The sequence below is a fragment of the Jatrophihabitans fulvus genome, assembly GCF_054781375.1.
On record NZ_BAAGUN010000007.1, the window covers coordinates 115,344 to 226,591 of the forward strand.

The following is a 111,248-nucleotide window of genomic DNA, read 5'->3' on the forward strand; positions in this document are numbered from 1 at the left end:
CGACGCCCTCGGCGAGGTCGTCGTCGCCGAGTGCGTACGACATGCGGAAGTAGCCCGGCGTGCCGAACGCCTCGCCCGGCACCACCGCGACCTCGGCCTCCTCGAGGATGATGCCGGCCAGGTCGGCGGACGTGCTCGCGGTGCGCCCCGCCAGCGGCTTGCCGAGCAGGTCCTTCACCGAGGGATACGCGTAGAAGGCGCCCAGCGGCTCGGGGCACACGATGCCGGGGATGTCGTTCAGCGCGGCGACGATGGCCTTGCGGCGGCGGTCGTAGACGGACCGCATCTCGGCGACGGCCGAGAGGTCGCCCGACACGGCGGTGAGCGCGGCCACCTGCGCCACGTTGCTGACGTTGGACGTCGAGTGCGACTGCAGGTTGGACGCGGCCTTGATGACGTCGGTGGGTCCGATCATCCAACCCACACGCCACCCGGTCATGGCGTAGGTCTTGGCGACACCGTTGAGCACGACGACCTTCTCGCCGGCCGAGTGCACGATGGACACCATCTCGGCGTCGCCGTAGACCAGGTGCTCGTAGATCTCGTCGGTGACGACCCAGAGGTCGTTCTCGCGGGCCCACGCGCCGACGGCCTCGACCTCGGCCCGCGAGTAGACCGCGCCGGTCGGGTTCGACGGCGACACGAACAGCAGCACCTTGGTGCGCTCGGTCCGCGCGGCCTCGAGGGCGTCGACGCCCGCGATGTACCCGGTGCTCTCGTCGGCCACGACCTCGACGGGGACGCCCCCGGCGAGCTTGATGGCCTCGGGGTAGGTGGTCCAGTAGGGCGCGACCAGGATGACCTCGTCGCCCGGGTCGAGCAGCGCGGCGAACGTGTTGTAGACGGCCTGCTTGCCGCCGTTGGTGACGAGCACCTGCGCGGCCTCGACGTCCCAGTCGGTGTCACGCTTGGTCTTGGCCGCGATCGCGGCGCGCAGCTCGGGCTGGCCGGCGACCGGGGTGTAGCGGTGGTTCTTGGGGTCCTTCGCCGCCGCGACGGCCGCCTCGACGATGTAGTCGGGCGTCGGGAAGTCGGGTTCGCCGGCCCCGAAACCGATGACCGGACGGCCGGCGGCCTTCAGGGCCTTGGCCTTGGCGTCGACGGCGAGGGTGGCGGACTCGGCGATGGCGGCGATGCGGTCGGATACGCGGGCTCCCATGGCGCCCATCGTCCCAGACGCCCGCATCCCGCCGTGCGCTCCCGTCGGACGCTCGCGCCCGCGTCCCAGGAGGTGGGACGGCGGCGTCGCGACGGACGGGACGGGCCGCCGCGCGCCGGTGCTGGGACGCGGCGGTTTGGAACCTCTGTGCCGCGCCCCGTAGACTGGCGCGCTGGGTCGTGAGGCCGTGCGTCAGCATGCCTCTCGCGACCCGTGCAGGTCCCCTAGGGGCGTGGCTCAATTGGTAGAGCACCGGTCTCCAAAACCGGCGGTTGCAGGTTCGAGTCCTGTCGCCCCTGCGCAGTACCGCAGGTAGTGGTCGTGCGGACGGACGTCGTCCGCCGGCCGACACGTGAGGAGAGCCAGTGGCGACGACCAAGAGCGAGTCCCCGGCCGCGCGTCCGTCGCGGGGTCGCGGTGGCGCGCCCACGCGGTTCGTCCGCGAGTCGGTGTCCGAGCTGCGCAAGGTCCTGTGGCCGTCGCGCTCCGAGCTGGTCACCTACTCGATCGTGGTGATCGTGTTCGTGGTGATCATGGTCGCGATCGTCGCGGGCCTCGACCTGGGCTTCGCGAAGCTGGTCATCGCCGTCTTCGGCTGACGATCGGGGGCGCGAGCCACGCACGACACCGCAGGCCCGCCTGCGGCCGGGACCGCACCGTCGGTCCGCCATCGAGCAAGAGAAGAGAGAGTGTGTCCGAGAACGACGCAGCCGGCGACGAAGTCCTGACGCCGCGCGCCAGCGAGTCCGCGCAGTCCGCCGCCGACGGCCCAGCCGACCTGGCGGAGGCCGCCCGGCTGCTGGGTGCCGACGACGACGGACCGACGTCGAACCCGGCCGACGACGAACTCGACCTCGCCGGCCTCGAGCAGTCCGAGAGCGACGCCGAGACGGCGTCCGAGTCCGTGCAGGACGCCGACCTGAACTCCGACGCCGTCGAGTCGGCGACGCCGACCGACGAGACCGTCGAGGCCCTCGCCGGCGACGGCCTCGTCGACACCGCCGCCGAGAGCGACGAGGAGGAGGACCCGGTCGAGGCCCTCCGCCGCGAGCTGAAGATGCAGTTCGGCGACTGGTACGTCGTGCACTCCTACGCCGGTTACGAGAACAAGGTGAAGACCAACCTCGAGAGCCGCATCCAGTCGCTCGACATGGAGGACTACATCTTCCAGGTCGAGGTCCCGACCGAGGACGTCGTCGAGATCAAGAACGGCAAGCGCCAGCAGGTGCAGCGCAAGGTCTTCCCGGGCTACATCCTCGTCCGCATGGACCTCAACGACGAGTCGTGGGGCGCCGTCCGCAACACCCCGGGCGTCACCGGCTTCGTCGGGGCGACCTCCCGGCCGTCGCCGCTCACCGAGGACGAGGTCGTCAAGATCCTGGCGCCGGCCACCAAGAAGGCCGAGGTCGTCGCCAAGGGCGGCGAGAAGGCCGCCGGCGCCACCGCCGGTGCCGACAAGCCGACCTACGAGGTCGACTTCTCGGTCGGCGAGTCGGTCACCGTCATGGACGGTCCGTTCGCCACGCTCCCGGCCACCATCAACGAGATCGACCCCATGCACCAGAAGCTGCGGGTGCTGGTGTCGATCTTCGGGCGTGAGACCCCGGTCGAACTGTCGTTCAGCCAGGTCTCGAAGCTCTGACACACGTGGGAGGGCCGGGAGACACCCGGTCCGCCTGACCACCCGAGGAAAGAAGAAAGCAGTCATGCCACCGAAGAAGAAGCTCGCTGCGGTCATCAAGCTGCAGATCCAGGCCGGCGCCGCGAACCCGGCCCCGCCGGTCGGCCCCGCGCTGGGCCAGCACGGCGTCAACATCATGGAGTTCTGCAAGGCGTACAACGCGGCCACCGAGTCGCAGCGCGGGCAGATCGTCCCCGTCGAGATCTCGGTCTTCGAGGACCGCTCGTTCACCTTCGTCACCAAGACGCCCCCGGCCGCGCGCCTGCTGCTCAAGGCCGCCGGCGTCGACAAGGGCAGCGGCGAGCCGCACACCAAGAAGGTCGCCAAGGTCTCCATGGCGCAGGTCCGCGAGATCGCGGAGGCCAAGATGGAGGACCTCAACGCCAACGACATCGACCAGGCCGCGAAGATCATCGCCGGCACCGCGCGGTCGATGGGCATCACCGTCGAGGGCTGAGCCGCTCCGGCTCCCCCCGACCCCCAGCACTCGTGGGAGGACGCACCGCGTCCGCCTGACCACTGACAAGGAAGAGACACACTCATGGCACAGCGCAGCAAGGCCTACCGCAAGGCCGCCGAGCTCATCGAGGACGGCAAGATCTACTCGCCGCTCGAGGCGGCGACCATCGCCCGCGAGGCGGGCAACACCAAGTTCGACGCGACCGTCGAGGTCGCGATGCGTCTCGGCGTCGACCCCCGCAAGGCCGACCAGATGGTGCGCGGCACCGTCAGCCTGCCGCACGGCACCGGCAAGACCGTCCGCGTCATCGTCTTCGCGACCGGTGACAAGGCCGAGCAGGCCCTGGCCGCCGGCGCCGACAAGGTCGGCAGCGACGACCTGATCCAGGAGATCACCGACGGTTTCCTCGACTTCGACGCCGCGATCGCCACGCCCGACCAGATGGCCAAGGTCGGCCGCGTCGCCCGCGTGCTCGGCCCGCGTGGTCTCATGCCGAACCCGAAGACCGGCACCGTCACCCCGGACGTGGCGAAGGCCGTCACCGACATCAAGGGCGGGAAGATCAGCTTCCGGGTCGACAAGCAGGCCAACCTGCACCTGATCATCGGCAAGGCGTCGTTCTCGCCCGAGCAGCTGGTCGAGAACTACGCGGCCGCGCTCGACGAGATCCTGCGCTCGAAGCCGTCCGCGGCCAAGGGCCGGTACCTGCGCAAGGTGACGTTCTCGAGCACCATGGGACCGGGCGTGCCGGTCGACGTGAACCGCACGCGCAACCTCACCGAGGACGCCGTCGCCCCGGCGTGACGCCCTCCTCCTGAGACTTCGGCGGGAGCCCGATCCGGCAGCGGATTGGGCTCCCGCGGCATTTAAGCCAGACTCGGCGGGTTCGTCGTGATCTCGGGAGGGTCCATGCGATCAGCAGTGCGGGCACTGGGCGTCGCCGTGTCGGCAGCTCTGGCCGTCACCGGGGCCGGTGTTGTCGCCGCTGCCCCGGCCGCTGCCCGAACCGTTCCGCTCGCCGGCTCGTACGTCGCTCTCGCCACGCCGACCCGTGTCGCGGACACCCGCACCGGCGCGGCCGGGAACCCGAAGGGCGCCGTGCGCGCCGGCGGTGGCATGACCGTCGTGGTCGCGGGTCGGTCGGGGGTGCCGGCGACCGGCGTCGGCGCGGCCGTCCTCACGGTGACGGCGGTGTCCGCCACCGGAACCGGGTCGCTGGTCGCCTTCCCGTACGGCACGACGCATCCCACGACCCGCACGGTGTCCTTCACGAAGGGTCAGCGGGCGATCACGGCCACCACGGTGGTGCCGCTGCGGTCCGGACGCATCGCCGTCCACAACTTCGCGACGTCGGGCACCGTCCAGGTGACCGTCGACGTGTCGGGCTACTACCGCTCGGGCGCACCGTCGAGCACCGAGCCCGGCGTCTACCGGGCGGTCACGCCGTCCCACCTCGTCGACACGACCACCGGGCTCGGCGTGAAGAAGGCGCGGGTCGCGGCGGGGAAGTCGATCTCGGTCTCCCTCGGCGGGCGCGGCGGCCTGCCGGCCACGCCCGGCGCGGTCGCCGCCACCATCACGGCCGTGTCGCCGACGAAGTCGGGGACCTTCACGGCCGGACGGTCGGACGAGTCGGCGGCGTACGGCGTCAGCAGCTACGGCTACATCACCTTCTCCGCCGGGCGGACGGTCTCGGCGTTCGTCCCGCTGCGGGTCGAGGACGGCAAGGCCGTCATCACGAACGTCTCGTCGGGCACCGTCGACCTCCGCGTCGACGTCGTCGGGTTCTGGAACCTGGGGTTCGCCCAGCAGCCCGACACGTTCCAGACCCGGGTGCAGACCCGGCTGCCCACGGTCTCGATCCCCGCGAACGGCACCCGCACGATCGCCGCCGGCGGTCGTGGCGGCGTCGAACGGTCGGGAGTCCGCGCGGTGCTCGTCACGCTGCACGTGGTCACGCCCTCGGCCTCCGGTGCGCTGCAGGTCTCCGCGCCGGGTGCTCGCGCCGGAGGAGCCGCCGTGCAGTTCGACGCGGGCGCCAGCCAGGGCAACGTCGTCGTCGCCGCCACGGCGTCGAACGGCTCCTTCGCGGTCAAGAACCTCTCGGCCCGGGCCCTCTCGGTGATCGCCGACATCGACGGGTACGTGCCGGGCAACGGATACACCCAGCCGACGGGGAAGGCGACGGCGCGCTACCTCGAAGGCTTGACTGGGACGCTCGACGATGGTCATGGCCATGGCGACCTCATGACCATGGCCGAGTACGGCCAGCAGGACGCCACCGCGGGATACGCCTTCGTCCTGCTTGATGTCGGGGCGCAATCGGTGTCGTCGCCGGTGCTGTCGAAGTCCACGCCCGGGGTGTCGCTGGCGCTCACCTCGAAGCGGGTGCCCTACGTGTATGCGGACCTGGTCAAGCTTGTGAAGGCGTACATCACCGGTTACCTCGGTGTGTCCGGCCACCCGGTGTCGCCGATCGTCGCGGTCGGGACGAACAACAGTGGCGCGGGTACCTGGGATCCCGGCCAGCCAGCGACCTACTACGCGCCCGCGAGCCGCGGCGCCGACTGGGCGAACCAGGTGATCGAGCGGCTTCAGCGCGCCGACGTCCGCGTTCGGGCCGCAAATGACATCGAGGCGGGTTTCGTCAGCGATCAGCACCAGGCGCTGGACTGGGAATCGTCCTACCTGTCGGCTGCGACGCTCACGGGCTCCGGTCCTGAGCTGTACTTCATCGGGTCGGCGGACGGTTGTCCCAAGGGCTGGCGTACGGGAACTTGCGCGTACGGCTGGACGCCGGCGCAGATGATCACACTGGCCTCACAGCCCGGCGTGGCCGCTGTGCCGCAGATCTACCTGGGCTATCAAGCGACCCAGTGGGCCGAGCTCGCCGCATACGCGCACAGCGTCGGCAAGGCCCTCAGTTTCACGGGCATCCTGACCCAGTTCGCGCGCGACGACGACACATTGACGCCGACGCAGGCGGCCAGTGCCATCAACCGCGCACTGCTGTCCGTGGGTCGCCCTCCCTTGTCGACCTTCGTCGCCGACTTCGGTCTCCCGCGGGGCAATTTGGCCGGGCGGCACCTGCCCGCGTAGCCTGGGACGCGATCCACCCGAAGACCGCTGGTCGTCACGTGCGCGCACGTGACCGAACGCCTTCCGGAGCGCCGGAAGCGACCCGCGCAGGATGGCACGGTACGTGTGCGGCTGCGGCCGCCCCCACGCCCCGCGCGCCCTGCGCCGGGGCGTTTCTCGTTCTCCAGGGGCGCCGAGCCGACCGGCCCGACAAGAACGAGAGGAGGAGCACGTGCCGAACTCCGAGAAGATCGACGCCGTCGCCGAGATCACCGAGCACTTCTCGACGTCCACCGCCGCCGTCGTCACCGAGTACCGCGGCCTGACGGTCAAGCAGATCAGCGATCTGCGCCGCAAGCTGGGTCGCGAGACCACGTACGCGGTCGTCAAGAACACGCTGACCAAGCGGGCGGCGTCCGAGGCCGGTGTGCCGATCGACGAGAGCATGCTGACCGGACCGACCGCGATCGCGTTCGTCAAGGGCGACGCCGTGGAGGCCGCCAAGGGCCTGCGCGATTTCGCCAAGGCGAACCCGCTGCTGGTCATCAAGGGCGGTGTCCTCGACGGGAACCCGCTCAGCGCCGCGGAGATCAGCAAGATCGCCGACCTCGAGTCGCGCGAGGTGCTGCTCGCCAAGGTGGCCGGCGGCCTGAAGGCCCTGCCCACCCGCGCCGCCGGTCTGTTCCAGGCCCCGGCATCGCAGCTCGCCCGCCTCATGGCCGCGCTGCAGGAGAAGAAGCCCGCCGACGCCGCACCCGCGGCCGACGCGTCCGCGGAGCCCGCCGTGTCGGCGGACGACGCACCCGAAGCATCCGCCGAGCCGGCGGAGTGACCACAGCCGGCTCATCCGGCGATTAGAGAAAGGAACGCCATCATGGCGAAGCTCAGCACCGACGAGCTGCTCGACGCCTTCAAGGAGATGACCCTCCTGGAGCTCAGCGAGTTCGTGAAGCAGTTCGAGGACACCTTCGACGTCACCGCCGCCGCGCCCGTCGCGGTCGCCGCCGCCGGCCCCGCCGGCGGGGGTGCCGCTGCCGAGGAGGCCGCGGAGCAGGACGAGTTCGACGTCATCCTCGAGGCTGCCGGCGACAAGAAGATCCAGGTCATCAAGGAGGTCCGTACGCTCACGAGCCTCGGCCTCAAGGAGGCCAAGGACCTCGTCGACGGCGCGCCGAAGCCGCTGCTCGAGAAGGTCAACAAGGAGACCGCCGACAAGGCCAAGGAGGCCCTCGAGGGCGCCGGCGCCACGGTCACCGTCAAGTAACACCTGCACCATCCGCCGAGGGGCGGTCCGCACCGGGTCACCGGTCGCGGGCCGCCCCTCGCGGCGTTCGTACCCGCGGGATCGACTGGCACCTTCCCGGGATGACTGGTTCGGACGAGCGCTGACTGGACGAGTTCAACTCACCAGTCGGATCCGGACCGTGCCAGTCAACGGGCGGGGGACTGCTGATCGTGGCCCGGGGAGGTAGGGGTCAGGACAGGCCGAGGGCGGCGAGCAGCTCGTCCGAGGGGCTGATCGACCCCTGCGGACGTCCGCCGCCGAGCACGGGCACGTCCGTCCACCGTCGGACGGCGGGGCCGTCGAAGCCCCACGACCGCAGGACGGCGGCGAGTACGGGCGGCAGGGCGCGGTCGGCGCCGTCGGCGATCTTGGCTGCCATCGCCCGTCCGTCGGGCAGCGCCGCGGCCCAGACACCTTCGGCGCCGTCCTTGGCCAGCAGCCCGGGCACCTCGGCGATCAGCTCGCTGACGGCCCGGTCGGTGCCGCCAAGCAGCCAGGGGTGCGCCCTGACGGCCGCATACACCCGTTGCCCGGGCGATCCCGCCGGCGCGGAGGCGATCGCGGCGAAGCCCCGGGCCAGCGCGGGCAGCGGCACCGCGTGCGCGGGGGCGCCGCAGCCGTCGACCGTGCTCGCCGCGATGGGGCCGCCGCACGCGTCCTCGATCTCCCGGCGGACGGCCACCTGCAGCGGGTGCTCGGCATCGAGGTAGGACGCGACCGGCCAGCCGACGCCGGCGCAGGTGGCGACCATCGCGGCGTGCTTGCCCGAGCAGTTGTGGCAGACGGCGGCCGCAGTGCCACCGGCCGCCACCAGCGCCAGCATCGCCGGGCGGTGATGAGGCAGGTCGGGCGGGCAGCCGAGGTCGGCCTCGGTCAGCCCCGCGGCCGCGAGGGTGCGGCGGGCGACGGCGACGTGCCCCGGCTCGGCCTCGTGGCTGGCCGCCGCCAGCGCCAGCGTCTGGTCGTCCGGCGGGGTCCAGCCCGAGCGCAGCATCGCCGCGGCCTGCAGCGGCTTGAGCGACGACCGGGCGAACACCGGCTGCGCGGGATCACCCAGCTCGAGCACAGGTCCGGACGGGTCGAGCAGGACGACCGACCCGCGGTGGCGGGACTCGACCCGTCCGCCGCGGGTCACCGTGACCAGGACGGGACCGGCGTCCGTCCGCCCGTCGGGGTTCACGACGTCAGCTGTCCCAGCGCGTCCGCGTCGAGATGGCCCGACGCGACCGCGGCGTCGTAGTGTTCGCGCACGCCGTCGTCCGCCGCCGCGAAGCGGCCGGCGACCCGCGACCGCTGCGCGGGGGAGAGGTGTTCGAGCAGGACGACGAGCTCCGGCCACAGCCCGGCGTCGGGGGCGGCGGCCACGATCTCTTCGAGCTGGCTTTCGCTGAGCATGCCGACGATGCCGTCGAGGCGGCCGAGGTCGTCGAGCACGTAGCCGATGCGCAGCAGCTGCTCGCCCGAGTACACCGCGAGGCTGGCCCGCAGGCCCGGCTCGTCGACCTCACCCACGAACCCGGCGATGACGACCCACTCGCCGCGGCGGGCGAGCTCGGCGCTGATCGTCGCGACCTTCTCCGGAGGGATCGCGCGGACGACCTCGGGCGCGCGGGCGGCGTCCATCGCCGCGGACACGTCGGCGAGGTAGGAGTCCGAGAGCCGCCCGACCAGGTCGACCGCCTTCTGCGGCTCCATGAGTTCGGCGGTGCGCGCGGCCAGCAGCGGCGGCAGGGTGGCCTGCGTCAGCTTCGCCGCGACGGCCGTGGGGACGGACTTCGACAGCGCCGCCACCCGGGCGAACGCGGGACGGTCGGCCTGGAACAGGGCCTCGGCGACCTGGGCGCGCAGGGCACGGAGGTCCCCGGCGGGCAGGTCCGCGACGACGCCCAGGGCGTCGACCTCGACGCCCAGTGTCTTGGCGAGCTTCATCAGCTCGGGCTGGTTGCCGACGGCGCTCATCCCATCAACACCTTCTTGACGATGCCGCGCACCGGGAACGGGACGTGCTTGAGCGAGGCGGTGAACGCCTCCTCGAGGCTGCGGGCCTGGCGGACGCGGGCGTCCTCGAGCAGGTCGGCCAGCGCGGCCTGCTGCGCGTCGCCGAGGTCGAGCACGCCGGCCGGCGGCTCCGCGCCGAGGAACGTGCGCAGCCTGGTCGCGGCATCGGTGTCGGGCACCGGGACCTCACCTCCACGGCGGGCGCGGGCCCGGACGGCCCGCGCGGTCGCGGCGAACCCTACCCAGCGCGGTCGCCCGGGTGTGCGGGCGCCGGAGGCCGCGTGACGCGGGCCGCGGGGCGTCGCGCCGCGCTCGCGGAGGTCGTATCGAGGCCCCTTTGTCCGTTTCGGCCACCCGTCCGCACCGGTCATTCGCGGAGAAACCGGGACAGTGAGTAACGGTTACGTCAGGCAAGGGGCGGAACTGGGCACAATGTGCGACGCTTGCCGGGCCGGTTCGTTACCAGTCGGTACACGTCTCGTTTAATCGATGCGTCGGTCACTGTGTGCGCCGGGTCACGCCGGGGTACAGCAGGGACGCCGTGTGGTCGTGCGTTCGAGGAAGGAAGGCGTCTGTGGGGGTCGAGGTCGCGGTCCACGAGCTGACGAAGTCCTTCGGTCGGCAGACCATCTGGGGCGACGTCACGCTGACCCTCCCTCCGGGCGAGGTGTCGGCCCTGCTCGGGCCCTCGGGCACCGGCAAGTCGGTGTTCCTCAAGTCGCTGATCGGGCTGCTGAAGCCCGACAAGGGCTCGATCGTCATCCGCGACGTCGACATCGCCCGCTGCAGCGAGTCCAAGCTGTACGAGACCCGCAAACTGTTCGGCGTGCTGTTCCAGGACGGCGCGCTGTTCGGGTCGATGAGCCTGTACGACAACGTCGCGTTCCCGTTGCGCGAGCACACGAAGAAGACCGAGCGCGAGATCAAGGACATCGTCCTCGAGAAGATGGACATGGTCGGTCTGGCCGGCGCCGAGGGCAAGCTGCCCGGCGAGATCTCCGGCGGTATGCGCAAGCGCGCCGGCCTCGCCCGCGCCTTGGTGCTCAACCCCGAGATCATCCTCGTCGACGAGCCCGACTCCGGCCTCGACCCGGTGCGCACCACCTACATCAGCCAGCTGTTCCTGGACATCAACGCCCAGACGGACGCGACCTTCCTCATCGTCACCCACAACATCAACATGGCGCGGACGGTGCCGGACAACCTCGGCATGCTGTTCCGCCGCGAGCTGGTCATGTTCGGCCCGCGCGAGGTGCTGCTGACCTCCGAGGAGCCGGTGATCAAGCAGTTCCTCAACGGCAACATGAACGGCCCGATCGGCATGTCCGAGGAGAAGGACTCCGCGCAGATCGCGGCCGAGCAGGCCATGTTCGCCGCCGGCCACCGTGACGGCGGTGAAGAGGTCGACGGGGTGCCGCCGCAGATGGAGTGCTCGCCGGGCGTGCCCGAGCGCCGTGCCGTCGCCCGCCGCCGCCAGCGCGTCCTCGACATGATGCACACGCTGCCCGACGCCGCCCAGGACGCGATCAAGCGGTTGATGGCCGACGAGGACGCGCACAAGCGCAAGGTCGAGCAGGCCATGCAGAACCTGGACGCGAACTCCGCCGACGCCAACGGCAGCAGCAACGGCAGCGGCAGCAACGGACACCACGGTTCGGACGGCGACGGCGGGCTGGGCCAGCAGGGTGGGCCCGGCCAGGAGCAGCGCCACCCGAGCCCGACCGGGCGGGGATAGCAGGTCCATGCCCTCTCTGTCTCCGGTCGGCGGCATCCGGCAGTCCGGGAAGCTGTTCGCGCTCTTCCTCGACGTCGGTCGCATGACGTTCAAGCGCCCGTTCCAGGTGCGCGAGTTCATCCAGCAGGCGTGGTTCGTCGCCGGCGTCACGCTCCTGCCGACCATCCTCGTGACGATCCCGTTCGGCGCCGTCATCGCGCTGCAGCTGGGCACCCTCGCCCGCCAGATCGGCGCACAGTCGTTCACGGGTTCGGCGTCCGTCCTCGCGATCATCCGGGAGGCCAGCCCGATCGTCGTGGCCCTCCTGATCGCCGGCGCCGGCGGCTCGGCCATCTGCGCCGACCTCGGCAGCCGCAAGATCCGCGACGAGATCGACGCCATGGAGGTGCTCGGCATCTCCCCGGTGCAGCGCCTCGTGGTGCCGCGGGTGCTCGCCTGCATGCTCATCGCACTCGCGCTCAACGGCATCGTGTCGGTCGTCGGCGTGGCCGGCGGGTACTTCTTCAACGTCGTGCTGCAGGGCGGCACACCGGGCGCCTATCTGGCGAGCTTCAGCGCGCTCGCCCAGCTGCCCGACCTCTACGCGGGTGAGATCAAGGCGTTGATCTTCGGCCTGCTGGCCGGTGTGACCGCGTCGTACAAGGGCCTCAACGCCGGCGGCGGCCCCAAGGGCGTGGGCGACGCGGTGAACCAGTCCGTGATCATCACGTTCATGCTGCTGTTCGCGGTCAACTTCGTGATCACCGCGGTGTACTTCCAGGTCGTCCCGGCGAAGGGCACCTGATGGCCACCGACATCGTCGCCACGGCGCGCAAGGTGGTCACCGTGCCGCTCGCCACGCTCGACAACATGGGCGAGCAGCTGTCGTTCTACGGCCGCTCGCTCGCCTGGACGCCACGCACCATCCGCCGCTACAAGAAGGAGACGATGCGGCTGCTGTCCGAGGTCGTCTTCGGCAGCGGCGCGCTCGCGATCATCGGCGGCACCGTCGGCGTCATCGCCTTCCTGACCTTCTTCACCGGCACCGAGGTCGGCCTGCAGGGCTACGCCGCCCTCGAGCAGCTCGGTGTCGCCTCGTACTCCGGATTCATCACCGCGTTCTTCAACACCCGTGAGATCGCGCCGTTGCAGTCGGGCATCGCGCTGTCGGCCACCGTCGGCTGCGGTTTCACCGCCCAGCTCGGCGCCATGCGCATCAGCGAGGAGATCGACGCGCTCGAGGTGATGGCGGTGCCCAGCCTGCCGTTCCTCGTCACCACCCGCATCATCGCGGGGTTCATCGCGGTCATCCCGCTCTACATCATCGGCCTGCTGTCGTCGTACCTCGCGTCGTACGTGATCGTCGTCTACTACTACGGCGACTCGGCAGGCACCTATTCGCACTACTTCCATCTGTTCCTGCCACCGGTCGACGTCATCTGGTCGTTCTTCAAGGTGCTCGTGTTCGCGGTGATCATCATCCTGACCCACTGCTACTACGGCTACACGGCCTCCGGTGGCCCCGCGGGCGTGGGCGTGGCGGTCGGCCGCGCCGTCCGCTTCGCGATCATCGCCGTGATCGTCGTCGACTTCTTCCTGTCGTTCGCCATCTGGGGATCGACGACCAACGTGCGGATCGCGGGCTGACATGGCCAAGGAATCCTTCGCGAAGGTCGCCAAGCGCCGGCTGCTGGGCGTCATGTTCATCGTCATCGCCGTCGGTCTGGTGTCGCTCTCGATCGCGATCTACGCGAAGGTGTTCACCAAGACCGTCGACGTCACTCTCGAGACCAACCGCATCGGCAATCAGCTGCTGCTCGACTCCGATGTGAAGGTCCGCGGCCTGATCGTCGGGTCGGTCGACGACATCACTGCCACCGGCGACGGCGGCGCCAAGGTCGACCTCGCGCTCATGCCCGAGATGGTCAGCAAGATCCCGAAGAACGTGTCGGCGCAGATCCTGCCGAAGACGCTGTTCGGCGAGCAGTACATCGCGCTGATCCTGCCCGACAAGCCGCAGGGTTCGATCGGCGAGGGCGACGTCATCCGCCAGGACCGCACCAAGGGCGCGCTCGAGGCGCAGACCGTGCTCGACAACCTGTTCCCGGTGCTGACGGCGGTGCAGCCGGCCGAGCTCAACGCCACGCTGACCGCGGTCGCGACAGCTCTCAAGGGTCGCGGGAACAAGCTCGGCGAGACGCTCGTCAACGCCAACACCTACATCAAGGCGCTCAACCCGCACACCGAGAAGCTGGTCGCCGACCTGAAGAAGCTCGGCCAGGTCGCGCTGCTCTACAACGACGTCGCGCCCGACCTGTTCGACACGTTGAAGAACCTGCAGACCTCGGTGCGGACGATCACCGAGAAGCAGCAGCAGCTGTCCGAGCTGTGGACCACCGGCACCAGCGCGTCCACGGTCATCGCCGGCTTCCTCGAGCAGAACGCGTCTCGGCTGATCCGCGTCACCGGGCAGACGGCCAAGATCTATCCGCTGCTGGCCGAGTACTCGCCCGAGTTCCCCTGCCTTTTCGAGGGTGTGAACAAGCTGGCCGACGACGCCAACAAGATCATCTACGACAAGCAGATCCACCTGAGCGCGACGGTCGACACCAGCAACCAGGGCAAGTACGTGCCGGGCAACCAGCCACGCTTCATCACCGGGTACGGCCCCAACTGCTTCGGCCTGCCCGACAACCCCACGCCGCGGGACTCGTCCGGCAACTTCCAGATCCCCGGCACGTACCGCTGCGTCAACGACGGTGCGCCGCTGACCGAGGACGCCTGCGCCCAGCGCGGCCCGTCCGCCAACGGCATGCGGTCGCTCAACTCGGTGCAGGAGAACGCGCAGGTCAACTCGTTGATCGCCTCCGACCTGGGCACCGCGCCCACGAAGGTGCCGGGCGTGGCCACCCTGCTGGCCGGACCTCTGCTCAGGGGCAGCGAGGTGGTCGTCAAATGACCCGCGTGGTCCCGCAGCTCATCAAGCTGATCATCTTCCTGGTCGTCACCACGCTGACGACGCTCGTGCTGGCCGCCACCATCGCGAACCGTTCCTTCGGCGACGCCGCGAACTACAAGGCGATCTTCTCCGACGTCACGGGCCTGAACGAGGGCGACGACGTGCGCATCGCCGGCGTCCGGGTCGGCACCGTCCAGAGCATCACCATCCTCAAGCGTGACGAGGGGCGGCAGCAGAGCGTCGCCGAGGTCGAGTTCAGCGTCCAGAAGTCGCGGCCGCTGCCCACCACCGCCACGGCGACCATGCGGTACCGCAACCTCGTGGGCCAGCGCTACATCGACGTCGAGCGCGGCGCGGGCGCGTCGAACAAGATGCTGGAGGCCGGCGGCACCATCCCGCTGAGCCAGACGGCGCCGGCGGTCGACCTCACCGTGCTCTTCCAGGGATTCCAGCCGCTGACGCAGGGCCTGGACGCGTCGACGCTGAACCAGCTGTCGTACGAGATCATCCAGACGCTGCAGGGGGAGTCGGGCAGCCTGACGAACCTGCTCGCCAACGTCGCCGAGCTCACCAACGCGCTGGCCGACAAGGACAAGGTGATCGGCAGCGTCATCGACAACCTGTCGTCCGTGCTCGACGCCGTGGGCCAGCGCGACGCCGAGCTGACCCAGCTGGTCGTGCAGTTGCGCAACTTCATCTCCGGTCTGGCGCAGGACCGCACGACGATCGGCAACGCCCTCGACGGCATCAACGACCTGACCACGTCCACGGCCGGGCTGCTCACGAAGATCCGCGCGCCCCTACGCAGCGACATCATCGAGCTCAACGGTCTGGTCGCGAACCTCAACCGCAACAAGTCGACGACGCAGTTCGTGCTGACCCAGATCCCACCGACCGTCGCGGGGCTGATCCGCACGGCGTCCTACGGCTCCTGGTTCAACTTCTACCTGTGCTCGCTGTCCGGTGAGTTGTCGATCGGCAAGAAGGCGGACGGAACCTCGGTGGCGGCCATCCCCATCCCCAACACCAAGCTCGGCAACGGGTCGAGGTGCGGGTGATGAGCGAGCAGACCGAACGTCCGGAGCACAGCGACGACACCGCACCGCTGCAGACGCGCAAGGCGCCCAAGATCGGCAAGTCGTTCTCGCAGCGCAACCCGACGCCGATCGGCGCCATCGGGTTGGTGTTCATCCTCGTGCTGCTGTTCGCGGCCTTCAACGCCAAGTCGCTGCCGCTGATCGGCGGCGGCACGCAGTACACCGCGCAGTTCACCGAGTCGGCCAACCTCAAGGCCGACGACGACGTCCGCATCGCCGGCGTCCGCGTCGGACAGGTCGACGACGTCAGCGTCAAGAACGACACCGTGACGGTGCACTTCACCGTCAAGAACGGTTTCGTGGGCGACCAGAGCACGATCGACATCAAGCTGCGCACCCTGCTCGGCGCCAAGTACCTGTCCATCGACTCGGTGGGCTCGAAGAGCCAGGACCCGGGCGAGACGATCGGCACGAGCCGCACCACGTCACCGTTCGACGTCTACCCCGCCTTCTCGAAGCTCACCGACACGATCGACCAGATCGACACCAAGCAGCTGCAGAAGGCGCTCGGCGTGCTGTCCGACGACTTCAGCGGCACGCCGAAGTACGTCGGACCGGTGGTGCAGGGGCTGTCCCGGCTGTCCAACACCATCTCCTCGCGCGACACGCAGCTGCGCACCCTGCTCGCGCGCGCCAACCAGGTCACGGGTGTGCTGGCCGACCGCGACGCCGACCTGCAGAAGATCCTGAGCGACGGCAACCTGCTGCTGCAGGAACTCGACTTCCGCCGCAACGCGATCCGCTCGCTGCTCACCAACACGCAGGTCCTCGCCACGCAGCTGCGCGGGCTCGTGTCCGACAACCAGGCCACGCTCAACCCACTGCTGAAGAACCTCGACGAGCTCATCACCCTGCTGCGCAAGAACGAGGACAACCTCGAGCGCAGCGTCCAGTTGCTGGGGCCGTTCTACCGGTTGTTCAACAACGTCGTGGGCAACGGCCGGTGGTTCGACAACTACATCCAGAACTTCAACGGTTCCGTCGCCGGCGGACTGCTCGAGAACCTGCTGGGAGGGGGCTGACCATGGCTTTCTCCGGCAAGGCCCTGACCAAGAACCTGACCCGCGTCGTCGCCGTCGTCGTCGTGCTCGCCGTCGTCGCGGGCGGGCTGTACTACTTCCTCAGTGGCGACGACACCAAGAAGGTGACGGCCCGCTTCACCGCCGCGGTCGGCATCTACACCGGTACGCCGGTACGGCAGCTCGGCGTCAACATCGGCGAGGTGACCTCCGTCCACCCGAAGGGCGCGTACGTCGAGGTCGGCATGGAGTACGACTCGCAGTACGACCTGCCCGCCAAGGCCACCGCGGTCGAGGTTGCGAACTCACTCGTCAGCGACCGCTACATCCAGCTGTCGGCCTACAGCGGCAAGGGCCCCAAGCTCGCCGACGGAGCGAAGATCCCGCTCGACCGCACCGGCGGGCCGGCCGAGCTCGACGACATCTACAAGGCGCTGAACACGCTGTCGACAGCGCTCGGGCCGAAGGGCGCGAACAGCAACGGCGCCCTGTCGAACCTGATCCGGGTCGGTGCCGCCAACCTCGAGGGCAACGGCACCGCGCTCGGCCAGAGCATCTCGAACCTGTCCGCGGCGGCTCGCACGCTGGCGAACGGGCGCAAGGACCTGTTCGGCACGGTGTCGAACCTGCGCAAGTTCACCGACGCACTCAACGAGAGCGACTCCCAGGTGCGTCGCTTCAACCAGCAGCTCGCGTCGGTGTCCGGCTTCCTGGCCGACGAGCGCAGCGACCTGGGTGCCGCGCTCAAGCTGCTCGGACTGGCGCTCAACGACGTGAACGCCTTCGTGAAGAAGAACGCCTCGGTCCTGAAGAAGGACGTCAGCGGCCTGCGCGACGTCACCGACGTGCTCGTCCGGCAGAAGGCCGGCCTCACCGAGACGCTGGCCGTCGCCCCGGTCGCCCTGGCCAACATCGTGCACGCCTACCAGCCGAACATCGGCGTCATCGCGACGCGCAGCAACCTCGCCTCGCTGGTCGACCCCGGTCAGGTCTGCGTGATCATCAAGTCGGCGACCGACACGCTGAAGAAGCTCGGCCCCATCGGCAACCTCCTCGGCCCGCTGACCGACACGATCGTGTCGACCTGCGACTCGTTGGTGAACGGCAGTCCCGATCTCACCAAGCTGCTCGGCAGCGACAAGATCCAGCAGATCGCGACGGGTCTGCTCGGCTCGCTGGGAGAGCTCGTCCCCGGCCTGATCGAGGGTGGGTGACATGAGGCGCACACGCAGCAAGCTCGTGCTCGCGGCGGCCGCGGCCGGCTCCCTGTTCCTCAGCGGGTGCGGGTTCACCGGCCTGTACGGCGCATCGCTGCCCGGCGGAGCCGACCTCGGCGACAGCCCGTTCAGCGTCACCGCCTACTTCGACGACGCCCTCGACCTCGTGCCGCAGTCGGCGGTGAAGGTCAACGACGTCGCGGTCGGCAAGGTCACCGACATCCAGCTGGACGGCTGGAAGGCGAAGGTGACGATGGACGTCAACGACTCCGTCGACCTGCCGGCCAACGCCACCGCCGAGATCGCGCAGACCTCGCTGCTCGGCGAGAAGTACGTCTCGCTCGACCCGCCCGCCGACGACGCGAGCAAGACCAAGCTGCACGACGGGTCGGTGATCAAGATCAGCCGCACCCGGTCGGCCGCCGAGGTCGAGCAGGTGCTGGGCGCCCTGTCGCTCCTGCTGAACGAAGGTGGCCTGCGCCAGATCCGGGTCATCGGTCAGGAACTCGTCACCGCGCTCAAGGGCCGCGAGCCCCAGATCAGGGACCTGCTCGACCAGCTCAACACCTTCGTCGGCACGCTGAACCGCCAGAAGACCGACATCACCACCGCGCTCGATCGCATCGATACGCTGGCGCGCACGCTGAACCGCCAGAAGCAGGTGCTGATCGACACCCTCGACACCTACCCGCAGGCGTTGCGCATCCTCGCGCAGCAGCGTCCGCAGTTCGTGAAGCTGCTCCGCAGCCTCGATCGGCTCGGGGGCGTCGCCACCCGCGTCATCAACGGCACGCAGACGGACCTCGTGACGTCGCTGAAGGCGCTCACGCCGACGCTCAAGCAGTTGCGGGCCAGCGGCGACTACCTGCCGAAGTCGTTGCGCATCCTGGGCACGTTCCCGTTCCCGCTGGGCGCGTCGCGCGAGTTCGTGCGCGGCGACTACGCCAACCTGAACGCGTATCTGAACCTGAACCTCCAGGACACGCTGTGCGGCATCAACAAGGCCCTGTGTCCGGTGACGAACGTCGGGGCGACCTCGAACTCCGCGTCGTCGAAGCCGGCCCGCTCCGGAGCGCCGACGACGCGTTCCGGTCGCTCCGGTTCCAGCGTCCGCGAGGTGCCGCTGCCGGCACCCGTCCTGATCGACACGGGGCGGTGAGCCGGGCGTGCTGAGGCGATCGACCAAGATCCAGCTCATCCTGTTCGTGATCATCACCCTGGTCGGGGTGTCGTACGTGTCGGCCGAGTACGTGGGCCTCGCCAAGAACCTGTTCGGCGACTCGTGCACCGCCCAGGCCGACTTCAAGGACTCGGGCGGCATCTTCACCAATGCCGAGGTCACCTACCGCGGTGTGACGGTCGGGCAGGTCGGCGGCATCCACCTGCGCGACGACGGCATCCGCGTCGATCTGGACCTCGACGACTGCAGCGAGACGAAGATCCCGGCCAACACCGATGCCCGGGTGGCCAACCGCTCGGTCGTCGGCGAGCAGTACATCGACCTGACGCCCGACTCGGACAAGGGGCCGTACCTCGAGAACGGCTCGTTGATCCCGCAGAGCCGCACGTCGATCCCCACGCCGACCAACGTGCTGTTGACCAACCTCAACCAGCTGCTCAAGTCGCTGCCGCTCGACGACCTGCGCACGACGGTGTCCGAGCTCGGCAAGGCGTTCGACGGGCGGGGCAACGATCTCGCCAGCCTGCTCGACTCGTCGAGCCTGTTGCTCGACGACGCCACGAAGAACCTGCCCGACACGATCGCCCTCATCGAGAACTCCTCGACGGTGCTGCAGACCCAGCTCGACACCGGTGACTCGCTGAAGCAGTGGACCCGCAACCTGCGCCTGCTCTCGGCGCAGCTCAAGGCCAGCGACCCCGACATCAGGCGCCTGCTCGACACCGGACCCGACGCGCTCACCACGGTGCAGAACCTGATCGAGGACAACCGCACCGACCTCGGCGCGCTGCTCGCCAACCTGGTCACGGTCGGCGACATCATCGTCGCCAAGCTGCCCGGCGTGGAACAGGTGCTCGAGCTCTACCCCGCGCTGGCGGCCGGCGGCCAGAGCGTGCTGCGTGACAACCCCTTCGTGCCCGGTACGAAGGTCGGCGCCCTGGGTCTGGTGCTCGCAGACACCAAGGGACGGTCGGTCGCCAACGACCCGCCAGACTGCGGCGACCCCAAGCAGAACCGTCAGGGGTACGTCGGCCCTCGGCGTCAGCCCGCCGACATCAGCCCGCAGGAGCCCAACACGTCGGCGCGTTGCACCGCGCCGGCGAGCAGCGGCACGAACGTCCGCGGTTCGGCGAACGTGCCCGGCGGCGATCCCATCAGCACCGCAGGGGGCAACCGTGCCTACCCGCGCCCCATCACGTCCGACATGCTGCAGGTCGACACGGCGCTGCAGCGCGGCAGCTCGACCGAGGACAGCTGGAAGTCGCTCCTCACAGCGTCGCTGCGCTAGTTCTCAACGCCCCCCGACGTAGGGTGGGCGATCGTCCCACCGCGTGCTCCGGCACGCCGCGTCCGGAGAGGAAGGCCGCCGCATGGCTCCGTCGCGACGCGTGCTCGCGCCGGTCGTGACGACCGTGCTGGCCGCCGTGGCTCTCGTCGCCGCCCTGCTGGCCTTCCTGTTCGTCGACACCGACGAGAAAGCGGCGAGCGCGCGGACCTTCACGGCCGACGAGACGGCCGCGATCAATGCCGCGCAGACCGATGTCGCCAACATCTCCAGCCTGCGGCGCTCGCGGTTCGACGCCGACTGGAACCGGGCGGTCAGTGGCCTGACCGGCGATCTGGCCACCCAGTTCAGCCGGAACAAGGCGACGTACCGCAAGACGCTCGTCGACGGAAAGTTCGATCTGGTCGCGAAGGTGCTCCACACGGCCCTGGTCGGCCCGGTCGACGACGACGACGTCGACGGCTACCTGGTGCTCGTCAGCTTCAACGGCTACCGGTCCGACCAGCTCGTGGTGCCGTCCGCCCAGCAGAACACCCTCGTCACCGTGGTGAAGAAGAAGGGCAAGTGGCTGGCGGCCGACCTCAAGAACATCGGCGTGACCGGCGGTCCGGAATCGGGCGGGGCGGCGCTGCCGGGCACCGGCGGCGCGTCGAGCGGCTCGGGCACGACGAGCGGCAGCACGGCGCCGCGGACGCCGGCCACGAGCACCCCGCGCTCGCCCGCCCCGACGACGTCGTCGAGCCGCTGATGAGCGACCAGGACGACACCACACCCGCCACGGACGCCGGACCCGACACGCCGGCGCGGACGAACACCTCCCGGACGCCCGCCGCCCGCAGGACGGCGAGGACGACCCCCCGGTCGGCGGACGCCGCCACCACCGCCGACGCCCCCCAGGAGTCCGCGGCTCCGGCGAAGAAGACTGCGAAGAAGACTGCGAAGAAGGCACCGACGAAGGCGGCGGCCACCAGGGCCGCGAAGAAGGCTCCGGCGAGCACAGGCGTGACCGCGAAGGGCGCCTCGACGTCGCCGTCCACCACGCGGGGCGCCTCGACGTCGCCGTCCACCACGCGGGCCAGGAAGACCCCGGCCACGAAGGCCACAGCCGCGTCGGCGGCGCCCGACGCGACGACGCCCGACGCGACGACAGCGCCGAAGGCCCCGGAGACGGAGGCCCCGGAGACGGAGGCCCCGGAGACGGAGGCCCCGGAGACGGAGGCCCCGGAGGGGGAGGCCGCGGCCGCCGCCACGAGCAGGCCGTCGGTCCCGCCGCGGACGCGCTCGGTCACCTCCCGCGCCCGCCGCATCGGCGCCGCGGCAACCACGACGTCGGCGGCCGCCGCTGCGGGCAGCAGTGCGGACGACGGCACATCCGCGGCCGGGGGCGACGACGAGACCCGCCCGGTGGCGCTCGCGAAGCGACGGTCCGGGGCCGCCGGGTCGGCGACCGCCGAGACCGCAGCGACCCGGAAGCCGGCGAAACCCGCCAAGCGTCCGTCGTCGGCCGCATCGCGCCGCACCGACTCCGACGACGCTGCGGACGGGCCGCGCCGCGTGTCGCTTCCCTACTGGGCGGCCTACGTCCCCGCCGTGGCGCTGGCGGTGGCCGCGGTGGTGTTCGCGAGCCTGGTCGTCGTCCGCCTCGTCGGGGGTGACGACGGCCCCGACACCACGTCCAACCAGGCGCGGGAGCGCGTGCTCGCCGCCGCCAAGACCTGCGTCGCCTCCCTCAACAGCTACCGCTACGACGACATCGCCGCGACCCGGGCGACGGCGAAGCGCTGCACGACGGGAGCCCTGACGGGCCAGTACCTGACGACGGTGAACACGGTCATCGCCAAGAACGCCCCCCGGTTGAAGGCCAGCCAGACGGTGCGCATCGAGACCGGTGGCATCGAGTGCGTGTCGCCGAACGGCGCCCAGTGGGACGTGCTGCTGTACGGGCAGGTCAACCAGACCCGCACCGGTGTGCCCGACGGCCGGGTCGATCCGTTCGCCGCCGTGGCCACGCTCACCGAGAAGAACGGCAGCTGGAAGGTGTCGCGGCTGCGGACCGTCTCGGGTCTCGGCAACGACGCCACCGCCACCTGCTGACGGCGTCGCACCGGCACCGGCACCACACCCGCACCGCCCGGTCGCGTGGTGGACGCGCAGTCTTCCCGGGCCCCCGGCCGCCCTATCGGCCGGCGCCGACCCCCGGCAGTTCAGGGCCGAGGGCGCAACACGCGGGGGTCCGCAGCGCTTGACGAGGGCCGCATCGCGGGGCACAGTTCAACCACGGCTCGCGCCCCGGGCCGCCGTGCAGGCCGGTCCTTCGTACCCCGCAGGCAGGCGAAAGGCGCCGCCGCTGAGGCATGTCGCTGCAGGCATGTCGCTGCAGGCATGTTTGCTCAGCGCGCTGTCACGCGCTACTCTGCTTATTTGCGCTGCCCTCTTCCTGCCTGAGGCCCGTCAAGGGCCTGTTTCATCGCGCCCGCGAGGGTGCGAGGGCCGGTCCGGCAGCGCGGTTAGGCCGCATATCGAGTCCTCGGAAGGACGCATCTTGGCAGTCTCGCGCTCCGGTAAGTCCACCCGCTCCACCCGGTCCGGTATCCCCGGTGCTCCGCCCCGGACCTCCTTCGCAAAGATCCGTGAGCCGCTCGAGGTGCCCAACCTCCTCGCGCTCCAGACGGAGTCGTTCGACTGGTTGATCGGCAACCAGGCCTGGCGCGACCGGGTCGGCGACGACCCCAACGCACAGTCCGGCCTCGAGGAGATCCTCGCCGAGCTGTCCCCGATCGAGGACTTCTCGGGCTCCATGAGCCTGTCGTTCTCGAACCCGCGCTTCGAAGAGGTCAAGGCCTCGATCGAGGAGTGCCGGGACAAGGACATGGTCTATTCGGCCCCGCTCTTCGTCACCGCCGAGTTCACCAACAACACCACCGGCGAGATCAAGTCGCAGACGGTGTTCATGGGCGACTTCCCGATGATGACGAAGAAGGGCACGTTCATCATCAACGGCACCGAGCGTGTCGTCGTCTCGCAGCTGGTCCGCTCGCCGGGCGTGTACTTCGACCGGACGCTCGACAAGACGTCCGACGTCGACGTGTACGGCGTCAAGGTCATCCCCAGCCGCGGCGCGTGGCTCGAGTTCGACGTCGACAAGCGTTCGACCGTCGGCGTCCGCATCGACCGCAAGCGCCGGCAGCCCGTCACCGTGCTGCTCAAGGCCCTCGGCTGGACCGAGGACCGCATCCGCGAGCACTTCTCGTGGTCCGAGACGCTGCTGGCCACCCTCGAGAAGGACCACATCGCCACCGGCGACGAGGCCCTGCTCGACATCTACCGCAAGCTGCGTCCGGGCGAGCCGCCGACGCGCGAGTCCGCGCAGGCGCTGCTCGAGAACCTCTTCTTCAACGGCAAGCGCTACGACCTGGCGAAGGTCGGGCGCTACAAGCTGAACAAGAAGCTGGGCACCGACGCGGCCGTCGAGACCGGCACCCTGACCGAGGACGACATCGTCAAGACGGTCGAGTACCTCATCCGCCTGCACGCGGGCGAGGAGGGCTACGAGACCGACGACATCGACCACTTCGGCAACCGGCGCCTGCGCACGGTCGGCGAGCTGATCCAGAACCAGATCCGGGTCGGCATGTCGCGCATGGAGCGCGTCGTGCGCGAGCGGATGACGACCCAGGACGTCGAGGCGATCACGCCGCAGACCCTGATCAACATCCGGCCGGTCGTCGCGTCGATCCGCGAGTTCTTCGGCACCTCGCAGCTGTCGCAGTTCATGGACCAGACCAACCCGCTGGCCGGCCTGACCCACAAGCGTCGCCTGTCGGCGCTGGGCCCGGGCGGCCTGTCGCGCGACCGCGCCGGCATGGAGGTTCGTGACGTCCACCCGTCGCACTACGGCCGCATGTGCCCGATCGAGACCCCTGAGGGCCCGAACATCGGCCTGATCGGCTCGCTCGCCTCCTACGGCCGGGTGAACGCGTTCGGCTTCGTCGAGACGCCGTACCGCAAGGTCGACAACGGCAAGGTCACCGACGAGATCGCCTACCTGTCCGCCGACGAGGAGGACCGGTACGTCATCGCGCAGGCCAACGCCGTCATCGACGCGAAGGGCAACTTCGCCGAGGACAAGGTGCTGGTCCGCCGCAAGGGCGGCGAGGTCGAGCTCATCGACGGCAACGAGGTCGAGTACATGGACGTCTCGCCGCGCCAGATGGTGTCGGTCGCGTCCGCGATGATCCCGTTCCTCGAGCACGACGACGCCAACCGCGCCCTGATGGGCGCGAACATGCAGCGTCAGGCCGTGCCGCTGCTGCGTTCCGAGGCCCCGCTCGTGGGCACCGGCATGGAGCTGCGCGCCGCCGTCGACGCCGCGGACGTCGTCACCGCCGAGAAGGCGGGTGTGGTCACCGAGCTCTCGGCCGACTACATCACGATCATGGCCGACGACGGCACGCACCAGACGTACCGTCTCGCCAAGTTCGCGCGCTCGAACCACGGCACCAGCTACAACCAGAAGCCGATCGTCGACGAGGGCGACCGCGTCGAGATCGGTGAGGTCATCGCCGACGGCCCGTCCACGGACGAGGGCGAGATGGCGCTCGGCAAGAACATGCTCGTCGCGTTCATGCCGTGGGAGGGCCACAACTACGAGGACGCGATCATCCTCAACCAGCGCATCGTCCAGGACGACGTCCTCACCTCGATCCACATCGAGGAGCACGAGGTCGACGCCCGTGACACCAAGCTGGGTGCCGAGGAGATCACGCGGGACATCCCGAACGTGTCCGAGGAGGTCCTGGCCGACCTCGACGAGCGCGGCATCGTGCGCATCGGCGCCGACGTCGTGCCCGGCGACGTCCTCGTCGGCAAGGTCACGCCCAAGGGCGAGACCGAGCTGACCCCGGAGGAGCGGCTGCTGCGCGCGATCTTCGGCGAGAAGGCCCGCGAGGTGCGCGACACCTCGCTGAAGGTGCCGCACGGCGAGGCCGGCAAGGTCATCGGCGTCCGCGTCTTCAGCCGTGAGGACGGCGACGAGCTGGCGCCCGGCGTCAACGAGCTCGTCCGCGTCTACATCGCCCAGAAGCGCAAGATCCAGGACGGCGACAAGCTCGCCGGCCGTCACGGCAACAAGGGCGTCATCGCCAAGATCCTGCCGCCCGAGGACATGCCGTTCCTCGAGGACGGCACGCCCGTCGACGTCGTGCTCAACCCGCTCGGTGTGCCCAGCCGCATGAACGTCGGCCAGGTTCTCGAGACGCACCTCGGGTGGGTCGCGAAGACCGGCTGGGACATCGAGGGCAACCCCGAGTGGGCCGCGCGCCTCGGCGACCACGCCCGCAAGGGCGATCCCGACACCAACGTGGCGACGCCGGTCTTCGACGGCGCCAAGGAGGACGAGATCACCGGCCTGCTGAGCTCCACGCTCAAGACGCGGGACGGTCAGCAGCTCGTGGGCGCGAGCGGCAAGGCCCGGCTGATGGACGGTCGCAGTGGCGAGCCGTTCCCGGAGCCGATCTCGGTGGGTTACCTGTACATCCTCAAGCTGCTCCACCTGGTCGACGACAAGATCCACGCGCGCTCGACCGGCCCGTACTCGATGATCACGCAGCAGCCGCTGGGTGGTAAGGCGCAGTTCGGTGGCCAGCGCTTCGGTGAGATGGAGTGCTGGGCGATGCAGGCCTACGGCGCGGCCTACGCGCTGCAGGAGCTGCTGACGATCAAGTCCGACGACATCCTCGGCCGCGTCAAGGTGTACGAGGCGATCGTCAAGGGCGAGAACATCCCGGAGCCCGGCATCCCGGAGTCGTTCAAGGTGCTCCTCAAGGAGCTCCAGTCGCTCTGCCTGAACGTCGAGGTGCTCAGCTCCGACGGCACCGCCGTCGAGATGCGCGACACCGACGACGACGTCTACCGCGCCGCCGAGGAGCTCGGCATCGACCTGTCCCGCAGGTTCGAGCCGTCTTCGGTCGAAGAGGTCTGACCTCCCGGTCACCGCGGCCGGCCCCACGGGGCCGCCGCGGTGACCGACCACCGCCGCCCTGCAGAACCGCAATACCAACGGAAGAAGGAACGTCTTGCTCGACGTCAACGTGTTCGACGAGCTGCGTATCGGCCTGGCCACCGCGGACGACATCCGCCAGTGGAGCCACGGCGAGGTCAAGAAGCCCGAGACCATCAACTACCGCACCCTGAAGCCCGAGAAGGACGGACTCTTCTGCGAGAAGATCTTCGGTCCGACCCGGGACTGGGAGTGCTACTGCGGCAAGTACAAGCGCGTGCGCTTCAAGGGCATCATCTGCGAGCGCTGTGGCGTCGAGGTCACCCGCGCCAAGGTGCGCCGTGAGCGCATGGGCCACATCGAGCTGGCCGCACCCGTCACGCACATCTGGTACTTCAAGGGCGTCCCGTCGCGCCTGGGTTACCTGCTCGACCTGGCGCCGAAGGATCTCGAGAAGATCATCTACTTCGCCGCCTACATGATCACCTCGGTCGACGACGAGGCGCGGCACCGCGACCTGTCGACGATCGAAGCCGAGATGAGCGCCGAGAAGGCGCAGCTCGAGAAGACCCGCGACGCCAACATCGAGGCCCGCGCCAAGAAGCTCGAGACCGACCTGGCCGAGCTGGAGGCCGAGGGCGCGAAGAGCGATGTCCGCCGCAAGGTGCGTGAGGGCGGCGAGCGCGAGATGCGCCAGCTGCGTGACCGCGCCCAGCGCGAGATCGACCGTCTCGACGAGGTCATGGACACGTTCCGCAAGCTCGACGTCAAGCAGCTGATCGGCGACGAGCTGCTCTACCGCGAGCTGCGCGACCGCTTCGGCGACTACTTCGAGGGCGGCATGGGCGCCGAGGCGCTCCAGACGCTGCTGAAGAACTTCGACCTCGAGGCCGAGGCCGAGAACCTGCGCGAGACCATCCGGTCGGGCAAGGGCCAGAAGAAGCTGCGCGCCCTCAAGCGCCTCAAGGTCGTGGCGGCGTTCCTCGCCACCACGAACAGCCCGCAGGGCATGGTGCTCGACTGCGTCCCGGTCATCCCGCCGGACATCCGTCCGATGGTGCAGCTCGACGGCGGACGTTTCGCGACGTCCGACCTCAACGACCTGTACCGCCGCGTGATCAACCGCAACAACCGCCTCAAGCGACTGATCGACCTCGGCGCGCCCGAGATCATCGTCAACAACGAGAAGCGGATGCTGCAGGAGTCCGTCGACGCGCTGTTCGACAACGGCCGGCGCGGCCGTCCGGTCACCGGGCCGGGCAACCGTCCGCTGAAGTCGCTGTCCGACCTGCTCAAGGGCAAGCAGGGCCGGTTCCGCCAGAACCTGCTCGGCAAGCGCGTCGACTACTCCGGCCGTTCGGTGATCATCGTCGGCCCGCAGCTCAAGCTGCACCAGTGCGGCCTGCCCAAGGGCATGGCGCTCGAGCTGTTCAAGCCGTTCGTGATGAAGCGCCTCGTCGACCTGTCGCACGCGCAGAACATCAAGTCGGCCAAGCGCATGGTCGAGCGCGCGCGTCCGGTCGTGTGGGACGTGCTCGAGGAGGTCATCCGCGAGCACCCGGTGCTGCTGAACCGCGCACCGACGCTGCACCGCCTCGGCATCCAGGCCTTCGAGCCGCAGCTGGTCGAGGGCAAGGCGATCCAGATCCACCCGCTGGTCTGCACCGCCTTCAACGCCGACTTCGACGGTGACCAGATGGCGGCGCACCTGCCGCTGTCGGCCGAGGCGCAGGCCGAGGCCCGCATCCTCATGCTGTCGACGAACAACATCCTCAAGCCCGCCGACGGCCGTCCGGTGACGATGCCGACGCAGGACATGATCCTGGGTCTGTACCACCTGACCGCGGTCAAGCCGGGTTCGCTCGGCGAGGGTCGTGTGTTCGGTTCGCCGGCCGAGGCCGTCATGGCCCGCGACACCCGCACGCTGAACCTGCAGGCGCCGGTGAAGATCCGGCTGTCCGGCACGACGACCGTCGACAACGGTCAGGGCCAGCCGAAGTGGGAGGCCCCGGAGGGCTGGGAGCCCGGTACGCCGGTGCTCGTCGACACCACCCTGGGTCGCTGCCTGTTCAACGACGCCCTGCCCGACGACTACCGCTTCGTGAACTACCCGGTCACGAAGAAGGAGCTCGGCCAGATCGTCAACGACCTGGCGGAGCGCTACCCCAAGGTGCAGGTCGCGAACACGCTGGACGCGCTCAAGGCGGCCGGCTTCCACTGGGCGACCCGGTCCGGTATCACCATCGCCATCGACGACGTGGTCACGCCGCCGAAGAAGCAGGAGATCCTCGAGCGGTACGAGAAGGACGCCGAGAAGATCGAGAAGCAGTACCTGCGCGGTGTCATCACCGAGGAGGAGCGCCGTCAGGAGCTCGTCGAGGTCTGGACCAAGGCGACCAGCGAGGTCGCCAAGGAGATGGAGCTCAACTTCCCGCGGACGAACCCGGTCTACATCATGGTCAACTCGGGTGCCCGAGGAAACATGATGCAGATGCGGCAGATCGCCGGTATGCGCGGTCTGGTGGCCAACCCGAAGGGCGAGATCATCCCGCGCCCGATCAAGGCCAACTTCCGCGAGGGCCTGTCGGTGCTGGAGTACTTCATCGCCACGCACGGTGCCCGCAAGGGTCTGGCCGACACGGCGCTGCGTACCGCCGACTCGGGCTACCTGACCCGTCGTCTGGTCGACGTCTCGCAGGACGTGATCATCCGCGAGGAGGACTGCGGCACCGACCGCGGCCTCATGCTGACGATCGCGACCCCCGGTACCGACGGCGCCCTGATCAAGGACCCGCACGTCGAGACCTCGGTCTACGCCCGCGTGCTCGCCGAGGACGCCGTCCAGGGCAAGACGACGGTCGCGGCCGCCGGCACCGCACTGGGTGACGTGATGATCGACACCCTCGTCGAGGCCGGTGTCAGCGAGATCAAGGTCCGCTCGGTGCTGACCTGCGAGTCGCAGCTCGGCACCTGCGCCACCTGCTACGGCCGCTCGCTGGCGACCGGCAAGCTGGTGGACGTCGGCGAGGCGGTCGGCATCATCGCCGCCCAGTCGATCGGCGAGCCCGGCACGCAGCTGACGATGCGCACGTTCCACACGGGCGGCATCGCCGGTGACGACATCACGCACGGTCTGCCCCGTGTCGGCGAGCTGTTCGAGGCGCGCGTGCCGAAGGGCATGTCGCCGATCGCCGAGGCGTCCGGCCGGGTGCGGATCGAGGAGCCGGACGGGTCGAAGGGCTCGACGCGGCGCATCGTCCTCACCCCGGACGACGGCGGTGCCGACGCCGAGGAGCGCGAGTACCCGATCACCCGGCGTGCCCGTCCGCTCGTCAACGACGGCGACCACGTCGAGGCCGGCACCCAGCTGGTCTCGGGCGCGGTGAACCCGCACGACGTGCTGCGCATCATGGGCCCGCGCGAGGTGCAGCTGCACCTGGTGCGCGAGGTCCAGGAGGTCTACCGCAGCCAGGGTGTCGCCATCCACGACAAGCACATCGAGGTGATCATCCGGCAGATGCTCAAGCGCATCACGGTGATCGACTCGGGGGCGACGGAGTTCCTGCCCGGTTCGCTGGTCGAGCGCACGACGTTCGAGAGCGAGAACCGGCGCGTGGTGGCCGAGGGCAACGAGCCGGCGTCCGGCCGTCCGGTGCTCATGGGCATCACGAAGGCGTCGCTCGCGACCGAGTCGTGGCTGTCGGCGGCCTCCTTCCAGGAGACCACCCGCGTGCTGACCGATGCCGCGATCTCCGCCCGCAGCGACTCGCTGGTGGGCCTCAAGGAGAACGTGATCATCGGCAAGCTGATCCCGGCCGGTACCGGCATCTCGCGGTACCGCAACGTCGACGTCAACCCGACCGAAGAGGCCCGCGCCGCGGCGTTCTCGATGTCCGGGTACGACGAGAACGACTACTACGGGTTCGGCAACAACGCGCTCGGCCCGGCCGTGCCGCTGGACGAGTTCGGGTACGACGACTACCGCTGACGCAGCCGCTGAACGGTAGCCACTGAACGGACGAAGGGCCGGTTCCCCACGGGGGAACCGGCCCTTCGCCGTTGCCGGGTCCGGACGGACGCCTCAGCTGACCATCGAGTGCAGCTCCTTGAGCGACGCCATGACCTCACGCAGCTTCGGCAGTACCTCGCTGTCCTGCTTGGGCAGGTACTCGTCCTGCGCGTAGCGCTTCCAGGTGCGCTCCTTGAAGGCCACGATCTGCGGCGACTTGGTCTTGTCCAGCGCCGCGCTCAGCCCGCGGATGTTCTGGTGGAAGCCCTTGCCGAACCCGCCGGTGTAGGTCACGACGGTCGGGTTCTGCTTCACCTGGTCCGAGCTCTGCTTCAGCGCCGTGAAGTACTCGCCGAGCACGTTGCGCGCGATCTGCTTGATGCGGTCGTCGCGCTGGCCGGCGGACTTGATCGCGTCGTCCCAGTTGTCGTTGAGGCTCTTGAGGCTCACGGCCTCCCACTCGGCCTTCTTTCCGATCTCCGCGACCAGCTTGGTGGACGACGCCGGGATGAGCTTGTTCGCCTTCCACTTCTTCTCGAGCGCGGCGGCGAGGTCGCGCACGGCGTACAGCTGCTTGCGCAGGGGCTCGAGCTGGCCGTAGGACGCCTTCGCCTTCTCCTTCAGGGCCGTCATCTCGGCGGCGGTCGGCTGCTGCTGCATGGACTTCTTCGCGGGGTTCAGCCGCCACGCCTCGACGGGGTGGACGAGGTTCCACGGCGTCTTCTTGTAGACGGCCTCAAGATCCTTGAGCGCCTTCGTCATGCCGGTCTCGCCGGCGATCTTGGCGATGGTGCCCTTCTTCGCGGTCCAGTTCTTGACGGTGAGCAGCGGTACGGGCTCGATGTTGACCAACACGGCCATGGAGCGTCCTCCTGATGACGCGAGCGTGCGCCGGGAAGCTCCCGGCCTGACACCGAAGAGCCTCACAACAAACTGACGCCGGATGAAGGGACCAAGGTCCGGGCGACCGTGTCGGGTCGCGGACAGCCGGGTTCCTGTGTCCGCTGTGGGTCCCGCGAGGGGATGGACTGCCCGCCCTGCGAAAGAGACCGACCGGGGCGCCGCCCGCGATCACGCACTCGACCGGACGGCGTCCGGCAGCACGTCAGTGCGGCTCGGCCGGCGGGTCCGGGGCGCGGCAGAGGTCGCGCTGCATCCAGGCGACGTCGTGCCACTGGTCGTGCTTCCACCCGATGCGGCGGTACGTGCCGACCGGCTCGAAGCCGAGGGCACGGTGCAGACCCTCACTGGCCGGGTTGGGCAGAGTCATGCCCGCGACCGCCGTGCGGTAGCCACGCTCGGCCAGGCGCGGGAAGAGGGCCTGGTACAGCGCGCGGCCCAGGCCCGTGCGCCGCAGGCCGGTGTCGAGATAGACGCTCACCTCGCAGGCGAACCGGTAGGCCGCCCGTTCCTTGAACGACCCGCCGTAGGCGTACCCGACGACCCGTCCGTCCCGCTCCGCCACCAGCCACGCCCAGCGCCGCTGTGCCGCCGTGATGCGACGTGCGAACTCGTCGGCGTCGGGTGCGTCGAGCTCGAAGGTGATCGGGGTGTCGCGCACGTACGGGGCGTACACGGCGGCACAGGCAGCGGCATCGTCGACGGTGGCGTCCCGGATCGGCATGTGACGATGCTAGACACCGCTACGCCTATAGTGACACCCCGTGGACGACACGCTGACCGATCGGATCGCGCACACCGTCGCGCAGGCGCGCCGGGACGCCGGGCTGTCCGCAGCCGCCCTGGCCGAGCGGTCCGGCGTGTCGCGGGCCATGATCGCCAAGGTCGAACAGGGACGCGCGCAGCCGACGGCCGTGCTCCTGGGACGGCTGTCGGGCGCCCTGGGGCTGTCGCTGTCGCAACTTCTCGCCCGGGCGGAGGGCGGGACCGGAACCCTCGCGCGCGCCGCCGAGCAGCCGCGCTGGACCGACCCGGAGACCGGCTACGTGCGCCGCTCGGTGTCCCCGGAGCCCGGCGGACCACTCGAACTCGTCGAGATCGAACTGCCGCCGCACGCCGAGGTCCCCTTCCCGGCGGCGTCCTATGCCTTGGCGCACCACCAGATCTGGGTGCTGGCGGGCCGACTCGACTTCCGCGAGGGCGCCACGACCCACGAGCTGGCCGCGGGCGACTGCCTGCGGCTCGGTGCACCGCAGCCGTGCGTGTACGCCAACCCCGGGCCCGACGCGTGTCGCTACCTCGTCGTGCTCGCCCGTCGGTGACACTGCGAGTGCCCGAGGTCTCGTCCGCGCCGCCTGCCGGGGCGTCCGGAGGCCGGCAGACCGGCCGTCGACCGGCCGCTGCGTGCCCCGTGAGGGGGGATTTGGAATCCCCGACGTGCGGTAGGTACTCTTACTCCTTGTGCCCGGACGTGTCCGGGCCGCTTCCCGTGCCAACGGTGCAGTCGACCGGGTCCTGACGATCCGGGCGGAAGCCGACACGGGACTCACCGATCACGGGGCCGGCGAGAAATCGCACGGCCTCACCCGGAACGGGCGCGACACGCCCGACCTCGGGGACGGGGAGCACAACACCAGAGCAGGGAATCGCGGGGCGCTGCACACGCAGACCGGCGGATCCACACGAGCACGACAGACGAACGAGGAGATTGCAGGCCGCATGCCTACGATCCAGCAGCTGGTCCGCAAGGGCCGCGAGGACAAGGTCGAGAAGACCAAGACGCCCGCGCTGAAGGGTTCTCCCCAGCGCCGCGGCGTGTGCACCCGCGTCTACACGACCACGCCGAAGAAGCCGAACTCCGCGCTGCGGAAGGTCGCGCGCGTGCGCCTCACCAGCCAGATCGAGGTCACCGCCTACATCCCCGGTGTCGGTCACAACCTGCAGGAGCACTCGATCGTGCTCGTGCGCGGCGGCCGGGTGAAGGACCTCCCCGGCGTCCGTTACAAGATCATCCGCGGTTCGCTGGACACCCAGGGTGTCCGTGGCCGCAAGCAGTCGCGCAGCCGCTACGGAGCGAAGAAGGAGAAGGGCTGATGCCTCGCAAGGGTCCCGCCCCCCGCCGTCCGCTGGTCATCGACCCCGTCTACAGCTCCCCGCTGGTGACGCAGCTGGTCAACAAGGTGCTCATCGGTGGCAAGAAGTCCATCGCCGAGGGCATCGTCTACGGCGCCCTCGAGGGCACCCGCGACAAGACCGGCACCGACCCGGTCGTCACCCTCAAGCGCGCGCTCGACAACGTGAAGCCCGCCCTCGAGGTGAAGAGCCGCCGCGTCGGTGGCGCCACCTATCAGGTGCCGATCGAGGTCAAGCCGGGCCGCAGCACCACGCTGGCCCTGCGCTGGCTGGTCAGCTACTCGCGCTCGCGTCGTGAGAAGACGATGACCGAGCGCCTCATGAACGAGATCCTCGACGCCAGCAACGGCCTGGGCGCCAGCGTCAAGCGTCGCGAGGACACCCACAAGATGGCCGAGTCCAACAAGGCCTTCGCGCACTACCGCTGGTAGCCCGACCCCTCCCGCCGTGACCCGGCGGGAGGACGGTCCGCCGGCATTCGCCCGCAACACGGAGAGAGAAACATGGCAAACGCAGCCGAGCTCGCCAAGACCCGCAACATCGGGATCATGGCGCACATCGACGCGGGCAAGACCACGACGACCGAGCGCATCCTCTTCTACACCGGTATCAACTACAAGATCGGTGAGGTCCACGACGGCGCAGCCACGATGGACTGGATGGAGCAGGAGCAGGAGCGCGGCATCACGATCACGTCCGCGGCCACCAAGTGCTCCTGGAAGGGGCACACCATCCAGATCATCGACACGCCCGGCCACGTCGACTTCACGGTCGAGGTCGAGCGGTCGCTGCGCGTGCTCGACGGCGCGGTCGCCGTCTACGACGGTGTCGCCGGCGTCGAGCCGCAGACCGAGACCGTCTGGCGCCAGGCCGACAAGTACTCCGTCCCGCGCATGTGCTTCGTCAACAAGCTCGACCGCACGGGTGCCGACTTCTTCCGCTGCGTCGACATGATGCGCGAGCGGCTCAACTCCAACGCGCTCGTCCTGCAGCTGCCGATCGGCAACGAGTCCGACTTCATCGGTGTCGTCGACCTGGTGGGCATGCGTGCCCTCGTCTGGCGCGGCGAGACGAAGCTCGGCGAGGACTACGAGGTCGAGGAGATCCCGGCCGAGCTCGCCGACCAGGCCGCCGAGTACCGCGAGAAGCTGCTCGAGCAGCTCGCGGACGTCGACGACGAGATCGCCGAGAAGTACCTCGAGGGCGAGGAGCTGGACGTCGCCACCATCAAGGCGGCCATCCGCAAGGCCACGCTGGCCGACCTCGTGAACCCGGTCCTGACCGGCACGGCGTTCAAGAACAAGGGCGTGCAGCCCCTGCTCGACGCCGTCGTCGACTACCTGCCCTCCCCGCTGGACGTCGGCGGCATCAAGGGCACCCTGCAGGACGGCGAGACCGAGGCCAACCGCGAGCCCGACGAGTCGGAGCCGCTGGCCGGCCTGGCGTTCAAGATCGCCACCGACCCGCACCTCGGCAAGCTCACCTTCGTCCGCCTCTACTCCGGCGTGCTGGACAACGGCTCGCAGGTCCTGAACTCCACCAAGGACCGCAAGGAGCGGATCGGCAAGATCTACCAGATGCACGCGAACAAGCGTGAGGAGCTGCAGCGCGCGGGCGCGGGCGAGATCATCGCCGTCGCGGGCCTGAAGCAGACCACCACCGGTGACACGCTGTCCGACCCGCAGAAGGCCATCGTCCTCGAGTCGATGACGTTCCCGGCCCCGGTCATCGACGTCGCGATCGAGCCGAAGACCAAGGCCGACCAGGAGAAGCTGGGCATCGCGATCCAGAAGCTGGCCGAGGAGGACCCGACCTTCCGCGTCCACAACGACGAGGAGACCGGTCAGACGGTCATCTCCGGCATGGGCGAGCTCCACCTCGAGATCCTGGTCGACCGCATGAAGCGGGAGTTCAAGGTCGAGGCGAACGTCGGCAAGCCGCAGGTCGCCTACCGCGAGACCATCCGCCGCGAGGTCGAGCGCGAGGACCTCACGTACAAGAAGCAGACCGGCGGTTCGGGTCAGTACGCGAAGGTCCAGGTGGCTCTCGCGCCGCTGGAGATGACCGCCGACGGCCCGAGCTACGAGTTCGAGAACAAGGTGACCGGCGGTCGCATCCCGAAGGAGTTCATCCCCTCGGTCGACGCCGGCGCGCAGGAGGCCATGCAGTACGGCATCCTCGCGGGCTACCCGATGGTCGGCGTGAAGTTCACGCTGCTCGACGGCGGTTACCACGACGTCGACTCGTCCGAGATGGCGTTCAAGATCGCCGGCTCGATGGTCTTCAAGGCCGCGGCCAAGAAGGCGAGCCCGGCTCTGCTCGAGCCGCTGATGGCCGTCGAGGTCACCACGCCCGAGGACAACATGGGCGACGTGATCGGCGACCTCAACTCCCGCCGTGGCCAGATCCAGGCCATGGAGGAGCGTGGCGGTGCCCGCCTGGTGAAGGCGCTCGTGCCGCTGTCGGAGATGTTCGGCTACGTCGGTGACCTGCGGTCGAAGACCCAGGGCCGCGCGAGCTACTCGATGCAGTTCGACAGCTACGCCGAGGTCCCGGCCAACGTGGCCAAGGAGATCATCGCCAAGGTCACCGGCGAGTAAGACCGCACCACTTCGAGCACGACCACCGAGTTTCAACACAACAGTCCAGAAAGCCGGACCAAGAAGACCGGCGATCCGAACCCGAGAGGGGCACCACAGTGGCGAAGGCCAAGTTCGAGCGGACGAAGCCGCACGTCAACATCGGCACCATCGGTCACATCGACCACGGCAAGACGACGCTGACGGCGGCGATCTCCCGGGTGCTGCACGACAAGTACCCGGACATGAACCCGAGCACCGAGGCGTTCGACCAGATCGACAAGGCGCCCGAAGAGCGCCAGCGCGGCATCACGATCTCGATCGCTCACATCGAGTACCAGACCGAGAAGCGCCACTACGCGCACGTCGACTGCCCGGGTCACGCCGACTACATCAAGAACATGATCACCGGTGCGGCGCAGATGGACGGCGCGATCCTCGTCGTCGCCGCCACCGACGGCCCGATGCCGCAGACCAAGGAGCACGTGCTCCTGGCCCGCCAGGTCGGCGTCCCCTACATCGTCGTCGCGCTGAACAAGGCCGACATGGTCGACGACGAGGAGATCATGGAGCTCGTCGAGCTCGAGGTCCGCGAGCTGCTGTCGCAGTACGAGTTCCCGGGCGACGACGCCCCCATCGTCAAGGTCTCGGCGCTCAAGGCGCTCGAGGGCGACGCCAAGTGGGGCGAGTCGGTGCTCGAGCTGATGAACGCCGTCGACGAGTCGATCCCGCAGCCCGAGCGCGACACCGAGAAGCCGTTCCTCATGCCGATCGAGGACGTCTTCACGATCACCGGTCGCGGCACGGTCGTCACCGGCCGTATCGAGCGCGGTGTGCTGAAGGTCAACGAGACCGTCGACATCGTCGGTATCCGTACCGACAAGCAGACGACGACCGTCACCGGCATCGAGATGTTCCGCAAGCTGCTCGACGAGGGCCAGGCGGGCGAGAACGTCGGCCTGCTGCTGCGCGGCATCAAGCGTGAGGACGTCGAGCGCGGCCAGGTCATCATCAAGCCGGGCACCACGACGCCGCACACCAAGTTCGAGGCGAACGTCTACATCCTGTCGAAGGACGAGGGTGGCCGTCACACGCCGTTCTTCAACAACTACCGACCGCAGTTCTACTTCCGCACCACGGACGTGACCGGCGTCGTGACCCTCCCCGAGGGCACCGAGATGGTCATGCCGGGCGACAACACCGAGATGTCGGTCGAGCTCATCCAGCCGGTCGCCATGGAGGACGGTCTGCGGTTCGCGATCCGCGAGGGCGGTCGCACCGTCGGCGCGGGTCGCGTCACCAAGATCATCGAGTAGGACCGCACCACAGCACGATCCCGACGTCGGGAGGGTCGGCCGTCCGGAAGCGGACGGCCGGCCCACCCCGGCCGGGCGCCCTCCGTCCCACCGGACGGGCGGGCTCGAACCTGCAGGTCGAGAACAGTGAAGGTGAGTCAGCCACCATGGCGGGACAGAAGATCCGCATCCGGCTCAAGGCCTATGACCACGAGGCCATCGACGCCAGTGCACGCAAGATCGTCGAGACGGTGACCCGTACCGGCGCCCGGGTCGTCGGCCCGGTTCCGCTGCCGACGGAGAAGAACATCTACTGCGTCATCCGTTCGCCGCACAAGTACAAGGACAGCCGCGAGCACTTCGAGATGCGCACGCACAAGCGGCTCATCGACATCCTCGACCCGACGCCGAAGACGGTCGACGCGCTCATGCGCATCGACCTGCCGGCGTCGGTCGACGTGAACATCCAGTAGCGCGGGAAAGAGACATGGCTAACCAACGGACAGGGATCCTGGGCGAGAAGCTCGGAATGACCCAGGTCTTCGACGAGAACAACCGGATCGTTCCGGTCACCGTCGTCAAGGCCGGGCCGTGCGTCGTCACCCAGATCCGCACCCAGGACAAGGACGGCTACACGGCCGTGCAGCTGGCCTACGGCCAGATCGACCCCCGCAAGGTGACCAAGCCCGTCGCCGGCCACTTCAAGGCCGCCGACGTGACGCCGCGCCGCCACCTCGTCGAGGTACGCACGGACGCCGTCGAGGGCTACACCGTCGGCCAGGAGATCAACGCCGACGTGTTCACCGCCGGCGCGCGCGTCGACGTCAGCGGCACCACCAAGGGCAAGGGCACCGCCGGCGTCATGAAGCGTCACGGCTTCGCCGGTGTCTCGTCCTCGCACGGTGCGCACCGCAACCACCGCAAGCCGGGCTCCATCGGCGGCTGCGCCACCCCGGGCCGCGTGTTCAAGGGCCTGCGCATGGCCGGCCGCATGGGCGCCGTCAAGGCGACCACCACCGGGTTGGTCGTGCACAAGGTCGACGCCGAGAACGGCCTGCTGCTCATCAAGGGCGCCATCCCGGGCCCCAAGGGCGGCCTCGTCCTCGTGCGCAACGCGAACAAGTCCGACGAGCTCAACCCGATCGACAAGGGGCTGTGACCATGGCAGACACCCTGAGCCTCACCGTCCGCACGCCGGGCGACGAGAAGGCGAAGAGCAGCTCGGTCGACGTGCCGAGCTCGATCTTCGACGCCAGCACCAACATCGCGCTGATCCACCAGGTCGTCGTCGCCCAGCTCGCGGCCGCCCGCCAGGGCACGCACAAGGCGAAGACCCGTGGCGAGGTCCGCGGTGGCGGCAAGAAGCCGTACCGCCAGAAGGGCACCGGCCGCGCCCGCCAGGGCTCGACCCGCGCGCCCCAGTTCGTCGGCGGTGGCGTCGTGCACGGCCCCGTGCCGCGCAGCTACGACCAGCGCACCCCGAAGAAGATGAAGGCCGCCGCGCTGCGCGGTGCGATCAGCGACCGCGCCCGCAACGACCGCGTGTCGGTCGTGACGTCCTTCGTCTCCGGTGACGTGCCCTCGACCAAGGACGCCGCCGCGGCGCTGGCCTCGATCAGCGACTCGCGCAACGTCCTCGTGGTCGTCGAGCGTTCGGACGAGCTGACCTGGAAGAGCCTGCGCAACGTTCGCAGCGTGCACCTGCTCGAGCCGGGACAGCTCAACACCTACGACGTCCTGGTCAGCGACCACGTCGTGTTCACCCGCGGCGCCCTGGACGAGTTCGTGTCCGGCCCGCGCAAGGGACGGCCGGCGCGGGGCACCGCGAGCAGCAGTGAGCTCGCGGGCGACCCCGTCGTGCCGTCGATGGTCGAGTCCGAGGCGGCCGACCAGGTCGTCGCCGACGACAAGACCGACAAGAAGGGCGACGCCTGATGTTCGAGGATCCCCGCGACGTGCTGCTCGCTCCGGTCATCTCGGAGAAGAGCTACGGGCTGCTGGACGAGAACAAGTACACGTTCGAGGTCCACCCGCTCTCCAACAAGACCCAGATCAAGATCGCGGTCGAGAAGGTGTTCGGCGTCAAGGTCACCGACGTCAACACGCTCAACCGGCAGGGCAAGCGCAAGCGCACCCGGTCCGGCTACGGCACACGCAAGAGCGTGAAGCGCGCTGTCGTCACCCTGCGTGCGGGCGACCGCATCGACGTCTTCGGACAGATCGGCTGAGGGACTGACTCATGGCTATCCGTAAGTACAAGCCGACGACCCCGGGCCGCCGTGGCTCGTCCGTCGCCGACTTCGCCGAGGTCACCCGCGACTTCCCCGAGAAGTCGCTGGTGCGCCCGCTGCACAACAAGGGCGGACGCAACAACTCCGGCAAGGTCACGACGCGTCACCAGGGCGGCGGGCACAAGCGCGCCTACCGCGTGATCGACTTCCGTCGTCACGACAAGGACGGCGTGCCGGCGAAGGTCGCTCACATCGAGTACGACCCGAACCGCACCGCCCGCATCGCGCTGCTGCACTACGCCGACGGCGAGAAGCGCTACATCCTGGCGCCGCGCCTGCTCAAGCAGGGCGACCGCATCGAGAACGGCCCCGGCGCCGACATCAAGCCGGGCAACGCGCTGCCGCTGCGCAACATCCCGGTCGGCACCGTGGTGCACGCGATCGAGCTCCGCCCGGGCGGCGGCGCGAAGATCGCCCGCTCCGCCGGTGCGAGCGTCCAGCTCGTCGCCAAGGAGGGTGTGTACGCCCAGCTGCGCATGCCCTCCGGCGAGATCCGCAACGTCGACGTGCGCTGCCGCGCCACCGTCGGCGAGGTCGGCAACGCCGAGCAGAGCAACATCAACTGGGGCAAGGCCGGCCGCATGCGGTGGAAGGGCAAGCGCCCGGTCGTCCGCGGTGTCGCCATGAACCCGGTCGACCACCCGCACGGCGGTGGTGAGGGCAAGACGTCCGGTGGTCGCCACCCGGTGAACCCGAACGGCAAGCCCGAGGGCCGTACGCGCCGCCGCAAGGCGAGCGACCAGATGATCGTCCGCCGTCGTCGTACGAACAAGAAGCGCTGAGGTAGCGAAAGATGCCACGCAGTCTGAAGAAGGGTCCGTTCGTCGACGACCACCTGCTCGCCAAGGTGGACGCACAGAACGACGAGAACACCAAGAACGTGATCAAGACCTGGTCGCGCCGCTCGACGATCATCCCCGACATGCTCGGGCACACGATCGCCGTGCACGACGGCCGCAAGCACGTCCCGGTCTTCGTCACCGAGGGCATGGTCGGGCACAAGCTCGGCGAGTTCGCCCCGACGCGCACCTTCAAGGGGCACATCAGGGACGACCGCCGGTCGCGGCGCGGCTGAGGCAGAGGACTGACAGACAATGACTGAACCGGACACCGAGCTGCGTACCGCGTACGCCAAGGCGTCGTACGTGCGCGTGACGCCGATGAAGGCGCGTCGCGTCATCGACCTCATCCGCAACCGGCCCGCCCAGCAGGTCCTCGCCGAGCTGAAGTTCCAGCCGCAGGCCGCTGCCGAGCCGGTCGCGAAGGTGCTCGCCAGCGCGATCGCGAACGCGGAGAACAACTTCGACCTCGACCCCGAGTCGTTGATCGTCTCGCGGGCGTACGTCGACGAGGGCCCGACCATGAAGCGGTTCCGGCCGCGGGCCCAGGGCCGCGCGTACCGCATCCGCAAGCGCACCAGCCACATCACGATCGAGGTCGAGAGCGTCGACCGGCCGGCTACCAAGAAGGGACGGGGGCGCTGACATGGGACAGAAGATCAACCCGAACGGCTTCCGACTCGGCATCAGCACCGACTTCAAGAGCCGCTGGTTCGCCGACAAGCAGTACTCCGAGTACGTCGGCGAGGACGTCAAGATCCGCAAGCTCATGTCCACGGGCATGGAGCGCGCCGGCATCGCCAAGGTCGAGATCGAGCGCACCCGCGACCGGGTCCGCGTCGACATCCACACCGCCCGGCCGGGCATCGTCATCGGCCGCCGCGGCGCGGAGGCCGACCGCATCCGCGGTGAGCTCGAGAAGCTCACCGGCAAGCAGGTGCAGCTGAACATCCTCGAGGTGAAGAACCCCGAGGGCGACGCGCAGCTCGTCGCGCAGGGCGTGGCCGAGCAGCTGTCCAACCGTGTCAGCTTCCGCCGTGCGATGCGCAAGAGCATGCAGTCGACGCTGAAGAGCCCGGGCGTCAAGGGCATCCGCGTGCAGTGCTCCGGCCGCCTCGGCGGTGCCGAGATGTCGCGCTCGGAGTTCTACCGCGAGGGTCGGGTGCCGCTGCACACGCTGCGCGCCAACATCGACTACGGCTTCTACGAGGCCCGCACCACGTTCGGCCGCATCGGCGTGAAGGTGTGGATCTACAAGGGCGAGGTGCCGACCGGTTCGCGCAGCGAGCGCGAGGCCGCGGCCGCCGCCGAGGCGCTGCGTCAGCGTCGCGACCGGCCGGCCGGTGGCCGTCCGCGTCGTTCCGGCTCGCAGGGCACGACGGGCGTCAGCACCGACGCCGGCCGCGCCGCGTCCGGTGAGGGCTCGGCGACCGAGGCGACCGCCACGGAGGCCATCGAGGCCGCCGCGCAGCGCGCCGACGCGGCCCAGGCCGAGCAGCAGCCGCAGGAGTCGGCGGTCACCACGCCGGCGGCCGCGGACGCCGACATCGCCACCGCTGCGGCCGACGCCGCCACCGAGGCCGGTGCCGAGGGCATCCAGGGCACCGCCCCGCAGCCCGACCCGGCCGCGAACACCGAGGAGGGCTGACATGCTCATCCCACGCAGGGTCAAGCACCGCAAGCAGCACCACCCGTCCCGCCGGGGCACGGCCAGCGGCGGCACCCAGGTGTCGTTCGGTGAGTACGGCATCCAGGCGCTCGAGCCCGCCTACGTCACCAACCGGCAGATCGAGTCGGCGCGTATCGCGATCAACCGGCGCATCCGCCGTGGCGGCAAGGTGTGGATCAACATCTACCCGGACCGTCCGCTCACCAAGAAGCCGGCCGAGACCCGCATGGGTTCCGGCAAGGGCTCGCCCGAGTGGTGGATCGCGAACGTCAAGCCGGGCCGCGTGCTGTTCGAGCTGTCGTTCCCCAACGAGGTCGTCGCCCGCGAGGCGCTGACCCGCGCGATCCACAAGCTGCCGATGAAGTGCCGCATCGTGACCCGAGAGGCGGATGTCTGATGAGCGCGCTCACCAACGAACTGCGCGAGCTCAGCGACGACGAGCTCGCCACCCGGCTGCGCGAGTCGAAGGAAGAGCTGTTCAACCTGCGCTTCCAGATGGCGACCGGGCAGCTGGACAACAACCGGCGACTGCGCACCGTGAAACACGACATCGCGCGGATCTACACGATCCTGCGCGAGCGTGAGCTCGGCCTGTCCGTCGCCCCGAGTGAAGGTGTCACCGCGTCATGACCGAATCCACCACCGAGACCGCTGCGACTGCAGAGTCGGCGCGCTCGACGTTCCGCAAGGTCCGCGAGGGCCTCGTGGTCAGCGACAAGATGGACAAGACCGTTGTCGTCGAGGTCGAGGACCGCGTCAAGCACCCGCTGTACGGCAAGGTGCTGCGCCGCACGAACAAGCTGAAGGTGCACGACGAGACCAACGAGGTCGGCGTCGGCGACCGCGTGCAGATCATGGAGACCCGCCCGCAGTCGGCCACCAAGCGCTGGCGCGTCGTGCAGGTCCTCGAGAAGGCCAAGTAAGCCTCCCGCCTCAGCACCACCAGTGAAACCGGCCCCGGATGGGGTCAGGTCCTCAGTTCAGGAGTAACCAGTGATTCAGCAGGAGTCGCGCCTCCGGGTCGCCGATAACACCGGAGCCAAGGAAATCTTGTGCATCCGCGTGATGGGCGGTTCGGGGCGCCGGTACGCCGGCATCGGCGACATCATCGTCGCGACGGTGAAGGACGCGCTGCCGGGCGCGAACGTCAAGAAGGGTGACGTCGTCAAGGCGGTCATCGTGCGCACCGTCAAGGAGCGTCGGCGCCCGGACGGCAGCTACATCCGCTTCGACGAGAACGCGGCGGTGCTCATCCGCACCGACGGCGAACCGCGCGGCACCCGCATCTTCGGCCCGGTCGGTCGCGAGCTGCGTGACAAGCGCTTCATGAAGATCATCTCGCTGGCACCGGAGGTGCTCTAGACATGAAGGTCAAGAAGGGCGACGAGGTCGTCGTCATCGCCGGCAAGGACCGCGGCGTGAAGGGCAAGGTCATCGCGGCCGACCCCATCACGAACCGTGTCGTCGTCGAGGGCGTCAACCGCGTCACGAAGCACACCCGGGTCTCGCAGACCGCGCGTGGCGCGAAGGCCGGCGGCATCGAGCACATCGAGGCCCCGATCAACGCCAGCAACGTGATGGTCATCGACGGCGAGGGCAAGGCCACGCGCGTCGGCTACCGGCGTGACGACGAGAGCGGCCGCAACGTCCGCGTCTCGCGGCGTTCCGGAAAGGACATCTCATGACCGCCACCACCGAGACCACGACCGAGGTCCCGACGCCGCGGCTCAAGACCAAGTACCGCGAGGACATCGTCCCGGCGCTGACGAAGGAGTTCTCCTTCGCCAACCCGATGCAGGTGCCCGGTCTGACGAAGATCGTCGTGAACATGGGCGTCGGCGAGGCCGCGCGCGACAGCAAGCTGATCGACGGCGCCGTACGCGACCTCACGCTCATCACCGGCCAGAAGCCGCTGGTTCAGAAGGCGCGCAAGTCGATCGCCCAGTTCAAGCTGCGCGAGGGCATGCCGATCGGCGCGAAGGTCACGCTGCGCGGCGACCGCATGTGGGAGTTCCTCGACCGGCTGCTGTCGCTGGCCCTGCCGCGCATCCGCGACTTCCGCGGCCTGTCGGACCGCCAGTTCGACGGCAACGGCAACTACACCTTCGGTCTCACCGAGCAGTCGATGTTCCACGAGATCAACCCGGACAACATCGACCGTCCGCGGGGCATGGACATCACCGTGGTCACCACGGCGACCACCGACGACCAGGGACGCGCGCTGCTGCGGGCGCTCGGCTTCCCCTTCAAGGAGAACTGACCATGGCGAAGAGCGCTCTGAAGCAGAAGGCCGCCGCGAAGCCCAAGTTCGGCGTGCGGGCCTACACCCGCTGCCAGCGCTGCGGACGTTCGCACTCGGTGTACCGCAAGTTCGGCCTGTGCCGGATCTGCCTCCGGGAGATGGCGCACGCGGGCGAGCTGCCCGGCGTCACGAAGTCCTCCTGGTAATCACGGCCCACCCGACCAGCACGACAACAACACCTTCGCGCCAGGCCCCGCACGGGGAACCAGCGTGAGAAAGAAGCAGATCCCATGACGATGACCGATCCGATCGCGGACATGCTCACGCGCGTCCGCAACGGCAACACGGCATTCCACGACACCGTGGAGATGCCGCACTCGAAGCTCAAGGGGCACATCGCCGAGATCCTGAAGCAGGAGGGTTACATCTCCGGTTTCAAGGTCGCCGACGCCCCCGAGGGCCAGGTGGGCCGCGTGCTCACCATCGAGCTCAAGTACGGACCGAATCGCGAGCGCAGCATCGCCGGCCTGCGGCGGGTGTCAAAGCCCGGCCTGCGCGTGTACGCGAAGTCGACGGGCCTGCCCCGCGTGCTGGGCGGCCTGGGCACCGCGATCATCTCGACGTCCGGTGGGCTGCTGACCGACAAGCAGGCGGCCAAGCGCGGCGTGGGCGGCGAAGTCCTCGCCTACGTCTGGTAAGGGGAGCGATCATGAGCAGAATCGGAAGGCTTCCGGTCGCCGTCCCGTCCGGCGTCGATGTGTCCATCGACGGCCAGCAGGTCACGGTGAAGGGCCCCAAGGGCGAGTTGAAGCACACCGTCGCGACGCCGATCACGGTCGACCGCGGCGAGGACGGCGCGGTCGTCGTGTCCCGTCCGGACGACGAGCGCGAGTCCAAGGCGCTGCACGGCCTGTCGCGCACGCTGATCGCCAACATGGTGCTCGGCGTGACGCAGGGTTACGTGAAGCGCATGGAGATCGTCGGTACCGGTTACCGCGTCACGGCCAAGGGCAGCGACCTCGAGTTCGCGCTCGGCTACTCGCACCCGGTGCCGATCTCGGCGCCCGAGGGCATCACGTTCCGCGTCGAGAACCCCACGCGCTTCAGCGTCGAGGGCATCGACAAGCAGCAGGTGGGCGAGGTCGCGGCGAAGATCCGCAAGCTGCGCCGTCCCGACCCCTACAAGGGCAAGGGCGTCCGCTACGAGGGCGAGCAGATCCGGCGCAAGGCCGGCAAGGCAGGGAAGAAGTAATGGGCGCATCCACCATCACCCGTCAGGCGCGCGGTTCGGCGAACATCTCGACCAAGCGCCGCGCGTCGCGTGCACGCCGCCACTTCCGGCTGCGCAAGAAGGTCGTCGGCACCGCCGAGCGTCCCCGTCTGGTCGTCAACCGCTCCGCGCGGCACCTGTTCGTGCAGGTGGTCGACGACACCAAGGGCGTGACGCTCGCGTCCGGCTCGACCTTCAAGCTCACCGACGGCGACAAGACCGCCCAGGCCAAGGCGCTGGGCGCGACCGTCGCCGAGGCGGCGAAGGCGGCCGGCGTGACCAAGGTCGTCTTCGACCGCGGTGGCAACACCTACACCGGGCGGATCGCGGCCTTCGCCGACGCCGCCCGCGACGCTGGATTGGAGTTCTGACATGCCCGGTCAGCAGCGCGGACCGCGCACTGGAGGCAACGAGCAGGGTGGCGGCGGCAACGACCGCCGCGACCGCCGCGACGGCGGACGGGGCGGACGCGACCGGGGTGCCGAGAAGAGCAACCACCTCGAGCGGGTCGTCACGATCAACCGTGTCGCGAAGGTCGTGAAGGGCGGTCGTCGCTTCAGCTTCACCGCCCTGGTCGTCGTCGGCGACGGCGACGGCACCGTGGGCGTCGGTTACGGCAAGGCCAAGGAGGTGCCCGCGGCGATCGCCAAGGGTGTCGAGGAGGCCAAGAAGAACTTCTTCAAGGTGCCGCGGATCGCCGGGACCATCCCGCACCCGAGCCAGGGCGAGAAGGCCGCCGGCGTGGTGCTGCTCAAGCCGGCCAGCCCCGGTACCGGCGTCATCGCCGGTGGTCCGGTGCGTGCCGTGCTCGAGTGCGCCGGTATCCACGACGTGCTGTCGAAGTCGCTCGGCTCGGACAACCCCATCAACATCGTCCACGCGACGGTCGCGGCGCTGCGCCAGCTGGTGCGTCCCGAGGAGGTCGCGGCCCGTCGTGGCCTGCCCCTCGAGGACGTCGCTCCGGCCGGGCTGCTGCGTGCCCGCGCCGGCCAGGGGGTCTGACCGCCATGGCGAAGCTCAAGATCACGCAGACCAAGTCGGGCATCGGCTACAAGCAGAACCAGAAGGACACGCTGCGGTCGCTGGGTCTCAAGCGCATGCACGACACCGTCATCAAGGAGGACCGTCCCGAGATCCGCGGGATGGTCCACACCGTCACCCACCTGGTGACGGTGGAGGAGGTCGACTGACATGTCGCTCAAGGTTCACCACCTGAAGCCGGCTCCCGGCTCGCACACCAAGAAGACCCGCGTCGGCCGCGGTGAGGGCTCGAAGGGCAAGACCGCCGGTCGCGGCACCAAGGGCACCGGTGCCCGCTACCAGGTGCGCGCGGGCTTCGAGGGCGGCGCGACCCCGATCCACATGCGGTTGCCGAAGCTCAAGGGCTTCACCAACCGCAACAAGGTCGCCTACCAGGTCGTCAACGTCGCGCAGCTGACCTCGCTGTTCCCCGAGGGCGGCACCGTCGGCATCGACGAGCTCGTGGCCGCCGGCGCCGTCCGCAAGGGCGAGCCGGTCAAGGTCCTCGGCAACGGCGAGCTGACCGTGAAGCTCGACGTCACGGCGGACGCCTTCTCGGGCAGCGCCCGGGAGAAGATCACCGCCGCCGGCGGCAGCGCCACCACGCGCTGATCGAGGCACCAGCACCACCGTGCGACTTCGCGCACCGGACGTCCTGTGGCCGCCCTGTTCAGGGGCGATCCCGCGTCCGGTGCGCGAACGCATAGAGTGAGGCGGTTCCGGACGGGCTCCCACGCCCGTCCTTGACGGACGTCCGGCGGTCTCGGCCCGCCCGTCAGCACCAGCAAGCACCACCGCACCGGCAACGGCGACTGCCCCGCAGTCGTCATGAGGAGGACACCCGTGCTCAGGGCCTTCGCATCGGCATTCCGCACTCCGGACCTGCGCAAGAAGATCCTCTTCACCCTCGCGCTCATCGCCCTGTACCGGCTGGGCGCGTCGATTCCGACGCCGAACACCGACATCCAGAACATCAACCAGTGTCTGAACACGGCGACGCAGGACAGCAAGAACATCTACTCGCTGATCAACCTGTTCTCCGGCGGGGCGCTGCTGAAGCTCTCCGTCTTCGCGCTCGGGATCATGCCGTACATCACGGCGAGCATCATCATCCAGCTGCTCGTGGTCGTCATCCCACGCTTCGAGCAGTTGAAGAAGGAAGGCCAGTCGGGCCAGCAGAAGCTGACCCAATACAGCCGGTACCTCACCATCGGCCTGGCCATCCTGCAGTCCGTCGGCTTCATCGCCCTCGCCCGCTCGGGCCAGCTGTTCCAGGGCTGTGACCAGAACCAGTTCCCGATCCTCTACAAGGACGACGTCTGGACCCTCGCCACGATGGTCATCGTGATGACGGCCGGTACCGGCGTCATCATGTGGCTGGGCGAGCTGATCACCGACCGCGGCGTCGGCAACGGCATGTCGGTGCTGATGTTCACCTCGATCGCGGCGCGCATCCCGTCCGAGGGTCGCGTCATCCTGCAGAACGCCGGCGGGTTCGTCTTCACCCTGATCCTCGCGCTCGGCCTGGCGATCATCGTCGCGGTGGTCTTCGTCGAACAGGCGCAGCGCCGTATCCCGGTGCAGTACGCGAAACGGATGGTGGGCCGCCGGCAGTACGGCGGCACGTCGACCTACCTGCCCCTGAAGGTGAACCAGGCCGGTGTCATCCCGGTCATCTTCGCCTCGTCGCTGCTCTACATCCCGCAGCTCATCAGCCAGCTGGTGAGCCCGGACAACCAGAGCGGCTTCGCAGCCTGGGTGAACGAGTACCTGCTCGACCAGACGGCGCCGTCGTACCTGATCGTCTACTTCATCCTGATCATCTTCTTCGCCTACTTCTACGTCGGCATCACGTTCGACCCGGTCGAGCGCGCCGACGACATGAAGCGCTACGGCGGCTTCATCCCCGGCATCCGGCCCGGACGCCCGACGGCGGAGTACCTGCAGTTCGTGCTGTCGCGCATCACCTTCCCGGGTTCGCTGTACCTGGGCATCATCGCCGTGCTGCCGAACTTCTTCTTCACCCTGACCAGCGGCAACAACCAGAACTTCCCGTTCGGCGGTACCGCGGTGCTGATCATGGTCGGCGTGGGTCTCGACACCGTGAAGCAGATCGAGAGCCAGTTGATGCAGCGCAACTACGAAGGCTTCCTGCGTTGAGGCTCGTGCTGGTCGGCCCTCCCGGCGCCGGCAAGGGCACCCAGGCCGAGTTCATCGCCGAGCACTTCGGCATCCCGAAGATCTCGACCGGCGACATCTTCCGCGCCAACGTCTCCGGCGGCACGGAGCTCGGCCAGCAGGCGAAGAAGTACATGGACGCCGGCGACCTGGTGCCCGACGAGGTCACCAACGCGATGGTCCGTGACCGGCTCGCCGAGCCCGACGCCGCCGACGGGTTCCTGCTCGACGGGTTCCCGCGCAACGTCGCGCAGGCGGACGTGCTCGCCGAGATCCTGCTCGAGGTCGGGTCGCCGCTGTCGGTCGTCCTCGACCTGGACGTCGACTTCGAGGAGGTCGTCAAGCGGCTGTCGGGCCGGCGCACCTGCAAGAAGTGCAGCCACGTCTGGCACCTCGAGTACGACCCGCCGGCGAACGAGGGCGTCTGCGACCGGTGCGGCGGCGAGCTGTACCAGCGCGACGACGACAAGCCCGAGACCGTCCGCCACCGGCTCGAGGTCTACGCGCAGCAGACCGCACCGCTGATCGACTACTACCGCACGGCGGGCCTCCTCGTGGCGATCGACGCGTTGGGCGCCGTCGAGGACGTCACCGAGCGCGCCGTCGCCGCGCTCGAGCCGTTCAAGGACTGACCGTGCGCGGCCTGCCGGAGCGCATCCAGCTCAAGACCCCTGCCCAGTTCGCCGTCATGCGCGAGGCGGGGCTGGTCGTCGCCCGCGCGCTCGCGGCCATGCGTGACGCGGCGGCCCCCGGTGTCTCGACACTCGATCTCGACGCCATCGCGCGCGACGTGCTGCGCGAAGCCGGCGCGACGTCGTCGTTCCTCGGCTACCACGGGTTCCCGGCCGTCATCTGCGCGTCGGTCAACGACCGCATCGTCCACGGCATCCCGTCCGCGGGCGAGAAGCTGGCCGAGGGCGACCTGATCTCGATCGACTTCGGCGCGATCGTCGACGGGTGGCACGGCGACTCCGCCGTCTCCGTCCCCGTCGGCGAGGTGCGTCCCGAGGTCGCCGAGCTCTCGCGGGCGTGCGAGGCGTCGATGTGGGACGGGCTGGCCGCGATGCGCGCCGGCAACCGGCTCACCGACATCTCCCACGCGGTCGAGACGTCCGTCCGCAAGGCCGGCCGGTACGGCATCGTCACCAACTACGGCGGCCACGGCATCGGCACCGAGATGCACATGGCCCCGCACATCCTGAACCACGGCCGCCCCGGCAAGGGCCCGAAGATCGTCCCCGGAATGGCCTTCGCGATCGAGCCGATGCTCACCCTCGGGTCGCCGGAGACGCAGGAGCTGGACGACGGCTGGACCGTCACGACCGTCGACGGCAGCTGTGCCGCGCACTGGGAGCACACCGTCGCGCTGCTCGACGACGGCCCGTGGGTGCTCACGGCCGCCGACGGCGGACGCGAGGAGCTCGCCCGCCGCGGCGTCACGGTGTCGTCCGCGGCGCTCGCCACCGCCTGAGCCGCACCAGTCAGCGCACCGCGACGATCCGGTAGAGGTCCGGGTCCTCATCGCGGTACGGCGAGCGTCCCGTCCCGTGGTCGGCCTGCTCGAGCGTCCAGCCGTGGTCGTCGCGCAGCAGGGCCGCGACGGCGTCGCCGTCGACGAACTCGCGCAGCCCCGCCCGCCGGTTCTTGACCAGCGGACGGTCGGTGGCGTGCCGGAACTCCAGCGCGAGGCGGTCGCCGGGTGCTGCCGCCGCGGTGACGCCCGCGAGGACGACAGCGCGCTCGTGCGCCGTGAGCGCGTGCAGCAGGAAGCGGGCGTGGAACAGCGCCGGTCCCGGCGGACGGGCGGCGAGCGCTGCCGCGAGAGCGTCCGGGTCGGCGACGTCGCAGCGCACGACCTCGACGTCCGGGCGCTGCCGGGCGGGATGCAGCGCGGCGTCCGCGACGTCCAGGGCGAGCACCGCGCGTCCGGCCGCCGCGAAGGCGGCGGCGTCCCGGCCGTCGCCGCACCCGAGGTCGACGACCACCCGCGGCGCGTCCTCGACCAGGGCGAGCGCGAAGGGCGACGGGTCGTCGAAACGGGTGTGCGAGTGGAACTCGCGCCAGTAGAGCTCGTTCTGCCCCTGCCGCGGCAGGAAGGCCTCGGGCCAGTCACGCCGCCGGTCCAGCCGCCACGAGAAGCCGGGCTGCGGCAACCGCCAGCTCGTCCCGTACAGCAGGGTCAGCACGGCCTCGGCGCCCGACGGGACCCGTGCCGTGCGTCCGCCGAAGGGCACGTCGTGCAGCGTTCCCCAGTCGGCGCGCGCGACCGGCGCGGTGCCGGCGACGCCCCACGGCACGGCGAGCCGGTCGTCCGCGTCGAAGAAGTGCGGGAACAGGTCGACCCGCCGGGGTGAGCCGGGGGCGAGCACGTGCAGCAGCGGTCCGTAGGGCTCGACGACCCAGCCCGCGTCGAGCAGGGCGGACGCGACGTCGTGCAGTTCGCGGCCCACCGCAACCGGATCCGAGTGCCCGGACAGGTAGCCGAGGTCGAGGTCGTCGTCGTGCGCGATCGCACCGCCCTCGCGCGCCGCCCCGAGCAGCGAACCGTAGGCCAGGAACGTGCTGAGCCCGAACCGCTCGCGCAGCACGGCGTCGACGCCGTCGGCGAGCGCGAACACCTCCCGCCGCCACGCCTCGTCGCGATCGAGCGCGCGCTGCAGCACCCCGGTGCGGGAGAAGACGTGCCCGTCCGCCAGCGCGGCACGCAAGGCGGCCCACCCGTGCCGGCCCTGTTCGGTGGGCAGCACGACGGTCCCGCGGCCGGCGATCGGCAGCGGACGGCCGTCCGCCTCGACGGTGATGCGCTCGCGCGGCCCGACGTGGTCCCACAGCTCGAAGAGCAGGAAGCGGAACCCGCCGATCTCGCCGCCGGGGTCCCGGCGGGGCGACGGCATGGCCGCGACCGTGCGCGCGACGGCGACGCCGTCGACGCACAACGTCACCTCGGCCGGCGGGGCGCCCGCGGGCACGGACACCCACCCCGACACCTGGCGGCGCCGGAACTCCTCGACCATCCCCGAGCGGACGCCGTCCGGGCGGGCGTCGTCGGGCCGGGCGCGGGCGCGCCATCTCGGAGGACGGGCGGCCGGCATCGCGCCACCCTCCCAGACGAGAGGGGCACCAGCACCCCTGTGCGGGCGGCCCGGCGTGCCTAGCGTCGTCGGCATGACCATCCCACCCGCGCCGTACCGGCCGCAGCAGGACCCGACGCAGGGCTTCGCCGGCCTACCCGGGCCGCCGCCCCTGCCGCACCAGCCCGCCCCCCAGGCCCCGGGCGGCGCGGGTGGCATGCCGCCCACAGGCCGGCACGGTCCCGGCGCGGGTGGCCCGCCGCAGCACCCGCCGTCGTTCGGGCCGCCGAGCCACACCTGCGCTGCGCGGGCGAAGGGCGCGAACGCCATCTGGGGACTCGGTCTCGCGAGCGCCGCGGCGGTGATCGCCGGGCTGTCGATCCCCGAGGACGGCGCGACCGGATGGGACACCGTGCACGCGTGGGGCGGCCTCGCGATCCTCGGCGCGCTGCTGACCCTCGCGCCCGTCGCGCTGTCCGGCCTCACCGCCGCGCGGGCGTGGCAGGCGTCGGTGTGCGGCGCCGGGGCGCTCGTGCTGTTCTGGGTGCTGTTCGTGCTGCCGGCGGCCGGGTCGAACACCTCGCTCGTCGCCACCGTCGGCGTGGCCGCGGGCGTCATCGCCACCTGGATCGCCCCCGGACGGGAGCCGGTCGGCGACCGTCCGTCCCGGAACACGTGGTGACCCCGTGCGCCGCACCATCCCGGGCCTGTCGGTTCCGGCACGCCTGAGCGCGGCGGCCGCGCTCTGTGTCGTCCCGCTCGGCCTGGTCTGGACGAAGGTCGAGGGCTTCGTGACCAACGGGTACTTCGGGCCCGGGTACTGCGACTACGACGGGTACTGCCAGCCGGGCGTCTACACCGCCGGCGTGTACGTGCCCGGCAGCACCGCCACGGTGGCGCAGTCGCCGGCCCGGGTGTTCCTCGTGGCCGCCGCCGTGCTGCTGGTCGTCGTCGCCACGCGGTCCCGGACGGCCGCGACGTTGCGCCTCGCGCGGCTGGCGACGGCCTCAGTGGTGCTCGCCGCGGTGCTCGCCGCGTCGCACCGGGCGACGCTCACGCTGGCCTGTACGGTCGGTGCCCTGGCCCTGGTCGGACCGCTCGTCCTGCCGCGGATCCCCGGCGTTTTGGTGTCCCGTCCCGCGAGTCGGTAGACTGCCACGTTGGCGCACGCCGCGTTTCATCCTGCCCGCTGTGGCCGCGGGCCGAAGCGGGGATCCCTCACGATCGCGCCGGGTTCCACCGGCGTGCTCAGTGCGTCGGCAGTATGTCAACGACTCAGTGCGCAAGCACGAGGAAAGCGGAGGACATGGCAAAGAAGGAAGGCGCCATCGAGGTCGAAGGCCGCGTGGTGGAGCCGTTGCCCAACGCGATGTTCCGGGTGGAACTGACCAACGGGCACAAGGTGCTTGCGCACATCAGCGGAAAGATGCGCCAGCACTACATCCGCATCCTGCCTGAGGACCGCGTGGTCGTGGAGCTCTCGCCCTACGACCTCACCCGCGGTCGCATCGTCTACCGCTACAAGTAGTTCCACCGTCTCGAGCAAGAAGGGGCCACGACCGTGAAGGTCAAGCCGAGCGTCAAGCCGATCTGCGACAAGTGCAAGGTCATCCGTCGCCACGGTCGGGTCATGGTCATCTGCGACAACCTGCGCCACAAGCAGCGCCAGGGCTAGTACCGGTCGCAGAGACCATCCAGCACGCGCGTACCTGTCGCCGCTGATCATCAGCGGCCATCCACCTCCGGATCATCGGCCGGAGCCCTGCCCGGGCGGGCAGGGACGGACGCGCACCCACACCGATGAGTCACAGAAATCAGGAGAACCGCCCGCATGGCACGTCTTTCCGGCGTGGATCTTCCCCGCGAGAAGCGGCTGGAGATCGCGCTCACGTACATCTACGGCATGGGCCGTACCCGTGCGAAGCAGACCCTCGAGGCCACCGGCGTGAGCCCGGACGTCCGCGTCCGCGACCTCGTCGAGGCCGACATCGTCAAGCTCCGCGACTACATCGACGCCAACTTCCGCGTCGAGGGCGACCTGCGTCGTGAGGTCGCCGCCGACATCCGCCGCAAGGTCGAGATCGGCTGCTACGAGGGCATCCGGCACCGCCGCGGCCTGCCCGTCCACGGCCAGCGCACCAAGACCAACGCCCGTACCCGCAAGGGTCCGAAGAAGACGATCGCGGGCAAGAAGAAGGCAGGTAAGAAGTAATGCCGGGTCCCGCACGCAAGGGCGCAGCCAAGAAGACGCGCCGCCGCGAGAAGAAGAACGTCACCTTCGGTCAGGCGCACATCAAGAGCACCTTCAACAACACGATCGTGTCGATCACCGACCCCCAGGGCAACGTCCTGTCGTGGGCCTCGGCCGGCCACGTCGGGTTCAAGGGCTCGCGCAAGTCGACGCCGTTCGCGGCGCAGATGGCTGCCGAGAACGCCGCCCGCAAGGCGCAGGAGCACGGCGTCAAGAAGGTCGACGTGTTCGTCAAGGGCCCGGGTTCCGGTCGCGAGACCGCCATCCGTTCCCTGACCGCCGCCGGCCTCGAGGTCGGCAACATCGCCGACGTCACGCCCCAGCCGCACAACGGCTGCCGTCCGCCCAAGCGCCGCCGGGTCTGAGAGGAGACACCACCATGGCTCGTTACACCGGACCCGCCACGCGCATCTCGCGTCGCCTCAACGTCGACCTCGTCGGTGGTGACGCCAGCTTCGAGCGTCGCCCGTACCCGCCCGGCCAGCACGGCCGCAACCGCATCAAGCAGAGCGAGTACCTGCTGCAGCTGCAGGAGAAGCAGAAGGCCAAGTACAGCTACGGCGTGCTCGAGAAGCAGTTCCGTCGCTACTACAACGAGGCCACCCGCGGCCAGGGCAAGACGGGTGACAACCTGCTGCAGATCCTCGAGTCCCGGCTGGACAACGTGATCTACCGCGCGGGCATCGCCCGCACCCGCCGCCAGGCGCGGCAGATGGTGTGCCACGGCCACTTCCTGGTCAACGGCCACAAGGTCGACATCCCCAGCTTCCGCGTGTCGCAGTGGGACATCATCGACGTGAAGCCCAAGTCGCTCGAGACGACGCCGTTCCAGATCGCCCAGGCGACCTACGGCGACCGTCCCGTCCCGGCCTGGCTGCAGGTCGTGCCGAACTCGCTGCGCATCCTGGTGCACTCGCTCCCCGTCCGGGCCCAGATCGACATCCCGGTCCAGGAGCAGCTCATCGTCGAGCTCTACTCCAAGTAGCGCTCGTCCCGCCCGGGTCGGTTCCGACCGGCCCGGGCGGTGCATCACCCTTTGTCGGACGTCATATAGCGGTCGTCCACGAACCCAAGGAGTTCCACCTGTGCTGATCTCCCAGCGCCCCACGCTCGCCGAGGAACCCATCTCGGAGAGCCGCTCGAAGTTCGTCATCGAGCCCCTCGAGCCCGGCTTCGGCTACACGCTCGGCAACTCGCTGCGCCGCACCCTGCTGTCGTCCATCCCGGGCGCGGCCGTCACCAGCATCCGCATCGACGGCGTGCTGCACGAGTTCACCACCGTCGAGGGCGTCAAGGAGGACGTCACCGACATCATCCTGAACCTCAAGGAGCTCGTCGTGAGTTCCGAGAGCGACGAGCCGGTCGTCATGTACCTGCGCAAGCAGGGCCCGGGTGACGTCACCGCCGCGGACATCGCCCCGCCCGCGGGCGTCACCGTGCACAACCCCGACCTGCACATCGCCACCATCAACAAGAAGGGCCGGCTCGAGATCGAGCTGGTCGTCGAGCGCGGCCGCGGCTACGTCACCGCCGTGCAGAACAAGCAGCCCGGCCAGGAGATCGGCCGCATCCCGGTCGACTCGATCTACTCGCCGGTGCTCAAGGTGACCTACAACGTCGAGGCCACCCGCGTCGAGCAGCGCACCGACTTCGACCGCCTCGTGGTCGACGTCGAGACCAAGAGCTCGATGACCCCGCGCGACGCCGTGGCGTCGTCCGGCCACACGCTCGTCGAGCTCTTCGGCCTGTTCAAGGAGCTCAACGAGGAGGCCGAGGGCATCGACGTCGGCCCGTCGCCGACCGAGGTCGCCGACCTGGCCGCGTTCTCGATGCCGATCGAGGACCTCGACCTCACCGTCCGCTCCTACAACTGCCTCAAGCGCGAGGGCATCCACACCGTGGGTGAGCTCGTCGGACGCAGCGAGGCGGACCTGCTCGACATCCGCAACTTCGGCTCCAAGTCGATCGACGAGGTCAAGGTCAAGCTGCACGGCCTCGGCCTGGCGCTCAAGGACAGCCCGCCCGGGTTCGCCCTGCCGAGCTCGGTCGAGTCCTACGGCGACGACGACTTCACCGAGGACCAGGACTTCGCCGAGACCGAACAGCTCTAGTCCACCCGACGGCCGGCGTACCTGACACGGCGTCCGGTCGCAGCGCTCCATCTCACCGAAAGGCACTCCATGCCCACGCCCACCAAGGGTCCCCGCCTCGGCGGCGGTCCTGCCCACGAGCGGCTCATGCTCGCCAACCTGGCGACCGCGCTGTTCGAGCACGACCGCATCACGACCACCGAGGCCAAGGCCAAGCGGCTGCGCCCGCTGGCCGAGCGTCTGATCACCTTCGCCAAGCGCGGTGACCTGCACGCCCGTCGCCAGGTGCTCACCGTCGTGCGCGACAAGGACGTCGTGCACAAGCTGTTCGCCGAGATCGGCCCGAAGATGGCCGACCGTCCGGGCGGCTACACGCGGATCATCAAGACCAACCCGCGCAAGGGCGACAACGCGCCGATGGCCGTCATCGAGCTCGTCGAGGAGCTCAAGTCGGTCGTGGCCGAGGCCGAGAAGGCGCGGGGCACGAAGACCGCCACCAAGAAGGCCCCGACAGGTCGCACGAAGGAGATCGCGGAGGACGCCAAGGGCGAGTCCGCGACCGCCGCCGCCGTCGCGGCCGACGAGGACGCCGCCGAGAACGCTGCGGACTCCGACACCGCCGACTCGACCGAGGACGAGAGCGGCCTGGCCGCGATCGGTCTCGGCGACGACGACGCCGAGGAGGCCGCGGCCGCCGAGGACGAGGTCATCGGCGGCGAGCCGGAGGCCGGCGGCCAGGAGGCCTCGAAGGCCGACACCGCCGACGACACGTCGGACGAGAAGTAACCAGCCACACCGCGATCGAGGCGGGTCCGCTCACGCGGGCCCGCCTCGACGTTTCCTACGACGGGTCCGGGTTCTCCGGATGGGCCCGTCAGCCCGACCGCCGCACCGTGCAGGGCGTGCTCGAGAACGCCCTGGCCACCGTGCTGCGGGTGCCGTCCGCCGAGCTGACCGTGGCCGGGCGCACCGACGCAGGCGTCCACGCCTCCGGTCAGGTCGCCCACGCCGATCTCCCGGCGTTGCCCACCGCGTCGCGGCTCAACCGGGCGCTGCCCGACGACGTCCGCGTGCGGGCGATCGAGGAGGCGCCGCCGGGATTCGACGCCCGGTTCGCGGCGCTGTCGCGCCGCTACGAGTACCGGCTGTGCGACCGCACGCCCGATCCGCTGCGGCGCGGGTTCGTCACCCACCACCCGCGGCCCCTGGACGTGCCCGCCATGGTGGCTGCCGCGCCCGGTCTGCTGGGGCTCAACGACTTCGCCGCCTTCTGCAAGCGCCGCGACGGGGCCACGACCCGGCGCACGCTGCTGCGCCTCGACATCGCCCGCGACGCCGACGAGATCGTCGTGACCGTGGTCGCCGACGCCTTCTGCCATTCGATGGTCCGCTCGCTGGTCGGCAGCCTGCTCGCGGTGGGGGAGGGCCGGCGGCCGTCCGACTGGCCGGCGTCACTGCTCGGCCTGGGCACCCGCGCGAACGACGTCGCCGTCGCCCCGGCCCACGGGCTCACGCTCGTCGAGGTGACCTATCCGCCCGACGACGAGCTCGCCGCCCGCGCCGCGCAGACCCGCGCCCGCCGCTGACCCCCTGCTTCCGTCGACTGGCACGTTCCGGGGCCGACTGGTGAGTTGAAGTCACCCAGTCAGCGTCGAACCGTGCCAGTCAACGCGGGAACCTGCCAGTCAACGGGGAGGCGGACGGCCAGGAGGTCGGGACTGTCAGGACGGGTCCGGGCCGAGGATGGCGGCGAACAAGCGCTCGCAGCGCGCGGCCATCGCCCCCGCCGACTCGGCGGGGTGGTCCAGCCACCACCGGACGAGTGAGTGGACGAGACCCATCCAGACCGCGGTGAGCGCGGACGCGTCGAGGGTGCTGCGCAGGCCGCGCGCGGCGAGGAACCGCGCGGAACCGCTTGCGGCGAGCTCGGAGATGCGCGACTGGTAGGCGCGCGCGGCGGCGGCGACGGGGCCGTCCGCCGGTACGGACGAGTCGTACAGCAGCCGCCAGGCCTCGCGCTGCGGCTCGAGGGCCTCGAACACCGCGCGCAGCGGGTGGATCCGCGAGGCGACGGTGTCGTCGACGGCGAGTTCGGCCTCGTTGAGGCGGGCCAGCAGCTCGCCCGCGACCTCGTGCAGGCAGGCGAGGTACAGCCCGTCCTTGGACCCGAAGTACTGGTACACGAGGGGTTTCGAGATGCCGGCAGCGGCGGCGATGTCGACGACGGACGCCGACCCGTACCCGCGGCGGGCGAACTCGACGATGGCGGCCGTGCGGATCTGCTGCTCGCGCTCGGCGCGGGGGACGCCCTTCGTCCCGATGACGGCGCCGCTCGACACGTCAGCGATCTTACCCTAGGGTAAGTGACCCCAGGGTCAGTTCAAGGAGGCGCGGACGTGTCGATCGGTGAGACAGTGCGCGATCCGGTGGCGGTCGCGATCCCGTTCTTCGTGCTGTTCATGGCGCTCGAGGCGCTGTCGCTGCGGCATCTCGACGACGACGCGAAGGCCACCGCCGGCTACGAGGCGCGCGACACCCGGACGAACATCCTCATGGGCCTCGGCTCGCTCGTCGTCAACGGCACCGCGCGCGTCGCGGCGCTGCTCGGGTACGCGGCGCTGTACGTGCTCACGCCGCTACGGCTCGACCCGCGGCAGTGGTGGACGTGGGTCGCCGTGCTGCTGCTCGTCGACCTGATCTGGTACGCCTACCACCGTGCGTCGCACCGGGTGAACATCCTGTGGGCGGGTCACCAGGCGCACCACAGCAGCCGTCGCTTCAACCTGTCGACGGCCGTCCGGCAGAAGTGGAACCCGTGGGGCGAGCTGCTGTTCTGGACGCCGCTGCCGCTGCTCGGCGTGCCCCCGTGGATGATCTTCACCGCGTTCTCGATCAACCTGGTGTTCCAGTTCTTCGTGCACACCGAGCGCGTCGACCGGCTGTGGCGGTGGGTGGAGTTCGTATTCAACACCCCGTCGCACCACCGGGTGCACCACGCGAGCGATCCGGACTACCTGGACAAGAACTACGCCGGCATCCTCATCGTCTGGGACCGCCTGTTCGGCACGTACGCCGAGGAGACGCACCGTCCGACGTACGGGCTCACCAAGAACATCGACAGCCACAACCCGTTCGTGCTGCAGTACCACGAGTACGGCACCATCGCCCGGGCCGTGCGCCGCAGCCCGGACTGGCGGCAGCGGCTGCGGCACGTGTTCGGCCCGCCCGGCGCCGGAGACGTCGCGAGCGACACGAGGCGCACCGGCGCGGCCGCCGTCACCGGCTGACCGCACCCGCCTGTGGGACGCTGGCGCCCCGGCGGAGGTGGGCGTGTGGACGAGTTGATCGGTGGGCGCTACCGGCGGCTGTCGCTCATCGGGGCCGGCGGCATGGGCGAGGTGTGGCTCGGCGAGGACACCGTGCTCGGACGACGGGTGGCGCTGAAGACGCTGCTCGCGCACGCGCTCGCGTCCGACCCCCGCGCCGCCGAACGGCTGCAGCGTGAGGCGCGGCTCGCCGCCCGGCTCGACCACCCCAACGCCGTCACCGTCCACGACGTGGTCACCACGGACGGCCACCCGTGCCTGGTCCTGCAGTACGTCCCCGGGACCACGCTGGCGGGGCTCGGCCGCCTCGACCCGCACGCGGCCGCGGCCCGGCTGCGCGGTGTCGCCGACGCGCTGGCCGAGGCGCACGCGCTCGGCATCCTCCACCGCGACATCAAGCCCGCCAACGTCCTGGTCGACGACCGGGGACGCGCCCTGCTCGCCGACTTCGGCATCGCCCGCGACGCGGTGGACACGGGACTGACGGGGACGGGCACGTTCATCGGGACCCCGGCCTACCTGCCGCCGGAGGTGGCGCACGGTGGGCCGCCGACCCCGGCCGGAGACGTCTACTCCCTCGGCGCGACCCTCTTCGCCGTCGTGGAGGGTCGCGCGCCGTTCGACGACGGGTCGGGCAACGCGCTGGCGGTGCTGTCGCAGGTGCTCACCCGTCCGGCCCCGCCGCCGCTGCGCGCCGGGCCCCTGACCGGCCTGATCACCGCCATGCTGTCGGTCGATCCCGCCCGGCGGCCGGCCGCGGCGCAGGTCGCCGCCGCCCTCGGCTCCGTCGAGCCGTCGCCGGTCCGGCCCGGTCCGGACGACGCCCCGACGGTGCGGGTGAGCGCGACACCACCCGGCGGGCGCGGAGTCGACGACGCGCACGCCACGCTGCTGGGCGCCCTCGACCACGCGAATGCCGTCACCGCGGGGTGGAGCGGCGACAGCGGCACCTGGGAGAGCCTGCTCGTCGGCGAGCTGCTGCCGCAGCTGGGCGAGCACGACCGCGTGGACCTCTTCGTGCCGACCCTGGTCGGGGTGGACGGTCCCCGCCGGGCGGGACTGCCCCGCCGGGTCCAGCGCGGCCTCCCGCGGGTGCGGGCCGGGGCGACGATCGCCCTGGCCGACCGCCTGGTGTCGGCGTGGACGACGAACGAGCGGACGCTCGCGCACCTGTCGGTCACGATCCACTACGACCGCATCGCCGGCGTGCGCGCGGCCGCGGTGCGCGACGGGGACGAGGTGTTCCACGGCGTCGAACTGCTCTGCGACGGGTTCGTCTGGCCGTTGCTGTCGACGAACGCGCCCGCGCCGGACGCCGTCCGCTCCCTGCTCCACCAGCTCGCCGGACGGGCGGCGGGCAGCGTCCGGCCGGTATGGGCGGACGACGAGGTGGTCGGCTGGGACGTCACCGACGCGCACGGTGCCCGGCACCGCGAGCCGGGCTGGGCCGGAGCCGGCTAGGGGTGGTTCGGCCGGCGGCTCAGAAGAACGCGAGGTTGTCGCGGGAGCACCACGACGACATCGCCGGCCACTGCCCGAACCCCGACGCGGCGTCGAGGTGCCCGCCGTCGGGGACGACGGTGGTGGCCATCTTCAGCGGCACGCCGTAGGCGCTCGCGATGCCCTCGGGGCACTGCGGGTCGTCGGCCCCGCCCACGAGCACGGTGCCCTCGGCGGCCCGCCGCACGGCGTCGAGGTCGAGCGGCGGCGGGAGCAGCCCGGCGTCGTCCGTGGCGGACGGCGAGGGCGGGGCGACGAGCGCGACCCGGTCGGGGCGCGGCAGCTCCGCGACCCGGCCGGACACCGTGTGGTGCAACCACAGCAGCGCGCCGTCGCCGTGGGCGACGACGTCGAACCCGCCGTCGGGCAGTGCGGCGAGCGCGTCGTCGAGGGCGGCGAGCATGTCGTCGCGCGAGGCGCCCGAGGAGACGGTGCGGACGACGCGGCCGGCGGCGGTCAGCTCGGTCTCGAGCAGCGCGGTCCAGTCGCCCTCGACGGCGCCGCGGCGACCCGGGAGCAGCAGGGTCGGGACGGCGCGGGACGGGCGGCGGGGCATGGCCCGAGCCTAACCAGCGGGCGGGCGGGCGGGACGCGCCCGGCTACTCGGCGGCTGCGGTGGCCGGTTCGCCGTCGGCGTTGGTGCGCATGTCGTCGACGAGGCCGTGCAGCCGGGAGCGCAGGGCCTCGAGCGCGTCGTCGTCCAGGCCGGTGCCGCAGCGCACCTCGTGCTGGACCGCGGCGGCGCGCCGTTCGAGCTCGCGTCCGGCCGCGGTGAGTCGCACCAGGGCGACCCGGCCGTCGGACGGGTCGGACGTGCGGGCGACGAAGCCGGCCTGCTCGAGGCGGGTGAGCACGGGAGTGACGGCGTTGCCGGGCAACTGCAGGCGTTCGGCGATGCGGTGCACCGGTTGCCCGTCCTGCTCCCACAGCACCATCAGCGCGATGTATTGCGAGTAGGTCAGACCGATCTCGCGCAGCAGCGGGCGGTACGAGCGCGTGATCGCGTTCGTCGCGGCGTAGAGCGCGAAGCAGAGCTGGTCGTCCAGGCGAACCGTCTCGGGCTGCGTCATGTGTGTGTTCCCCTCGTTAAACGCGAGCCTAGCCACTGGACAGCCCCAGGCCGAGCACGATGGCGAACTGGGCCAGGTGATAGGTCACCGCGATCAGCACCGGACCGTGCGCCGAGCGGGCCACGAACCGCTCCCGGGCGATGACCGCGTCGGACACGACGAACAGCACACCGCCGAGCGCCACGAGCACGACCTGCGTGCCCGAACCGAAACCGGCCATGGCCGCGACGACCGCGCCGTAGACCGCCACGGCGGCCACCAGCGGCGCGCCGCCGTCCCCGGCCGCGCGCCGCAGCACCGGCGGCAGCGTGAGGCCACCGATGCCGGCGGCCACCAGCAGGCCCGCGAGCAGCGGCAGCGGGTGCACCCCCGTCCGGACGAACCCGACCACGTAGGCGAGGTGCCCGAGCAGGAACGAGACCAGGCCGGTGAGGAACCGGGGGTCGAGCGGATCGGGATCCGACACGTTGTCGGCCAGCGCGATGGCGACGTCACCGACGAGGCCGAGCGCGAGACCGGCGACGATCCACGGGTGGGCGGGGCCGAGGTCGGCGACCACCGCCGCGGCGAGCAGCACCCCCAGCGTGGCGGGTTTGAGCACGAACTCGAGGCGGAACAACCGCCGGTGCACGGCCGCCCAGTCGCCGACCGCGAGGACGCCCGCGACGATCAGCAGGATCACCGGCACCGGCCGAGTATGCCGGGACGCGAGACCGTGCGCCGGGCTCACGCGCCGAGGACGACCCCCGGGTTCAGGATGCCGGCGGGGTCGAGCGCGTTCTTGATCGTGCGGGTCAGCGCCATGACGTCGTGGCCGAGCTGGTCGGGCAGCCACGGCGCCTTGAGCCGGCCGACGCCGTGCTCGCCGGTGATGGTGCCGCCGAGCGACAGCGCGAGGTCCATGACCTCGCCGAACGCCGTCTGCGCCCGTTGCCGGGCGGCGTCGTCCTTCGGGTCGTACGCGATGATCGGGTGGGTGTTGCCGTCGCCGGCGTGCGCGACGACGACGATGTGGGTGCCGCGTTTCTCGGCGATCTCGCGGATGCCGTGCACCAGCGCCGGCAGTTCCGGCACGGCCACGCCGACGTCCTCGAGCAGCAGCGAACCGAACTTCTCCATCGCCGGGAACGCCGCCCGCCGCGCGGCGGCGAACGCCTCGCCCTCGTCGGCGTCGTCGGTGGTGAACAGCTCACCCGCCCCGTGCTTCTCGCACATCGCGCGGATCTGCTCGATCTCGGCGCCGGCGGCGTCGCCGGGTGCGTCCGACCGCGCGAGCAGCAACGCACCCGCGCCCCGGTCGAGACCCATCTTCACCAGGTCCTCGACGGCGTTGATCGAACCGTTGTCCATCAGCTCCAGCATCGACGGACGGCAGACGCCGGTGATCGCGACGACCGCGTCCGCGGCGAGCTCGACGCTGGGGAACATCGCGACCAGCGTCGAGGCGGGCGGTGGCGCCGGCAGCAACCGCAACGTCAGCTCGGTGATGACGCCTAGGGTGCCCTCGGAGCCGACGAACAGCTTGGTCAGCGACAGGCCCGCGGTGTCCTTGAGACGGGGGCCACCGAGCCGGACGGCGGTGCCGTCGGCGAGCACCACCTGCATGCCGAGCACGTAGTCGGTGGTGACGCCGTACTTCACGCAGCACAGCCCGCCGGCGTTGGTCGCCGCGTTGCCGCCGATGGAGCAGATCTCGAACGAGGACGGGTCCGGCGGGTAGAAGAAGCCGCACTCGGCGGCGGCCTTCTTGACCTCGGCGTTCAGGGCGCCGGGTTGCGCGACGGCCACGCGGGTGACGGTGTCGATCGCGACCTCGCGCATGCGCTCGGTCGACAGCGTGATGCCGCCCGCGATGCCCGACGACCCGCCGGACAGGCTCGAGCCCGCCCCGCGGGGCACGACGGGCACGCCGTGCGCGCTCGCCCAGCGCAGGGTCGCCTGCACGTCCTCGACCGTCCGCGCCCGCACCACGGCCATCGGGACGCCCGCGTCCGGGTCGCGCGCCCAGTCGTGGCGGTAGTTCGCCAGCAGGTCGGGATCGGTGACCAGGGCATCGTCCGACAGGTCCGCGGCGAGCTGCGCAAGATCGGCCATGAGGCCAGTGTGCCCCCGCGGACCGGCATGGCAATACGCATGCGCCTGTGGAGGCGATGCCCGAGACTGGCCCGATGGGACACGTCGAGGTCGCCGGGCTCGGCCACATGCTGGCCGACGGGCGGGAGCTGCTGCACGACGTCGGCTTCCGGGTCGGCGACGGCGTCAAGGCCGCGCTGGTCGGGGCCAACGGAGCCGGAAAGACCACGCTGCTGCGCATCGTGGCGGGCGACCTCGCCGCGCAGTCGGGCAGCGTCACCCGCGTGGGCGGCCTCGGCGTCATGCGGCAGTTCATCGGCTCGGTGCGCGACGAGACGACCGTCCAGGACTTTCTCGTGCAGCTCGGCCCGCAGGCGCAACAGGACGCGTGGGCGGCGGTGCAGGCGGCCGAGCTGGCGCTCATGGAACGCGACGACGAGACCGCCCAGCTCGCGTACGCCTCGGCGCTCGGCGACTGGGGCGACGCCGGGGGCTACGACGCCGAGGTGCTGTGGGACGTCGTCACCGTCGCCGCGCTCGGCGTGCCCTACGAGCGGTGCAAGTACCGCGAGCTGTCGACGCTGTCGGGCGGGGAGCAGAAGCGGCTGGCGCTCGAACTGCTGCTGCGCGGCAGCGACCAGGTGCTGCTGCTCGACGAGCCGGACAACTACCTCGACGTCCCGGGCAAGCGGTGGCTCGAGCAGCGCCTGCGCGAGACGCAGAAGACGGTGCTGTTCGTCAGCCACGACCGCGAGCTGCTCGCCACCGTCGCCGACCGGGTCATCACGGTCGAGGGCGGCACCGCCTGGACGCACGGCGGCGGGTTCACCAGCTATCACGAGGCCCGCACCGCGCGTCACGAACGCATGGCCGAGGTACGGCTGCGGTGGGACCAGGAGCACCAGCGACTCAAGGACCTCGTCCGCACCCTGCAGATCCAGGCCCGCGTCAGCGAGGTCATGGCGCAGAAGTATCGCGTCCAGGCCCGGCGGCTCGAGCGCTTCGAGGCCGAGGGGCCGCCCCCGGACCGTCCCGAGGACGAGAAGGTGAGCATGCGGTTGCGCGGCGGGCGGACGGGCCTCCGTGCCGTCACCTGCGCCGGCCTCGAGCTCACCGGGCTGATGCACCCGTTCGACCTCGAGATCTTCTTCGGCGAGCGGCTCGCGGTGCTGGGCGCCAACGGCGCCGGCAAGTCGCACTTCCTGCGGCTGCTCGGCGGGGACACCGTGGCGCACACCGGCGACTGGAAGCTCGGCGCCCGCGTCGTCCCCGGCCTGTTCGCCCAGACGCACGCCCACCCCGAGTGGCTGGACCACACCCTGCTGGACCTGCTCTGGGCCGGCGCGGACGACCGGCCGAGCGTGCCCCGCGGACCGGCGGTCGGACGGCTGCGCCGCTACGGGCTGGGCGACCAGGCCGAGCAGCGCTTCGGCACGCTGTCCGGCGGCCAGCAGGCGCGGTTCCAGATCCTGCTGCTCGAGCTGGGCGGCTGCACGCTGCTGCTGCTCGACGAGCCGACGGACAACCTCGACGTGCTCAGCGCCGAGGCGTTGGAGGAGGCGCTGGAGCAGTTCGAGGGCACCGTCGTCGCGGTCACGCACGACCGGTGGTTCGCCCGCGCCTTCGACCGGTACCTCGTCTTCGGGGCGGACGGCCGCGTGTACGAGTCGGACGAGCCGGTCTTCGAGGAGACCCGCGTGCAGCGGGCGCGTTAGGCGCCGGCGCTGCCCGTCGGCACGGCGTACACGACGATGTTGTCGAGGTAGTTGCCGGTCGAGGCGTCGAACGGCCCGCCGCAGGTGACGAGCGCGAGCCGTCCGGTGATCTTCTGGTCGAAGATCTGCCGGTAGGGCAGCGCCGTCTTGTGGTAGGTGCGCACCGCGGTGACGCGAAAGCTGACCTTGCGCTGCTGGCGGGCGTTGAACCGGCCCCAGACCCGCACGGTGTCGCCCGGCTTCAGCGCGCCGATGCGGGCGAAGGTGCCCTGCACCCCGTTGTAGTTGATGTGGCTGGTGAGCACCGCGGTGCCCTTCTTCGATCCCGGACGGGCGCCGGGGCTCCACCAGCCGACGATCTTCGGGTTCTGGGGGATCTCGAGCTCGCCGTCGCTCGTGGTCGCCACCTTCACGACCGGCGCCTTCGCGCGCAGGCGCGGGATCTCGACGCGGGTGGGCGACAACGACACGGTGTAGGTGCCCGTCGCGCGCGGCACCGGGGCGGGTGTCGAGGCGGGGGCGGCGGCGGCCTGCTTGCGCCCGTAGTAGGGGGACGTGTTCCACGTCATCCCGGCGATCGACACGATCATGATCGCCACCAGCACGCAGGCCAGCGGGACGGCGCCGACGCGCGCCACGACAGCACGGGTGGTCAGCGACGGCACGGGGCTCCTCGGGGTGGGCCGGAACGGCAAGCGCCAGCTTAACGGAGCGGCGGGCGTCCGCCAGCCGGACGATTTGGAGCGGCCGTGACCCGGCCGGTACTGTCGTCGGTTGGCGTGCGACGCACGTCCCCGGCCATGCCCCGGGGTACACGCGGCCGGTCCCTGCGGGGCCACCGTGGTGACCGTGGGGGCGCGAAGTCGCGTGAAGACCGACCGAAGGAACTGGACCATGTCGAAATCCCGCCGTCCCGGCGGCACCTATTCGCCGAAGGCGGGCGAGGTCGAGCGCACCTGGCACGTGATCGACGCCAACGACGTCGTGCTCGGCCGCCTGGCCAGCCAGGCCGCCACCCTGCTGCGCGGCAAGCACAAGCCGCAGTTCGCCCCGCACATCGACACCGGCGACTTCGTCGTCATCATCAACGCCGGTCAGGTCGCGGTGGCCCCGAGCAAACTGGGCGAGCCCCGCTACCGCCACTCCGGCTACCCGGGTGGCCTGAAGCAGGTCACCGTCGGCGACCTGCTCGACCGCCGTCCCGAGCGCCTCGTCGAGCTCGCCGTCCGCGGCATGCTCCCCAAGAACAGCATCGGCCGCGCCCAGCTGAAGAAGCTGAAGGTCTACGCCGGCCCCGACCACCCGCACGCGGCCCAGAAGCCGCAGCCGTTCGAGATCAAGCAGGTGTCCCAGTGACCTCTCCCGCTCCCGTCGTCGGTCGCCGCAAGGAGGCCGTCGTCCGCGTCCGCCTCCTTCCCGGAACCGGTGAGTTCAAGCTCAACGGCCGCACGCTCGAGGCCTACTTCCCGAACAAGGTCCACCAGCAGCTCATCAAGGAGCCGTTCGTCACGCTGGAGAAGGACGGCCAGTTCGACGTCATCGCCACGCTGAGCGGCGGCGGCGTCACCGGCCAGGCCGGCGCGCTGCGCCTCGCCATCGCCCGCGCTCTCATCGGGCTCGAGCCCGACGACCGTCCGGCGCTGAAGAAGGCCGGCTTCCTCACCCGTGACCCGCGGGTCAAGGAGCGCAAGAAGTACGGCCTCAAGAAGGCCCGCAAGGCCCCGCAGTACTCCAAGCGGTAGTGGGCCTCTTCGGCACCGACGGCGTCCGGGGCCTGGCCAACGCAGACCTGACGCCGGAGCTCGCGCTGTCGGTGGCCTCGGCCGCCGCGCGCGTGCTCGTCGCGCACGACACGTCCCACCGCCCGCTCGCTGTGGTGGGACGCGATCCGCGCGCCAGCGGCGAGATGCTCGAGGCCGCGGTCGTCGCCGGGTTGACGTCCGCCGGCGCCGACGTGCTGCTGGCCGGGGTCCTCCCAACCCCGGCGGTCGCGTACCTGACGGCCGACTACGGCGCCGACCTCGGCGTCGTGCTCTCGGCCTCGCACAACCCGATGCCCGACAACGGCATCAAGTTGTTCGCGGCCGGCGGGCACAAGCTGCCCGACGACATCGAGGCCGAGATCGAGGCCGCCGTCGGCGCGCCCGGCCCCACCCGTCCGACCGGTGACCGCATCGGACGCCTGCGCCCGGCCGCCGACGCGGCCGGCCGCTACGCCGCGCACCTGCGGACGGCCGTCCCCGACGCGCTCGACGGACTGCACGTCGTCGTCGACTGCGCCCACGGGGCGGCGTCCGCCGTCGCCCCCGAGGTCTACCGGGCCGCGGGCGCGCGGGTCACCGCCATCGCCGCCGAGCCGGACGGTCTGAACATCAACGACGGGGTGGGCTCCACCCACCTCGACGGGCTGAGTGCAGCCGTCCGCGAGCTCGGCGCCGATCTCGGTATCGCCCACGACGGGGACGCCGACCGGTGCCTCGCCGTCGATGCGCAGGGCACCGTCGTCGACGGCGACCAGCTGCTCGCCGTCTGCGCCCTGGCGCTGCAGTCGGCCTCGCGGCTGCGCGACGACACGGTGGTCGCCACGGTGATGAGCAACCTCGGTTTCCACCACGCGATGCGCGACGCCGGCATCGAGGTGCTGACCACCGCCGTCGGCGACCGGTACGTGCTCGAGGCGCTGCGGGCCAAGGACCTCAACCTCGGCGGCGAGCAGAGCGGGCACCTCGTGTTCGCCGACGCCGCCACCACCGGCGACGGCCTGCTCACCGCCCTGCACGTCATGGCCCGCATGCGCTCGACCGGCGCGCCGCTCGCCGAGCTGGCCGCGGTGGTCCGGCGGTTGCCGCAGACCCTCGTCAACGTCCGCGTCAGCGACCGCTCGGTCGCCGGGCTGCCGCGGGTCGCCGACGCCGTCGCCGCGGCGCAGGCCGAACTGGGTGACAGCGGCCGCGTGCTGCTGCGCCCGTCCGGCACCGAGCCGCTCGTCCGGGTGATGGTCGAGGCCGCCACCCAGCAGCACGCCGACGACGTCGCGCACCGCCTCGCCGAGGTCGTCGGCGCCTCCTGACGCACGCGAGCCCGCCCCGGACGGATCCGGGACGGGCTCGGCGTGCTGCCGGGCTCAGCCGGCGGCGTCGGCCTTCTTCGCCGCGGCGGCGAGCTTGTCGACGAGCCCCGGCAGGGCGGTCGGCAGCGACAGTGCCGTGGGCGGCGACACCGCCGACACGTTCTCGACCCCGACGATGTCGGCGACCGCCCCGGACTTCACGGCCGGGATGCCCTTGGCGTAGCTCTGCGCGAAGAACTGCTTCGACGCGGCCTGGTCGTCGAAGTAGGTGACGAGGATGTCGCTGTCGAGCTGGTCGAGCTTCTCCGGGCTCAGCGTGTAGTAGAACGATTCGTCGCCGTTGGCCAGCGAGTCGACGCTCGGCGCGATGACGGGGCCGAGGTCGAGCATGAAGCCCACGCGGGCGTCCGCCGCCTTGTAGACGTAGATGGTGCCCTTGACCGGCAGCAGCGCCGCGACGGTCCTGCCCTTCAGCTCGGGGTGCTCGGCCGCCTCCCGGGCGATCTGCGCGTCGATCGTCTTCAGCACCTGCGCGCCCTGGTCGGCGCGGCCGAGGGCCTGGGCGACCTGCTCGATGTTGTCGCGCCAGGGGGTGGTGTACGGCTTGCCGGTGTAGGCGACGGTCGGCGCGATCGCCGTCAGGACGCCGTACTGCTCCTTCGTGATGCCGCTATAGGTGGCGAGGATCAGGTCGGGGTTCGCCTTGCGGATGGCGTCGTAGGCGGGGGCCTCGGTGGCCTGCGGCAGCACCGTCGGCATGGTCGCGCCCATGGTCTCGATCTTCTTCTCGACCCAGGGCAGCACGCCGTCGTCGCCGCCGGCGTAGGCCTGGTACTCCATCGCGGTCGGCACCACGCCGACGGCCAGCGATGCCTCGGCGACGCCCCAGCCGAGCGCGACGACGCGCTTCGGCGCCGTCGTGATCTCGGTGCTGCCGAAGGCGTGCTTCATGGTCACGGGGAAGGCGCCGGCATCGGCCTTCGCGGTGTTGGAGGGTCCCTCGTCCGTCGTCGACGTCGAGCACGCGGTCAGCGACAGGGCGCCGAGCGTGAGCGCGGCCAGGGCGGCGCGCAGGAGGGGGCGGGGCATGGGCTACGTCCTCTCAGGTTAGGTAAAGCTTGCCTAACCTAGCGGTACTGCCTGTGTGCTGGTCAAGCGGCCCGTCGGGACGACCATCGGCGCCCCGGACACCGGGCAGGGGACGACCAGGCTCTCGAGCGCGAACGTCTCGCGGACGGTCTCGGCGGTGATGACCTCGGCCGGGGCACCGCCGCGCAGCAGCACGCCGTCGCGCATGAGACAGATGTGGTCGGCATAGCGCGCGGCCAGGTTGAGGTCGTGCAGCACCATGACGATCGTCGTGCCGCGCTCGCGGTTGAGGTCGGCGAGCAGGTCGAGCACCTCGACCTGGTGGGTGACGTCGAGAAAGGTCGTCGGCTCGTCGAGCAGCAGCAGATCGGTCTGCTGCGCCAGCGCCATCGCGATCCAGACCCGCTGCCGCTGCCCGCCGCTGAGGCTGTCGACCGGACGGTCGGCGAGCTCGAGTGTCGAGGTCGACGCCAGCGAGCGGGACACGATCGCGTCGTCCTCGGCCGACCACGCCGAGAACCAGCCCTGGTGCGGGTGCCGTCCGCGCCCGACCAGTTCGGCCACCGTGATGCCGTCCGGCGCGATCGGTTGCTGGGGCAGCAGGCCGAGGGTGCGGGCGACGTCCTTCGTCCGCAGCGAGTGGATGTCCTGGCCGTCGAGCACGACCTGTCCGGCGACCGGTCGGAGCAATCGCGCCAGGCCGCGCAGCAGCGTCGACTTGCCGCAGGCGTTGGGTCCGGCGATCACCGTGACCCGGCCGGGCGGCACCGTGAGGTCGAGGTCCCGGACGACGCGCCGGCCCTCGTAGCCGAGCGACAGGCCGTCCGCCCGGAGTTCGTGTCGGGACATGATCACCTCTCTGCGACGGTCGCGCGGCCGCCGGCGACGAGCAGCCACAGCAGGTACGGGGCGCCGATGGCGCCGGTCAGCACCCCGGCCGGCAGCTGCACGTCACCGGGCAGCAGGTGCGCGGCGGTCAGGTCGGCCACGAGCACGAGCAGCGCGCCCACGAGCGCGGCGGGCAGCAGTGCCGGGGTGCCGTCGCGCAGCAGTCGCCGCGCGATCGGGGCGGACATGAACGCCACGAACGCCAGCGGTCCCGCGCCGGCGACCCCGACGGCCGCGAGCAGGACCGCGAGGGTGAGCAGCAGCGCCCGGCGGCTGCGGGCGGGGACGCCGAGCGCGTCGGCGGTGTCGTCGCCCAGCTGCAGCACCCGCAGGTCGCGGGCACGGGCGGCGAGGGCGGCGAGGAGCACGGCCAGACCCCCTGCCGTGACGGCGACGCCCGACCACGTGGCGTTGCCGACGCCGCCGACGAGGGCGGCCAGCGCCACCTGCGCCTGCTGCACCTCGGCGCGGGTCAGCAGGTAGTTCAGCAGCGCCGCGACCATGAACGCGACGCCGATGCCCACGAGCACGAACCGGCCACCGGCCGTACCGCCACGGCCGGCGACGACCGCGATGACCGCCGCCACGGCCAGCGCACCCGCGGCGGCGAGGCCCGACAGGGCGAGTCCGGACCAGCCCAGCAGCAGGGTGCCGATCACGGTGCCGACGCTGGCCCCGCCGGTGATGCCGAGGATGTCGGGGCTGGCCAGCGGGTTGTGCAGCAGCGACTGGAACAGCGCGCCGGCCAGGGCGAGGGCGGCGCCGGCCAGCACCGCCAGCACCACGCGGGGCAGGCGCAGGTCGAGCACCAGGAAGTCGGTGAACTCGGTGCCCTGCCCGACGAGCACGCGTCCGATGTCGGGCACGGAGACGGTGAGGTCGCCGATGCTCAGGCCGGCGGTGGCGACGGCGACGACGGCGGCGGCGAGGGCGGTGACGACGCCGCGGTACCGGCGCCGCCGACGCTGTCGGGGGCGACGGACGCCCGCGGCCGCCGCGACGGGATCGAGCAGGTCCGTCAACGCGCGAGCACCCGCCCTCCGCGGACGAGTGCGAGCATGACCGGCGCCCCGAGGAACGCCGCGACGATGCCCGCCTCGAGCTCGCCCGGGCGGGCGACGAGCCGTCCGAGGATGTCGGCGGCGGTGAGCAGCACCGGTCCGAGGACGGCGGCGAACGGCAGCACCCACCGGTAGTCGTTGCCCGCGAGCCGGCGCGCGATGTGGGCGACGGCGAGGCCGACGAAGGCGATGGGCCCGACCAGTGCGGTGGCCGAACCGCAGAGCAGCACGATCGCCGAACCCATGAGCAGGCGGGCCCGGCGCAGGTCCTGCCCGAGGCCCTGCGCAGCGTCCTCGCCGAGGGCGAGCGCGTTCATGGCGCGTCCGCTGGCGAAGGCGAGCAGCGCGCCCGCGACCAGCAGCGGGGCGATGGTGACGAGGCTCGTCGCGTCCGGGTCGCCCAGCGACCCGACGGACCAGAACCGGAACTGCTGCAGCGTGGTGCGGCTGGTCAGCAGCACCATCGTCACGAGCGAGGTCGCCGCCGCGGTCACGGCGGCTCCGGCGACGGCGAGCCGGAACGGGCTGGCCCCGCCGCTCGAACGGGCGGCGACGGCGTAGACGAGCACGGTCGACAGCGCCGCGCCGGCGAAGCCGAACCAGACGTAGCCGAGTGCGCTGGTCACGCCGAACCAGGTGATGCCGACGATGACCAGCATTGAGGCGCCGGCGTTGATGCCGAGCAGGCCCGGGTCGGCGATCGGGTTGCGGGTGATGCCCTGGATGACCGTGCCTGCGAGTCCCAGCGCGGCGCCGGCGGCGATCGCGGTGAGCGTGCGCGGCACGCGGAGGCCGCGGACGGTCGGCGCGAACGGGGCGTCGGGATCGAGCAGCGCGCGCAGCACGGCGGCAGGGGAGATGTCACGGGCGCCGAGGGCCAGGCTCAGCACGGCGGCGACCACGAGCAGGCCGAGGCAGGCGGCGAGCAGCCGCGCACGCCGGGCGGTGCGGACCGGGCGCTCGGTGGTGCCGGCGGTCACGACTCTTCGGCGCGGCCTTCGCGCCAGTAGCCCATGAAGGCGACGCGCTTGCGGTCGATGCCGCGCTCGGTGACCAGCAGCCGGCGCAACCGCTTGATCGTCGCGGCCTCGCCCGCGAGCCAGGCGTAGAACCCGTCCGCGCCCCGTTCCGGGCTCTCCCAGAGCAGCTCGCGGTCGACGTCGACGTCCTCGACGACCTGCCGGACGGGGGCGGCCGCCTCGGCGACGACGTCGGGGTGGGCGTCGAGCCAGGTGGTCAGGGCGACGTGCAACCGCGCGCCGCGGAACGCCGGGTCGCGTGCCAGCCAGACGCGCTCGCAGTGCGCGCGGGTGCGCATCGGCAGCGCGTCCGCCTCGTCGGCGGTCTCGAGCAGGACGGTGGCGCGGACGCGGGCGTCCAGGGACTCGAGGATCGCCGCGATCGCCGGGACGGCGGTCTCGTCGCCACACAGCAGCACGCGGGTGGCGACCCCCGGGCGGAAGTCGATGCCGAGGTGGGAGTGCACGCTGCGGGCGTCGGGACCCACGACGAGCAACCGGCTGCCCGCCGCGGCGCCGGCGAGCCAGGCCATGGCCGGTCCGGACGTGTCGTGCACGGCGAAGTCGATGTCCAGCTCGCGCGCCTCGGGACGCACCGCGCGCACGGTGTAGGTGCGCAGCGGGTTGCGCTCGGCCTCGGGCAGCGCCCGCCAGCGGGTGTACCAGTCGTTCGTCAGGTGCGAGGCGGGGTCGTCGGCGCCGAGATCGGCGAGGTGTCCGCCGGGCAGCGGGAACAGCAGTTTGATGCGCTGGTCGAGCCCGTCGGTGCCGAACACGTGCAGGTCGTCACCGGTGACGGTCACCCGGGTGAAATGCGGCCCGAGGACGGTCACGCGCGCCACCGTCACCGCGAACGGCCGGTACGCCGGACGGTCGTCGCGCGCGGGTGCCGCCGCAAGTGAGGTAAGCATTGCCTAACACTGGCACATCAGGCAGGGCTGTAGCGAGCCACCCCGTCGATTCTCATGCTTTTCAGGCGTCCGCGTTCGACCAGGACGAGCAGGTGCGCGACCGTCTCCTGGGTCGCGAGCAGCTGATTGAAGACGTCGAGGTCGTCGAAGTGGCGGCGGCGGCGCGTCCAGCCGAGCGCGCGGGCCACCTCGAAACCGGTCTCCGCACCCTTCGCCACCGCGCCCGCGGTCTCGTCCAGCCGCTGCTCGTGGTGGGCCAGCAACTCGTCGATGCGCTCGTGCACCGAGCGCGTCACCGGCCCGTGGGCCGGGAACAGCCGGGCGTCCGGCAGGGCGCGGACCAGCTCCAGGGACGACAGGTAGTCGCGCAGCGGGGAGGGCGGGCGGTCGAACTCGACGCCGATCGACGGTGTGATGTGCGGCAGCACGTGGTCGCCCGCGAACAGCGCGCCGTGGTCGGGATCGTGGAAGACCAGGTGCCCGCGGGTGTGGCCGGGGGTGCTGATCGCGCGCAGCGTGCGGGTGCGCAACGGCAGCTCGGTGCTGTCGGCGACCCAGGTGTCGGGCTGCTCCCAGTCGGAGAGGTCGGCGGCGCCGTTCCACGCGCGGACGAGCTCGGCGAGCTCGTCCGCTCCCGCCTCGAGCAGCCGGGGGACGTCCGGGTGGGTGTCGGGACGATGGCGGATGAGCTCGAGGTTGCGACGCTCGCCCTCGCCCAGCGCGACCCGGCTGCCGAACCGCCGGCGCAGCGCCACGGCCTGCGTGTAGTGGTCGCGGTGCACGTGGGTGCAGAGGAACTCGCGCACGTCGCCGAGCTCGAAGCCCACCTCTCGGAGGCCCTTCTCGAGCAGCTGCTCCGACTCCTCCAGGGCCCACCCGGCGTCGACGCAGACGACGTCGTCGCCGTCGACGATCGCGTACACGTTGACGGCCTTGAGGCCGTCGTTCGGCAGCGGCAACGGGATGCGGTGCACGCCCGGGGCCACCTGCTCGGCGCCGGGGCGCTCCCAGGCGTGCCGATCGTCGCTGGTCGCCGGCGTGGTCATGTGCCGCACGCTATCGGCCGGGGTGATCGGTTGAGAGCGCAGTGAGTCGAGGCCGACACCGCCGAGCAACCGTTGCCACGATCGAACGGACATGACTTCGACGACCAGCCCTCGCCCAGCCCCCACGCCGGACGCCGACGCCGCGCCGAAGCGGTTCGGCCTGTCCTGGACGCAGATCATCGCGGCCGGGTTCGCGTCGATCACGGCGACGGTGATCCTGTCGTTCTTCTCGATCAGCGGCACGTTGATCGGCGCCGCCGTCTTCAGCATGGCCAGTGCCGTCGGCAACGCCGTCTACAGCGCGTCGTTGCGCACCACCACCGACAAGGTCGTGAGCGTCGCGGGCGTGGTGCGCTCCGACCCGGCGTCGCCGACGGTGGCGCTGCCGGCCGTCCAGGACGCCGCGGCGACCGACGAGCAACCGCCGGCGCTGCCTGCGCCGCAGAACGCGCTGCCGGCCCGCGCGTGGAAGCGGGTCGCGGTCTTCGCGCTCGCCATCTTCGCCACCGTCATGACTACCGTCACGGCGGTCGAGCTCATCGCCGGCCGTCCGCTCACCGACGTGCTGCGCGGGGACACGGGGACGGGGACCTCGCTATTCGGCGGTTCGTCCGGCCGGGGCGCCGTGGACGTCCCGACCGTCGTGGTGACCGTGACGCCGTCCGTCGTCTACACGACCCCGACGGTGACGGTCACCGCCCCACCCGAGACGCAGACGTCGAGCGCACCGACCAGCGACGCGCCGTCGACGGACGGGTCGTCGCCGACCGACGCGGCGACGCCGTCCGACAGTCCGTCCGGGTCGGGCAGTTCGAGCAGCAGCGGCAGCAGCGGGTCCACGCCCTCCGGCTGACCGTGCTCAGAGCTTGGCGAGATCGAGCGAGGTGCTCTTGAACCTGTCCGCCGCCTTCGCCGCCTGAGCCTTGTAGTCGAGCAGGTGCGTGTTGCGCTCGCGGATGTCGGCGAGCAGCGTCGCGAACGGTTCGGAGCCGCTGTCGACGACGTGCTTCGGCTGGGCCCGCAGCGTGCGGTTCATGTCCTCGATGACGGTGTCGAGAACCTTCTTCATGCCGGTGAGGTCCTGCCGGCCCTGCCCCTGGTAGAGCTCGGCCTCCTTGCGGAAGCGCTCCCTGTCGGGGTCGGTGGTCGCGCCCTTGAGGTTGTCGACGGCACCCCAGAAGTTCGAGATGTGGGAGCTGCCGTCGCGGGTCAGGTTGTTCAGCTCCTGTGCCGCCTTCGTCATGCGGCCGAGCAGTCGGGTCAGTTCGCCCTCGACCTGCGCCGACGCCGACAGCTCGCCGCGGGCCGCCTTCTCGGCGTCCTTGACGGTGGCGTCGACGTCCGTGCGCAGCTGGCCGGCCAGCTCGGCGACCTTCTGCACGTTGTTCATGTTGTTCTCGAACCGGTCGCCCACCCGTCCGCGCGGGTCCTTCGGGGCGAGCAGCCCCGAGGGCCAGGAAGGACGCTCGAGCGACTCGATGCGCCCGACCGTGGTGCCGATCTCGTCCAGGGTCTTCAGGACGACGGTGCGTGCGGCGGCGAGCTGTTTGAGCAGGGTCGCGGTGGCGGTGCGGTCGCCGCCGTGGGCCGCGGCCATGACGGCGGTGGCCGCCTTGTCGAGCGCCGCCGACTCGTCCTGCGCGCGCCGCCACGTCTTGGCGAGGGTGTCGGTCATCGAGTCGAACGTCGACATGATCTTCGTGTTCGCGGCGTCGGTCCGCTTGACGGCGTCCTGGCGCTTCAGGTCGTAGACGCGATAGATGTCGTCGAGGCGCTTGCGCTCCTTGGGCATCGCCTGCTGCGTCAGCTTGCCGAGGTCGGTGAGCGTCTGCTTGTGCAGCGTCTTGTTGCACTTGCCGGCGGCCGTCCGCAGCGCCTGGTTGACGAGTTCGAGCTGCTGCTTGACCGACATGAAGACGTGGTCGGCGGTGGTCGACACCGGGTTCTTCACCGCCTCCTGCTCGAAACTGCGCACCGCGCGCTCGTACTCCTTGAGCGCCTTGCCGAGACCGGTCGACGGCAGGGTCTTCGCGCGGTTCCTGTCCCACCAGGTGGAGGTGAGCGTCGGTTCGGGCACGGCGGGCTCCTCTCGGGTAGAGGCGGATTGTCGACCCGCCGTCCGCCCACCGGCAGGGGTCGGAAGTCCCCGGGCGGCCGGTTACGACGGCTCCGGCGCGGGTCGCGGATACGCTGACCCCATGTGCGGGATCGTGGGATACGTCGGGCCGCGGCCGGCGCTGGACGTCGTCGTCGAGGGTCTGCGCCGACTCGAGTACCGCGGCTACGACTCGTCCGGGGTGGCGATCATCGGGCCCGACGGTCTCGAGACGGCCAAGAAGGCCGGTCGCATCGAGAACCTCGACAAGGAACTCGCCGCCCGTCCGCTGCCGGGGACGACCGGCATCGGCCACACCCGCTGGGCGACGCACGGGGCACCGAACGACCGCAACGCCCACCCGCACGCCGACGCGTCCGGTCGGATCGCCGTCGTGCACAACGGCATCATCGAGAACTACGCGAAGCTGCAGGCCGAGCTCGAGGCCGCGGGCATCGAGATGGTCAGCGACACCGACACCGAGACCGTCGCCCACCTGGTGGCCCTCGAGGTCGCGCAGGGGGCCGCCCTCGCCGACGCGCTGCGCGCGGTGTGCCGCCGGTTGCAGGGCGCGTTCACGCTGGTCGTCGTCGACGCCGAACAACCCGACGTGGTCGTCGCCGCCCGCCGCAACTCGCCCCTGGTCGTCGGCGTCGGTGACGGCGAGATGTTCCTCGGCAGCGACGTCGCCGCGTTCATCGAATTCACCCGCGAGGCGATCGAGCTCGGCCAGAACCAGGTCGTCGAGATCCGGGCGGACGGCTGCACGATCACCGACTTCGACGGGGCGCCCGCCGACGGCAGCCCGTTCACCATCTCCTGGGACCTCGCCGCCGCCGAGAAGGGCGGCTACGACAGCTTCATGCTCAAGGAGATGGACGAGCAGCCGCAGGCCGTGCGCGACACCCTGCTCGGCCACCTCGTGGGCGGCAGCATCGTGCTCGACGAGCAGCGCCTCGACCAGCAGGAGCTGCGCGACATCGACAAGGTCTTCATCGTCGCCTGCGGCACGGCCTACCACTCCGGTCTGCTCGGCAAGCAGGCCATCGAGCACTGGACGCGGGTGCCCGTCGAGGTCGAGATGGCCTCGGAGTTCCGCTACCGCGACCCGGTGCTCGACCGGCAGACCCTCGTCGTCGCCATCAGCCAGTCGGGCGAGACGGCCGACACGCTCGAGGCCGTCCGCCACGCCAAGGACCAGCGCGCCAAGGTGCTCGCGATCTGCAACACCAACGGCGCGCAGATCCCGCGCGAGTCCGACGCGGTGCTGTACACCCACGCGGGTCCCGAGATCGGGGTCGCCGCCACCAAGACGTTCCTGTCGCAGCTGGCCGCCGTCGAGCTCGTAGGCCTCGCCCTGGCGCAGGCGCGCGGCACCAAGTACCAGGACGAGGTCGCGCGCGAGTACGAGGCACTGTGCGCGGTGCCCGACTCGATCGCGGCGGTGCTCCGGACGATGGACCCGGTGCGGCACCTGGCGAGGGAGATCTCGGCGTCGCGGGCAGTGCTGTTCCTCGGCCGCCACGTCGGCTACCCGGTGGCGCTCGAGGGCGCGCTGAAGCTCAAGGAGCTCGCCTACATGCACGCCGAGGGCTTCCCGGCGGGCGAGCTGAAGCACGGCCCGATCGCGCTGATCGAGCAGGACCTGCCCGTCGTGGTCGTGATGCCGTCGCCGACCGGACGTCCGCTGCTGCACCAGAAGATGCTGTCCAACGTGGCCGAGATCCGGGCCCGTGGCGCCCGCACGATCGTCATCGGCGAACCGGACGACGCCGCCGCGCGCAAGCTCGCCGCCGACTGGGTCGAGGTCCCGCGCGTGCCCACGCTGCACTCGCCCTTCGTCACGACGGTGCCGCTGCAGGTGCTCGCCGCCGAGATCGCCGCCGCGCGGGGTTACGACATCGACAAGCCCCGCAACCTCGCGAAGTCCGTGACGGTGGAGTAGGCCCCCTCTAGGGTGGCGGTGTGACGATCCCTGCGGTGAAGTCGGTCGATCTGCTCATCGTCGGTGCCGGGCCGGTGGGCCTGTTCGGCGCCTACTACGCGGGGGTGCGCACTCTCTCGACGGCGGTGCTCGACTCGCTCGAGGAGCCCGGCGGGCAGATCACCGCGATGTACCCGGAGAAGGCCATCTTCGACGTCGCCGGTTTCCCCGCGATCAAGGGCCGCGACCTGGTCGACCAGCTGCTGCAGCAGGCGGCGCCGTTCGAGCCGCACTACCTGCTCGGCCATCAGGCCGTCGGGCTCGAGCGCGGCGACGGCGGGTTCGCCGTCACCACCGCCACCGGGCACCGCATCGAGTGCCGCGCCATCGTGATCACCGGTGGCATCGGCACCTTCACGCCGCGTCCGCTGCCCACCGGCGGCGAGTACCTCGGCCGCGGCCTCGTGCACTTCGTACCCGACCCGTCCGCGTACGCCGACCAGGACATCGTGGTCGTCGGCGGTGGCGACTCCGCCCTCGACTGGGCGCTCATGCTCGAGGAGATCGGCCGGTCGGTCACCGTGGTCCACCGCCGCGGCGAGTTCCGCGCCCACCAGCACTCCGTCGAACTGCTCCAGAAGTCGTCCGTCCGCATCCTCACCGACGCGCAGATCTCCGGCGTCCACGGCGACCCGGACGTCGAGCGGGTCGAGGTCACCGTCAAGGGCGAGGACGAGCCGGTGGTCCTCGACTGCGACAAGCTCATCGCCGCACTCGGCTTCACCGCGAACCTCGGCCCGCTCATGGAGTGGGGCATCGACATCCAGAAGCGGCAGATCATGGTGGGCACGACCGGACAGACGTCCGTGCCCGGCATCTACGCCGCCGGCGACATCGTCGACTACGACGGGAAGGTCAAGCTCATCGCGACCGGGTTCGGCGAGGTCGCCACCGCCGTCAACAACGCGTACGCCTATCTGAACCCCGGCAAGTCGGCGTTCCCCGGCCACCTGTCCGACTACGCGCCGCCGCCCGGCGAGGCCGTCGGCGCGTCGCCGAAGGCCGGATGATCGTCGGCGTCGGCATCGACGTCGTGCCCGTCGAGAGGTTCGCGCAGACCCTCGAGCGCACGCCCGCGCTCGCCGACCGGCTGTTCACCCCCGCCGAGCGGGTCACCCCGTCCGGGTCGCCGCGGTCGGCCGAGTCGCTGGCCGCCCGCTTCGCCGCCAAGGAAGCGCTGGCCAAGGCGCTCGGCGCGGGGGGCGGCATGCTGTGGACCGACGCCGAGGTCATGACGAACGAGCGCGGCGCGCCCGTGCTCACCGTCACCGGCACCGTCGCCGCCCGCGCCGAGTCGCTGGGCGTCACCCGCTGGCACGTCTCGCTCTCGCACGACGGCGGCATCGCGTCCGCCACGGTGATCGCCGAGCGCGAGTGACTGGTCCCTTCCCCGATTGACTGGCACGCTTCACCCCTGACTGGGTGACTACAACTCGCCAGCGAAACCCGGAGCGTGCCAGTCAACCCGTGAAGATGCCAGTGAACCGGGCGGCCGCTGGGTAGGACGTCGGGCGTGCGTGGCGTGTATTCGGTGGACGAGATCCGGGCGGCCGAGAACGAGTTGATGGCGCGGCTGCCCGACGGGGCGCTGATGGCGCGGGCGGCGCGCGGGCTCGAGGTCGAGTGCGCGCGGATGCTGGGCGACCGGGGCGGCGTGTACGGCGCGCGGGTCGTGCTGCTCGTCGGCGCGGGCAACAACGGCGGCGACACGCTCTTCGCCGGCGCCGGGCTGGCCCGCCGCGGCGCCCACGTGACGGCGCTGCTGCTCGTTCCCGACAAGGCGCACGCGGACGGGCTGGCCGCGTTCCGCTCGGCCGGCGGACGGGTGGCGGACCCGGCCCCGGACGTCGTGGCGTCGGCCGACCTCGTGCTCGACGGCATCGTCGGCATCGGCGGCACGGGCGGGCTGCGCGAGGCCGCCGTCCCGCTCGCCCGGGCCGCGGACGGCAGGTTCACGGTCGCCGTCGACGTGCCGTCCGGGGTCGACGCCGGCACCGGAGCGACCGACGGCGAGTCCGTGCGCGCGGACGTGACCGTCACCTTCGGCGCGCTCAAACCGGGCCTCGTCGTGGGCGACGGCCTGGACCGCGCCGGCGAGGTGAGGCTCGTCGACATCGGCCTGGACACCGCCCTGCCCACGCCGGCGACGCGGGTGCTCGAGGCGGGCGACGTCGCCGACCTGCTGCCCGTGCCCGGCCTCGCCGACAACAAGTACACCCGTGGCGTGCTCGGCGTGATCGCCGGTTCGGACGCCTACCCCGGTGCGGGAGTGCTGTGCACCGGCTCGGCGATCACCGGGGGCGCCGGGATGATCCGCTATGCGGGCACCGCCGCCGACACCATCCGCGCCCGGTACCCGGAGGTCGTCGTCCAGGAAGGGACCGACCTGCACGTGCAGGCGTGGGTGATCGGCCCGGGCATCGGCACCGACGACGCCGCCCTCGACCTGCTGCGCGGGGTGCTCGCCACCGACCGTCCGGTCGTCGTCGACGCCGACGGCATCACCCTGTTCGCCGAGCACCGCGACCTGCTGCGGCGCGACGCGCCGACCGTCGTCACCCCGCATGACGGCGAGTTCGCCCGCATCGCCGACGGCCCGTCCGCCGATCGGCTGGGGTCCGCCCGCACGGCCGCGCGGGAGCTCGACGCGGTCGTCCTGCTCAAGGGCAACGGCACCGTCGTCGCCGCGCCGGACGGCCGGGCGTGGGTCAACCCCACCGGCACGCCGTGGCTGGGAACGGCGGGCTCCGGCGACGTGCTCAGCGGGCTGATCGGCTCGCTGCTGGCGTCCGGTGTCGAGCCGCCGCTCGCCGCTGCCGCGGGGGCGTTCGTGCACGGCGTCGCCGGGCAGCTCGCCGCCGCCGACGGCCCGCCGTCCGCGGTCGACGTGCTGCACGCCGTCCGCCCGGCCCTGCACTCGATCGCCGCCGACTGAGGCCCGCGATACTGGACGGGTGCTGCGCACCGAAGCCCTCGTCGACCTGGACGCGATCCGCGGCAACGTGGCCACCCTCAGAGCGGGCACGTCCGCCGAGGTGATGGCCGTCGTCAAGGCGGACGGGTACGGGCACGGGCTGGTCCCGTCCGCCCGCGCCGCCCTCGCCGGCGGCGCGACCTGGCTGGGCACGGCGATCGTCGACGAGGCGCTCGCGCTGCGCGCCGCCGGCATCGACGTGCCGCTGCTGTCGTGGCTGTGGACCCCGGACGAGACGGAGTCGGTCGCGCTCGCGGTGGCCGCCGGCGTGGACCTGTCGGTCAGCAGCCGGTGGCAGCTCGACGCGGTGCGGGCCGCGGTCACCGACCGTCCGGCGCGGGTGCACCTCAAGATCGACACCGGGCTCTCGCGCAACGGTGCGTACCGCGACGACTGGCCCGAGCTGGTCGGCGCCGTCGCCCGCGCCGACGACGTCGAGGCCGTCGGCATCTGGAGCCACTTCGCCTACGCCGACGCGCCGGGACATCCGACGATCGGACGCCAGCTGGCCGCCTTCGCCGACGCCGTCGACACCGCCGCCGCAGCCGGGGTGCGGCCGGCGTACCGGCACATCGCCAACTCGGCCGCGACCCTGACGCTGCCCGAGGCGCACTTCGACCTCGTCCGCCCGGGCATCGCCGTCTACGGGCTGCCGCCGGTCGAGGGCGAGTTCGGCCTCACCCCCGCGATGACCCTGCGCGCCGGCGCGGCGCTGGTGAAGCGGGTCGCAGCGGGCGAGGGCGTCTCGTACGGCCACGAGTACACGACCCCGCGCGAGACCACGCTGGTGCTGGTGCCGGTCGGCTACGCCGACGGGGTGCCGCGCCACGGCTCGACGGTCGGCCCGGTGTGGGTCAACGGCCACCGGACGACCGTCGCCGGCCGCGTGTGCATGGACCAGATCGTCGTGGACGTCGGCGACACCCCCGTCGACGCGGGCGACGAGGTCGTCCTCTTCGGCCCGGGCACCCGCGGCGAACCGACCGCGCAGCACTGGGCGGACGCCGTCGGCACCATCCACTACGAGATCGTCACGCGCATCGGACCGCGCGTGACGCGCGTGTACACCGGGGGCGACGCGTGATCGGGCCGAGCCGGCCCGCGGGGCAGCACGCCACACCCGACCTGCGCGTCGAACTGCCCACCGCCGCCGACACGCACGCCCTCGGCGTGCGCCTCGCGTCGGTGTTGCGGCGCGGCGACCTCGTGATCCTCGACGGTCCGCTCGGGGCCGGCAAGACCGCGCTCGTGCAGGGCATCGGCGCCGGCCTGCACGTCAGTGGCACGGTCGTGTCACCGACGTTCGTCATCGCCCGGGTGCACCCTCCGGGCGAGGGTGGCGAGCTGCCGCTCGTGCACGTCGACGCCTATCGGCTGTCGTCCCTGGACGAGGTCGACGACCTCGATCTCGACCTCGACGCAGCGTCCGTCGTGACGGCCGTCGAATGGGGCGCGGGCATCGCCGAGCAGCTGTCGGACGCGCACCTGCTCGTCCGCCTCGAGCGCACCGCCGACTCCGAGGTGCGCGTGGCCACGCTCGTGCCGCACGACGGCGACTGGCCCGAGCGCCTCGACCGGCTGTCACTACGGTGAGGAGCGCCATGTACGTGCTCGCGATCGACACCTCGTCACCCGCGGTGACGGCCGGCCTGGTCGTCGTCGACGCGGCACAGGGCAGCGTCACCGTCGCCGCCGAACGCGCCCCGCTGGCCGCCCGCGGCCACGGCGAGCTGCTGAGCCCCGCCGTCGCCGAGTGCCTCTCGGCGGCCGACCTCGCCCCGAAGGACGTCGGCGCCGTCGTCGCCGGCACCGGGCCGGGCCCGTACACCGGGTTGCGGGTCGGCCTGGTCACCGCCGCCGCGTTCGCCGACGCGGTGGGCGCGCCCGCCTACGGCGTCTGCTCGCTCGACGCGCTCGGCCTGGCCGGGGCGGACGAGGCGGACCTGCTCGTCGCCACCGACGCCCGCCGCCGCGAGGTGTACTGGGCCCGCTACCACCACGGGGCGCGACAGACCGATCCCGCGGTGGGTCGTCCCGACACCGTCCCGCTCGACGGGGTGAGCGCCCTCGCCGGTGCCGGTGCCGAGCTGCACGCGGACGTCTGGCCGCACCTGCCGCGCCGGGCCGAGCGCTACCCCGACCCGGTGTCGCTGGTGCGCCTCGCCCTGGACCGCATCGTCGGCGACGCCGCCGGCGAGGTGCTCGAGCCGCTGTACCTGCGCCGTCCCGACGCGGTCGAGCCCGGCCGTCCCAAGACGGTGAGCCAGTGAGCGCGGCGACCCTGGTGCCGATGACCCCGGCGCACATCGAGGCCCTGCTGCCCTACGAGCACGCCATGTTCGGCACCGAGGCGTGGTCGGCGGCGAGCTACCGCGACGAGCTGGCCGACACCCGGCTGCGGCACTACGTCGCCGCCGAGGACGCCGACGGGTCGTTGCTCGGCTGGGCCGGGGTGATGGTCGTCGACGACACCGCCGAGATCCTCACCGTCGGCGTCGTGCCGCACGCCCGGCGCGGTGGCATCGGCCGGGCGCTGCTCGCGGCGCTGCTCGACCACGCGCGGGGCGAGGGCGCCACGGAGATCTTCCTCGAGGTGCGGCAGGACAACGACGCGGCGATCACCCTGTACGAGACCGAGGGTTTCGCGCCGCTCGGCCTGCGCCGCGGCTACTACGACGGCGGACGCGTCGACGCCCTCACGATGCGGAAAGAGCTCAAGGCATGACGATCGTGATGGGTATCGAGACCTCGTGCGACGAGACCGGCGTCGGCCTCGTGCGCGACGGCGTGCTGCTCGGCGACGCGCTCGCCAGCTCGATGGACGAGCACGCCCGCTTCGGCGGGGTCGTGCCCGAGATCGCCGCGCGGGCGCACGTGCAGGCGATGGTGCCGACCGTCCGCAAGGCCCTCGAGAACGCGAAGCTCACCCTCGACGACGTCGGTGCGGTCGCCGTCACCGCCGGTCCGGGGCTCGCGACCGCGCTGCACGTCGGGGTGGCCGCGGCGAAGGCGTACGCGCTCGCCCTGGGAGTCCCGCTGTACGGCGTGCACCACCTCGCCGGCCACGCCGCCGCCGACACCCTCGAGCACGGACCGCTGCCCGAGCGTTCGGTCGGGCTCATCGTCTCGGGCGGCCACACCAGCCTGCTGGGGGTGCGCGACCTCGTCCGCACGCCGATCGTGCACCTGTCCGACACCGTCGACGACGCCGCGGGAGAGGCGTTCGACAAGGTCGCCCGGCTCGTGGGGCTGCCGTACCCCGGCGGGCCGTCGATCGACAAGGCGGCGAAGGAGGGCGACCCGACGGCGATCCGGTTCCCCCGTCCGCTCACCGGCCCGAACGACCCGCCGCTGGGCTTCTCGTTCTCCGGGCTCAAGACGGCCGTCGCCCGCTACGTCGAGGCGCACCCGGACGCGAACGCGCCCGACATCGCGGCGAGCTTCCAGGAGGCCGTCGCCGACGTGCTGACGTCCAAGGCGCTGCGGGCCTGCCGCGACCAGCGCGTCGACACCCTCGTCATCGTCGGCGGGGTCGCGGCCAACAGCCGCATCCGGGCGCTCGCCGCCGAGCGGTGCGAGGCCGCGGGCATCGAGCTGCGCATCCCGCCGATGCGGCTGTGCACCGACAACGGCGCCATGATCGCCGCCATCGGCGACCTGCTCGTGCGCGACGGCGCGGCCCCGTCGCGTCCCGACTTCTCCGCCATCCCGACCGTCGAGCTGCGGCAGGCGCAGCTGACGTGAGCACCGTGATGTGGGAGGCCAAGGCCGCGGCCGGCCGGGCCGACGACCTGCTCGCCCACGCGCTTCGGCACGCCGACGCGGACGCGCAGGTGTTCCGCAGCGCCGACGACCGCGTGGTGGTGATCGACCCGTCCGGGCGCGGGGTGCCCGACCCGCCCGCCGATCTGGTCGAGCGCCCGGCCCACAGCTGGCCGTTCACCCGTGTGAGATGAACGGCAGGTTGCGTCACCCGCGCGCGACCAGCATCGTTTCTCGTGTGGTGAGCGACGGGGAGAAGACGGACATCGAGCGTCGGCGAGCCACGGGCCTGCCGGTGGTCGGCGCGCTGACCCAGACCGCCCGCCGGGTCGGGCAGACGGCCCGCAACGTCGCCGAGGTCGTGCGCTTCGGCGGCCTCGAGACCGACGACAGCCACAGCCCCTACGAGGTCGCCGCCGAACAGCCGATCTACCGGCTGCGCCACTACTTCGCCGACACGGCCCCGACCAACCGGGCGCCGATCCTGCTGATCCCGCCGCTGATGATGACCACCGAGGTGTGGGACGTCAGCCCCGACACGTCCGCCGTGGCCGCGCTGCATGCCGAGGGTGTCGACCCGTGGGTCATCGACTTCGGACGCCCCGACCACGAGCCCGGCGGCCTCGAGCGCACGCTGACCGACCACGTGCTGGCGGTCAGTGACGCCGTCGACCGGGTCGCCGAGGCCACCGGGCGCAAGGTGGTGCTGGCCGGCTACTCGCAGGGCGGCATGTTCGCCTACCAGGCGGCCGCCTACCGCCGCGGCAAGGATCTCGACTCGATCGTCGCGTTCGGCTCACCGGTCGACACCACCGCGCCGCTGCCGCTGCCGCTGGCGCCCGAGGTCGTGAACCGCCTCGCCAACGAGATCGTCGCCTCCGGGTTGCTGAAGACGGTGGCGATCCCCGAGTGGCTCGTCCGCCTCGGCTTCAAGTCGCTGAGCCCGGCCAAGTCGATCCAGGGCCGCATCCAGTTCCTGATGCAGCTGCACGACCGCGACGCGCTGGTGCCGCGGGAGCGGCAGCGGCAGTTCCTCGACCGGCAGGGCTGGACGGCGTATTCGGGGCCCGCGGTCGCCGAGCTGCTGGAGCAGTTCGTCGTGCACAACCGCATGCTCGAGGGCGGGTTCGTCATCGACGACGAGCTCGTCACGCTGGCCGACATCGACGTGCCCGTGCTGACGGTCGTCGGCACCCAGGACACGTTCGGCCACCCCGACTCGGCGCGCGCGATCCGCCGCGCCGCACCGCGCGCCGAGATCTACGAGATCACCCTCAACGCCGGCCACTTCGGGCTCGTCGTCGGCAGCAACGCCACCTCGATCACGTGGCCCGCCGTCGGCGCCTGGCTGTCGTGGCGCGACGGCCTGTCCGATCTGCCGCCCGACATCGTCCCGGCCGAGTCGGTCGACCCCGGACGCACGCTGAAGCCCAGCACCGCCGCGACCGCGCTCGCCCACGCCACCGAGTTCGGCATCGGCGTCGGACGGGTCGTGGTCACCAACGCGCTGCGGGCGTCCCGGGTGGTGCGCAGCGTGGCGCGCGACGCGCCCGCGCAGCTGCCCAAGCTCGCGCGACTGCAGCAGATCGACCCGTCCACCCGCATCTCGCTGGCGCTGCTGCTCGACGAGCAGGCCGCCCGCAACCCGAACGAGATCGCGTTCCTGTTCGGCGACCGCGCGCACCGGCAGTGGGACGTGAAGCAGCGTGTCGACAACGTGGTCAAGGGCCTCGTGAGCATCGGCGTGCGCCAGGGGGAGCGGGTGGGCGTGCTCATGGGCACCCGTCCGTCCGCCTTCGTGCTGGTGGCCGCGCTCAGCCGCCTCGGCGCGACCGGCGTGCTGCTGCGCCCCGACGCCGACGTCGCCCGCGAGGTCGCGCTCGGCGCGCCGACCTGGGTGATCAGCGACCCGGAGCACGCGTCGCTGCGCCAGAAGGTCGAGGGCGTGCAGTGGGCGGTGCTCGGCGGCGGCCCGCGCGACGGATCCGACGACGCGTTCCCCGGAGCCGTCGACATGGAACGGATCGACCCGGACGAGGTCGAGCTGCCCGGCTGGTACGACCCCGACCCCCATCGCGCCCACGACATCGGCTTCGTGCTGTTCAGCGGCGAGGGGGAGGGCACGCGCACCCTCGAACTCACCAACGGCCGCTGGGCGCTGTCGGCGCTCGGCACCGCGTCGGCGGCCGCGCTGCGGCGGGGCGACACGATCTACTCGACCACGCCGCTCTACCACTCGTCGGCGCTGCTCATGAGCATCGGCGGAGCGGTGGCCGGCGGCGCCCGCTTCGCGATGTCGAGCGCCGACGACGTCACCACGTTCTGGCAGGAGGTCCGCCGCTACGGCGCGACGCACGTCGCCTACACGTGGAGCTCGCTGCGCGACGTCGTCGACGGCCCGCCCGACCCGGCCGAGCGGCACCACCCGGTGCGGATGTTCATGGGTTCGGGCATGCCGCGCAACCTCTGGCGGCGCACCCTCGACCGGTTCCCGACGGCGACGGTGCTGGAGTTCTACGCGTCCGCGGGGGGCGACGTGATCCTCGCGAACGTCACCGGACGCTCGCCCGGCGCCATGGGACGGTCGCTGCCGGGCACGTCCGAGGTGCGGGTCGCGGCGTGCGACCTGACGACCGGACGGCTGCGCCTCGACGACCGGGGCCTGGCGCGCGAGTGCGCCGTCGACGAGGTGGGCCTGCTGCTCGCCCGCGTCGAGCCGGGCGACAGCGCCACCACGACCCCGATGCGCGGTGTGTTCGAGGTCGGCGACGCGTGGCGTTCGACCGGTGACCTGTTCCTGCGCGACGAGCACGGCCTGCTCTGGCTCGCCGGGCCGGTGGCCGAGGTCGTCCGCTCGGCGGACGGTCCGGTGATCCCCTCCGGTGCCCGGTTCGCGCTCGGCTCGCTGCCGTCCGTCGACCTGGTCGTCGCGTACGGCGTCACCGACGGCGACGCGGACGTGCTGGTGGCCGCCGCGACCCTGCGCGGCACGGCGTTCACGGCCGCCGACCTCGACCGGGTGATGGGCAAGCTGCCGGCGTTGCAGCGGCCGGTCTACGTGATGGTGGTCGACGACATCCCGCTGACGACGTGGCACCGACCGCAGTGGCGCGACCTGCAGGCCGAGGGCGTCCCGGCGCCGGGGGAGGGCCGGCGCGTGTGGCGGCTCGGACCCGACCGCGCCCACTACCGCGAGCTGAGCTGAGCAAGTCCCCACCGCCCTGCAACGAATCGGGACGTCGCCCTGTCTACTTCCCGTGACGGTGGTGATGAGGGAGCGGGTCACGGGCGTGCCGGCGCAGACGTGGGGTTACGCCGACTTCGTGCGTGAGCACACGTCGGCGCTGTTGCGCACGGCCTACCTGCTCACCGGCAACGGGCTCGCGGCCGAGGAACTCGTCCAGGACACGCTCGTCCGGCTCTACCCCCGCTGGGACAAGGTGACGAAGGCGGACGTGCCGTTGGCCTACGTCCGCCGGTCGCTGTCGAACAACTACGTCAACGACCGGCGGCGCGCCTCGCGCCGCGAGTACGCCTACGCCGACGTGCCCGAGCGCGTCGACGACCACGACGAGTTCGGCCGGGTCACCGACCGCGACCAGCTGCGCGACGTGCTCGCCGGGCTGCCCGAGCGGCAGCGGGCCGCGCTCGTGCTGCGGTTCTACGAGGGTCTCGACGACGCGGACATCGCCGACGCGCTGCACTGCCGGCCCGGCACCGTCCGCAGCCTGGTCAGCCGCGGGCTGGCCGCCCTGCGCGACCGGGTGGACGCGCACGCATCGAACGAGGGGTTGTCATGAGCAGGTTCTCCCGGCGGGGTGGCGAGCGCCGCGACGGCGGTCGCACCGCCGAGGCGCTGCGTCACCGGCTCGCCGAGCAGTCGCGGCAGGCGCCCCCGGGCGACCACCTCGCGGAGCTGATCATCGCCCGCGCCGAGGCGCAGCGCGCCGGCTACGCGCGCGTCCCCGCCGAGCCCGTCGCCACCCGCCGCCCGTGGGGACGTGTCGTCGCGGTGGCCGCGTCCGTCGCCCTGATCGCGGGTGCCGGGGTCGCGATCGCCACCTACGAGCCCGCCGACCACGACCGGCGCACCGACCAGCAGGCGGCGCGGACGGCCGTCCCCACGTCCGTCGCGCCCACGCCCGACCGCTCCACGGCGGCACCGGTGTCGTCGTCGGCCACGGCTCGTCCGACGCGGACCGTGAGCAAGGACCCGGCGGTGTCGTCGTCGCAGTCCATCAGCGCGGCCGACCTGACCGGGGTCGACGTCCTCGGCATCACCTTCACCGGCGGCGGCCGCGGCTGGGGGCTCGCGTCCGCCGACTGCGTGTCCGGCCCCGGCACCTGCACCGCCCTGCTGCGCACCGGCGACGACGGCCGCAGTTGGAGCACCTGGCGCTGGAGCCCGTTCCGCGTGCCGGGGGTCGAGGGCACCGCCCCGCTCGTCTCGCAGATCCGCTTCGCCACCGACCGCGTCGGCTACGTCTACGGTCCCGACGCGCTGCTGACGACCACCGACGGCGGCCGCACGTGGCAGCGGCAGCGCGGCGGCGCCGACGCCCTCGAGACCCTCGACGGCAACGTCATCCGGGTGCGCAGCGACGACGCGAACTGCGTCGGCGCCTGCGACCACACCGTGCAGACCGCCGACATCGGCTCGTCCGACTGGACGACCGTCCGCCTGCCCGGGGACTCGAGCGGCGACCAGGTCCAGCTCTCGCGTACCGGATCGTCGGCCTACCTGCTCGTCACCCGCGGGTCGCAGTCGCCGTCCGCGCTGTGGTCGTCCGACGACGACGGCGCGACCTGGACGGAGCGCGGCGAGGTGTGCGGCGGCAGCTACATCGGCCAGCAGCTGACCACGGGGGCGGACGGTTCGGTCGCGATGTTCTGCCGGGGGAAGGACGGGCGGGCGTTCGTCACCGTCTCGCCACAGGGCGCGAAGTCCTTCGTCCGGGGCGCCTACCGGTTCGGTGCTGCCACCGCCGGCGCCATCGGGCTGGCGGACGCCGACACGGTGCTCGTCAGCACCGACGACACCTACCGCTCGACGGACGGCGGCACCAGCTTCGCCCGCCTCGGCGCGAACGCGGGCAGCGACCCGGGCGTGCTCGAGTACCTCGGCTTCGCCTCGACCACCGACGCCCACGCCATCTCGGCCGACGGGCGTGCCATCTGGTCGACGTCCGACGCCGGACGGACCTGGACCCGGACGGCCACGTTCCGATGACCCGCCGCGCCGCCGTTCTCGTGCTCGCCGCGGCGGCGGCCGTCTCGCTGACGGCGTGTTCGTCCTCGGGGACACCCCCGGACGGCGGGACGACCGCGCCGGGGACGCCGTCGACACCGAGCCCGCCCGCCACGTCGTCGACGCCGATGCCCTCGACGACGGCCGCCACCTCGTCGGCACCTGCCGGCCACGCCTCGTCGTCCCCCTCCACGCAGCGACCGTCGACGACGCCGCCGGCCACGTCAGCTCCCACCGCCGGGGCGGCGTGCCGCGACGGGCAGCTGCGCATCTCGGCCGGCGCCGGCAACGGCGCGGGGGGCCACGACGCCTACGTGCTGCGCTTCCGCAACGTCTCGGCGCGGGGGTGCTCGCCGCAGGGCTACCCGGGCGTGGACGTCCTCGCGTCCGACGGTCGGGTGCTCGCCCACGCGGCGCGGACGCCGTACGGGTTCATGGGTGGCAGCCGGGCGGGAGCGCGGCGCGTCGTGCTGCTGCCCGGTGGCGTCGCGTCCGCCGTGGTCGAGTGGGCGAACGTCGACGCGCAGCACCCGAGCGGCCGCGGCTGCGACCTCGGCGCGGCGATCGCCGTGACCGCCGCCAACACCTACGACGCGGTGCGGTTCGCGCGCAGCGGCGTGGGCGTCTGCTCGCTGCAGGTGCACCCCACGGTCGCGGGCCGGACGGGCAGCGACGGCACGCCCTGACCTGCAGGACCCCCCACCCGGCGTCGACACGTTGGCACTCGCCGCGTTAGAGTGCCAAGTCGGAGAGGGTTGACCCCCGCGACGGCAACCCCCGCCACCACGAACCTGAACTCGTAGTCCTTCGTAAAGGGGAGCCACACCGTGACCGCCACCAAGGTCAGCATCAAGCCGCTCGAGGACCGCATCGTCGTCCAGACCAACGAGGCCGAGACCACCACCGCCTCGGGCATCGTCATCCCGGACACCGCCAAGGAGAAGCCCCAGGAGGGCACCGTCCTGGCCGTCGGCCCGGGCCGCATCGACGACAAGGGCAACCGCGTCCCGCTCGACGTCGCCGTCGGCGACACCGTCCTGTACAGCAAGTACGGCGGCACCGAGGTCAAGTACGCCGGCGAGGACTACCTGGTCCTGTCCGCCCGCGACGTCCTCGCGATCATCGAGAAGTAACACCCCAGCACCCGTCTCCGCCCCGGCCCGCGCACCGCGTGCGCCGGGGCGCTGCGGTTGTGCCCCCAGTCAGTCCCGGGAAGGAATCAGATGCCCAAGACCCTCAGCTTCGACGAGGACGCTCGTCGTGCGCTCGAGCGCGGCGTCGACAAGCTCGCGAACGCGGTCAAGGTGACGCTCGGCCCCAAGGGCCGCAACGTCGTGCTCGCCAAGTCCTACGGCGCGCCGACCATCACCAACGACGGCGTCACCATCGCGCGCGACGTCGAGCTCGACGACCCCTACGAGAACCTCGGCGCGCAGCTGGCGAAGTCCGTCGCGACCAAGACCAACGACGTGGCCGGTGACGGCACCACCACCGCCACCGTGCTCGCGCAGGCGCTCGTCAACGCCGGCCTCAAGAACGTGGCCGCCGGCGCCAACCCCACCGCCCTCAAGCGCGGCATGGACGCCGCCGTCGAGGCCGTGTCGAAGGCCCTCGACGACGCCGCCCAGGACGTCGACGACGAGAAGGAGATCGCGAACGTCGCGACGATCTCCGCGCAGGACGCCACGATCGGCCAGCTCATCGCCGAGGCGTTCACCAAGGTCGGCAAGGACGGTGTCATCACCGTCGAAGAGGCCCAGACGATGAACACGGAACTCGAGTTCACCGAGGGCATGCAGTTCGACAAGGGCTACATCAGCCCCTACTTCGTCACCGACCCCGAGGCGGGCGAGGCGGCGTTCGACGACCCGTACCTGCTCATCACGACGCAGAAGATCTCGTCGGTCTCCGACCTGCTGCCCATCCTCGAGAAGGTGGCCGAAGCGGGCAAGCCGCTGGTGCTCATCGCCGAGGACGTCGACGGCGAGGCGTTGTCGACGCTGGTCGTCAACTCGATCCGCAAGACGTTCACCGCCGTCGCGGTGAAGGCGCCGTTCTTCGGCGACCGCCGCAAGGCGTTCCTGCAGGACCTCGCCATCGTCACCGGCGCCGATGTCGTGGCGCCCGAGGTCGGCCTCAAGCTCGACCAGATCACCATGGACTCGCTCGGCCGGGCCGGCCGCATCGTCGTCACCAAGGACACCACCACGGTGACCCACGGTTCGGCGGCGCAGAGCGAGATCGACGCGCGGGTCGCGCAGATCCGCCAGGAGATCGAGCAGACCGACTCCGACTGGGACCGCGAGAAGCTGCAGGAGCGGCTGGCCAAGCTGGCCGGCGGCGTCGGCGTCATCAAGGTCGGCGCGGCCACCGAGGTCGAGCTCAAGGAGCGCAAGCACCGCATCGAGGACGCCATCTCGGCGACCCGCGCGGCCATCGAGGAGGGCATCGTCGCCGGCGGCGGCGCCGCCCTCGTGCACGCGGCCGACGCGCTCGACAAGGACCTGAAGCTGTCCGGCGACGAGGCGACCGGTGTGGGCATCGTCCGCTCCGCGCTCGTCGAGCCGCTGCGCTGGATCGCGTCCAACGCCGGCGAGGAGGGCTACGTCGTCGTCTCCAAGGTGCGCGAGCTCAAGAAGAACCACGGCCTGAACGCCGCGACCGGCGAGTACGGCAACCTGCTCAAGGCCGGCGTCGTCGACCCGGTCAAGGTCACCAAGGCCGCGCTCGCGAACGCGGCGTCGGTCGCCTCGCTGGTGCTCTCGACGCAGTCGGCGATCGTCGACAAGCCCGAGGAGCCGGAGCACGACCACGGCGGCCACGGCCACTCGCACGGCCACGGACACGGCCACTCGCACGGTCCGGGGTTCTAGTCCGGCCTCTCCGCGACTTTTCTGTTGTCGTTGCGGTGACCATTGAGGGTGACCTCGACGCTGTTGCCTACGGGTTCCAGCGCGAGGTCACCCTCAGGCGGTTAAGCAGGCTGCTTGGCGGCGGCGGGCTGCTCGGGTCGGCGGCCCATGGCCGTCTGCTGCGCCAGCAGCCGCTCGCGCTCGTCGACCGACATGCCGCCCCACACGCCGTAGGGCTCGCGGGCGGCGAGCGCCCAGCGCAGGCAGTTCTGCACGACCGGGCACCCGGAGCAGACGGCCTTCGCGCGCATCTCGCGGCGGGCGCGCGACGGGCCGCGCTCGTTCTCGGGATGGTAGAAGGTGGCCGTGTCGCTGCCGCGGCACGCGGCGCGCAGCTGCCAGTCCCAGTCGCCCTCACGCAGCGGCGGAAGTCGTCGAATCTCGGCCATCGTCATCGTCCTCCGGGATCAGGCGCCGGCCACCCTCCTGGCCGGTCAGTTGCCTGGTTCAAAGAACGGATACCCCAAAGGTGACGCCAACACACGCTTTTAACACATCGAGTTGCGGTCGATGTGAAGTCGGGGTAGCGAGGCTACTCGTCGGTACGTCCGGGTACGCCCGATTGGCCCGGTGCACATGGTGCGAATCGGGCAGGGTTCGACCGAGGTGTAGTTGCTACGCGAACTAGTGCGTGAGGTCAGCGACGCTCGGCGGCGGCCGCGAGGGCGTCCGTCCACCCGCGGGCGTAGTCCCAGCTGACGTAGGCGTCCGGGTCCGGGGCGAACGCCGGCTCGTGCACGTGGGTGCGGCCCTCGCCCAGCAGGGCGCGCAGGTTGGCGGCCATGAGGTCCCACCCGAAGTAGTGCTGCTCGCCGCAGTCGCCGCAGTCGACGAAGATGCCCTCGACGCCCTCGGGCTCGAGCGCGGCGCGGAAGGCGGCCAGTTCGGCGAGGTCGGCCTCGACATCGGCGCGCTCGTCGTCGCTGAGCGGTGCCGGGGGCTCGTCGTCGTCGAGCAGGCCGGCGGGGTCGTCCGGGTCGCCGAGGAACGGGTCCAGGGGACCCTCGTCCGAGTTCATGGCGGGGTTCATCGCTCGCTCACGACCGGCATCCCGGTGTCGGCAGGCTCCTCACGGCGTCCACGGTAGAACCCCCGGGCCCGTCCGCGCCAACCGGCGGTCGCTGCTGGGCACAGCGGCGGCGGTTGAGTACCGTCGGACCCGCACCGGCCCGGACGGGGAGTCCGTCCGCACGAGGGCCGCTGCACCCCGCATCGTCGCCGGCGGAAGTCGCCCGCAGCCTTCTCCCGAGGACGCACCGTGACTTCCGACCTGCCCCATGGCCTCCGCCGTGCCCTGCGCCGTGCCCGAGACGGCGTCGCCCTCGACGCCGGCGAGGCCGAGATCCTGCTCGGCGCCCGCGGCGACGCCCTCGCCGACCTCTGCGCCAGCGCCTCCCGCGTCCGCGACCAGGGGCTCGAGGCCGCCGGACGTCCGGGGGTGGTCACCTACTCGCGCAAGGTGTTCGTGCCGCTGACGCGGCTGTGCCGCGACCGCTGCCACTACTGCACGTTCGCCACCACGCCGCACCGCGTGCCGTCGGCGTTCCTGTCGCCGGACGAGGTGCTCGAGATCGCGACGCAGGGTGCCGCGCTCGGGTGCAAGGAGGCGCTGTTCACCCTCGGCGACCGGCCCGAGGAACGCTGGCCCGCGGCCCGCGAATGGCTCGACGCGCACGGCTACGACTCGACGCTCGCGTACGTGCGCGCGATGGCGATCCTGGTGCTCGAGCGCACGGGCCTGCTGCCGCACCTCAACCCCGGCGTCATGAGCTGGCAGGAGCTGCAGCGGCTCAAGCCGGTGGCCCCGTCGATGGGGATGATGCTGGAGACGACGTCGCGGCGACTGTTCGAGGAGCGCCACGGTGCCCACTTCGGCTCGCCCGACAAGGACCCCGACGTGCGGCTGCGCGTGCTCGAGGACGCCGGCCGCTCCAACGTGCCGTTCACCACCGGCATCCTCATCGGCATCGGCGAGACGCCGGCCGAGCGGGTCGACTCGCTGTTCGCGATCCGCCGCGTCGCGCGGGCGTACGGCGGCGTGCAGGAGGTCATCGTCCAGAACTTCCGCGCCAAGCCCGACACCGCGATGGCGCGGATGCCCGACGCGGAGCTCGCCGACCTCGCCGCCACCGTCGCGGCGGCCCGGTTGCTGCTCGGCCCGCGGGTGCGCATCCAGGCGCCGCCGAACCTGATCGGCGACGAGTTCCGGCTGCTGCTGGACTCCGGCATCGACGACTGGGGCGGCGTCTCGCCGCTCACGCCCGACCACGTGAACCCCGAGCGGCCGTGGCCGCAGATCGACGAGCTGGCCCGCCGCAGCGCCGAGGCCGGGTTCACCCTGCGCGAGCGGCTCACCGTCTACCCCGACTACGTCACCGCGGGCGAGCCCTGGCTCGACCCCCGCGTGATGCCGCACGTGGCGGCGCTCGCGCAGCCGGACGGGCTCGCCCGCGAGGACGCCGAGATCGTCGGACGGCCGTGGCAGGAGCCCGAGGAGGGGTGGGGCACCTCGACCGGGCGCACCGAGCTGCACACGCAGATCGACACCGACGGCCGTACCGACGACCGCCGCGGCGACTTCGACAGCGTCTACGGCGACTGGGCCGCCGTCGCCGACGAGGCGAAGCGGACGTCCGCCCCCACGCGCCTGGACGCCGATGTGGCGGCCGCACTGCGCAGCGCCGAGGCCGACCCGTCCGGCGTCTCCGACGAGCACGCCCTCGCCCTGCTGCACGCCGACGGCCCCGAGCTCGACGCCGTCGCCGCGCTCGCCGACGCGCTGCGCGCCGACGCCGTCGGCGGCGACGTCACCTACGTCGTGAACCGGAACATCAACTTCACCAACGTCTGCTACACCGGCTGCCGCTTCTGTGCGTTCGCGCAGCGGCGGACGGACGCCGACGCCTACACGCTGTCGGTCGACGAGGTGGCGACCCGCGCCCGCGAGGCGTGGGAGCTCGGCGCCACCGAGGTGTGCATGCAGGGCGGCATCCACCCCGACCTGCCGGGCACGGCGTACTTCGACATCGTCCGCGCCGTGAAGGCGGCCGTCCCGGACATGCACGTGCACGCGTTCAGCCCGATGGAGGTCGTCAACGGCGCGTCGCGGACGGGGCTGTCGATCCGCGAGTGGCTCACCGAGGCCCGCGCCGCCGGGCTCGACTCCATCCCGGGCACGGCCGCCGAGATCCTCGACGACGACGTGCGCTGGCTGCTGACGAAGGGCAAGCTGCCGGCGTCGGCGTGGATCGAGGTGATCACGACCGCGCACCAGGTGGGCCTGCGGTCGAGTTCGACGATGATGTACGGCCACGTCGACAACCCGTCCCACTGGCTCGGGCACCTGCGCACGCTCGCGCGCATCCAGGACGAGACCGGCGGGTTCACCGAGTTCGTCGGGCTGCCGTTCATCCACACCAACGCGCCGCTCTACCTCGCCGGCGTCGCCCGGCCCGGCCCGTCCGCCCGGGACAACCGCGCGGTGCACGCGGTCGCGCGCATCCTGCTGCACGGGCGCATCGACAACATCCAGTGCTCCTGGGTGAAGCTCGGCGTCGACGGCTGCCGTGAGGTGCTCACCGGCGGGGTCAACGACCTGGGCGGCACGCTGATGGAGGAGACGATCAGCCGGATGGCGGGCTCGCAGCACGGCTCGGCCAAGACCGTCGCCCAGCTGCACGAGATCGTCGCGGCGCTGCCCGGACGGACGGTCCGTCAGCGCCTCACCGACTACGGCACGGTGCCGGACGAGCGGCTCGCGGCAGCGGCGCGCTTCACGGGGACGCTGCCCAGCCTCGCCGGCTGAGCGGCGCTGTCTACCCTGGGAGACACCCTTCGACCCGCGGAGCGCGACGTGACCATCCCCGAGACCGAGGCCGACGGCCTGCCCGCCAAGTTCGCGGCGGTCGGACTCACCTACGACGACGTGCTGCTGGTGCCGGGCGAGACCGACGTGGTGCCCGCCGAGGTCGACCCGTCCGCCCGGCTCACCCGCGACATCCGCATCTCGATCCCGCTGCTGTCGGCGGCGATGGACACCGTCACCGAGTCGCGCATGGCGATCGCGATGGCCCGCGAGGGCGGTCTCGGCGTGCTGCACCGCAACCTCTCGATCGAGGACCAGGCCCGCCAGGTCGACCTCGTGAAGCGCACCCAGACCGGCCTGATCCCCAACCCCGTCACCATCGGTCCGGACGCCACCCTCGAGCAGCTCGACGCCGTCTGCGGCGAGTACCGCATCTCGGGGCTCCCGGTCGTCGACGGCGACCAGCGGCTGCTCGGCATCATCACCAACCGCGACCTGCGCTTCGTGCCCGTCGGCGAGTGGGCGACCACCAAGGTCGACGAGGTCATGACGTCGATGCCGCTCATCACCGCGCCCGTCGGCATCGCCCACGACGACGCCACCGCGATCCTGCGGCAGCACAAGCGCGAGCGCCTGCCGCTGGTCGACGAGCAGGGCCGGCTCGCCGGCCTCATCACCGTCAAGGACTTCGTGAAGTCCGAGCAGTTCCCCAACGCGGCCAAGGACGCCCACGGCCGCCTGCTCGTCGGCGCGGCCATCGGGTACTTCGGCGACGCCTGGGAGCGCGCCACGACGCTCGTCGACGCCGGAGTGGACGTTCTCGTCGCCGACACCGCGCACGGCCACGTGCGGCTGCTGCTCGACATGGTGGCCCGGCTGAAGTCCGACCCCGCCACGAAGCACGTGCAGGTCATCGGCGGCAACGTCGCCACCCGCGCCGGCGCGCAGGCGTTCGTCGACGCGGGCGCCGACGCCGTCAAGGTCGGTGTCGGACCCGGCTCGATCTGCACCACCCGCGTCGTCACCGGCGTCGGCGCACCGCAGGTCACCGCCGTGTACGAGGCCTCGCTGGCGTGCAAGCCCGCCGGCGTGCCCGTCATCGCCGACGGCGGGCTGCAGTACTCCGGCGACATCGCGAAGGCCATCGTCGCGGGCGCCGACACCGTGATGGTGGGCTCGCTGCTCGCCGGCTGCGACGAGTCGCCGGGCGAGCTGATCTTCGTCAACGGCAAGCAGTACAAGGCCTACCGCGGCATGGGTTCGCTCGGCGCGATGAGCTCGCGCGGCAAGAAGTCGTACTCCAAGGACCGCTACTTCCAGGCCGAGGTCACCAGCGACGACAAGCTCGTGCCCGAGGGCATCGAGGGACGCGTCGCCTACCGCGGCCCGCTCTCGGCGGTCGTCCACCAGCTCGTCGGCGGGCTGCGGCAGTCGATGTTCTACGTCGGCGCCCGCACCACCGAGGAGCTGTCGCAGAAGGGGCGGTTCATGCGCATCACGCAGGCCAGCCTCAAGGAGTCGCACCCGCACGACATCCAGATGACGGTCGAAGCGCCCAATTACAGCGCCTGAGCCCGATTTCTTCCCCGCACCGCGGGCCCTTCCGCCGTGGTGCGGCGACGACGCGGCGCGCCACGATTCCGGTGACCACCCCCACCGGATCGAGGAGCGACCGTCGTGACCGGCTACCCGGCAACGCTGACCAACAAGTCGTGGCAGAAGAACAAGGGCCTGCTCGCAAAGGCCAAGCCGACCGGGATCGGCGAGGCGCTCACCGCGCTCGAGAAGGCCTACGCCGGCAGCGGCTTCAGCGTCGACCCCGCCAAGCTGGGCTCGGAGACCGCCGACCCGAAGGCGTTCGAGAAGAAGTTCGACGCCTACACCAAGACCCTCGAGGCGCACGCGAAGAAGCTGAACGCGGCGGCGGCGGGCGAGGTGGGCAAGCGCACGACGGCGGCCGAGAAGACGTTCGCGAAGGACAAGGCCGTGCTGACCGAGCTCGGGAAGCTGCAGAAGGAGCTGATCGACTTCGGCAAGGCGCTGGAGCCGAACGGCCGGATCACCAAGGAGCTGAAGGCGCAGGTGCTCGCCGCGTTCGCGAAGGCGATCAGGGCGAACCGGGCCTACGACCAGGTGGTCACGAAGCGGCTCGGCAGTTCGACCGAGAACCACCGGCAGACCGTGATCAAGGAACTCCGCGAGCTGTGGGACACCCCGACCGTCGCCAAGGTGCACGAGCTCTGGGGTTCCGACGGATCAGCGCGCACGCTGCGCACCACGCCGATCCTGTGGGATCAGGTGCTGCGCAAGGAGTTCCCGGTGACCACGGCCGCCATCCTCAACGGCAGCGCCAACACCAAGTACCGGATGAGTCTCGACTGGGTCGAGGACGTCGGTGACGAGCCCGGCTCGAAGGCCTCGAAGCGCATCACGAAGATGATGGAGCAGATGGACGAGACCACGGCCGTGCGGAAGATGTGCAAGGAGTACCTCGCAAGCGTCCGCGAGTACACCCAGTTCTGCTCCGACATCGACACGCTGGAGTCGCTGCTGCGCAAGTACTCCGCCTGACGCGGCTACTCCTTCAGGTTCGCCCCGAAGACGGCGGCCTGGGTGCGGCGCTGCATGCCGAGCTTGGCCAGCAGGCTCGACACGTTGTTCTTGACGGTCTTCTCGGCAAGGAACAGCCGCTCGCCGATCTGCCGGTTGGTGAGACCCTCGGCGATGAGCGCGAGGATCTTGCGCTCCTGCGCGTTGAGCGACGCCAGTCGGGCGTCCTCCTGCTTGCCCTCGCGGATGCGGCGCAGCACGCGGTCGGTGACCGACGGGTCGAGCAGCGACTGCCCGGCCGCGACCTGGCGGACGGCGTCGATGAGGTTGGTGCCGCGGATCTGCTTGAGCACGTAGCCGGCGGCGCCCGCGAGCACCGCCGCGAAGATCGCCTCGTCGTCGTCGTAGGAGGTGAGGATCAGACAGCGGACGTTCGGCTGCTCCTCCCGGACGGTGCGGCAGACCTCGATGCCGCTGCCGTCGGGCAGACGGCCGTCGAGGATGGCGACGTCGGGGCTGACGGCGGGGATGCGGCGCAGCGCCTCGGCGACGGTGCCGGCCTCGCCGACCACCTCGAAGTCCTCCACGCCGTTGAGCAGTTCGGCGAGCCCGCGGCGCACGATCTCGTGGTCGTCGAGCAGGAAGATGCGGGTGACCGACGCGGGGCTCTCCGCTGCCGTCATATGTGGGTGCTCCCTCGGGGGTGGGCGGCTGCCACGGCAGCGTCCAGCTGGATCTCTGACCGGATTCCTGACTGAACGGTAGCCAGGCGGGCCGACGCTGTCGACGCGGGGCCGCTGTCGCATGGGCGACGCATCACGCCCGGGGGGCGCCGCCGTCGTCCCGAGGCGTCATCGTCACCCGCGGACCGGCGGGGGTGTCGGACGGCGCGCGCAGCGCCAGCACCTGCTCGCGGATCTGTTCGATCGTCTCGTCGAGCTCGTCCACGCAGCGCTGCAGCCGTGCCTGCTCGGCCCCCGCCAGCCCGGCGGACGTGAGCGACTGCAGGCTCGCGCCGGTGGCGAACAGCCGCTGCACGACGGTGTCGTGCAACTCGCGGCTGAGGTCGTGGCGCACCTGCAGCAACCGCAGTCGCTCGGTGTCGGTGCGGGCCTCGTCGAGGTCCAGGGCGATGGAGACCTGATCGGCGTACCCGCGCAGCATGTCGAGGTCGGCCTGCCGGAACGGCCTGCGTTCGGCCCGGCGCACGAGCACCAGCGTGGCGCCGAACCCGCGGTGGTCGGTGAGCGGTGCCGCCATCAACGCTCCGAAGGCGTCGGCCAGCGGGTGTCCGTCGGGCAGCAGGCCGGCGACCGAGGGGCGCACGAACGCCGTCGGCCGCCCGAGCAGGCGGGCCAGGCCGGTGTCGCCCGCCGCGTAGGTGCGCTCGGCGAACGCGTCCGCGTCGTCGCCGAGCGCGACCACGACGCGCAGCGTGCCGTCCGCCTCGGGGCGCAGCAGCAGGCCCAGGTCGGCCTCGGCGGCGGTGGTCGCCTCGACCGCGGCCGTCGCGAGCGGCGAGTCGATGCCGGACGCGCACGCCGAGCTCCCGGACACCGCGCCGGACACCGCGCCGGACGTCGGGCCGGACATCAGGTGCGCGCTCACGTCGGCTTCCTCGGCGGGGGCGGCGAGCAGCGCCCGTGCGACCTCGCCGGACGCGCGCAGCCAGTGACGGCTGCTCAGGGCGTCGGCGAGCAACCGCGAGTTCGCGATCGCCGAGCCCGCGGTGATCGCCAACGACTGCACGAGCTCCTCGTCGTCGACGCCGAACGCGGACGGGCGGGGGTCGCTGAGGTACAGGTCGCCGAACAGCTCGCCCCGCACCCGGATGGGCACGCCCAGGAAGCTGCGGATGAGCGGGAACCCCTCGGGCAGGTCGTCGGCGTCGCCGAGGTCGAAGCCGAGGTCGAACGGGTCGTCGCCCTCGGCGTCGGCGCCGTGCAGGTCGTCGATGCGGACGGCCCCCTCGGCCTCGTGCATCGCCCGCCGCAGCGCCGCCCGCGGCAGCGTCCCGTTCTCGGCCAGCGCGATCGCGGCGCCCTCCAGACCCCGGTGCACGAAGCGCTCGAGCCGGCCGTCCTCGCCGATCACGCCGATGCCGCCGTACCGCGCGCCGACCAGCTCGCAGGCCGTCCCGACGACGCGACCGAGCAGGTCGCCCAATTCCAGGTCGCCCGTGATGAGGGACTGCGCCTCGAGCAACCGGCGCAGACGCGCGGCCTCGGTGGCGGGGTGGGACACGGGATGCTCCGGGTGGCGCGGGTGGTCGGTGGGGTCGGTCCGGTCGGGCAGAGCGATCATCGGGGGTGGGCCCTCAGGCTGCTCGGTCGAGGTCGGGCGGGATCGGGCGGGTCGGGCGAGGTCGCACCGAGGTTAAGTGCGCGTGAGTCAAGCGTGGGTGACGTCCCGGGGCGGCCCTGCACGAATACGACCCCGGCCGCCGAGTCCAAGGTCCCGACTCGTCGGCGCGTCTCCGGACAGGTGCGGGCGGGCGTGCGCGCGGTCCCGTGGCGCGGTGCGGCAGACTCGTCACCATGCCCGAGACAGTCGAGATCGGCCTGGGCCGCAGCGCCCGCCGCGGCTACCACCTGAGCGAGATCGCCCTCGTGCCCACGCGCCGCACCCGCGGGTCGGGGGTGGTCTCGACGACGTGGCAGATCGACGCGCTCGGCTTCGACCTGCCGTTCGTCGCCGCGCCGTCCGACGCCACCGTCTCGCCCGACACGGCCGTCGAGATCGACCGGCTCGGCGGGCTCGCCGTGCTGGACGGCGAAGGGCTGTGGACCCGCTACGAGGACGCCGCCGCGGAGCTGGACCGGCTCGGCAGCGACACCACCGACCTGCAGCGCGTGTACGCCGCCCCGGTGCAGCCCGACCTGCTGCGCGCCCGCATCAAGCAGTTGCGGTCGTCGGGGGCCCGGGTGGCCGTCCGGCTCTCGCCGCAGCACACGGCCGAGCTGGCGCCCCACGCCGTCGCCGAGGGCGTCGACCTGCTGGTCATCCAGGGCACCGTGATCTCGGCCGAGCACGTCGTCAGCGAGAGCGTCCCTGGGCTCAACCTCAAGACCTTCATCGCCGACCTCGACATCCCGGTGCTCGTGGGCGGGGTGAGCAACTACCAGACCGCGCTGCACCTCATGCGCACCGGCGCGGCCGGCGTGATCATCGGCTACGGCGCCCACCTCGGGTCGACGACGCACTCGATGCTGGGCATCGACGTCCCCATGGCCACCGCCCTGGTCGACGCCGCCGCGGCGCGGCGCGACTACCTCGACGAGACCGGCGGACGGTACGTGCACCTCGTCGCCTACGGCGACACCGCCACCGGCGGCGAGATCGCGAAGGCGCTGGCCTGCGGCGCGGACGCGGTCATGCTCGGCGAGCCGCTGGCCACCGCCGAGGGCGCGCCGGGACGGGGCCGCTACTGGGATCCCACCGCCGCCCACCCGAAGATCCCTCGCTCGAGCGTGGTCGAGCTCGCCGTCGAGCAGGACCGTCCGACGCTCGAGGAGCTGCTGGTCGGCCCCACCTCCGACCCGTCCGGTGAGCGGAACCTGTTCGGCGCCGTCCGCCGGGTCATGGGCAAGTGCGGGTACTCCACCCTCAAGGAATTCCAGAAGACGGAACTGATCGTGACGGGGAATCGATGAGCGACATCAAGTTCGGTTACAAGGCGAGCAACGAGCAGTTCGCGCCGCAGGAGCTGCTCGACTACGGCGTGCTGGCCGAGCAGCACGGGTTCGACTCGGTGTTCGTGTCCGATCACCTGCAGCCCTGGCGCCACGACGGTGGTCACGCCCCGTTCGCGATGACGTGGCTGGGTGCGCTGGGCGCGCGGACGGAGCGGATCACGATCGGCACGTCGGTGCTGACGCCGACGTTCCGCTACCACCCGGCGATCGTGGCGCAGTCGTTCGCGACGCTGGGCTGCCTGTTCCCCGGACGTGTCGTGCTGGGCATGGGCAGCGGCGAGGCGATGAACGAGCAGCCGCTGGGCGTGGAGTGGCCTGACGGCAAGGAGCGGTTCGCCCGCTTCCGTGAGGCGGTCAAGCTGATCCGCGAGCTGTGGCGCGGCGAGCGGGTCAGCTTCGAGGGCGACTACTACACGACCGACAAGGCGACGATCTACGACCGTCCCGAGCAGGAGGTGCCGATCTGGCTGGCCTCCTCCGGCCCGGCCGCGACCCGGTTCGCCGGCCGGCAGGGTGACGGCTGGATCACCACCAGCGGCAAGGACCCGGCGCTCTACACCGACACGTTGATGCCGGCGATCGCCGAGGGCGCGGAGAAGGCCGGCCGCTCGACCTCGGAGATCGACATGATGATCGAGGTCAAGGTCAGCTTCGACCACGACCGCGACAAGGCGATGGAGGCGACCCGGTTCTGGGGCGCGCTGGGGTTGAGTGCGGAGCAGAAGTCCGGCGTCGAGGACCCGGTCGAGATGCAGCGGCTGGCCGACGAGCTGTCGACCGAGCAGACCGCCAAGCGGTTCATCGTCTCGACCGACCCCGACGAGCACGTCGAGCGCATCAAGACCTACCTCGACCTCGGCTTCAACCACCTGGTCTTCCACGCCCCCGGCCCGGACCAGGCCACGTTCCTCGAGCTGTACGGCAAGGAGATCCTGCCCCGCCTGCGGGCGCTGTAGTCCCTGCCTGGCCCCATGGCGGCGTCGCCACCGGCCTGCCTGGCCCCATGGCAGCGTCGCGAACCGGGCCGATCGACGACGCGGTGATGGGGCCAAGCGGCGGGGCGCTCGCGATCAGGCGGCGGCGACGGCCAACCGCGGCAGGGTCAGGGTGAAGGTCGCGCCCTTGCCCGGCTTCGAGCGGACCTCGACGGTGCCGCCGTGCTCGGCGGTCAGCTCGCGGACGATGGCCAGACCCAGCCCGCTGCCGGGCACCCGTCCGGCGCGGGCGGCGTCGGCGCGGTAGTACCGGTCGAAGATGCGGCCCTGCTCGCCGGGCGCGATGCCGGCGCCGGTGTCGCTCACGCCGATGGTGATGCGCCCGTCGTCGGCGTGCGCCCGCACCGTGATCGAGCCGCCCCCGGGCGTGAACTTCACCGCGTTCGACAGCAGGTTGCCGAGCACCCGCTCGAGCTGGACGGCGTTGCCGAGCACCTGCGCGTCGCCGAGGTCGGACTCGAGCCCGAGCCGCAACCCCCGTTCGCGGGCGGTGGGGGCGGTGGCGCGGACGGTCGCCGCGACGACGTCCGCGATGCGCACCGGCTCGTGCCGTCCGGTGTCGGCCGCCCGCAATTCGACGAGGTCGTCCGCGATGGCGTACGCCCGGCGGACGTTCTCCTCGACGACGTCGAGCATCTGCCGCTGGTCGCCGCTGAGCTCGCCGGCGTCACCGGCCTCCAGCAGCTCGACGTACGCGCCGATGGTCGCCAGGGGGTTGCGCAGGTCGTGCGACACGGCCGCGATGAGGTCGGTGTGCCCGCCCGTCGGGGTCGTGGCCAGGTGTCCGGTGACGTCCTCCGTGTCCGCCGTCCGGGGGACGGCGGACGGCGGCTCCACGGCCGCGGGCGGCGGCGCGGCCGCGCCGAGCCGGTAGGCGACGATGACGGCGAGGGCGACGGCGGCGGAGAAGGCGACGACCGCGGGACCCCAGCCGGGTGTGGTGATCTGCACGGTGGCGGCGGCGAGGCCGACGACGGCGAGCAGCACGATGAGCGGCCCGGTGCGTACCGGGCCGTGCTGCTGAGTGCGCCGACCCATGGACCTTCCCTCACCCGCGCGACGCTCGTGCTGTCGTGCTCACGCCAGTGTTACACGCGCGGACGAAGAGACGGCAGAGCCACGCACGCCGGCGGGGGTCAGAACCAGTCGCGGCGTTTGAACGACACGTACAGCGCGGCCGCCGCACCGACGATGATCACCACGCTGAGCCAGAACCCCCACGGCTTCTCGAACCCGGGATAGGGCAGGTTCTGCCCGAACCACCCGGTCACCGCGGTGGGCACGGCGATGATCGCCGCCCAGGCCGTCAGTTTCTTCATGATCGTGTTCATGCGGGTGTCGGCCAGCTGCATGTTGGTCTCGAACACGGTGGTGATCATGTCGCGCAGGTTGTCGGTCCAGTCGGACGCGCGGATCGTGTGGTCGTAGAGGTCCTCGTAGTACGGCGCGAGCTCGGCCATCGCGTCGTCGCCGACGGCGCGGCGCATGACCGTCGCGACCACCTCGCGCATCGGTCCGACGGCGCGACGCACCTGCACCAGCGAGCGGCGCAGCGCGTAGGTGCGCTGCGACACCTCGCGACCCGATCCGGCCTCCTCGTCGAACAGGACGTCCTCCAGCTGCTCCACGTCGTCGTCCAGCGACTGGATCGCCACGAAGAACTGGTCGACGACCTCGTCGAGCACGCCGTGCAGCAGCGCCTTGGTGCCGTACTTCAGCAGCTCGGGGCTCGCGTCCCACCGCGCCACGACCGCGTCGATGTCGACCGCCTCGTCGAGGCGCACCGTGACCAGCGCCTTGTGGGTGCAGAAGACCGAGATGCGCCCGACGGCGATGTCCGTCGCGCTGCCGTGGCACTGCAACGAGTAGGCCGTGATGAACAGGTGCGTCGCGAAGCGGCTCGCCTTCGGACGCTCGCGCGCGGCGAGCGCGTCCTCGACGGCGTGCGGGTCGAGGCTGAGCTCCTCCGCGAGCTGCGCCACGGCGTGGGCGTCCGGGGCGACGAGGTCGGCCCACACGAGGGTGTCCGGCTGCTCGAGGAAGTCGGACACCTGCTCGAACGGGAAGTTCTCGCGTTCGAGCACGCCGTTGCGCCAGACCCGCGTCCGGATCGGTGCCTGCTGCGTCATGAGGCGATTCTGCGCGCCCGTACCTTCGACCGCCCCGAGGGACTCGTACTAGCGTGATCATCGTGGGCTGGACCGCGGACGCACTGCCCGACCTCGGCGGGCGTACCGCCGTCGTCACGGGTGCCAACTCGGGCATCGGGTTCAACGCCGCGCGCGAGCTCGCGGCGCACGGCGCCACCGTCGTGCTGGCCGGCCGCGATGCCGAACGGACGGCGCAGGCCGCGTCCCGCATCGAGGGCAAGGTCGAGGCCGCGGCCCTCGATCTCGCGAGCAGCGCGTCCGTCCGCTCGTTCGCCGACGCGTGGAACCGTCCGCTCGACCTGCTGATCAACAACGCGGGCGTCATGGCCCCGCCGCGGCGAGCCACCACCGAGGACGGTTACGAGCTGCAGTTCGGCGTCAACCACCTCGGCCACTACGTGCTCACCGGGCTGCTGCTGCCCGCGCTGCGCCGCGCGCCGTCCGCGCGCGTGGTCACCGTCGCGTCGCTCGCGCACTTCGGCGGCACGGCCGACGTCCTGGACGGGAACGCCGCCGGCCCCTACGACGGGATGACGGCGTACCGGAACTCCAAGCTGGCCAACGTGCTGTTCGCGCGGCAGCTGCACCGTGAACTGGCCGCGCGCGGCTCGAGCGTCACCTCCACCGCCGCCCACCCCGGCGTCTCGGCGACCAATCTGTTCACCAGCCGCCAGGGCATGGGGGCGAAACGGGTCGTCCGTGCGCTGGCGCCGCTCGTCCTGTCGATCGCCACGCAGTCGTCCGAGGCGGGGGCGCGCGCCACCCTGTACGCGGCCGTCGAGGCCGAGCCCGGGTCGTACACCGGACCGCAGCGCTTCGGCGAGACGCGGGGGCCCGTCGGGCCGGCCCGGCTGTCGTCGCTCGCGCAGGACGACGACCTCGCCCGGCGGCTCTGGACGGTCAGCGAGGAGCTGACCGGCCTGCGCTACCCGTGGTGACCGCTCACTAGGATCGAGCGGTGGACCGAGACCTCGTCCTGGTCGTCGACTACGGCGCCCAGTACGCGCAACTGATCGCCCGCCGCGTGCGCGAGGCGCACGTCTACTCCGAGATCGTGCCCAGCTCGATGCCGGTGCCCGAGATGCTCGCGCGACAGCCGAAGGCGATCATCCTGTCGGGCGGCCCGTCGTCGGTGTACGTCGAGGGCGCACCGCGCACCGACCCGGCGATGTTCGCCGCGGGCGTGCCGGTGTTCGGCATCTGCTACGGCTTCCAGTCGATGACCATGGCGCTCGAGGGCGAGGTCGCGCACACCGGCGGGTCCGAGTTCGGCCGGACGGCGCTGTCGGTCACCGAACCGGGCGTGCTGCTGCGGGGCCTGCCCGCTGCCCAGCAGGTGTGGATGAGCCACGGCGACGCGGTCACCCGTCCGCCGGACGGGTTCACCGTCACCGCCGCCACCGCGGGAGCCCCGGTCGCCGCGTTCGAGGACCTCGAACGCGGCTTCGCCGGTGTGCAGTTCCACCCGGAGGTGCTGCACACCGAGCACGGCCAGGAGATGCTGAAGCGCTTCCTCTACGACATCGCCGGGCTGCGTCCGTCGTGGACCGAGGCCAACATCATCGAGGACCAGCTCGACGCGATCCGCGCCCAGGTCGGTGGCAAGCAGGTCATCTGCGGGCTGTCGGGCGGAGTCGACTCGGCCGTCGCCGCCGCGCTCGTGCAGCGCGCGGTCGGCGACCAGCTGACGTGCGTCTTCGTCGACCACGGACTGCTGCGCGAGGGCGAGGCCGAGCAGGTCGAGCGCGACTTCGTCGCCGCCACCGGCGTGAAGCTCAAGGTGGTGCACGCGACCGGGCAATTCCTCGACGCGCTCGAGGGCGTCAGCGACCCGGAGGAGAAGCGCAAGATCATCGGACGGGAGTTCATCCGCTCGTTCGAGCAGGCGGCGAGCGAGATCGTGGCCGAGAACGAGTCGGTGGAGTTCCTCGTCCAGGGCACGCTCTACCCCGACGTCGTCGAGTCCGGCGGCGGCACCGGCACCGCGAACATCAAGTCGCACCACAACGTCGGCGGGCTGCCCGACGACCTGCAGTTCGCGCTCGTCGAGCCGCTGCGCACCCTGTTCAAGGACGAGGTGCGCCGCGTCGGCGAGCAGTTGGGACTTCCTACCGACCTGGTGTGGCGGCAGCCCTTCCCCGGGCCCGGGTTGGGAATCCGGATCGTCGGGTCCGTGACGGCCGAGCGTCTCGCGATCCTGCGGCGGGCCGACGCGATCGCGCGCGCCGAGCTGTCCGCCGCCGGCCTCGACCGCGACATCTGGCAGTGCCCGGTGGTGCTGCTCGCCGACGTCCGGTCGGTGGGTGTGCAGGGCGACGGCCGCACCTACGGCCACCCCATCGTGCTGCGGCCGGTGTCCAGCGAGGACGCCATGACCGCCGACTGGACCCGCGTGCCGTATGAGGTGCTCGAGCGCATCTCGACCCGCATCACCAACGAGGTGCGCGAGGTGAACCGCGTCGTGCTCGACGTGACGTCCAAGCCCCCGGGCACGATCGAGTGGGAGTGAGCGCGTCCAGCGGCCTGGAAGCCGTCCTGTTCGACTTCGGCGGGGTGGTCGTGGAGGGGCCGTTCGCGGCGTTCACCGCGATCGCCGAGCGGGCCGGGGTGCCGGCGCAGGCGGTACGCGAGATCAACGTCCGCAACGCCGACACGAACGCGTGGGCGCGGGCCGAGCGGGGCGAGCTGACCACCGCGCAGTTCGTCGAGGCGTTCGGTGCGGAGGCGGCCGACCTGGGGCTCGCGCTCCCCGCTCAGGAGATCGTCGACGTGCTGGCCGCGATGTCGCCGCGGCGCGAGCACGCCTACCCGGCGATGCTCGAGGCGATCGACGCCTGCCGGGCGGCCGGATTGCGCACCGCCCTGGTGACCAACAACGTCCGTCCGATGGCGGAGAACCCCGACGGCGCGTGGGTGTTCGACAGCTTCGACACCGTCGTCGAGTCGTGCGTCGAGGGCACCCGCAAGCCGGAGGAGCGCATCTACCGCCTGGCGCTCGACCGGCTGGGGGTGGAGGCGTCCGCCACGGCGATGCTCGACGACCTCGGCATCAACCTGAAGACGGCGCGCGCGCTGGGCATGCGCACGATCAAGGTGATCGACCCCGCCGCGGCCGCCGGGGAGCTCCGGCAGCTCGTCGGAGCCTGACCCGCGCCGTCCGGGACTGGACATGACGGCCCGGCTCGACAACTATGACGTCCTAGCGACTTACAGGGGATCGAGTACAGAAACCCTGGCGGTGGACGTGGCGGTCGAGGCGGAGCGGAGCTGCTCATGGGTCAGTGGTGCATCAACCTGGACGGCTCGACCGTGCCCACCCGCGAGGAGGTGGGCAACAAGGCCCGCGGCATCGCCTTCATGCGCTCGCACGGTCTGCCCGTGCCGCCGGCGTTCGTGCTGCCGACCCACGTCGGCCAGCACCTGACCCCGGACGGCACCGTGCCCGACGAGGTGTGGCGCGAGGTGCTCGACGCGATCGCCGTCCTCGAGAAGGACACCGGCCGCACCTTCGGGGGCAGCGCGTCGCCGCTGCTGGTGTCGGTGCGTTCCGGCGCCGCGCAGAGCATGCCCGGGATGATGGACACCATCCTCAACCTCGGCATCAACCCCGACGTCGAGACCGCGGTGGCCACCGAGACCGGTGACGCCGCCTTCGCTGCCGACACCCACCGCCGCTTCGTCGAGAGCTACGAGAAGACGGTCGGCGTGACCCCGCCGTCCGACGTGCACGAGCAGCTGCGCGGCGCCGTGCACGCCGTGCTGGCGTCGTGGAACTCCGACCGGGCCAAGGCCTACCGCAAGCACCAGAAACTGTCCGACGAGGGCGGCACCGCCGTCACCGTCCAGGCGATGGTGTTCGGCAACCTCAGCGACGACTCCGGCACCGGCGTCTTCTTCACCCGCAACCCCGAGAGCGGATCGTCCGAGGCGTACGGCGAGTTCCTCGTGCGCGGCCAGGGCGAGGACGTCGTGTCGGGTTCGGCCGACCCGCTCGGCCTCGACGACCTCGCCGCCCGCCTGCCCGACGTGCACGCCGAGCTGCTGCGGGTCGGTGACGTGCTCGAGAAGCTGGCCACCGACGTGCAGGACATCGAGTTCACCGTCGAGGCCGGCCGCCTGTACCTGCTGCAGACCCGCAACGCGAAACGGTCCCCGGACGCCGCGCTGCGGCTCGCCGTCGACCTCGTCACCGACGGCCTCATCGACCCGGCCGAGGCGCTGTCGCGGGTGAAGCCGGAGCAGGTCGAGGCGGTGCTGAAGCCGCGGCTCGACCCGGACGCGCGGGCGAACGCCACCGTGCTCGGCAAGGGCGAGCCCGCGTCGCCCGGCATCGCCGCGGGCAA

117 protein-coding genes and 1 tRNA gene (2 of these 118 cut by a window edge) are annotated in these 111,248 nt (G+C 71.2%); 92 read left to right on the forward strand and 26 right to left on the reverse strand.

The features are described from left to right. A protein-coding gene (locus tag ACYVP9_RS20055) for a pyridoxal phosphate-dependent aminotransferase (protein ID WP_460606725.1) crosses the window boundary here: on the reverse strand, positions 1–1,168 show its 5' portion. Its footprint begins 32 nt before the window's first position; only the first 1,168 of its 1,200 coding nucleotides appear in the window; it begins with the start codon at positions 1,166–1,168; its stop codon lies off the left edge, out of view. 217 nt (positions 1,169–1,385) lie between these two features. Between ACYVP9_RS20055 and ACYVP9_RS20060 the strand changes: the two genes are divergently transcribed. From ACYVP9_RS20060 to rplL, 8 genes are all read left to right on the forward strand, one after another. Beyond that, positions 1,386–1,458, forward strand: a tRNA-Trp gene (locus ACYVP9_RS20060). A 66-nt stretch (positions 1,459–1,524) separates the two neighbouring features. Further along, positions 1,525–1,758 (forward strand): preprotein translocase subunit SecE, encoded by a 234-nt coding sequence (secE, locus tag ACYVP9_RS20065; RefSeq protein WP_460606726.1) that lies wholly within the window; start codon positions 1,525–1,527, stop codon positions 1,756–1,758. 197 nt (positions 1,759–1,955) lie between these two features. Further along, complete coding sequence (gene nusG / locus ACYVP9_RS20070) at positions 1,956–2,801, forward strand: transcription termination/antitermination protein NusG (protein ID WP_460606944.1); 846 nt, start codon at positions 1,956–1,958, stop codon at positions 2,799–2,801. A 64-nt stretch (positions 2,802–2,865) separates the two neighbouring features. Then, on the forward strand, positions 2,866–3,297 hold the full coding sequence (gene rplK, locus ACYVP9_RS20075; RefSeq protein WP_460606727.1) for a 50S ribosomal protein L11: 432 nt from the start codon (positions 2,866–2,868) through the stop codon (positions 3,295–3,297). Positions 3,298–3,381: 84 nt separating this feature from the next. Beyond that, complete coding sequence (gene rplA, locus ACYVP9_RS20080; RefSeq protein ID WP_460606728.1) at positions 3,382–4,104, forward strand: 50S ribosomal protein L1; 723 nt, start codon at positions 3,382–3,384, stop codon at positions 4,102–4,104. A gap of 105 nt (positions 4,105–4,209) precedes the next feature. Next, a complete protein-coding gene (locus ACYVP9_RS20085) occupies positions 4,210–6,399 on the forward strand; it encodes a hypothetical protein (protein WP_460606729.1) in 2,190 nt (729 codons plus the stop codon). A 211-nt stretch (positions 6,400–6,610) separates the two neighbouring features. Further along, a complete protein-coding gene (gene rplJ, locus ACYVP9_RS20090; RefSeq protein WP_460606730.1) occupies positions 6,611–7,210 on the forward strand; it encodes a 50S ribosomal protein L10 in 600 nt (199 codons plus the stop codon). A 42-nt stretch (positions 7,211–7,252) separates the two neighbouring features. Next, positions 7,253–7,642, forward strand: coding sequence for a ribosomal protein bL12 (gene rplL / locus ACYVP9_RS20095; RefSeq protein WP_460606731.1), 390 nt, complete (start codon positions 7,253–7,255; stop codon positions 7,640–7,642). A 211-nt stretch (positions 7,643–7,853) separates the two neighbouring features. Here rplL and ACYVP9_RS20100 read toward each other — a convergent pair whose 3' ends face one another. Genes ACYVP9_RS20100 through ACYVP9_RS20110 form a run of 3 tightly spaced genes read right to left on the reverse strand, consistent with a single transcriptional unit; the run spans position 7,854 to position 9,840 of the window. Further along, positions 7,854–8,843: an asparaginase gene (locus ACYVP9_RS20100; protein ID WP_460606732.1), complete on the reverse strand. Its 990-nt coding sequence runs from the start codon at positions 8,841–8,843 to the stop codon at positions 7,854–7,856. Then, a complete protein-coding gene (locus ACYVP9_RS20105; RefSeq protein WP_460606733.1) occupies positions 8,840–9,622 on the reverse strand; it encodes a magnesium and cobalt transport protein CorA in 783 nt (260 codons plus the stop codon). The genes ACYVP9_RS20100 and ACYVP9_RS20105 overlap by 4 nt, the downstream gene beginning before the upstream one ends. Further along, entirely contained in the window at positions 9,619–9,840 is a 222-nt protein-coding gene (locus ACYVP9_RS20110; protein WP_460606734.1) for a hypothetical protein, read from the reverse strand. The genes ACYVP9_RS20105 and ACYVP9_RS20110 overlap by 4 nt, the downstream gene beginning before the upstream one ends. 395 nt (positions 9,841–10,235) lie before the next feature. Here ACYVP9_RS20110 and ACYVP9_RS20115 point away from each other — a divergent pair, with 395 nt between their 5' ends. From ACYVP9_RS20115 to ACYVP9_RS20175, 13 genes are all read left to right on the forward strand, one after another. Next, complete coding sequence (locus ACYVP9_RS20115) at positions 10,236–11,396, forward strand: ABC transporter ATP-binding protein (RefSeq protein WP_460606735.1); 1,161 nt, start codon at positions 10,236–10,238, stop codon at positions 11,394–11,396. A gap of 7 nt (positions 11,397–11,403) precedes the next feature. Next, complete coding sequence (locus ACYVP9_RS20120) at positions 11,404–12,180, forward strand: MlaE family ABC transporter permease (protein ID WP_460606736.1); 777 nt, start codon at positions 11,404–11,406, stop codon at positions 12,178–12,180. Between the two features lie 65 nt (positions 12,181–12,245). Further along, on the forward strand, positions 12,246–13,022 hold the full coding sequence (locus ACYVP9_RS20125) for an MlaE family ABC transporter permease (protein WP_460606945.1): 777 nt from the start codon (positions 12,246–12,248) through the stop codon (positions 13,020–13,022). A gap of 1 nt (position 13,023) precedes the next feature. Continuing rightward, positions 13,024–14,334: an MCE family protein gene (locus ACYVP9_RS20130; RefSeq protein ID WP_460606737.1), complete on the forward strand. Its 1,311-nt coding sequence runs from the start codon at positions 13,024–13,026 to the stop codon at positions 14,332–14,334. Further along, positions 14,331–15,392 (forward strand): Mce/MlaD family protein, encoded by a 1,062-nt coding sequence (locus ACYVP9_RS20135; RefSeq protein WP_460606738.1) that lies wholly within the window; start codon positions 14,331–14,333, stop codon positions 15,390–15,392. Before ACYVP9_RS20130 ends, ACYVP9_RS20135 begins: the two co-directional genes overlap by 4 nt. After that, positions 15,392–16,453 (forward strand): Mce/MlaD family protein, encoded by a 1,062-nt coding sequence (locus ACYVP9_RS20140; RefSeq protein ID WP_460606739.1) that lies wholly within the window; start codon positions 15,392–15,394, stop codon positions 16,451–16,453. The genes ACYVP9_RS20135 and ACYVP9_RS20140 overlap by 1 nt, the downstream gene beginning before the upstream one ends. Before the next feature lie 2 nt (positions 16,454–16,455). Continuing rightward, positions 16,456–17,664, forward strand: coding sequence for an Mce/MlaD family protein (locus ACYVP9_RS20145; protein ID WP_460606740.1), 1,209 nt, complete (start codon positions 16,456–16,458; stop codon positions 17,662–17,664). Between the two features lies 1 nt (position 17,665). Next, positions 17,666–18,826, forward strand: coding sequence for an Mce/MlaD family protein (locus tag ACYVP9_RS20150; RefSeq protein ID WP_460606741.1), 1,161 nt, complete (start codon positions 17,666–17,668; stop codon positions 18,824–18,826). Between the two features lie 7 nt (positions 18,827–18,833). Continuing rightward, positions 18,834–20,135 carry an Mce/MlaD family protein gene (locus ACYVP9_RS20155; RefSeq protein ID WP_460606742.1) on the forward strand — a complete coding sequence of 434 codons (1,302 nt, stop codon included), beginning with the start codon at positions 18,834–18,836 and terminating at the stop codon, positions 20,133–20,135. An 82-nt stretch (positions 20,136–20,217) separates the two neighbouring features. Continuing rightward, entirely contained in the window at positions 20,218–20,880 is a 663-nt protein-coding gene (locus ACYVP9_RS20160; protein ID WP_460606743.1) for a hypothetical protein, read from the forward strand. Beyond that, positions 20,880–22,226 (forward strand): hypothetical protein, encoded by a 1,347-nt coding sequence (locus ACYVP9_RS20165; RefSeq protein ID WP_460606744.1) that lies wholly within the window; start codon positions 20,880–20,882, stop codon positions 22,224–22,226. Before ACYVP9_RS20160 ends, ACYVP9_RS20165 begins: the two co-directional genes overlap by 1 nt. Before the next feature lie 448 nt (positions 22,227–22,674). Then, the gene (gene rpoB, locus ACYVP9_RS20170; RefSeq protein ID WP_460606745.1) at positions 22,675–26,112 is read left to right on the forward strand and encodes a DNA-directed RNA polymerase subunit beta; all 3,438 of its coding nucleotides are present in this window, start codon (positions 22,675–22,677) and stop codon (positions 26,110–26,112) included. 94 nt (positions 26,113–26,206) lie between these two features. Then, positions 26,207–30,118 (forward strand): DNA-directed RNA polymerase subunit beta', encoded by a 3,912-nt coding sequence (locus tag ACYVP9_RS20175; RefSeq protein WP_460606746.1) that lies wholly within the window; start codon positions 26,207–26,209, stop codon positions 30,116–30,118. 93 nt (positions 30,119–30,211) lie between these two features. On the opposite strand, the gene ACYVP9_RS20180 is transcribed toward ACYVP9_RS20175, so the two are convergent. Both ACYVP9_RS20180 and ACYVP9_RS20185 read right to left on the reverse strand, forming a co-directional pair. Then, entirely contained in the window at positions 30,212–31,000 is a 789-nt protein-coding gene (locus tag ACYVP9_RS20180) for a hypothetical protein (RefSeq protein ID WP_460606747.1), read from the reverse strand. A 244-nt stretch (positions 31,001–31,244) separates the two neighbouring features. Further along, positions 31,245–31,763, reverse strand: a complete 519-nt coding sequence (locus ACYVP9_RS20185; protein ID WP_460606748.1) for a GNAT family N-acetyltransferase — start codon at positions 31,761–31,763, stop codon at positions 31,245–31,247. A 40-nt stretch (positions 31,764–31,803) separates the two neighbouring features. Between ACYVP9_RS20185 and ACYVP9_RS20190 the strand changes: the two genes are divergently transcribed. The 29 genes from ACYVP9_RS20190 to map all read left to right on the forward strand — a co-directional run bounded on the left by ACYVP9_RS20190 (position 31,804) and on the right by map (position 50,026). Next, a complete protein-coding gene (locus ACYVP9_RS20190; RefSeq protein ID WP_460606749.1) occupies positions 31,804–32,361 on the forward strand; it encodes a helix-turn-helix domain-containing protein in 558 nt (185 codons plus the stop codon). Positions 32,362–32,758: 397 nt separating this feature from the next. Further along, positions 32,759–33,133 carry a 30S ribosomal protein S12 gene (rpsL, locus tag ACYVP9_RS20195; RefSeq protein ID WP_460606750.1) on the forward strand — a complete coding sequence of 125 codons (375 nt, stop codon included), beginning with the start codon at positions 32,759–32,761 and terminating at the stop codon, positions 33,131–33,133. After that, positions 33,133–33,603 (forward strand): 30S ribosomal protein S7, encoded by a 471-nt coding sequence (rpsG, locus tag ACYVP9_RS20200; RefSeq protein WP_460606751.1) that lies wholly within the window; start codon positions 33,133–33,135, stop codon positions 33,601–33,603. The genes rpsL and rpsG overlap by 1 nt, the downstream gene beginning before the upstream one ends. Before the next feature lie 72 nt (positions 33,604–33,675). Beyond that, entirely contained in the window at positions 33,676–35,772 is a 2,097-nt protein-coding gene (gene fusA, locus ACYVP9_RS20205) for an elongation factor G (protein ID WP_460606752.1), read from the forward strand. Positions 35,773–35,870: 98 nt separating this feature from the next. Further along, positions 35,871–37,067, forward strand: a complete 1,197-nt coding sequence (gene tuf / locus ACYVP9_RS20210) for an elongation factor Tu (RefSeq protein ID WP_460606753.1) — start codon at positions 35,871–35,873, stop codon at positions 37,065–37,067. Between the two features lie 146 nt (positions 37,068–37,213). Further along, positions 37,214–37,519 carry a 30S ribosomal protein S10 gene (rpsJ, locus tag ACYVP9_RS20215; protein ID WP_040804197.1) on the forward strand — a complete coding sequence of 102 codons (306 nt, stop codon included), beginning with the start codon at positions 37,214–37,216 and terminating at the stop codon, positions 37,517–37,519. A 14-nt stretch (positions 37,520–37,533) separates the two neighbouring features. Beyond that, a complete protein-coding gene (gene rplC, locus ACYVP9_RS20220) occupies positions 37,534–38,205 on the forward strand; it encodes a large ribosomal subunit protein uL3 (protein WP_460606754.1) in 672 nt (223 codons plus the stop codon). Positions 38,206–38,207: 2 nt separating this feature from the next. Beyond that, complete coding sequence (rplD, locus tag ACYVP9_RS20225; RefSeq protein ID WP_460606755.1) at positions 38,208–38,981, forward strand: 50S ribosomal protein L4; 774 nt, start codon at positions 38,208–38,210, stop codon at positions 38,979–38,981. Beyond that, positions 38,981–39,274 carry an uL23 family ribosomal protein gene (gene rplW, locus ACYVP9_RS20230; protein ID WP_460606756.1) on the forward strand — a complete coding sequence of 98 codons (294 nt, stop codon included), beginning with the start codon at positions 38,981–38,983 and terminating at the stop codon, positions 39,272–39,274. The genes rplD and rplW overlap by 1 nt, the downstream gene beginning before the upstream one ends. Before the next feature lie 11 nt (positions 39,275–39,285). Further along, positions 39,286–40,119, forward strand: coding sequence for a large ribosomal subunit protein uL2 (rplB, locus tag ACYVP9_RS20235; RefSeq protein WP_460606757.1), 834 nt, complete (start codon positions 39,286–39,288; stop codon positions 40,117–40,119). A gap of 11 nt (positions 40,120–40,130) precedes the next feature. Continuing rightward, entirely contained in the window at positions 40,131–40,412 is a 282-nt protein-coding gene (gene rpsS, locus ACYVP9_RS20240) for a 30S ribosomal protein S19 (RefSeq protein ID WP_460606758.1), read from the forward strand. Between the two features lie 19 nt (positions 40,413–40,431). Continuing rightward, positions 40,432–40,821, forward strand: coding sequence for a large ribosomal subunit protein uL22 (rplV, locus tag ACYVP9_RS20245; protein WP_460606759.1), 390 nt, complete (start codon positions 40,432–40,434; stop codon positions 40,819–40,821). A 1-nt stretch (position 40,822) separates the two neighbouring features. Then, positions 40,823–41,824, forward strand: coding sequence for a small ribosomal subunit protein uS3 (rpsC, locus tag ACYVP9_RS20250; RefSeq protein ID WP_460606760.1), 1,002 nt, complete (start codon positions 40,823–40,825; stop codon positions 41,822–41,824). Position 41,825: 1 nt separating this feature from the next. After that, positions 41,826–42,242 carry a large ribosomal subunit protein uL16 gene (rplP, locus tag ACYVP9_RS20255; protein WP_460606761.1) on the forward strand — a complete coding sequence of 139 codons (417 nt, stop codon included), beginning with the start codon at positions 41,826–41,828 and terminating at the stop codon, positions 42,240–42,242. Further along, positions 42,242–42,475, forward strand: a complete 234-nt coding sequence (gene rpmC / locus ACYVP9_RS20260; protein ID WP_460606762.1) for a large ribosomal subunit protein uL29 — start codon at positions 42,242–42,244, stop codon at positions 42,473–42,475. The genes rplP and rpmC overlap by 1 nt, the downstream gene beginning before the upstream one ends. Continuing rightward, on the forward strand, positions 42,472–42,768 hold the full coding sequence (gene rpsQ / locus ACYVP9_RS20265; RefSeq protein ID WP_460606763.1) for a small ribosomal subunit protein uS17: 297 nt from the start codon (positions 42,472–42,474) through the stop codon (positions 42,766–42,768). The genes rpmC and rpsQ overlap by 4 nt, the downstream gene beginning before the upstream one ends. A gap of 70 nt (positions 42,769–42,838) precedes the next feature. Continuing rightward, positions 42,839–43,207: a large ribosomal subunit protein uL14 gene (gene rplN / locus ACYVP9_RS20270; RefSeq protein ID WP_460606764.1), complete on the forward strand. Its 369-nt coding sequence runs from the start codon at positions 42,839–42,841 to the stop codon at positions 43,205–43,207. Between the two features lie 2 nt (positions 43,208–43,209). Continuing rightward, a complete protein-coding gene (gene rplX, locus ACYVP9_RS20275) occupies positions 43,210–43,530 on the forward strand; it encodes a 50S ribosomal protein L24 (protein WP_460606765.1) in 321 nt (106 codons plus the stop codon). Then, complete coding sequence (gene rplE / locus ACYVP9_RS20280; RefSeq protein ID WP_460606766.1) at positions 43,527–44,105, forward strand: large ribosomal subunit protein uL5; 579 nt, start codon at positions 43,527–43,529, stop codon at positions 44,103–44,105. Before rplX ends, rplE begins: the two co-directional genes overlap by 4 nt. Positions 44,106–44,107: 2 nt before the next feature. Beyond that, on the forward strand, positions 44,108–44,293 hold the full coding sequence (locus ACYVP9_RS20285; RefSeq protein WP_460606767.1) for a 30S ribosomal protein S14: 186 nt from the start codon (positions 44,108–44,110) through the stop codon (positions 44,291–44,293). Positions 44,294–44,377: 84 nt separating this feature from the next. Then, complete coding sequence (gene rpsH, locus ACYVP9_RS20290; RefSeq protein ID WP_460606768.1) at positions 44,378–44,785, forward strand: 30S ribosomal protein S8; 408 nt, start codon at positions 44,378–44,380, stop codon at positions 44,783–44,785. 11 nt (positions 44,786–44,796) lie between these two features. Next, the gene (rplF, locus tag ACYVP9_RS20295; RefSeq protein ID WP_460606769.1) at positions 44,797–45,339 is read left to right on the forward strand and encodes a 50S ribosomal protein L6; all 543 of its coding nucleotides are present in this window, start codon (positions 44,797–44,799) and stop codon (positions 45,337–45,339) included. Beyond that, on the forward strand, positions 45,339–45,728 hold the full coding sequence (gene rplR, locus ACYVP9_RS20300) for an uL18 family ribosomal protein (RefSeq protein ID WP_460606770.1): 390 nt from the start codon (positions 45,339–45,341) through the stop codon (positions 45,726–45,728). The genes rplF and rplR overlap by 1 nt, the downstream gene beginning before the upstream one ends. Before the next feature lies 1 nt (position 45,729). Then, positions 45,730–46,359 (forward strand): 30S ribosomal protein S5, encoded by a 630-nt coding sequence (gene rpsE, locus ACYVP9_RS20305; protein ID WP_460606771.1) that lies wholly within the window; start codon positions 45,730–45,732, stop codon positions 46,357–46,359. A 5-nt stretch (positions 46,360–46,364) separates the two neighbouring features. Further along, positions 46,365–46,547, forward strand: coding sequence for an uL30 family ribosomal protein (gene rpmD / locus ACYVP9_RS20310; RefSeq protein ID WP_460606772.1), 183 nt, complete (start codon positions 46,365–46,367; stop codon positions 46,545–46,547). A 1-nt stretch (position 46,548) separates the two neighbouring features. Beyond that, entirely contained in the window at positions 46,549–46,989 is a 441-nt protein-coding gene (rplO, locus tag ACYVP9_RS20315; RefSeq protein WP_460606773.1) for a large ribosomal subunit protein uL15, read from the forward strand. A 231-nt stretch (positions 46,990–47,220) separates the two neighbouring features. Beyond that, positions 47,221–48,537 (forward strand): preprotein translocase subunit SecY, encoded by a 1,317-nt coding sequence (gene secY / locus ACYVP9_RS20320; RefSeq protein WP_460606774.1) that lies wholly within the window; start codon positions 47,221–47,223, stop codon positions 48,535–48,537. Then, on the forward strand, positions 48,534–49,187 hold the full coding sequence (locus ACYVP9_RS20325) for an adenylate kinase (RefSeq protein WP_460606775.1): 654 nt from the start codon (positions 48,534–48,536) through the stop codon (positions 49,185–49,187). Before secY ends, ACYVP9_RS20325 begins: the two co-directional genes overlap by 4 nt. Positions 49,188–49,189: 2 nt before the next feature. Continuing rightward, complete coding sequence (gene map / locus ACYVP9_RS20330; protein ID WP_460606776.1) at positions 49,190–50,026, forward strand: type I methionyl aminopeptidase; 837 nt, start codon at positions 49,190–49,192, stop codon at positions 50,024–50,026. Between the two features lie 10 nt (positions 50,027–50,036). On the opposite strand, the gene ACYVP9_RS20335 is transcribed toward map, so the two are convergent. Continuing rightward, positions 50,037–51,647, reverse strand: coding sequence for a LicD family protein (locus ACYVP9_RS20335; RefSeq protein ID WP_460606777.1), 1,611 nt, complete (start codon positions 51,645–51,647; stop codon positions 50,037–50,039). Between the two features lie 73 nt (positions 51,648–51,720). Here ACYVP9_RS20335 and ACYVP9_RS20340 point away from each other — a divergent pair, with 73 nt between their 5' ends. From ACYVP9_RS20340 to truA, 10 genes are all read left to right on the forward strand, one after another. Continuing rightward, positions 51,721–52,308 (forward strand): hypothetical protein, encoded by a 588-nt coding sequence (locus tag ACYVP9_RS20340; protein ID WP_460606778.1) that lies wholly within the window; start codon positions 51,721–51,723, stop codon positions 52,306–52,308. Positions 52,309–52,312: 4 nt separating this feature from the next. Continuing rightward, positions 52,313–52,777 carry a hypothetical protein gene (locus ACYVP9_RS20345; protein WP_460606779.1) on the forward strand — a complete coding sequence of 155 codons (465 nt, stop codon included), beginning with the start codon at positions 52,313–52,315 and terminating at the stop codon, positions 52,775–52,777. A gap of 155 nt (positions 52,778–52,932) precedes the next feature. After that, positions 52,933–53,154, forward strand: coding sequence for a translation initiation factor IF-1 (infA, locus tag ACYVP9_RS20350; RefSeq protein ID WP_460606780.1), 222 nt, complete (start codon positions 52,933–52,935; stop codon positions 53,152–53,154). 33 nt (positions 53,155–53,187) lie between these two features. Beyond that, entirely contained in the window at positions 53,188–53,301 is a 114-nt protein-coding gene (rpmJ, locus tag ACYVP9_RS20355) for a 50S ribosomal protein L36 (protein WP_119951654.1), read from the forward strand. Between the two features lie 156 nt (positions 53,302–53,457). Continuing rightward, the gene (gene rpsM, locus ACYVP9_RS20360) at positions 53,458–53,838 is read left to right on the forward strand and encodes a 30S ribosomal protein S13 (RefSeq protein WP_460606781.1); all 381 of its coding nucleotides are present in this window, start codon (positions 53,458–53,460) and stop codon (positions 53,836–53,838) included. After that, positions 53,838–54,242: a small ribosomal subunit protein uS11 gene (gene rpsK, locus ACYVP9_RS20365; protein WP_460606782.1), complete on the forward strand. Its 405-nt coding sequence runs from the start codon at positions 53,838–53,840 to the stop codon at positions 54,240–54,242. The genes rpsM and rpsK overlap by 1 nt, the downstream gene beginning before the upstream one ends. A gap of 14 nt (positions 54,243–54,256) precedes the next feature. After that, entirely contained in the window at positions 54,257–54,862 is a 606-nt protein-coding gene (gene rpsD / locus ACYVP9_RS20370; RefSeq protein WP_460606783.1) for a 30S ribosomal protein S4, read from the forward strand. 100 nt (positions 54,863–54,962) lie between these two features. Then, positions 54,963–55,988, forward strand: a complete 1,026-nt coding sequence (locus ACYVP9_RS20375; RefSeq protein WP_460606784.1) for a DNA-directed RNA polymerase subunit alpha — start codon at positions 54,963–54,965, stop codon at positions 55,986–55,988. Between the two features lie 69 nt (positions 55,989–56,057). Then, the gene (gene rplQ / locus ACYVP9_RS20380) at positions 56,058–56,753 is read left to right on the forward strand and encodes a bL17 family ribosomal protein (protein ID WP_460606785.1); all 696 of its coding nucleotides are present in this window, start codon (positions 56,058–56,060) and stop codon (positions 56,751–56,753) included. A gap of 14 nt (positions 56,754–56,767) precedes the next feature. Then, complete coding sequence (gene truA, locus ACYVP9_RS20385) at positions 56,768–57,553, forward strand: tRNA pseudouridine(38-40) synthase TruA (RefSeq protein ID WP_460606946.1); 786 nt, start codon at positions 56,768–56,770, stop codon at positions 57,551–57,553. Between the two features lie 135 nt (positions 57,554–57,688). Here the strand turns inward: truA and ACYVP9_RS20390 are convergent, their stop codons facing one another. Next, positions 57,689–58,306 (reverse strand): TetR/AcrR family transcriptional regulator, encoded by a 618-nt coding sequence (locus ACYVP9_RS20390; protein ID WP_460606786.1) that lies wholly within the window; start codon positions 58,304–58,306, stop codon positions 57,689–57,691. A 120-nt stretch (positions 58,307–58,426) separates the two neighbouring features. Here ACYVP9_RS20390 and ACYVP9_RS20395 point away from each other — a divergent pair, with 120 nt between their 5' ends. Continuing rightward, positions 58,427–59,254: a sterol desaturase family protein gene (locus ACYVP9_RS20395; protein WP_460606947.1), complete on the forward strand. Its 828-nt coding sequence runs from the start codon at positions 58,427–58,429 to the stop codon at positions 59,252–59,254. 45 nt (positions 59,255–59,299) lie between these two features. After that, positions 59,300–60,754 (forward strand): serine/threonine-protein kinase, encoded by a 1,455-nt coding sequence (locus ACYVP9_RS20400; protein ID WP_460606787.1) that lies wholly within the window; start codon positions 59,300–59,302, stop codon positions 60,752–60,754. A 19-nt stretch (positions 60,755–60,773) separates the two neighbouring features. On the opposite strand, the gene ACYVP9_RS20405 is transcribed toward ACYVP9_RS20400, so the two are convergent. From ACYVP9_RS20405 to ACYVP9_RS20420, 4 genes are read right to left on the reverse strand one after another with little or no spacing between them, the layout of a single operon-like run. Continuing rightward, the gene (locus tag ACYVP9_RS20405) at positions 60,774–61,349 is read right to left on the reverse strand and encodes an RBBP9/YdeN family alpha/beta hydrolase (protein WP_460606788.1); all 576 of its coding nucleotides are present in this window, start codon (positions 61,347–61,349) and stop codon (positions 60,774–60,776) included. 43 nt (positions 61,350–61,392) lie between these two features. After that, complete coding sequence (locus ACYVP9_RS20410) at positions 61,393–61,863, reverse strand: MarR family winged helix-turn-helix transcriptional regulator (protein WP_460606789.1); 471 nt, start codon at positions 61,861–61,863, stop codon at positions 61,393–61,395. 28 nt (positions 61,864–61,891) lie between these two features. Then, entirely contained in the window at positions 61,892–62,551 is a 660-nt protein-coding gene (locus tag ACYVP9_RS20415) for a lysoplasmalogenase (protein WP_460606790.1), read from the reverse strand. A gap of 38 nt (positions 62,552–62,589) precedes the next feature. Beyond that, complete coding sequence (locus ACYVP9_RS20420; protein ID WP_460606791.1) at positions 62,590–63,957, reverse strand: FAD-binding oxidoreductase; 1,368 nt, start codon at positions 63,955–63,957, stop codon at positions 62,590–62,592. Positions 63,958–64,031: 74 nt separating this feature from the next. On the opposite strand from ACYVP9_RS20420, the gene ACYVP9_RS20425 reads away from it, so the two are divergent. Further along, entirely contained in the window at positions 64,032–65,651 is a 1,620-nt protein-coding gene (locus ACYVP9_RS20425; protein ID WP_460606792.1) for an ABC-F family ATP-binding cassette domain-containing protein, read from the forward strand. Here ACYVP9_RS20425 and ACYVP9_RS20430 read toward each other — a convergent pair. Then, complete coding sequence (locus tag ACYVP9_RS20430) at positions 65,648–66,316, reverse strand: class F sortase (RefSeq protein ID WP_460606793.1); 669 nt, start codon at positions 66,314–66,316, stop codon at positions 65,648–65,650. The two genes, ACYVP9_RS20425 and ACYVP9_RS20430, sit on opposite strands and share 4 nt — an antisense overlap. Positions 66,317–66,545: 229 nt before the next feature. Between ACYVP9_RS20430 and rplM the strand changes: the two genes are divergently transcribed. The 3 genes from rplM to glmM are packed head-to-tail and all read left to right on the forward strand — an operon-like array spanning position 66,546 to position 68,721. Further along, positions 66,546–67,007 carry a large ribosomal subunit protein uL13 gene (rplM, locus tag ACYVP9_RS20435; RefSeq protein WP_460606794.1) on the forward strand — a complete coding sequence of 154 codons (462 nt, stop codon included), beginning with the start codon at positions 66,546–66,548 and terminating at the stop codon, positions 67,005–67,007. Continuing rightward, on the forward strand, positions 67,004–67,393 hold the full coding sequence (gene rpsI / locus ACYVP9_RS20440; RefSeq protein ID WP_460606795.1) for a 30S ribosomal protein S9: 390 nt from the start codon (positions 67,004–67,006) through the stop codon (positions 67,391–67,393). The genes rplM and rpsI overlap by 4 nt, the downstream gene beginning before the upstream one ends. Then, the gene (gene glmM, locus ACYVP9_RS20445; RefSeq protein ID WP_460606796.1) at positions 67,393–68,721 is read left to right on the forward strand and encodes a phosphoglucosamine mutase; all 1,329 of its coding nucleotides are present in this window, start codon (positions 67,393–67,395) and stop codon (positions 68,719–68,721) included. The genes rpsI and glmM overlap by 1 nt, the downstream gene beginning before the upstream one ends. A gap of 54 nt (positions 68,722–68,775) precedes the next feature. Here the strand turns inward: glmM and ACYVP9_RS20450 are convergent, their stop codons facing one another. From ACYVP9_RS20450 to ACYVP9_RS20475, 6 genes are read right to left on the reverse strand one after another with little or no spacing between them, the layout of a single operon-like run. Further along, positions 68,776–69,810, reverse strand: coding sequence for a TroA family protein (locus ACYVP9_RS20450; protein ID WP_460606797.1), 1,035 nt, complete (start codon positions 69,808–69,810; stop codon positions 68,776–68,778). Positions 69,811–69,843: 33 nt separating this feature from the next. After that, entirely contained in the window at positions 69,844–70,662 is an 819-nt protein-coding gene (locus ACYVP9_RS20455; protein ID WP_460606948.1) for an ABC transporter ATP-binding protein, read from the reverse strand. Further along, positions 70,662–71,720, reverse strand: a complete 1,059-nt coding sequence (locus ACYVP9_RS20460; RefSeq protein ID WP_460606798.1) for a FecCD family ABC transporter permease — start codon at positions 71,718–71,720, stop codon at positions 70,662–70,664. The genes ACYVP9_RS20455 and ACYVP9_RS20460 overlap by 1 nt, the downstream gene beginning before the upstream one ends. Continuing rightward, positions 71,717–72,739, reverse strand: a complete 1,023-nt coding sequence (locus tag ACYVP9_RS20465) for a FecCD family ABC transporter permease (protein WP_460606799.1) — start codon at positions 72,737–72,739, stop codon at positions 71,717–71,719. The genes ACYVP9_RS20460 and ACYVP9_RS20465 overlap by 4 nt, the downstream gene beginning before the upstream one ends. Next, on the reverse strand, positions 72,736–73,689 hold the full coding sequence (locus tag ACYVP9_RS20470) for a siderophore-interacting protein (protein WP_460606800.1): 954 nt from the start codon (positions 73,687–73,689) through the stop codon (positions 72,736–72,738). Before ACYVP9_RS20470 ends, ACYVP9_RS20465 begins: the two co-directional genes overlap by 4 nt. 17 nt (positions 73,690–73,706) lie before the next feature. Then, positions 73,707–74,735, reverse strand: a complete 1,029-nt coding sequence (locus tag ACYVP9_RS20475; RefSeq protein ID WP_460606801.1) for an MBL fold metallo-hydrolase — start codon at positions 74,733–74,735, stop codon at positions 73,707–73,709. A 91-nt stretch (positions 74,736–74,826) separates the two neighbouring features. Here ACYVP9_RS20475 and ACYVP9_RS20480 point away from each other — a divergent pair, with 91 nt between their 5' ends. Further along, complete coding sequence (locus ACYVP9_RS20480) at positions 74,827–75,588, forward strand: hypothetical protein (protein WP_460606802.1); 762 nt, start codon at positions 74,827–74,829, stop codon at positions 75,586–75,588. A 6-nt stretch (positions 75,589–75,594) separates the two neighbouring features. Here ACYVP9_RS20480 and ACYVP9_RS20485 read toward each other — a convergent pair whose 3' ends face one another. Further along, complete coding sequence (locus tag ACYVP9_RS20485; RefSeq protein WP_460606803.1) at positions 75,595–76,812, reverse strand: hypothetical protein; 1,218 nt, start codon at positions 76,810–76,812, stop codon at positions 75,595–75,597. A gap of 121 nt (positions 76,813–76,933) precedes the next feature. On the opposite strand from ACYVP9_RS20485, the gene glmS reads away from it, so the two are divergent. The 16 genes from glmS to groL all read left to right on the forward strand — a co-directional run bounded on the left by glmS (position 76,934) and on the right by groL (position 93,671). Further along, positions 76,934–78,775, forward strand: a complete 1,842-nt coding sequence (gene glmS, locus ACYVP9_RS20490) for a glutamine--fructose-6-phosphate aminotransferase (protein ID WP_460606804.1) — start codon at positions 76,934–76,936, stop codon at positions 78,773–78,775. Positions 78,776–78,795: 20 nt separating this feature from the next. Continuing rightward, complete coding sequence (locus ACYVP9_RS20495) at positions 78,796–79,824, forward strand: NAD(P)/FAD-dependent oxidoreductase (RefSeq protein WP_460606805.1); 1,029 nt, start codon at positions 78,796–78,798, stop codon at positions 79,822–79,824. Further along, positions 79,821–80,192 carry a holo-ACP synthase gene (locus ACYVP9_RS20500; protein ID WP_460606806.1) on the forward strand — a complete coding sequence of 124 codons (372 nt, stop codon included), beginning with the start codon at positions 79,821–79,823 and terminating at the stop codon, positions 80,190–80,192. Before ACYVP9_RS20495 ends, ACYVP9_RS20500 begins: the two co-directional genes overlap by 4 nt. A 135-nt stretch (positions 80,193–80,327) precedes the next feature. Continuing rightward, positions 80,328–81,749 (forward strand): bifunctional ADP-dependent NAD(P)H-hydrate dehydratase/NAD(P)H-hydrate epimerase, encoded by a 1,422-nt coding sequence (locus tag ACYVP9_RS20505; RefSeq protein ID WP_460606807.1) that lies wholly within the window; start codon positions 80,328–80,330, stop codon positions 81,747–81,749. Positions 81,750–81,768: 19 nt separating this feature from the next. Further along, positions 81,769–82,872: an alanine racemase gene (gene alr / locus ACYVP9_RS20510; RefSeq protein ID WP_460606808.1), complete on the forward strand. Its 1,104-nt coding sequence runs from the start codon at positions 81,769–81,771 to the stop codon at positions 82,870–82,872. Next, on the forward strand, positions 82,872–83,381 hold the full coding sequence (gene tsaE, locus ACYVP9_RS20515) for a tRNA (adenosine(37)-N6)-threonylcarbamoyltransferase complex ATPase subunit type 1 TsaE (RefSeq protein ID WP_460606949.1): 510 nt from the start codon (positions 82,872–82,874) through the stop codon (positions 83,379–83,381). The genes alr and tsaE overlap by 1 nt, the downstream gene beginning before the upstream one ends. After that, the gene (gene tsaB / locus ACYVP9_RS20520) at positions 83,378–84,058 is read left to right on the forward strand and encodes a tRNA (adenosine(37)-N6)-threonylcarbamoyltransferase complex dimerization subunit type 1 TsaB (protein ID WP_460606809.1); all 681 of its coding nucleotides are present in this window, start codon (positions 83,378–83,380) and stop codon (positions 84,056–84,058) included. The genes tsaE and tsaB overlap by 4 nt, the downstream gene beginning before the upstream one ends. Next, the gene (gene rimI / locus ACYVP9_RS20525) at positions 84,055–84,513 is read left to right on the forward strand and encodes a GNAT family protein (protein WP_460606810.1); all 459 of its coding nucleotides are present in this window, start codon (positions 84,055–84,057) and stop codon (positions 84,511–84,513) included. Before tsaB ends, rimI begins: the two co-directional genes overlap by 4 nt. Next, the gene (gene tsaD / locus ACYVP9_RS20530) at positions 84,510–85,532 is read left to right on the forward strand and encodes a tRNA (adenosine(37)-N6)-threonylcarbamoyltransferase complex transferase subunit TsaD (RefSeq protein WP_460606811.1); all 1,023 of its coding nucleotides are present in this window, start codon (positions 84,510–84,512) and stop codon (positions 85,530–85,532) included. The genes rimI and tsaD overlap by 4 nt, the downstream gene beginning before the upstream one ends. After that, entirely contained in the window at positions 85,529–85,744 is a 216-nt protein-coding gene (locus tag ACYVP9_RS20535; protein WP_460606812.1) for a hypothetical protein, read from the forward strand. Before tsaD ends, ACYVP9_RS20535 begins: the two co-directional genes overlap by 4 nt. A 47-nt stretch (positions 85,745–85,791) precedes the next feature. Further along, entirely contained in the window at positions 85,792–88,755 is a 2,964-nt protein-coding gene (locus ACYVP9_RS20540) for an AMP-binding protein (protein ID WP_460606813.1), read from the forward strand. A gap of 64 nt (positions 88,756–88,819) precedes the next feature. Next, the gene (locus ACYVP9_RS20545; RefSeq protein ID WP_460606814.1) at positions 88,820–89,350 is read left to right on the forward strand and encodes a SigE family RNA polymerase sigma factor; all 531 of its coding nucleotides are present in this window, start codon (positions 88,820–88,822) and stop codon (positions 89,348–89,350) included. Continuing rightward, a complete protein-coding gene (locus ACYVP9_RS20550) occupies positions 89,347–90,780 on the forward strand; it encodes a beta propeller repeat protein (RefSeq protein WP_460606815.1) in 1,434 nt (477 codons plus the stop codon). The genes ACYVP9_RS20545 and ACYVP9_RS20550 overlap by 4 nt, the downstream gene beginning before the upstream one ends. Then, complete coding sequence (locus ACYVP9_RS20555; RefSeq protein ID WP_460606816.1) at positions 90,777–91,484, forward strand: DUF4232 domain-containing protein; 708 nt, start codon at positions 90,777–90,779, stop codon at positions 91,482–91,484. Before ACYVP9_RS20550 ends, ACYVP9_RS20555 begins: the two co-directional genes overlap by 4 nt. Positions 91,485–91,625: 141 nt before the next feature. Further along, positions 91,626–91,931: a co-chaperone GroES gene (gene groES, locus ACYVP9_RS20560; protein ID WP_460606817.1), complete on the forward strand. Its 306-nt coding sequence runs from the start codon at positions 91,626–91,628 to the stop codon at positions 91,929–91,931. 90 nt (positions 91,932–92,021) lie between these two features. Further along, positions 92,022–93,671: a molecular chaperone GroEL gene (gene groL, locus ACYVP9_RS20565; protein WP_460606818.1), complete on the forward strand. Its 1,650-nt coding sequence runs from the start codon at positions 92,022–92,024 to the stop codon at positions 93,669–93,671. A 101-nt stretch (positions 93,672–93,772) separates the two neighbouring features. Here the strand turns inward: groL and ACYVP9_RS20570 are convergent, their stop codons facing one another. Both ACYVP9_RS20570 and ACYVP9_RS20575 read right to left on the reverse strand, forming a co-directional pair. Then, positions 93,773–94,099 (reverse strand): WhiB family transcriptional regulator, encoded by a 327-nt coding sequence (locus tag ACYVP9_RS20570; protein ID WP_460606819.1) that lies wholly within the window; start codon positions 94,097–94,099, stop codon positions 93,773–93,775. A 248-nt stretch (positions 94,100–94,347) separates the two neighbouring features. Continuing rightward, positions 94,348–94,728, reverse strand: a complete 381-nt coding sequence (locus ACYVP9_RS20575) for a DUF5319 domain-containing protein (protein ID WP_460606820.1) — start codon at positions 94,726–94,728, stop codon at positions 94,348–94,350. Between the two features lie 240 nt (positions 94,729–94,968). Between ACYVP9_RS20575 and ACYVP9_RS20580 the strand changes: the two genes are divergently transcribed. From ACYVP9_RS20580 to ACYVP9_RS20590, 3 genes are all read left to right on the forward strand, one after another. Next, the gene (locus ACYVP9_RS20580; RefSeq protein WP_460606821.1) at positions 94,969–97,515 is read left to right on the forward strand and encodes a radical SAM protein; all 2,547 of its coding nucleotides are present in this window, start codon (positions 94,969–94,971) and stop codon (positions 97,513–97,515) included. A 48-nt stretch (positions 97,516–97,563) separates the two neighbouring features. Beyond that, positions 97,564–99,087, forward strand: a complete 1,524-nt coding sequence (gene guaB, locus ACYVP9_RS20585; protein ID WP_460606822.1) for an IMP dehydrogenase — start codon at positions 97,564–97,566, stop codon at positions 99,085–99,087. 105 nt (positions 99,088–99,192) lie between these two features. Then, a complete protein-coding gene (locus ACYVP9_RS20590) occupies positions 99,193–100,086 on the forward strand; it encodes a hypothetical protein (RefSeq protein WP_460606823.1) in 894 nt (297 codons plus the stop codon). 5 nt (positions 100,087–100,091) lie between these two features. On the opposite strand, the gene ACYVP9_RS20595 is transcribed toward ACYVP9_RS20590, so the two are convergent. Then, positions 100,092–100,748: a transcriptional regulator gene (locus tag ACYVP9_RS20595; protein WP_460606824.1), complete on the reverse strand. Its 657-nt coding sequence runs from the start codon at positions 100,746–100,748 to the stop codon at positions 100,092–100,094. 133 nt (positions 100,749–100,881) lie between these two features. Further along, positions 100,882–102,369, reverse strand: coding sequence for a GAF domain-containing protein (locus ACYVP9_RS20600; protein WP_460606825.1), 1,488 nt, complete (start codon positions 102,367–102,369; stop codon positions 100,882–100,884). Positions 102,370–102,602: 233 nt separating this feature from the next. On the opposite strand from ACYVP9_RS20600, the gene ACYVP9_RS20605 reads away from it, so the two are divergent. Both ACYVP9_RS20605 and fgd read left to right on the forward strand, forming a co-directional pair. Beyond that, a complete protein-coding gene (locus ACYVP9_RS20605) occupies positions 102,603–103,718 on the forward strand; it encodes a GuaB3 family IMP dehydrogenase-related protein (protein ID WP_460606826.1) in 1,116 nt (371 codons plus the stop codon). Further along, a complete protein-coding gene (gene fgd, locus ACYVP9_RS20610) occupies positions 103,715–104,716 on the forward strand; it encodes an LLM class oxidoreductase (RefSeq protein ID WP_460606827.1) in 1,002 nt (333 codons plus the stop codon). The genes ACYVP9_RS20605 and fgd overlap by 4 nt, the downstream gene beginning before the upstream one ends. 114 nt (positions 104,717–104,830) lie before the next feature. Here the strand turns inward: fgd and ACYVP9_RS20615 are convergent, their stop codons facing one another. Beyond that, a complete protein-coding gene (locus ACYVP9_RS20615) occupies positions 104,831–105,793 on the reverse strand; it encodes a sensor histidine kinase (protein WP_460606828.1) in 963 nt (320 codons plus the stop codon). Positions 105,794–105,891: 98 nt separating this feature from the next. Continuing rightward, complete coding sequence (locus ACYVP9_RS20620; protein ID WP_460606829.1) at positions 105,892–106,884, reverse strand: magnesium transporter CorA family protein; 993 nt, start codon at positions 106,882–106,884, stop codon at positions 105,892–105,894. A 62-nt stretch (positions 106,885–106,946) separates the two neighbouring features. On the opposite strand from ACYVP9_RS20620, the gene ACYVP9_RS20625 reads away from it, so the two are divergent. The 4 genes from ACYVP9_RS20625 to ACYVP9_RS20640 all read left to right on the forward strand — a co-directional run. Beyond that, complete coding sequence (locus tag ACYVP9_RS20625) at positions 106,947–107,843, forward strand: oxidoreductase (protein ID WP_460606830.1); 897 nt, start codon at positions 106,947–106,949, stop codon at positions 107,841–107,843. Positions 107,844–107,863: 20 nt separating this feature from the next. Then, complete coding sequence (guaA, locus tag ACYVP9_RS20630) at positions 107,864–109,414, forward strand: glutamine-hydrolyzing GMP synthase (RefSeq protein WP_460606831.1); 1,551 nt, start codon at positions 107,864–107,866, stop codon at positions 109,412–109,414. Next, positions 109,411–110,052: an HAD family hydrolase gene (locus ACYVP9_RS20635; protein ID WP_460606832.1), complete on the forward strand. Its 642-nt coding sequence runs from the start codon at positions 109,411–109,413 to the stop codon at positions 110,050–110,052. Before guaA ends, ACYVP9_RS20635 begins: the two co-directional genes overlap by 4 nt. Positions 110,053–110,178: 126 nt before the next feature. Continuing rightward, positions 110,179–111,248, forward strand: the 5' portion of a protein-coding gene (locus tag ACYVP9_RS20640) for a pyruvate, phosphate dikinase (RefSeq protein ID WP_460606833.1). 382 nt of this gene lie beyond the right edge of the window; the window shows 1,070 of its 1,452 coding nt (coding positions 1–1,070); it begins with the start codon at positions 110,179–110,181; its stop codon lies off the right edge, out of view.

Excerpts from the sequence above, each read along its gene's own strand:
- rplK (WP_460606727.1), top strand. The coding sequence starts at position 2,866 with ATGCCACCGAAGAAGAAGCTCGCTGCGGTCATCAAGCTGCAGATCCAG.
- rplA (WP_460606728.1), top strand. The coding sequence starts at position 3,382 with ATGGCACAGCGCAGCAAGGCCTACCGCAAGGCCGCCGAGCTCATCGAG.
- ACYVP9_RS20085 (WP_460606729.1), top strand. The coding sequence starts at position 4,210 with ATGCGATCAGCAGTGCGGGCACTGGGCGTCGCCGTGTCGGCAGCTCTG.
- rplL (WP_460606731.1), top strand. The coding sequence starts at position 7,253 with ATGGCGAAGCTCAGCACCGACGAGCTGCTCGACGCCTTCAAGGAGATG.
- ACYVP9_RS20105 (WP_460606733.1), bottom strand. The coding sequence starts at position 9,622 with ATGAGCGCCGTCGGCAACCAGCCCGAGCTGATGAAGCTCGCCAAGACA.
- ACYVP9_RS20120 (WP_460606736.1), top strand. The coding sequence starts at position 11,404 with ATGCCCTCTCTGTCTCCGGTCGGCGGCATCCGGCAGTCCGGGAAGCTG.
- ACYVP9_RS20125 (WP_460606945.1), top strand. The coding sequence starts at position 12,246 with ATGGGCGAGCAGCTGTCGTTCTACGGCCGCTCGCTCGCCTGGACGCCA.
- ACYVP9_RS20130 (WP_460606737.1), top strand. The coding sequence starts at position 13,024 with ATGGCCAAGGAATCCTTCGCGAAGGTCGCCAAGCGCCGGCTGCTGGGC.
- ACYVP9_RS20135 (WP_460606738.1), top strand. The coding sequence starts at position 14,331 with ATGACCCGCGTGGTCCCGCAGCTCATCAAGCTGATCATCTTCCTGGTC.
- ACYVP9_RS20140 (WP_460606739.1), top strand. The coding sequence starts at position 15,392 with ATGAGCGAGCAGACCGAACGTCCGGAGCACAGCGACGACACCGCACCG.
- ACYVP9_RS20145 (WP_460606740.1), top strand. The coding sequence starts at position 16,456 with ATGGCTTTCTCCGGCAAGGCCCTGACCAAGAACCTGACCCGCGTCGTC.
- ACYVP9_RS20150 (WP_460606741.1), top strand. The coding sequence starts at position 17,666 with ATGAGGCGCACACGCAGCAAGCTCGTGCTCGCGGCGGCCGCGGCCGGC.
- ACYVP9_RS20160 (WP_460606743.1), top strand. The coding sequence starts at position 20,218 with ATGGCTCCGTCGCGACGCGTGCTCGCGCCGGTCGTGACGACCGTGCTG.
- ACYVP9_RS20165 (WP_460606744.1), top strand. The coding sequence starts at position 20,880 with ATGAGCGACCAGGACGACACCACACCCGCCACGGACGCCGGACCCGAC.
- ACYVP9_RS20180 (WP_460606747.1), bottom strand. The coding sequence starts at position 31,000 with ATGGCCGTGTTGGTCAACATCGAGCCCGTACCGCTGCTCACCGTCAAG.
- ACYVP9_RS20185 (WP_460606748.1), bottom strand. The coding sequence starts at position 31,763 with ATGCCGATCCGGGACGCCACCGTCGACGATGCCGCTGCCTGTGCCGCC.
- rpsL (WP_460606750.1), top strand. The coding sequence starts at position 32,759 with ATGCCTACGATCCAGCAGCTGGTCCGCAAGGGCCGCGAGGACAAGGTC.
- rpsG (WP_460606751.1), top strand. The coding sequence starts at position 33,133 with ATGCCTCGCAAGGGTCCCGCCCCCCGCCGTCCGCTGGTCATCGACCCC.
- fusA (WP_460606752.1), top strand. The coding sequence starts at position 33,676 with ATGGCAAACGCAGCCGAGCTCGCCAAGACCCGCAACATCGGGATCATG.
- rpsJ (WP_040804197.1), top strand. The coding sequence starts at position 37,214 with ATGGCGGGACAGAAGATCCGCATCCGGCTCAAGGCCTATGACCACGAG.
- rplC (WP_460606754.1), top strand. The coding sequence starts at position 37,534 with ATGGCTAACCAACGGACAGGGATCCTGGGCGAGAAGCTCGGAATGACC.
- rplD (WP_460606755.1), top strand. The coding sequence starts at position 38,208 with ATGGCAGACACCCTGAGCCTCACCGTCCGCACGCCGGGCGACGAGAAG.
- rplW (WP_460606756.1), top strand. The coding sequence starts at position 38,981 with ATGTTCGAGGATCCCCGCGACGTGCTGCTCGCTCCGGTCATCTCGGAG.
- rplB (WP_460606757.1), top strand. The coding sequence starts at position 39,286 with ATGGCTATCCGTAAGTACAAGCCGACGACCCCGGGCCGCCGTGGCTCG.
- rpsS (WP_460606758.1), top strand. The coding sequence starts at position 40,131 with ATGCCACGCAGTCTGAAGAAGGGTCCGTTCGTCGACGACCACCTGCTC.
- rplV (WP_460606759.1), top strand. The coding sequence starts at position 40,432 with ATGACTGAACCGGACACCGAGCTGCGTACCGCGTACGCCAAGGCGTCG.
- rpsC (WP_460606760.1), top strand. The coding sequence starts at position 40,823 with ATGGGACAGAAGATCAACCCGAACGGCTTCCGACTCGGCATCAGCACC.
- rplP (WP_460606761.1), top strand. The coding sequence starts at position 41,826 with ATGCTCATCCCACGCAGGGTCAAGCACCGCAAGCAGCACCACCCGTCC.
- rpmC (WP_460606762.1), top strand. The coding sequence starts at position 42,242 with ATGAGCGCGCTCACCAACGAACTGCGCGAGCTCAGCGACGACGAGCTC.
- rpsQ (WP_460606763.1), top strand. The coding sequence starts at position 42,472 with ATGACCGAATCCACCACCGAGACCGCTGCGACTGCAGAGTCGGCGCGC.
- rplX (WP_460606765.1), top strand. The coding sequence starts at position 43,210 with ATGAAGGTCAAGAAGGGCGACGAGGTCGTCGTCATCGCCGGCAAGGAC.
- rplE (WP_460606766.1), top strand. The coding sequence starts at position 43,527 with ATGACCGCCACCACCGAGACCACGACCGAGGTCCCGACGCCGCGGCTC.
- ACYVP9_RS20285 (WP_460606767.1), top strand. The coding sequence starts at position 44,108 with ATGGCGAAGAGCGCTCTGAAGCAGAAGGCCGCCGCGAAGCCCAAGTTC.
- rpsH (WP_460606768.1), top strand. The coding sequence starts at position 44,378 with ATGACGATGACCGATCCGATCGCGGACATGCTCACGCGCGTCCGCAAC.
- rplF (WP_460606769.1), top strand. The coding sequence starts at position 44,797 with ATGAGCAGAATCGGAAGGCTTCCGGTCGCCGTCCCGTCCGGCGTCGAT.
- rplR (WP_460606770.1), top strand. The coding sequence starts at position 45,339 with ATGGGCGCATCCACCATCACCCGTCAGGCGCGCGGTTCGGCGAACATC.
- rpsE (WP_460606771.1), top strand. The coding sequence starts at position 45,730 with ATGCCCGGTCAGCAGCGCGGACCGCGCACTGGAGGCAACGAGCAGGGT.
- rpmD (WP_460606772.1), top strand. The coding sequence starts at position 46,365 with ATGGCGAAGCTCAAGATCACGCAGACCAAGTCGGGCATCGGCTACAAG.
- rplO (WP_460606773.1), top strand. The coding sequence starts at position 46,549 with ATGTCGCTCAAGGTTCACCACCTGAAGCCGGCTCCCGGCTCGCACACC.
- ACYVP9_RS20335 (WP_460606777.1), bottom strand. The coding sequence starts at position 51,647 with ATGCCGGCCGCCCGTCCTCCGAGATGGCGCGCCCGCGCCCGGCCCGAC.
- ACYVP9_RS20340 (WP_460606778.1), top strand. The coding sequence starts at position 51,721 with ATGACCATCCCACCCGCGCCGTACCGGCCGCAGCAGGACCCGACGCAG.
- infA (WP_460606780.1), top strand. The coding sequence starts at position 52,933 with ATGGCAAAGAAGGAAGGCGCCATCGAGGTCGAAGGCCGCGTGGTGGAG.
- rpsM (WP_460606781.1), top strand. The coding sequence starts at position 53,458 with ATGGCACGTCTTTCCGGCGTGGATCTTCCCCGCGAGAAGCGGCTGGAG.
- rpsK (WP_460606782.1), top strand. The coding sequence starts at position 53,838 with ATGCCGGGTCCCGCACGCAAGGGCGCAGCCAAGAAGACGCGCCGCCGC.
- rpsD (WP_460606783.1), top strand. The coding sequence starts at position 54,257 with ATGGCTCGTTACACCGGACCCGCCACGCGCATCTCGCGTCGCCTCAAC.
- rplQ (WP_460606785.1), top strand. The coding sequence starts at position 56,058 with ATGCCCACGCCCACCAAGGGTCCCCGCCTCGGCGGCGGTCCTGCCCAC.
- ACYVP9_RS20395 (WP_460606947.1), top strand. The coding sequence starts at position 58,427 with ATGGCGCTCGAGGCGCTGTCGCTGCGGCATCTCGACGACGACGCGAAG.
- ACYVP9_RS20405 (WP_460606788.1), bottom strand. The coding sequence starts at position 61,349 with ATGCCCCGCCGCCCGTCCCGCGCCGTCCCGACCCTGCTGCTCCCGGGT.
- ACYVP9_RS20410 (WP_460606789.1), bottom strand. The coding sequence starts at position 61,863 with ATGACGCAGCCCGAGACGGTTCGCCTGGACGACCAGCTCTGCTTCGCG.
- ACYVP9_RS20420 (WP_460606791.1), bottom strand. The coding sequence starts at position 63,957 with ATGGCCGATCTTGCGCAGCTCGCCGCGGACCTGTCGGACGATGCCCTG.
- ACYVP9_RS20425 (WP_460606792.1), top strand. The coding sequence starts at position 64,032 with ATGGGACACGTCGAGGTCGCCGGGCTCGGCCACATGCTGGCCGACGGG.
- rplM (WP_460606794.1), top strand. The coding sequence starts at position 66,546 with ATGTCGAAATCCCGCCGTCCCGGCGGCACCTATTCGCCGAAGGCGGGC.
- ACYVP9_RS20450 (WP_460606797.1), bottom strand. The coding sequence starts at position 69,810 with ATGCCCCGCCCCCTCCTGCGCGCCGCCCTGGCCGCGCTCACGCTCGGC.
- ACYVP9_RS20470 (WP_460606800.1), bottom strand. The coding sequence starts at position 73,689 with ATGCTTACCTCACTTGCGGCGGCACCCGCGCGCGACGACCGTCCGGCG.
- ACYVP9_RS20475 (WP_460606801.1), bottom strand. The coding sequence starts at position 74,735 with ATGACCACGCCGGCGACCAGCGACGATCGGCACGCCTGGGAGCGCCCC.
- ACYVP9_RS20480 (WP_460606802.1), top strand. The coding sequence starts at position 74,827 with ATGACTTCGACGACCAGCCCTCGCCCAGCCCCCACGCCGGACGCCGAC.
- glmS (WP_460606804.1), top strand. The coding sequence starts at position 76,934 with ATGTGCGGGATCGTGGGATACGTCGGGCCGCGGCCGGCGCTGGACGTC.
- ACYVP9_RS20500 (WP_460606806.1), top strand. The coding sequence starts at position 79,821 with ATGATCGTCGGCGTCGGCATCGACGTCGTGCCCGTCGAGAGGTTCGCG.
- tsaD (WP_460606811.1), top strand. The coding sequence starts at position 84,510 with ATGACGATCGTGATGGGTATCGAGACCTCGTGCGACGAGACCGGCGTC.
- ACYVP9_RS20545 (WP_460606814.1), top strand. The coding sequence starts at position 88,820 with ATGAGGGAGCGGGTCACGGGCGTGCCGGCGCAGACGTGGGGTTACGCC.
- ACYVP9_RS20550 (WP_460606815.1), top strand. The coding sequence starts at position 89,347 with ATGAGCAGGTTCTCCCGGCGGGGTGGCGAGCGCCGCGACGGCGGTCGC.
- ACYVP9_RS20555 (WP_460606816.1), top strand. The coding sequence starts at position 90,777 with ATGACCCGCCGCGCCGCCGTTCTCGTGCTCGCCGCGGCGGCGGCCGTC.
- groL (WP_460606818.1), top strand. The coding sequence starts at position 92,022 with ATGCCCAAGACCCTCAGCTTCGACGAGGACGCTCGTCGTGCGCTCGAG.
- ACYVP9_RS20570 (WP_460606819.1), bottom strand. The coding sequence starts at position 94,099 with ATGGCCGAGATTCGACGACTTCCGCCGCTGCGTGAGGGCGACTGGGAC.
- ACYVP9_RS20575 (WP_460606820.1), bottom strand. The coding sequence starts at position 94,728 with ATGAACTCGGACGAGGGTCCCCTGGACCCGTTCCTCGGCGACCCGGAC.
- ACYVP9_RS20595 (WP_460606824.1), bottom strand. The coding sequence starts at position 100,748 with ATGACGGCAGCGGAGAGCCCCGCGTCGGTCACCCGCATCTTCCTGCTC.
- ACYVP9_RS20600 (WP_460606825.1), bottom strand. The coding sequence starts at position 102,369 with ATGATCGCTCTGCCCGACCGGACCGACCCCACCGACCACCCGCGCCAC.
- ACYVP9_RS20605 (WP_460606826.1), top strand. The coding sequence starts at position 102,603 with ATGCCCGAGACAGTCGAGATCGGCCTGGGCCGCAGCGCCCGCCGCGGC.
- fgd (WP_460606827.1), top strand. The coding sequence starts at position 103,715 with ATGAGCGACATCAAGTTCGGTTACAAGGCGAGCAACGAGCAGTTCGCG.
- ACYVP9_RS20615 (WP_460606828.1), bottom strand. The coding sequence starts at position 105,793 with ATGGGTCGGCGCACTCAGCAGCACGGCCCGGTACGCACCGGGCCGCTC.
- ACYVP9_RS20620 (WP_460606829.1), bottom strand. The coding sequence starts at position 106,884 with ATGACGCAGCAGGCACCGATCCGGACGCGGGTCTGGCGCAACGGCGTG.